We start from the raw sequence: 115,343 nt of genomic DNA, 5'->3' as shown, positions 1-115,343 counted from the left end.
GCGGGCTTTTCGGCTTCTGACTCGAGTGACAGCTGGGCCCAACCAACCCATTCGGACATTGCGGAACACACGACATTTCGGAACACAAAGGCGGATGACAACGATGAGCGTGAGGCGTGGCGGAGCGGAACGTCGGGCGGCAAACACCAGCTGGGCGATCCGACGCCGGCGCATCGCCGGTGCCGGAACCGCGGTGGGCGCGTTCCTGGCATTCGGGCTGGGCCCGCTGTCGGCCGCACCGCCCGCGCACGCCGATGAACTGGACTGGGTCATCGACCTGTTCGGCGCCGGCCTCGGCGAAGCCTTCACCAACCTCGATGACCCGACGTCGTGGCAGACGCTCTTCGATGCGGACTCCTGGGCGCCGTGGTTCGCCAACTTGGACGGCCATTGGGACGCCGGCGCGATGTCGGCGGCCGGCACCGACCCGTTCTCGGACCTGTTCTACAGCTCGTTCTACGAGCCGATGCACACCAGCATCGAGAACTGGATCAACAGCGCGTCCGGTCTGCAGATCGGCGGCTTCATCAACAGCCTGACCGGCCAGTATCTGATCGGCGACGGCGCAGACGGCACGGTCGACAACCCCGACGGCGGCAACGGCGGACTGTGGCTCGGCGACGGCGGCGACGGCTACGGCCTGACCGGTAGCGGCGGCAACGCCGGCTGGCTGTTCGGGGATGGCGGCGACGCCGGCAGTGCCCTGGACGACGGGACCGCCGGTAGTGGGATCGCCGGGGCGGGCGGCAACGGTGGCTACCTGTTCGGCAATGGCGGTGACGGCGCCGGCGGAGTCGCCGGGATGGCTGGCGGTGACGGCGGCAACGGCGGATTCATCTTCGGCAACGGCGGTAACGGTGGCGACGGTGGTGCTGGTTTGGCCGGCACCGCCGCGCACGTCGACGGTGGCAACGGTGGTGCCGGTGGTGCCGGTGGCCGCGGCGGCACGTTGATGGGCAAGGGCGGCTCCGGCGGCTCCGGCGGTATCGGCGGTGACGGCGCGGCGGGCGCTACCGGTGCCGACGGCGAGCAGGGCAGCTTCGCGGGCGGCGGCAACGGTAATGGCGGTAACGGCAATGGCGGTGGCACCGGCGGTCGGGGTGGCAACGGCGGCGTCGGCGGCAATGCCGGTGCGGGCGGCACGTTCGGCGCCGCGGGCGTCAGTGGCTCCGGCGGCGCGGGTGGTGACGGCGGTGACAGCGGCGCGGGCGGCAACGGTGGTGACGGCGCCACCGGTACCGCCGGGCACATCAACGGCGGCAACGGTGGCCGCGGCGGCGAGTTCGGAGTGGCCGGTGCTGCGGGGCAGGGCGGCGCGGCGGGCAGCGGCGCCGGCGGTATCTCCGGCGTGGCAGGCAATGCGGGCGAGGCGGCCACCGTCAGCGGTAACGGCGGTAATGGTGGCGCCGGTTTCAGCGCGAGCAACCCCGGTCAGGTCGCCGGCGATGGCGGTCGCGGCGGCGATGGCGGGTCGACCGGCAACGGCGGCGTCGGCGGCGCGGGTGGTAATGGCGCGATGGGTGCGGTCGGCGGTACCGACGGGGCCGGCAACGGTTTGCAGGGTGGCATCGGTGGAGCAGCCGGCAATGGTGGTGCCGGCGGATCCGGTGGATCGGTCTCGGGCAACGGCGGCGCGGGCGGCGCCGGGGGTGTGGGCGGTGGCGGCGGAACCGGTGGCGCCGGCGTAACCGGTGTCACCGGCCATGATGCATTCGCCGGCACCGGTGACAACGGCGGGACCGGAAGCAACGGGGGCAACGGTGGCGTAGGCGGCGCCGGCGGCCTGGGCGGTAACGGTGGCGCCGGCGGTGCCGCGGCACACGGCAGCGTGGGTGTGCACGGCGCGGGCGGGATCGGTGGCGCCGGCGGGACTGGCGGCAACGCGGGCGACGGTGGCCAGGGCGGTACCGGCGCCGGTGGTGGTCTGGCCACCGCGGCCGGCAATGGCGGGAACGGCGGCAACGGTGGAGCCGTGGGTGCCGGCGGCGACGGTGGCACGGGTGGTCAGGGCGCCGGCGGCGTGGTGGCTTCGGGCGGCAAAGCGGGAGCGACCGGAAGCGGTGGTGACGGCGGCGCGGGCGGTACCGGTGGCGCCGGGCAGCTGCTGGGCAACGGGATGGCTCAGGCCGGCGGTGTCGGCGGTAACGGTGGGGATGCGGGCGCGGTCGGTGACGGCGGCGTCGGTGGCACCGGCGGTGCCGGGGCGACCGGCGCGGCGGGCACCACAAATGGATCCGGTGACGGCACCAGCGGTTCGACCGGCGGTAACGGCGGCTCGGGCGGCGTGGGTGGAGCCGGCGGCTCGACCTCGGGCAACGGCGGCGCCGGCGGCGCGGGTGGCATTGGTGGCACCGGAGGTGCCGGCGGTTCCGGCGTGGATGGCACCGACGGCGCCGATGCGGTCGCCGGGAGCGGCGGCAACGGTGGCGACGGTGGTGACACCACCGGTGTCGGCGGCAACGGTGGCAGCGGTGGCATTGGCGGTTCCGGTGGTGCGGGCGGTATAGCGGTCCACGGCAGCGCCGGTGACCAGGGCGCCGGCGGAGTTGGTGGCACGGGCGGTGCCGCCGGCAACGGTGGTACCGGTGGTGCGGGCGGTGATGGTGCCGGCGGCGGTACGAATGCGGTGGCCGGCCACGGCGGCCAGGGTGGCCACGGCGGTGCCGCTGGTCAGGCGGGTTCCGGTGGTGCCGGTGGTCTTGGCGGCGACGGTCAGGCGGCCGGTGGCGCAGACGGCGCGGCGGGCAGCGCGACCGGTGGCGCGGGCGGTAACGGTGGCAACGGCGAGGTGCTGGCCGACGGCACGGTGCAGGCCGGTGGCGCGGGTGGCAACGGCGGCGACGCGGCCGCAATCGGCAACGGCGGCGCGGGCGGCAACGGTGGTAGCGGCGCGAGCGGGGCGACAGGTGGCCGCGACGCGGATGGCGACGGGCTGGCCGGCGGAAACGGCGCCGCCGGTGGCGTCGGTGGTACTGGCGGGGCGGGCGGCACCATCGCCGGTGATGGCGGTGCCGGTGGTCAAGGCGGGGCCGGTGGCGCGGGTGGTGACGGCGGCGTCGCCGGATTCGTCTTCCCCGGCGGCGGCGCCTCCGGTGCCGACGGTGGCAACGGCGGAACCGGCGGCATCGGCGGTGCCGGCGGCAGCGGCGGCAACGCGACCAACGGTATCGGCGGTGCCGGTGGGCGCGGCGGCGTAGCCGGCGATGCCGGCAACGGCGGCAACGGCGGCGGTGGCACCGGCGGCGGCAGCGGCACGACCGCCGGCGGCGGCGGCCGGGGCGGCGATGGCGGCGAACGCGGTATCGCGGGCGTCGGCGGTCAGGGCGGTGTCGGCGCCGGCACCGGTCAGGACGGTGCTGGGGGCGCCAGCGGAGGCGCGGGCAGTGGCGGTGACGGTGGTCAAGGCGGCCGCGGCGGCGACGGCCGGGTGCTGGGCGATGGCACCGTGCAGATCGGTGGTGCCGGTGGTGCCGGCGGAAACGGCGGCTCGGTCGGTGACGGTGGCCGCGGCGGCGACGGCGGCGCCGGCGCTAACGCTTCGAACGCTGCAACCGAGGGCGCCTCGGCTAGCGATGGCGGTGCCGGCGGAGTGGGCGGTGCCGGCGGTTCGGGCGGCTCGGTCTCCGGTGACGGCGGTACCGGTGGTCTCGGTGGGCACGGCGGCAACGGCGGTCATGGCGGCGACGGCATGACCGGCGCGGCGGGCGAAGACGCCGCGGCCAACAGTGGCCTGGTCGGCGGTAACGGCGGCGACGGTACCAATGGCGGTAACGGCGGCAATGGTGGCGCCGGTGGGCAGGGCGGCGTCGGTGGCGACGCGGCCAACGGCACCGCGGGCACGGCGGGTCTAGGTGGAATCGGTGGTTCCGGCGGTGGTGCCGGCAACGGTGGCTTCGGTGGTACCGGTGGGGCCGGTGCCGGTGGTGGCACCCAGGCGGTGGCCGGTGCCGGCGGTGTCGGTGGCAACGCCGGCAGTGGCGGGGTCGCCGGTGCCGGCGGGCAAGGCGGTTTGAGCGGTGACGGCCTCAGTCAGCGCGCCAACGGTGGCGCGGGCGCCGAGGCCGGCGCCTCGGCCGGTGGCAACGGCGGCAAGGGCGGCGCGGGCGTACTGCTGGCGGACGGCACGGCACAGGCTGGCGGCGACGGTGGTCGCGGCGGCAATGCCGGCCTGATCGGTGCCGGCGGCGCCGGCGGTGCCGGCGGCAATGGCGCTGTCGGTGCGAACGGTATCGCCGATGCCGTGGGCAACGGCACCATCGGCGGCAAGGGCGGCGCCGGGGGCAACGGTGGCGCCGGGGGTTCCGGTGGCACCGTCTTCGGTGACGGCGGTGATGGCGGCGCGGCCGGTACGGGTGGTGCCGGGGGGAACGGCGGTACCGGTGCTACCGGCCGAGCCGGAATCACCGATGCCAACGGCAACGGCACCAACGCCGGAAACGGCGGCGCCGGCGGAATCGGCGGCGTCGGAGGCGCCGGCGGAAACGGTGGTGCCGGAGGCGCGGCCACCAACGGCACCATCGGGGAGCAAGGCGCCGGTGGTGCCGGTGGCACCGGTGGTGCGGCCGGTAACGGTGGCACCGGCGGCCGTGGTGGCGACGGCGCCGGCGGCGGACTCAACGCAGTGGCCGGCACCGGTGGCAACGGCGGCAACGGCGGCGTGATCGGCCAGGCAGGCGCCGGTGGCGCCGGCGGCCTGGGTGCCGACGGCGTTCGTGCCGCCGACGGCGGGTACGGCGCGGCGGGCAGCTCGAACGGTGGCGCCGGCGGCAACGGAGGCACCGGCCAGATCCTCGGCGACGGCACGGAACAGGTCGGCGGCCAGGGCGGCAACGGCGGAAACGCCGGGACGGTCGGCACCGGCGGTGCGGGCGGTAATGGTGGCGCGGGTGCGGCCGGTGCGACCGGTGCGACCGACACATCAGGGAACGGCTCCCGCGGTGGTGATGGCGCCGAGGGCGGTAATGGCGGTACCGGTGGCATGGGTGGCTCGGTGTCGGGCAACGGTGGTGTCGGTGGCCAGGGCGGCGCTGGTGGTAGCGGCGGTGATGGTGGTGCCGGTGCCGATGCGACCGTGGTGGGCCAAAACGGTGGCAGTGGTGGTGCCGGTGGCACGGGTTCGGACGGCGGTTTGGGTGGTGCGGGCGGCATTGCGCTGCACGGTGATGGTGGTGCCGGTGGCCGGGGCGGTGCGGGCGGTGACGCGGGCAATGGCGGTGTGGGCGGTCAGGGCATCGGTGGTGGCGGGAGCTCGGCGGCCAGCAACGGCGGCAACGGTGGCGCCGGTGGTGAGCGGGGTCTTGCCGGTGTAGGCGGTGACGGTGGTACCGGCAGCGGTCAGGACGGCGCGCACGGCGACATCGGAGCCGACGCGGCCGGGGGCAACGGCGGCAACGGTGGTGTCGGCGGCATGGGGATCGGCGTGACCGACGGGGTGTCCCAAGCCGGCGGTAGCGGCGGTCTCGGTGGTGATGCGGGCACTCAGGGCAACGGTGGTAACGGTGGTGCCGGAGGCCAAGGTGCGCTGGGTGCTGATGGGGTCAACCCGCCGGCGAATGGTCAGGCCGCGGCCGGTGCCGGTGGTACTGGCCGGGGCGGCAACGGCGGCAATGGGTCTGATGCCAGCGCCGCGGGCCAGGTCGGTGGCAACGGTGGTTCCGGTGCTGATGACAAGGACCACACCAACGTCACCGCCGGCAACGGCGGCAACGGCGGCAACGGCGGCGAAGGCGCGCGAGGCGGCAACGGCGGCGCGGGCGGCTACGGACGGTCCAACGACCGCGCCGGTGATGCCTACGGCGGTGACGGCGGTGACGGCGGTCAGGGCGGAGTCGGTGCGGCCGGCGCTGCCGGTGGCAACGGTGGTGCCGGTGGAGCCGGCGGTAAGGGCGGCTCAATCAGCGGTGACGCCGGCAACGGCGGTATCGGTGGTGCCGGCGGCAATGGTGGTGCCGGTGCCCAGGGCGGCGGTGGTGGTGACGGTGGCGGTGGCGGCAACGGCCGTGTGGATGCCACCAGTGTCGGAAACGGTCGGGCCATCGGTGGTGACGGCGGTGATGGTGGTCAGGGCGGCACCGGTGGTGCCGGTGGTGCCGGTGGTGATGGTGGCCAGGGCGGGGCGGCGGGCACGGCGGTCAATGGCAATGACGGCACCGGTGGTGAGGGCGGCGATAAGGGCGCCGGTGGCGCCGGTGGTCAGGGTGGTGCCGGTGGTGCCGGCGGTGGCAAGGGCGACGCCTCGGTCAAGGGGACCGGTCATGAGACCTCGGGTGACAAAGGCAGCGCGGGTGCGGTCGGGGACACCGGTGCGCAAGGTGCCGACGGCAACGTCGGTGCGCACGGCTGATATCTGGCACGTCGGCACGAAAAGCATTGCCGCACAGGAAGGGTAAGGGTTCTGCGATGACCAGCAGGCGCCGCGATGTAACCGGTTGCCATCGGGTGGTGGGGGCGTCGTCGGCGGTGGTGGCGTTCTTGGCCTTCGGGATGGCGCCCTCGGGTGTGCCGGTGTCGCGGGCGGATGGATTGGATTGGTTGTGGGACCTGTTCGAGCCGGTCGGTATCGGTGTAGCCGGGGATGTCGGATTTGATGTGCCGGATTCGGGTTCGTTCGATCTGACCGGGTTGGTGGATGAGTGGTTCTACACGCCGTTGCACACCTCGTTGCAGGACTGGATCCACAGTGACCTCGGTATGCAGGTCAATGGGTTCATCAACGAGGTGGCCGGCCAGTACCTGATCGGCGACGGCGCAGCCGGTGCCGATGCGACCGCGACGACCGCGGCCGGCGCCGGCGGCGCCGGTGGCCTGTGGTTCGGCGACGGCGGCGCCGGCGGTGCCGGCTACGACGACGGCGCCGGTGGTAGCGGTGGTGCGGCCGGGTTCTTCGGCGACGGCGGTGCCGGTGGAGCCGGCGGTGCCGATGGCGGTGTCGGCGGTGTCGGCGGCGACGGTGGCTGGTTCATGGGCATCGGTGGCGACGGTGGTGCTGGTGGGTCCGGCGGCAACGGTGGTGCCGGCGGCGATGCCATCGGGTGGTTCTTCGGTGCCGGCGGCAACGGCGGCGCGGGCGGCGTCGGTGTGGACGGCGTGGCCGGATCCGCGGGCGCCGCCGGGGCCTGGGCCGACGGTGGCGTGGGCGTCGCCGGAGGCACCGGTATCGGTGGCGGAGCCGGCGGCAATGGTGGTGCGGGCGGCCGGGCTTCGGGCATCTTCGGTGCCGGCGGCAACGGCGGGGCGGGCGGCAATGGTGGCGCCGGCGGTGCGGGCGGACGTGGCGGTGACGGTGCCGCGGGCAGTCGGGATGACGCGGTCAGTGCCGGCAACGGTGGCGGCGCCGGCGCCGGTGGTGATGGCGCCAACGGCGGCGCGGGCGGTCAGGGCGGCGCGGCCGGTACCGGCTCGGCGCTGGGCGGCGACGGACGTTTCGGTCTCGGCGGCACCGGCGGTCAGGGCGGCGCCGCCGGGATCGCCGGCAACGGTGGCACCGGCGCGGACGGCACCGCAGCCGATCCCGACGGCGGCAATGGCGGGGCCGGTGCGGATCCGGGTCAGGCCGGCCGCGGCGGCGCCGGTGGCCACGACGGTGGCGCCGCCGCCGCCCCGGGTTCGGCCCAGGACGGATCCGAGTTCACCCCAATGGCTTTCGGGAGTCTCACCGGCCAAGCAGACTCCGGCGCCGACGGCGCCGCGGCCACCTTCGGCGGCAATGGCGGCACGGGCGGCAACGGCTTCAGTTCCACGACCGCCCTGCTGCGGGCCGGCAGCGCCGGTGCGGGCGGAGACGCCGGATTGGTCGGCAACGGCGGTGACGGTGGCGACGGCGGCGACGGTGGTGACGGTGGCGCCGGTGGTGACGGTGGCTTCGGCGGCGGCAGGGGCGGTGCCGGTGGTGATGGTGGTGCCGGTGGCGCGGGCGGCGCCGGCGGCGCACTGGGCGGCTACGGGGGCCAGGGCGGCGACGGCGGTCGCGGTGGTGCCGGTGGTGACGGTGGCAACGGCACCGGTCTCAACAGCAATGCCGGCGCCGGTGGTGTCGGCGGTAAGGGCGGTATCGGAGGTCAGGGCGGCGCCGGTGTTGCGGGCGTGGCCGGCAGCTACGCCGACGATGGCGACGGCCACGGCGGTGACGGCAGCAACGGCGGCGGCGGTGGCAACGGCGGGCAGGGCGGTACCGGCGGTGGTGCCGGCACCGCGACAGGCACCGGCAACCTGGGCGCCAACGGTGACGGCGGTGCCGGCGGCCAGGGTGGTGCCAGCGGCGCGGCCGGTGATGGCGGCCGCGGCGCCGACGGCGATGACACCCACGTCGACGGTGGTCAGGGTGGCAACGGCGGCAATGCCGGCAGCGCCGGCAGCGGCGGCGCGGGCGGCGAACAGGGGACCGGCGGCGTCGGCGGTGCCGATGGCGCCCACGGTGCCGACGGCGCCATTGTGGTCAGCGGCAACGGCGGTGACGGTGGTGACGGCTTCAGCTCCACCACCGCGGGCGTCAACGGTGGCGCGGGCGGCGCCGGCGGTAACGGTGGCGATATCGGCAACGGCGGCAACGGTGGCCGCGGCGGGGACGGCTTCATCGGTGCGCAGGGCGTCAGCGCCACCACCGCGGGCAGTTCGGGAACCAGCGGCGGCGACGGCACCGACGGTGGTGCCGGCGGGGCCGGCGGCCTGGGCGGTACGACCTCGGGCAATGGCGGCAACGGCGGTTCCGGTGGTGCCGGCGGATCCGGCGGCAACGGGGGTGACGGCCTGGCCGGCGTCCAGGCGACTGCCGCCGGGGCGAACGGCAACGACGGCGGCTCGGGCGGCAACGGCGGCAACGCCGGCTCCGGCGGCGCCGGTGGCAACGCCGGCGGAACGGCCGGCGGGTCCGGCAGCGCGGGCATCAACGGCTCCGGCGGTTCCGGCGGCAACGGCGGTAACGCCGGTAGGGCCGGCGACGGATCCGACGGCGCCGACGGTGACGCCACCACTACCCACGGCGGCAACGGAGGTCACGGCGGCAACGCCGGGACCGCGGGCACGGCCGGTCAGGGCGGGACGGTCGGTACCGGAGGATCCGGCGGCGACGACGGTGCCGACGGCGGCGCGGACACCGCGATCACCGCCTCCGGCAATGGTGGCGATGGTGGCGCAGGGTATGACCCGACGCAGGATCCCACCGCCTCGGCCGGGGCGTCCGGCGGTAGCGGCGGCAACGGCGGCAACGGCGGCGACCGCGGCAACGGTGGCGCCGGCGGTGCCGGCGGCGACGGGTTGGCCGGTGTCGACGGTGTGACCGTGGACGGCTCGGGCACCGATGGCACCTCGGGCGGGTCCGGTGGCGATGGTGGCAACGGTGGTCTGGGCGGTGCACGCTCCGGTGACGGCGGCAGTGGTGGACGCGGCGGCTTTGGCGCCCGCGGCGGCAACGGCGGCGACGGGGTGACCGGTGCGGCCGGCTCGTTCACCACCGATGAGTCCGGTGCCGGCGGCAACGGCGGCAACGCCGGCAGCGGGGCCGACGGTGGCTCGGGCGGCAAGGGCGGTGCCGGTGGTGGTGTGGCCGGCGGCGGCTCCGGCAGTGCGGGCGCCGACGGCAGTGGCGGCGCCGGCGGGGCCGGTGGCAATGCCGGTGCGGTCGGCGAGGGTGGGGCCGGAGCGGCCGGCACGGCCGACCACATTCACGGCGGCGATGGCGGAAACGGTGGCAACGCCGGGCAGTTCGGGGTAGGCGGCAGTGGTGGCAGCGCCGGCGGTGGCAGCGCCGAGACCGGTGCCGACGGTGTCGACGGCACCGGCTACGCCGGCGCCGTGGGCAACGGCGGCAACGGTGGCGCCGGTTATGACCCGACGCTGGATCCCACTGCCGCGGCAGGGGTTTCCGGCGGTAACGGCGGTGCCGGTGGCAATGGTGGCGACCATGGCAATGGTGGCAACGGCGGTAACGGCGGCACCGGCACGGCCGGTCGGGTCGGGGTCAACCCACCCGCGAACGGCCAGGCGGCCAACGGCGGCAATGCAGGCGGGCGAGGCAACCCCGGTGGTGCGGGCACCAACGCCACCCAACCCGGCCAGATGGGTGGCAACGGCGGCGACGGCAGCGAGGACCGCGGCCACTCCCAGGGCGCCGGCGGCAACGGCGGCGACGGCGGGGACGGTGGCCTCGGGGCGGCCGGCGGCAACGGCGGCAACGGCGGTGGGGCCTCATCCAATGACAAGGGCAACTCCGCGACCGGCGGCAACGGCGGTGCCGGTGGCGACGGCGGAGCCGGTGTGTCCGGTACCGCCGGCGGCAACGGCGGCAGCGGCGGTGCCGGCGGTGCCGGCGGGTCGATCTCGGGTGACGGCGGCCAGGGCGGCACCGGCGGTGGCGGCGGTAACGGCGGCAGCGGCGACGCGGGCGCCCGCGGCGGCAACGGGGGCAGCGGCGGGTATGCGCTCACCGGTGAGAACAAGGTCGACCTCTGGGCCGGTAACGGCGGCGCCGGTGGCGCCGGTGGTGCTGGGGGTGCTGGTGGCGACGGGGGAGACGCCGGTAACGGCGGCGCCGGGGGCATAGCCCTCGGGTCGGGCAACAACGGCAGCGGCGGCAACGGTGGGACGGCCGGCACCGGTGGCGCCGGCGGTGACGGCGGTCGAGGCGGCACCGGCGGTACCCCGGGAACCATCTCGGCCAACGGCAGCAACGACATTCCGCACCCCGGCGCCGTTGGCACCACCGGCGCGACAGGCACCGACGGCACCACCGGAGCGGACGGCACGCCGGGCACACCCGGCACCTGACGGGGCAGGCAACTACACGTGATTTCAGATCGGTCCGCGAGGCAGATTCAGAGCGCGATTGAAGGTGAGGGCGCCGGTTGGCGTCGCTCTCCCGCGAGCGCGAGAGTCCCGGGTTCGACTTGCCTTGCGGTGCTTGAGGTTTTGGTTCTGTTCCATCTCATTTCGGTAGATCGAGGTTATTCGAATGGCTAGCAAGCGTCGTAGCACGGGTCAATCCTTCAGCGGTGGCAGCGCAGGTCGCCGGGCCGTCGGCGCCGCCTCAGCGGTGAGTGCGTTCTTGGCGTTCGGGATGGTGCCGCAAGCACACGCCGACTTCGATTTCGGCGATCTGCTCGATCCAGGATCCTGGGGATTGTTCGACTCCAGCACCTGGAGTTTCGGCTCCGAAGCCGATCCGTGGTCGGTGGGTTCGGCGGCCGACACCACCGACATCATCGCCATGATCGATCAATCGATTTATGAGCCATTGCATGCCGCGATGGTGTCGTGGATCAACGACCCGCTGATCGGCAAGCCGGTGGATGACTTCATCAACACCTGGTTCGGGTTCGGTTCGATCATCATCGGCAATGGTGCGGTCGGCACTGAGCTGAATCCCGAGGGTGGTGCTGGGGGTTGGCTGTTCGGTGACGGTGGTGCCGGCTATGACGGCTCGCTGACCGGAGTTGCCGGTGGCGACGGTGGTGCGGCCGGAATGTTCGGTAATGGTGGCGCCGGCGGTGCCGGTGGTGCGGGTTTTGCCGGCGGCACGGGTGGCGCCGGTGGTAGCTGGGCCGGTGTCGGCGGTGCCGGTGGTGCTGGCGGTGTGCACGGCGATGGTGGCGATGGTGGTGTTGGTGCGGGGTGGCTGTTCGCGGTCGGCGGCAACGGTGGTGTCGGCGGCGATGGTCTGGTTGGTACGGCGGGTCTGGCCGGTGTTGCCGGGGTGGATGGCGGCATTGGCGGGGTTGGCGGCAATGGTGGTGTCGGCGGTAACGGCGGCGCCGGCGGAGCGGCGAAAGCGTTGGTATTCGGCGCCGGCGGCCAAGGTGGTGCGGCCGGAAACGGTGGCAGTGGTGGTACCGGCGGCCAGGGTGTAGCAGGAGCGGCCGGCGATGACGGTGCGACGGGTTCGTTTGCCGAGGGTGGTACTGGCAACGGCGGTGACGGCACCGCGGGCTCTGACGGCGGCAACGGCGGCGCCGGCGGTAATGGCGGCGCGGCCGGTGTGGCCGGTGCGGGCGGTGGCGCGCGGGCGTGGTTTGGCGGGCAAGGCGGTGCCGGTGGGGTCGGGGTGGCTGGTGATGGCGGTGCCGGCGGCGCCGGTGGTGCGGCCGGTATCGGTGGCAACGGTGGTGCTGGGGCGCAGGGGACGGCGACCGATATCGATGGTGGCGCTGGGGGCAACGGTGGGGATTCCGGTGTCGCCGGGACCGGTGGTGTTGGTGGACATGCCGGTGGTGAGGGCGGTCTGGAGGGCCAGCGTGGTGCTGACGGTGCGGCGGCCAGTGGTGCCAGCAATGGCGGCAACGGCGGCAATGGCTATGACGCGGCCGGTGATCCGGATGCCGTCGCCGGTGCCGCGGGCGGCAATGGCGGTGCCGGGGGCAACGCGGGCGCCGGCGGGGTCGGCGGCCTAGGCGGTAACGGCGGTGATGGTGCCGCTGGTGTGGCCGGGGCCGACAGCACGACCGCTGGGATCGACGGCGGTGTGGGTGGTGATGGCGGTGCCGGGGGCAACGGTGGCGTCGGCGGTCTCAACGCTGATGCGATAACACGTGCTGCCAACGGAATTGGTGGCAATGGTGGCGCCGGTGGAAGCGGCGGCGACGGCTACACCGGGCTCAGCGGCCTGAACGCCGGCGATGACGGCCAAAGCGGCACGAACGGCGGTGCCGGCGGCAACGGCGGCGCCGGCGGCAGCGGCGCCACCGCCGGCAGCGACGGTGCGGGCGGTGGCGGTGGCAACGGTGGCAGCGGTGGTGACGGTGCCGCCGGCGAGAGCGGTTCGGACGGAACCGCTGGAGATAACGACGGCACCGCGGGCCAGGACGGTGGAGATGGTGGCAATGCCGGCACGGGTGGTGCTGGGGGGATGGGCGCCGGTGGTGCGGCTGCCGGTGGGGCTGATGGCGTTGCCGGTGTGGGTGGCGATGGTGGCGTGGGGGGTAAGGGTTTTGATGGGGTCGACAGCACGGCGGCGGGTGTGGATGGCACTGCGGGGGGTAATGGTGGTGCCGGTGGTAATGGTGGAGCGGGCGGTCTGCAGGCAGACGGAATAACACAGGCCGCCAACGGAATTGGTGGTTCCGGTGGTGCGGGTGGTCGCGGTGGTGATGGTTACGACGGCGTGAGTGGTGTGCTGGCCGGCTCTGATGGAACGAGTGGCACCAATGGTGGTGCCGGCGGCAACGGCGGTGTTGGCGGTAGTGGTGCTACGGCGGGCGTGCACGGTGCTGGTGGTGTGGGTGGCCGTGGTGGTGACGGTGGTGATGGTGCGACTGGGTCGGCGGGTGTTGACGGTACGGCGGCTGATCATGACGGCACTGCTGGTGGTCAGGGTGGCAATGGTGGCAATGCCGGCACCGGTGGTGCTGGGGGGATGGGCGCCGGTGGTGCGGCTGCCGATGGGGCTGACGGCACTGCGGGTGTGGGTGGCGATGGTGGTGTGGGCGGTAAGGGTTTTGATGGGGTCGACAGCACGGCGGCGGGTGTGGATGGCACTGCGGGGGGTAATGGTGGTGCCGGTGGTAATGGTGGAGCGGGCGGTCTGCAGGCTGGCGGAATAGGGCAGGCCGCCAACGGAATTGGTGGATCCGGTGGTGCGGGTGGTCGCGGTGGTGATGGCTACGACGGTGTCAGTGGTGTGCTGGCCGGCTCTGATGGCACCAGTGGTTCCAACGGCGGACAGGGCGGCAACGGCGGTGTTGGCGGTAGTGGTGCTGCCGCGGGTGCGCACGGTGCCGGTGGTGTGGGTGGCCGTGGTGGTGACGGTGGTGATGGTGCGACTGGGTCGGCGGGTACTGACGGCAATTCCGCCGATCACAATGGGACCGCTGGCGGTCAGGGTGGCAATGGTGGCAATGCCGGTACCGGTGGTGCCGGGGGGCTCGGAGCTTCGGGTGCGGCTGCCCGTGGTGCTGACGGCACTGCGGGTGTTGGTGGCGATGGTGGTGTGGGCGGCAAGGGCTTTGATGGGGTCGACAGCACGGCGGCGGGCGTAGACGGCACCGCGGGTGGCAATGGTGGCACCGGTGGCGGTGGTGGCCAGGGCGGTTTGGTGGCGGGCAACTCTGGCGTGCGTGCGTCATCGGGTGTTGGTGGTGCCGGGGGTGCCGGTGGTCGCGGTGGTGATGGCTACGACGGTGTCAGTGGTGTGCTGGCGGGTTCTGATGGCACCAGTGGCTCTAATGGTGGACAGGGCGGCAACGGCGGTGCTGGCGGTAGTGGTGCCACGGCCGGTGCGCATGGTGCTGGTGGCGTGGGTGGCAGTGGTGGTGATGGTGGCGATGGTGCGACGGGTTCGGCGGGTACTGACGGCAACACCACTGACCACAATGGGACCGCTGGCGGTCAGGGTGGCAATGGTGGCAATGCCGGTACCGGTGGTGCCGGGGGGCTCGGAGCTTCGGGTGCGGCTGCCCGTGGTGCTGACGGCACTGCCGGTGTGGGTGGCGACGGTGGTGTGGGGGGTAAGGGCTTTGATGGGGTCGACAGCACGGCGGCGGGCGTAGACGGCACCGCGGGTGGCAATGGTGGTGCCGGCGGCGCCGGCGGCCAGGGCGGTTTGGTGGCGGGCAACTCTGGCGAGCGTGCGTCATCGGGTGCCGGTGGTGCCGGTGGTGCCGGCGGTAAGGGCGGCAACGGCTACACCGGCCCCAGTGGCCTGAACGCCGGCGACGACGGGCAATCCGGTTCCAATGGCGGCGCCGGCGGCAACGGCGGCGCCGGTGGTACGGGCGCCAATGGTGGTGCCGGTGGCAACGCCGGGGCCGGTGGTAACGGCGGCAGCGGCGGTAATGGCCTAGACGGAACCAATGCCACCACGGCCGGTGCGAGCGGCACTGACGGCGGCAGCGGCGGCAGCGGCGGTCAGGGCGGCGACGGCGGGTATGGCGGCGATGGCGGCACGGCTACCACCGGCACCGCGGGCACCAACGGCAACGGCGGCGCCGGCGGCAAGGGTGGTAGTGCCGGTACGGCCGGCAACGGTGGCACCGGTGCAGACGGCGACGCCGACCACGTCGACGGCGGCAACGGTGGCGCCGGAGGCGATGTCGGTACGGCCGGCAACGGCGGCAGCGGAGGCGATCGCGGCCTCGGCGGCCTCGGCGGCAGCAACGGAACCGCTGGCGCCGACGGCACAGCGATCAGCGGTGCGGCCGGAAACGGCGGACGCGGCGGCGACGGCTTCAGCCAGACTGGCGCGTCCGGTGACGGCGGCAACGGCGGTGACGGTGGGGCCGCCGGTTCACACGGCAACGGCGGCAATGGTGGCGCCGGCGGTGCGGGGGCGAACGGCCTCGGCGGGAACGGAGCGGTCGGTATCCCCGGTTCCAGCGCCGACCCCAACGGCGGCAACGGCGGCCAGGGCGCAGCCGGCGGCAACGGCGGTAACGGCGGCAAGGGCGGTGCCAGCGGCTCGCTGGCCATCAACACGTCCGGCAGCGGCGGCATCGGCGGTGCCGGTGGCGCGGGAGGCGACGGAGGAACCGGCGGCGCCGGCTATGACGCGGCCGCGGACCCCACCGCGGTGGCGGGTACCGCCGGCGGGGCCGGTGGTCGTGGCGGTGAAGCCGGATCCGGCGGCACCGGTGGTGCCGGTGGTGACGCCGGTACGGTCAACGGCGCGGCCAGTGCGGGCGCCAACGGCAACGGCGGCGCGGGCGGCAACGCCGGAGTGGCCGGCCAGGGCGGTGACGGCGGCAACGGCGCAGCCGGCGACGCCACCACCCCGAACGGCGGAAACGGTGGCGCCGGCGGCGACGCGGGCAATGTCGCGGGCACCGGCGGTCAGGGCGGCGCACACGGCACCGGCGGCACCGGCGGCGTCGACGGAACCGACGGCGCCGGCGGCACCCCGATCAGCACCGCCTCAGGTAACGGCGGCAGCGGCGGAGCCGGATATGACGCGGCCAGCGATGGCAGTGCCGCCGGCGGCACCAGTGGTGGCAACGGCGGCGCAGGTGGCGACGGCGGCAACGCCGGTAACGGCGGCAACGGCGGTGCCGGTGGCGCCGGGAAGACCGGTGTCGGCGGTAACGGCGCGGTGGGCAGCACCGGCACGGCGGCGGACCCCGATGGCGGTAATGGCGGCTCGGGCACCGGCGGAGGTAACGGCGGTGCCGGCGGGGATGGTGGTGACGGTGGCGCACTGGAAGTCAACACCGCCGGCAACGGTGGCGCCGGAGGAGCCGGTGGCGCCGGCGGCAATGGCGGCACCGGGGGTGCCGGGTATGACGCGAGTACGGGATCGGTGGCCGGCGCGTCCGGTGGCCGCGGCGGCGACGGCGGCCAGGCCGGCTCGGGCGGCACCGGTGGCGCTGGCGGTAATGCCGGAACCGCGCAGTCCGGAACCGTGGTCGGCGTCAACGGTGACGGTGGCGCCGGCGGAAACGCCGGCAGTGCGGGCCAAGGCGGTGACGGTGGCCGAGGAGCCGATGGCGACGCCACCACCCCGGACGGCGGCGCCGGCGGCAACGGCGGTGACGCCGGCAACGTGGCCGGTACCGGTGGCGCCGGCGGCGCGGCCGGGGCGACAGCCGGCGGCGGAGGTGTCGAAGGCGCCGAGGGCAGCGCCGGCACCGCGGCCTCCGGCCCGTCCGGCAACGGTGGTGACGGCGGCGACGGATACAGCGCGACCACACCCGGGATCTCCGGCGGTACCGGTGGCGCCGGTGGCAACGGCGGCAGCATCGGCAACGGTGGCGCCGGCGGTGATGGTGGCGCGGGTGCGGCCGGTGCGGCCGGGGTGGCCGACGCGTCCGGAAACGGCTCCCGCGGAGGTGACGGCGGATGGGGCGGCGCCGGTGGCGCCGGTGGCATGGGTGGCTCGGTGGCGGGCAACGGCGGCGTCGGTGGCCAGGGCGGCGCTGGTGGTAGCGGCGGTGCTGGTGGTGCCGGTGCCGATGCGACCGTGGTGGGCCAAAACGGTGGTACCGGCGGTGCCGGTGGCACGGGTTCGGACGGCGGCTTGGGCGGTGCGGGTGGGGTCGCGCTGCACGGTGATGGTGGTGCCGGTGGCCAGGGTGGTGCGGGCGGTGACGCCGGCAACGGCGGTGTGGGCGGTCAGGGCATCGGTGGTGGCGGTAGCGCGGCGGCCAGCAACGGCGGCAACGGCGGCGCCGGTGGTGAGCGCGGTCTTGCCGGTATAGGCGGTGACGGCGGAACCGGCAGTGGCAACGACGGCGCCCACGGCGGCGTCGGCGCCGCGGCCACCGGCGGCAACGGCGGCAACGGCGGCACCGGGGGCACCGGCATCGGTGCGGTCAACGGCATCGCCCAAGCCGGCGGCAACGGCGGTCTCGGTGGTGATGCGGGCACTCAGGGCAACGGCGGTAACGGTGGTGCCGGCGGTGCCGGCGCCCTCGGTGCTGATGGGGTCAACCCGCCGCCCAACGGCCAGGCCGCGGCCGGTGCCGGCGGCACCGGTCGGGGCGGCAACGGCAGCAATGGGTCTGATGCCAGCGCCGCGGGCCAGGTCGGTGGCAACGGTGGTTCCGGTGCTGATGACAAGGACCACACCAATGTCAACGCCGGCAACGGCGGCAACGGCGGCAACGGCGGCGAAGGCGCGCGAGGCGGCAACGGTGGCGCGGGCGGCTACGGACGGTCCAACGACCGCGCCGGTGATGCCTACGGCGGTGACGGCGGCACCGGCGGTCAGGGCGGAGTCGGTGCGGCCGGCGCTGCCGGTGGCAACGGTGGTGTCGGTGGTGCCGGCGGTAAGGGCGGCTCAATCAGCGGTGACGCCGGCAACGGCGGTATCGGTGGTGCCGGCGGCAATGGTGGTGCCGGTGCCCAGGGGGGCGGTGGTGGTGACGGTGGCGGTGGCGGCAACGGCCGTGTCGATGCCACCAGCGTCGGAAACGGTCGGGCCATCGGTGGTGACGGCGGTGACGGCGGTCAGGGCGGCACCGGTGGTGCCGGTGGTGCCGGTGGTGATGGTGGACAGGGCGGGGCGGCCGGCACGGCGGTCAATGGCAATGCCGGCACCGGTGGTGAGGGCGGGGACAAGGGCGCCGGTGGCGGCGGTGGTCAAGGTGGCGCCGGTGGTGCCGGCGGAGGTAAGGGCGACGCCTCGGTCAAGGGGACCGGTCATGAGACCTCGGGTGACAAGGGAAGCGCGGGTGCCACTGGAGACACCGGTGCCCAAGGCGCTGACGGCAACGCGGGAGCCCACGGGTGAGACCGCACAGGAAGGGTAGGGATTCGTCGATGACCAGCAGGTATCGCAACATTGCCGGTTGCCATCGGGTGGTGGGGGCGTCGTCGGCGGTGGTGGCGTTCTTGGCCTTCGGGATGGCGCCCTCGTGTGTGCCGGTGTCGCGGGCGGATGGCTTGGATTGGTTGTGGGACCTGTTCGAGCCGGTGGGTATCGGTGTAGCCGGGGATTTCGGATTTGATGTGCCGGATTCGGGTTCGTTGGATCTGACGGCGTTGGTGGATGAGTGGTTCTATACGCCGTTGCACACCTCGTTGGCGGACTGGATCCACAGTGACCTCGGTATGCAGGTGAATGGGTTCATCAACGAGGTGGCCGGCCAGTACCTGATCGGCGACGGCGCAGCCGGTACGGCTGACAACCCCGATGGCAGCGCCGGGGGCTGGTTGTTCGGCGATGGCGGCGCCGGTTACGCCGGTGGTGCGGGCGGGGCTGCGGGATTGTTCGGCAACGGTGGTGCCGGAGGTGCCGGGGTCGACGGCGGCGATGGTGGTGATGGTGGTGCGGGCGGCTGGCTGTTCGGGATCGGTGGTGCCGGTGGTGCCGGTGGAGCCGGAGTCGGCGGTGACGGCGGCGCTGATGGTGTCAGCGATCTCGGTGGCGGCAGCGGCGGGGCCGGCGGCAACGGGGGTGCTGGCGGCAGCGGTGGTGACGGCGGTGACGGCGGCTGGCTGTTCGGGATCGGTGGTGCCGGTGGTGCCGGCGGTATCGGTGGCGCTGGCGGATTCGGCGGTGCAGGTCTCAGTGGCGCCGCCGGCGTCTTTGTCGAGTCCGGCGGGTTGGGCCTGATCGCCTCCGGCACCGGCAATGGCGGCAGCGGTGCGCTGGGCGGCGCCGGTGGCCAAGGTGGCGCCGGCGGCACAGGTGGTGCCGGTGGTGCCGGTGGCCTGTTCGGCGGCGCGGGCAGCAACGGTGATGGCGGCGCCGGTGGCACGGGTGGCGCGGCTGGCGTGGGTGGCTCCGGAGGCGACGGTGCCGACGGCATCGAAAGCCACATCAACGGCGGCAACGGAGGTGACGGCGCCGACCCGGGTCAGCGTGGTGCCGGCGGTGTCGGTGGCATGGCCGGCACCGGCGGCGCCGTCGGGACCGGCGCCGCCGGCGCCCAGGGCGTGGCCGGCGCGCAGGCCAGCAGCGGCAGCGACGGCGGTAACGGCGGCACGGGTTTCAGCGCCCAGTTCTGGTACCAGACGGCCGGGCTCGGCGGCAATGGCGGCAACGCCGCCCTTGATGTCGGCGATGGCGGCGCCGGTGGTGATGGCGGTGCCGGGGGCGCCGGCGGACAAGGCGGTAACGGCGGCTGGAGCGGCGGTGCCGGGGGTACCGGCGGAAATGGTGGTAACGGCGGCGCGGGTGGTCTGGGCAGTCTGACCGGCGCCGGCGGCCAAGGTGGCGCCGGCGGCCAGGGCGGCAACGGTGGGGCCGGCGGCAACGGCACCGGTGATGGTGTCACCGCTCCCGGCCTGCCCGGTGACGGCGGCGCGGGCGGCCGCGGCGGTATCGGCGGCGCCGGCGGGGCCGGCCGCACTGGCGACGAGGGTGATTTCACCGCCGGCGATGGCAACGGCGGCAACGGCGGCTCGGGTGGTCAGGGTGGCATCGGCGGTCGCGGTGGCGATGGCGGTGACGCTGGCAGCGGAGCCAACGACGCGGTGGGGACCAACGGCGCCGGTGGCTCGGGCGGCCAGGGCGGCGCCGCCGGTGTGGCCGGTGACGGCGGTCGCGGTGCGAACGGCACCGCCGGCCATCTCAACGGTGGTGACGGTGGCAACGGCGGAGACGTCGGCGTCGGTGGTCAAGGCGGTGTGGGCGGCAACGCCGGCGCTATCGGATCCGGCGGCAGGTCCGGCGATCACGGTGACGTCGGCGCTGCCGTGGCCAGCGGCAACGGTGGTGCCGGTGGCGACGGCTATGATCCGACGCAGGATCCGGAGGCCGCGGCCGGGGCGTCCGGCGGCAGCGGTGGAAATGGTGGCAACGGCGGCGACCACGGCAACGGAGGCCGCGGCGGTAACGGTGGTGACGGTAAGGCCGGCATGGACGGTGTCACCGTCGACGGTTCGGGCACCGACGGCACCCAAGGCGGTTCCGGCGGCAAGGGCGGGGCCGGCGGTAATGGCGGTTCAACGGCGGGTGCCGCAGGTGTCGGCGGCGACGGCGGCGACGGCGCCCGGGGCGGTTCCGGCGGCAACGGGGTCGACGGTGCGCAGGGTTCCTTCGCCACCGGCGACGGCAACGGCGGCGCCGGCGGCAACAGCGGGTCCGGTGCTGATGGCGGCCACGGCGGTGACGGTGGCGCCGGCGGCACCGCACTGAGCACCGGTGCCACCGCCGCGGCCGGAGTCGGCGGCAACGCCGGAGCCGGTGGCAACGGTGGCACGGCCGGCAACGGTGGCAACGGTGCCCACGGCACCGCCGCTCACATCGACGGCGGCAACGGTGGCAGCGGCGGAAACTCCGGGGTGGGCGGGGCCGCCGGTAGTGCCGGCAGCGGCTCCATCAACGGCCAAACCGCAGGTGACGGTGCCACCTATGCCGGCTTTGGTGACGGCGGCAACGGCGGCGACGGCTACACCGATACGGCAGCCGGCGTGGTGGGCGGTAACGGCGGTGCCGGTGGTGACGGCGGCGACCGCGGCGATGGTGGCCGCGGCGGCGACGGCGGCAATGGGACGGCCGGACAATCCGGCACCGATGCGACCGTCGCCGGAGAGTCCGGGACCAGCGGATCGCAGGGCGGCGCGGGCGGTAACGGCGGCGGGGGCGGCCTCGGCGGCTCGATCTCCGGTGATGGTGGTGCCGGCGGCACCGGGGGTAACGGCGGGGGCGGCGGGGCCGGGGGTGTCGGCCTGGCCGGTGCGGCCGGTTCCGGTGACGGCGGCGACGGTCAGGCCGGCGGTGACGGCGGTGATGGCGGCGGTGGCGGCCATGGCGGTGCCGGTGGCACCGGCGGTGGTGTGGCCGTCGGCGGAAACGGGCAGAGCGGCATCGCCGGCGTCGGTGGCCACGGCGGCAACGGGGGTAACGGGGGCACCCCCGGTGACGGCGGCGACGGCGCCGGCGCCACAACCGCCGGCAACAGCGGCGGTGACGGCGGTAACGGCGGCAACGCCGGAGCCGGGGGCGCCAAAGGCATCGGCGGCACCGGCTCCGCCAGTGGCGCAGACGGTTCCGACGGCACACTGCCGACCGGCACCGCCGGTAACGGCGGTGACGGCGGCAACGGCGCCGCGGCTACCGCACCGGGCGGTACCGGCGGGGCCGGTGGCGACGGCGGCAATGGCGGCAACATCGGCAACGGCGGCAACGGCGGTACCGGTGGCAACGGCACGATCGGTGCCAATGGGGTCAACCCGCCGCCTAACGGCCAAGCCGCAACGGGTGCCGGGGGCACCGGTCGGGGCGGCAACGGCGGCAACGGTACGAGTACCGGTGTTCCTGGACAGGTCGGCGGTAACGGCGGTAACGGCGCCGACGACACGAACCACACCAACGTCACCGCCGGCAACGGCGGCAACGGCGGCACCGGCGGTGCGGGTGCTCGGGGTGGCAATGGCGGTGGGGGCGGCTACGGAAAGTCGAACGACCGCAGCGGCGATGCCTACGGCGGTGACGGTGGAGACGGCGGTCAGGGCGGGATCGGCGCGGCCGGCAGCGCCGGCGGTGACGGCGGCGCTGGTGGTGCCGGTGGCAGCGGTGGGTCAATCCGCGGTGACGGCGGTAACGGCGGCGTCGGTGGTGCCGGCGGTACCGGTGGTACCGGTGCGCAAGGCGGCGGTGGTGGTGACGGTGGCGGTGGCGGCAATGGCCGTGTCGATGCCACCAGCGTCGGAAACGGTCGAGCCATCGGTGGTGACGGCGGTGACGGAGGTAAGGGCGGCACCGGTGGCACGGGTGGCGGTGGTGGTGACGGCGGTGCCGGCGGCGCGGCCGGAACGGCCGCCAACGGCAATGACGGCACCGGTGGTGAGGGCGGGGCCAAGGGCGCTGGCGGTGGAGGTGGCCAGGGCGGCGCCGGCGGCTCCGGCGGCAGCAAGGGGACCGCCTCAGTCAAGGGAACCGGCCACGAAACGAACGGCAGCAACGGCAGCACCGGTGCGACTGGGGACACCGGTGCTTCAGGCGCCGAAGGAACTGCCGGAGCGCACGGCTGACATCGAACAACGCAGGACGGTAAGGGGTTTTCAGGTGGCGAGTGGAGAAGGTCATTCGGATGGCGAGTAAGCGGTGTGGCGCAGGGCGTCGGGCGGTCTATTCCGCTGGTGCGGTGAGTGCCCTTGTGGCGCTGGGGATATCGCCCCAGGCGCATGCCGACTTCGATTTCGGCGATCTGTTCGATACGGGTGCCTGGGACCAGCTTTTCGCCGGTGACGACCTGAGCAACGCACTGGGTGCGGACTATGTCGATCCGGGTTCGGCGGCGGGGAGTTTGGGTGATCCGTTCGGCATCACGGGGCTCATCGATCAGTGGGTGTATGAGCCGTTGCATGCGGTGATGGTGTGGTGGATCGATGATTCGTTGATCGGTCGGCCGGTGGATGACTTCATCAATACCTGGTTTGGGTTCGGGTCGATCATCATCGGCAACGGTGCGGCAGGCACCGAGCTTGATCCCGACGGGGGCAACGCGGGTTGGTTGTTCGGTGATGGTGGCGCTGGCTATGACGGTGCGCTGACCGGGGTCGCCGGTGGCGATGGTGGCGCGGCCGGAATGTTCGGCAACGGTGGCATCGGAGGCGCCGGCGGGGCCGGTTTCGGTGGCGGCACCGGTGGTGCCGGCGGTAGCTGGGCCGGCGTGGGTGGCGCCGGTGGCGCTGGTGGTGTGGATGCTGATGGTGGCGACGGCGGCCTCGGTGCGGGTTGGCTGTTCAGTATCGGTGGTTCCGGCGGTGTCGGCGGGGATGGCCTGGTCGGTACCGCGGGCACGGTTGGTGTTGCTGGCATCGACAGCGGCAATGGCGGTGTCGGCGGCAACGGTGGCGTCGGCGGAAACGGCGGCGCCGGAGGCGCATCCAAGGCGCTGCTGTACGGCTCCGGCGGTCGCGGTGGTGCGGCCGGAAGCGGTGGCACCGGTGGTGTGGGTGGTCAGGGCGTGGCCGGCGAGGGTGGCACCGACGGCACCGAGGGCACCTTCGCCGATGGGGCCTCGGGCGACGGGGGTGATGGCACCGCGGGCTCTGACGGCGGCAACGGCGGTGCCGGCGGTAACGGTGGTGCGGCCGGGGTCGCCGGGGCTGCGGGCGTCACCCGTGCACTGTTTGGTTCGGACGGCAGTTCCGGGGTGGCCGGTCACGGTGGCAATGGTGGCGCCGGTGGTAGCGGTGGCGACTCCGGGGTCGGCGGCAACGGTGGCGCCGGCGCGGCCGGGACCGCCGCCAACCCGGATGGTGGCAGCGGCGGTAATGGCGGCGCTACCGGCACGGCCGGTAGCGGCGGTGCCGGCGGTCAGGCAGCGGCCGGCGGGGTGGACGGCCAAGCCGGTATCGGTGGTGAGGCATCCACGGGTGCGGCATCCGGTGGCCGGGGCGGCGACGGCTATGACGCGGCGGCGGATCCGAACGCAGCGCCGGGAACCGCGGGCGGCAACGGTGGTGCCGGAGGCAATGCCGGTGACAACGGTGTCGCCGGCGTCGGCGGTAACGGTGGTGGTGGTGCCGCCGGGGCGACCGGCGCGGACAGTACGACGGTGGGGGTCGATGGCGGTGATGGCGGTGCGGGCGGCGCCGGTGGTAACGGCGGTGTCGGCGGCCTCAACGCCGATGCAATAGCGCGTGCCGCCAACGGAATTGGTGGCGACGGTGGTGCCGGCGGCCGCGGCGGTAACGGCTACACCGGCTTGAGCGGTGAGGCTCCTGGATCTGATGGCCAAGGCGGCACCAACGGTGGCGCCGGCGGCAACGGGGGTAACGGCGGGGCCGGCGTCAGCGGTGGCGCCGGCGGCCAAGCCGGTGCCGGTGGTACCGGCGGTGATGGCGGCAATGGCGTGGACGGCGCGCATGCCACGGCTGCCGGCGCCGACGGTGGCAACGGCGGTAACGGTGGCGGCAGCGGCCAAGGCGGCAGCGGCGGACGCGGTGGCGACGGCGGCGCAGCCACCACCGGCGCCGCGGGTGCCAACGGCAACGGCGGTGCGGGCGGTGATGCCGGCGTCGCCGGGCAGGGCGGAAACGGCGGCGACGGTGCCGCCGGCGACTCCCTCACCGCGACCGGTGGTAACGGCGGCAGAGGTGGCGACCAGGGCAATGTCGCGGGCACCGGTGGACACGGTGGTGCGCACGGCACCGGCGGTACCGGTGGCGTCGACGGAACAACCGGTGCTGACGGCATCCCGGTCAGCACAGTGTCGGGCAACGGCGGCGCCGGTGGCGCCGGCTACGACGCGGCCACCGACCCCGATGCCGCACCGGGCACCAACGGCGGCGACGGCGGCAACGGCGGCGCCGGCGGGTCGGCCGGTAACGGCGGCAACGGTGGCGCCGGCGGTAGCGCGGCCGCCGGTACCGGTGGCGCCGGCGCGGCCGGGTCGGCCGGTGATGCCACCCGCCCCGATGGCGACCCCGGCCTTCAAGGCGACGCCGGTGGCGACGGCGGCAAGGGCGGCAACGGGGGAGATGGCGGCCTGCTGAGCTCCAATACGGCCGGCAACGGGGGTAACGGCGGAGCCGGTGGTGATGGTGGGGCGGGCGGCACCGGTGGCGCCGGGTACAGCCCGACCACGGCTGGGGCCAACGCTGGCAACGGTGGTAACGGCGGAGAGGCCGGATCCGGCGGCACCGGTGGCGCCGGGGGCAACGCCGGGACCGCGCGGAACGGCACGGTGGTCGGCACCAACGGCAACGGCGGCATGGGCGGTAACGCCGGCAGTGCCGGCCAAGGCGGAGACGGTGGAAACGGCGCCAACGGCGATGCCACCACCCCCGACGGCGGTGATGGCGGCAAGGGCGGCGATGCCGGCACCGTCGCGGGCACTGGCGGTTCCGGAGGCGCGGCCGGCACCACGGCCGGCGGCGGAGGCCTTGCCGGAGACCCGGGTACCGGCGGCACCCCCGCCACCGGGCCATCCGGCAACGGCGGCCGCGGTGGTGACGGCTACAACCCGCCCGGAACGGCCGGGGGCGGCGGCCAAGGTGGAGCCGGGGGAGACGGCGGAAGCATGGGCAACGGCGGCAAAGGCGGCCATGGCGGTGACGGGAGCGACGGCACGCCCGGGGGTTAGGCGATCGGCTACCTGAGTGGACTAACGTCCGGATTCTGGCCACTACTCAGCTCGGGGCATCCTGGGCTATTCGGTGTCCGAGCGCGCCAGAAAACGGTGTTTCTGAGTGCTGTGGACAGACGTCTACCAGCGGTTGACACCTGATGTCAGTAATCCTGTTTGAAATGGTCTTATGTCTCAGGACGAACACTCGGATATGAGTGCGAGAAGTGCTCGAAATGGGCTATTGACTCGCCACGTTCTCACCGCTAGCTTAAGAACACGTTAGAAGTACCCACAAGTTCACCGTAGTGAACGACTGTAGAGACTTGGGGCGAGTAGATGGCAGCACAACGTCAGAACGCGGGTCAGGCTGGATCGGGCCGGCGTATGGGGGGTCGGCGTCGTCGGGCGTTGGGCGCGGGCTCAGCGGCGGCGGCGTTTTTGGCGTTTGGGATGACGCCGCTCGCCGCGGCACCGGCAGCTCACGCCGACGGCGAGCTGGATTGGCTGCTCGACCTGTTCAACCCTGCGGCCTGGCCCGGGGCCGACGTCGACGCCTCGGCCGAGTTCGATTGGGCCGCCTTGTTCGACTCGTCGGCGGCGGATCTGCCGGCCGGGTTGGCCAGCGGCGACTCCCTGGATCTGACGATGCTCGTCGGCCAGTACATCTACACCCCGCTGCACGACAGCATGGTCGACTGGATCAACAGTCCGCTGGGGACCCAAGTCGACTCCTTCATCAACCTGACGTTCGGCTTTGGCACCACGATTATCGGCAATGGCGCCACGGGTGTTGCCGGTGTCGATGGCGGTGATGGTGGCGCGGCCGGCTGGCTGTTCGGTGACGGCGGGGCCGGTGTCGATGGTGGCGATGGTGGCGCGGCCGGACTCTTCGGCAATGGTGGCGCCGGTGGCGCGGGGTTGGCCGGCGGTGACGGAGGTAGCGGCGGTACTGGCGGCACCTGGATGGGTGTCGGTGGCGTCGGTGGCGTCGGCGGAGTCGGCGGTAATGGTGGCAACGGCGGCGACGGTGCCGGCTGGTTGTTCGGGTCTGGCGGTGTCGGAGGGGACGGGGGTATCGGTGCGGCCGGTGCCGTGGGTGCTGCGGGCGCTACCGGTGTGTGGACCGACGGTGGTACTGGTGCGGGTGCCGTCGGCGGCAACGGTGCGGCTGGCGGCAACGCCGGCAATGGTGGCAACGGCGGCAAGGCCTCCGGAATGTTCGGGGACGGCGGCAATGGTGGTGCCGGTGGCGTCGGCGGTGCAGGCGGTGCCGGCGGCCGTGGCGGTGCCGGTGCGGCCGGTGACTGGGACGCGTTGGGCAGCAGCGGCAATGGTGGTGATGGTGCCGGCGGTGGTGATGGCGCAAATGGTGGCGCGGGCGGCAATGGAGGTCTCGCGGGTGCCGGCACCAGCAGGGGATCCGCCGGGGAGAACGGTCTGGGCGGGCAGGGCGGTGCCGGTGGTGACGCTGGGATCGCCGGCAATGGTGGTGCCGGCGCTGAGGGCACGGCCGGGCACGCTGATGGCGGCCGCGGCGCCGACGGCGGGAACCCGGGTGCGTTCGGATTGGGTGGCCAGGGCGGCCTGAACGGCGGTTCGGCCACCGAGCGCGCAGCCGATGGCGCCGATGGCCTGGCGGCTGACCACGGCGGTAACGGCGGTAACGGCGGCAACGGATTCGATGTGGCGGCCTACAACGCCGCGAACGCCGGCGTCGTGGGTTTCACCCCGCTCGCTATGGCGGGCGGCAACGGGGGTTCCGCAGGCAACGCCGGCGCGGTCGGTGACGGCGGTACCGGTGGCAACGGCGGCGATGGTGGTGCCGGCGGCCGCGGCGGTAACAGCGGCGTGTTGTTGGAGAACGGCCAAGCCGCCGATGGCGGTGACGGCGGCAACGGTGGCAACGGCGGCTCCGGTGGTGCGGGCGGCTCGGAGGCCGGCCAGGGCGGTGCCGGTGGCACCGGTGGAAAGGGTGGCGCCGGCGGTGACGGTGGCGATGCGCTGAACCCGAACTCGGGGACCGGCGGAAGCGGCGGCATCGGCGGCAAGGGCGGACTGGGCGGTGCCGGTGGTGCCGGATACACCGGCGCGGCCGGTGTCCAGGGCACCAATGCCGGTGCCGGTGAAGACGGCGGCAGCGGTGGCGTCGGCGGTACTGGCGGCGAGGGCGGTGCGGGCGGTAACGCCGGTTCCGGCGCGACCAGTAATGGCAACAACGGCGACGGTGGCCGCGGCGGCACGGGTGGCAACGCCGGTGCGGGCGGTGACGGCGGCCAAGGTGCCGACGGCGACGCCACTCACCTCGATGGCGGTAGGGGCGGCAACGGCGGCAACGCCGGCACTGAGGGTGCCGGCGGGGCCGGCGGCGCGGCTGGCACTGGTGGCAACGGCGGCACCGCAGGACTCGGGGGCGCTGACGGCAGCACGGTGACCAGCGGCGGCAACGGTGGTGCCGGTGGCGACGGCTTCACCGCTACCGAAGCCGGGGCCTCCGGAGGCAACGGCGGTGCTGGTGGCAACGGCGGCAACTACGGCAACGGCGGCAACGGCGGTAGCGGCGGTGACGGGCTGGCCGGCACCAACGGCGTCGGAACCGACGCAGGTGGCAACGGCAACTCCGGCACCAGCGGTGGCTCCGGCGGCAACGGCGGCAAGGGCGGCAGCGCCGGCGACGGTCTGACGACGTTGACCGGTGGTATCGGCGGCGACGGAGGTTCGGGCGCCCGCGGCGGTGACGCTGCGGCCGGTGCGACCGGTGCGGCCGGATCGTTCGCCACCGGTGACGGCAATGGCGGCACCGGCGGCAATGCCGGCACGGCGGGCGCCGGTGGTAGCGGCGGCAACGGTGGCGTGGGCGGCGCGAATGGTGACGGCAGTTCGGCTGCGACTGGTACCGGTGGCAACGCGGGCAGCGGCGGCGACGGTGCCGAGGGCGGCGACGGTGGTGCTGGTGCCAACGGCGACGTGAACAACCTCAACGGCGGCAACGGTGGCCGCGGTGGCGACTCCAGCCAGGGTGGTGCTGCGGGCACGGTCGGTACCGGTTCCACAGATGGCAACGCCGGGTCGGCGGGCGCGGGTGTGGCCGGACCGGCCGGCAACGGCGGCGACGGTGGCGATGGTTACGACCCGTCGGCCGCGGGCGGCGAGGCCGGCGCATCCGGCGGCAACGGTGGTGCCGGTGGTGACGGCGGCAACCTCGGTGACGGTGGCGACGGCGGTGCGGGCGGCAGCGGTGTGGCGGGCACCGACGGCACGGACGCCACCGCATCCGGTGACAGCGGCACCAGCGGTACCGACGGCGGGTCCGGTGGCAACGGTGGTGCGGGTGGCCTCGGCGGCTCCACCTCCGGTGCCGGCGGCAACGGCGGTGCCGGGGGTGAGGGCGCGCGGGGCGGCAACGCCGGCGCCGGCCAGACCGGTGTGAACGGCAGCTACGCCGACACCGGTGACGGCAACGGTGGCAATGGCGGTAATGCCGGCACGGCCGGTTCGGGCGGCAACGGCGGCAACGGCGGCGCGGCCGGCGGTGTGGCCGCGGGCGGCTCCGGTACTGCCGGGGCGCTGGGCACGGCCGGTTCGGGCGGTGCGGGTGGTAACGGCGCAGCCGGTGGCAATGGCGGTGACGGCGCCGACGGTGACGCCGAGAACCTCAACGGCGGCAACGGTGGTGGCGGCGGCGATTCAAACGTCGGCGGTGTCGGCGGTGCGGCCGGTACTGGGGCCGGGAGCGCGACCCGAGGCGCTGACGGCACCAGTCCGGCCGGGCCGGCCGGCAATGGCGGCGATGGTGGTGACGGCTACGACAACGCGGTCGGCGTCGGTGGCGACGGCGGTCAGGGTGGTGAGGGCGGCAGCTTCGGCAACGGCGGCAACGGTGGTGCCGGTGGCACCGGTGGCAACGGCACCGATGGCGACCAGGGCACGCTGGCCCACATCAGTGGTACCGACGGCACCGTGGGCTTCCATGGCGGCGTCGGTGGTGACGGTGGTGCTGGCGGGTCGATCTCCGGAAACGGTGGCGCCGGCGGTGCCGGCGGGACCGGCGGCAAGGGCGGTAGCGGCGGTGACGGCTTGACCGGCACCAGTGGCACCGACGCCGGTGAGGCCGGTACCGATGGCGGCTCTGGTGGCAATGGTCAAGACGGTGGCTATGGCGGTGCCGGTGGCAACGGTGGTGCTGCCACCAACGGCAGCACGGGTGCCAATGGCAATGGCGGTGCGGGTGGTGCGGGCGGCGACGCCGGCACCCCCGGTGATGGTGGCAACGGTGCTGGCGGTAATGCCACCACCATCGATGGCGGCAACGGCGGTGCGGGCGGCAATGCCGGTACTGCGGGCAGCGGCGGGACCGGCGGGGCCCACGGCACCGGCGGAGTTGGCGGTACTGACGGCACCACGGGCGGCGACGGGGTCGGTGTTACCGGTCCGGCGGGTAACGGCGGCACGGGCGGCAATGGCTATGACGCGGCCAGCGACGCCGGCGCGGCGGGCGGAACCAGCGGCGGAAACGGTGGTGCCGGCGGGAACGGCGGCAACGTCGGCAACGGTGGCAACGGTGGTGTCGGCGGTGACGGCAAGACCGGCGTCGGCGGAACCGGGGCGGCCGGCGATGCCGGAACCCTCGGAAATCCGAACGGCGGCAAGGGCGGTCAAGGTTTGGCCGGCGGCAATGGGGGCACCGGCGGTGCCGGTGGAAATGGCGGTTCGCTGGCGGCCAACGTTGCCGGCAACGGTGGCCATGGTGGTACCGGTGGCGATGGCGGTGCCGGTGGTACCGGTGGCGCGGGATATGACGCCAGCACCGGATCGGTGGCCGGCGCCAGTGGCGGCAACGGCGGTAACGGCGGGGAAGCGGGATCCGGAGGCACCGGTGGCGAGGGCGGCAATGCCGGCACCACCAGCCACGGCACCGTCGGTACCAACGGCGATGGCGGCAACGGTGGCAGCGCCGGCACCGCGGGCGCGGGCGGTGCCGGCGGCAACGGCGCCGACGGCGATGCCGACACTCCCGACGGGGGCAACGGCGGCAGCGGCGGCGACCCGGGGACCATCGCGGGCACCGGCGGCAGCGGTGGCGCGGCGGGAACCACGGCCGACGGTGGCGGCACCGACGGGACCGACGGCGCGAACGGAACGCAGGCCATCGGCCCGTCGGGCAATGGCGGTAACGGCGGCGACGGCTATGACCCGTCCACCGACCCCGATGCCGGCTCGGGTGCCTCCGGTGGTGCCGGCGGCAACGGCGGCGACGGTGGTGCGATCGGTAACGGTGGCGCCGGTGGTGCCGGCGGCAGTGGCACGGCCGGGGCGTTGGGTGTCAGCGGCACCGCCGCCGGTGAGTCCGGCACCGCCGGTGAGGACGGCGGCGCGGGCGGCAACGGCGGCGCGGGCGGCAAGGGCGGTGCCCAATCCGGCGACGGCGGTAACGGCGGTGCCGGCGGTGTGGGCGCCGACGGCGGTGTGGGCGGTAGCGGCATGAATGGTGCTGCCGGCGCGGTGGCCTCCGGAATCGCCGGGCAGGCCGACAACGGTCAGAACGGTGGCGACGGTGCCGTGGGCGGTAACGGCGGTAACGGTGGTAACGGCGGAGTCGGCGGTACCGCGGCCAACGGCAGTGCGGGCAGCACGGGCTCCGGCGGCAGCGGCGGCAACGGCGGCGCCACCGGGACCCCGGGCGATGGTGGCGCCGGGGCGAACGGCGATGCCGTCAACCCCATCGGCGGTGACGGTGGTGACGGTGGCGACGTGGCCTACCCGGGCGCTGCGGGCGGCAACGCCGGGACCGGTTCTGGCAACGCCGCGGCCGGCAGTGCGGGCAGCGTGCCCGGTGGTCCGGTCGGCAACGGCGGGAACGGCGGTGACGGCTGGGACAACACCGGAACCTCCGGAATCGGCGGTGCGGGTGGTGCCGGTGGCGACGGTGGCAACCTGGGCCTTGGCGGCGACGGCGGCCACGGGGGTGACGGCCCGAACGGATCAGGCCCCAACGGCTGATCCTGGTTGGACAGACCGACGCGGCCACCCCGGGAACGGGGTGGCCGCGTCGCTTTTTCTAGCGTAGGAAATGGCAGTTCTTATTGCGAACTGTTGTCCTTATCGCCACAGGTCGCGAAGCGTTACTGGAGGGTAATCGGGACTGCGGCATTCGTGGTCGATTGCGAAGTCTCGACTCACCCGTCGAAACCCTGCGGCGAGATCGCATAACTGATGCCGTCGGACTCATATCGCCGTCATATCGCCGTCTGGGTCGGGGTCGCACCGGCGCCGCCGCGACGGCGGCACCATCGCGCCGCCGGTGGCGTTCCCCAAATCGTGGGTGCCGGGCACGCCGAGGCGACGTGGCTGCCGGTGACCTGCACCTGGTACTTGCCAGGCGCCCTGATCGGTGGCCGCTGATCCCGATCCCGCAACCGCCAGCAAACTAATTGAACCGCCCGATCTCTTTGCTGAGAGCTGCTAGCGCAACGTTTAACTGTCAGTTACCTGTGGATTGGTCAATTGACAACACTAGTTGTAAGCCGATTTATGGAGGAATGCTAACCGTAATCACGCGTCACATGCGTAATAGCCGCCCTCGAGTCTGCCAGAGTGCACTAGGGTTGACTGAGCCTGAATCGCTGTTAACGTAGCTCCCTAACGAGATTGCTGTGCCCGCATTATGCGTCAGTTAAGGGGGAAGGCATCATGGCTAGTCATCGTGAGGGTGGGTCCAAGGGTCGTCGCAGCCGAGTCTTCGGTGCCGGGACCGCGGTCGGTGCGTTCTTCGCGTTTGGGTTGGGGCCGTGGGCGGGGGCGCCGGCCGCGCATGCCGACTTTGATGATGTGTTGATCGACCTGTTGGGCGCCGACCTCGGTAACGCTGTTGCCGATCTGGGTGCCAATTGGGATGACCAGGCTGCCTGGGCGGTGGTATTCGACCCGGGGAGTTGGACACCCTTCTTTGACGGCCTCGGTGAACCGGCCATGTGGGATGCGATCCTGGCGGATCTGAATCTGGCCGGTATCGGGGCCGCCTCCCTTGACCTTCCGGGTGCCTCGGATGCGTCGTTCAATTGGAGCGAAATCAATTGGCTGATGCCATTCGGTGACGGAGCGGACGGCACCGCCGCCCACCCCGATGGTGGGGCCGGTGGCTGGATCTTCGGCAGTGGCGGTACGGGCTGGGACTCGGACGGTACAGGCGGCATTGACGACGGCGGATCTGGCGGGCAGGGCGGCCTGTTCGGTGGCAACGGCGGCGACGGTGGTTCCGGCTACGACGGTGGTGCCGGTGGCGACGGCGGTGCCGCCGGCCCCTTCGCCTGGTTCAGTCACGGTGGTGCTGGCGGCGATGGCGGTGACTCGGTCACCGCGGGTGGCGATGGTGGTGCTGGCGGCGCTGGTGGTGACGCCTCCCAGTGGGGTCTGTTCAGCACGCCTGGTATCGGCGGCAATGGTGGTGACGGATTGGCTGGTGCGGCAGGCGCTCTCGGCAGCTTTGTCACCGGCGACGGCAACGGCGGTTCCGGGCAAACCGGCGGTAGTGGCGGTAACGGTGGTGCCGGCGGTAAGGGCTCGACATTCTTCGGCGCCGGCGGCAAGGGCGGCGCTGCGGGGAATGGTGCCGCGGGCGGCGAGGGTGGCGGCGGTGCCGCTGGACACGACGCCGGCCTACTCGTCAATGCCGCAACCGGTGGTAACGGTGGGGCTGGCGGCGCCGGTGGCGACGCGGGCAAGGCCGGTGCGGGCGGCGCGGGCGGTTGGTTCGCCAGTGCGGGCGCTGCGGGTGCGGGAGCCGACGCCGGTGCCGGTGGTAACGGCGGCGTTGGCGGCAATGGTGGTAACGCGAACGGCGCGACCGGCGACGCCGGTGACAATGCTGTCGCCGGCAGTGGTGCCGACGGTGGCAATGGCGGTACGGGCGATGACGGTGGTGTCGCGGGCAATGGTGGCGTGGGTGGTGCCGGCGGCGCTGCGGGTACCTCGACGAACGGCACCACGGCGACTGATGGCTCTGGCGGCCAGGGCGGCAACGGTGGTGACGCCAAGGGTGGAACCGGCGGTGGCGGCGGTAAGGGAGCCGGCGGGGGCAGCAATGCAGTCGCCGGCAATGGTGGTGACGGTGGTGACGGCGGTGCCGGCGGAACGGCCGGTGCCGGTGGTGCCGGCGGCGCCAATGCGAGCGGTATCGGTACCGGAGCCAGTGGGACGAATGGGTCTTCTGCAGGTGGTGCGGGTGGTGCTGGTGGCCAAGGAGGCAAGGGCATCGGCACGTACAACTTGTTCGGCGACGCCCAGGCCGGCGGCACGGGCGGCACCGGCGGCATGGGCGGGGCAGGTAGCAACGGCAGCGTCGACGGTAACGGTGGTGCCGGCGGCGCAGGTGGCGACGGCGCCAGTAATGGCACCGGTGGCAGTGGCGGCAGCGGCGGCGCGGGTGGCGACGGCGCTCAAGGCAGTGTCAGCGGACCGGGCTACGGCGGTGGCGGTGGCGGCGGTGGCGGTGGCGGCAGCGTCTTCGTCAACGGCGGAGCCTCCGCGAGCGGAACTGCCACGGGCGGTGACGGCGGATCCGGCGGTGCGGGTACTGCAACGGCCGCTGGTGGCCACGGCGGCACCGGCGGGCAGGGCAAGATTTCCGCCTTCGGAGCCGGCAGCAGTGCTGACGGCGCAGCTACGGGCGGCAACGGCGGCAATGGCGGGATCAACGGCGGCACAGGTGGTGACGGTGGCGCCGGGCTCATCGACGCGAGACTGGGCGGAAGCGTCACCGGTGGTGCAAGCACCGCCGCTACCGGTGGAATCGGTGGCAACGGTGTGAACGGTGGTGCCGGTGGTGATGGTGGCGCGGCCGAGATAACGACAACCGGTGGTGACGCCGCGACTGTGGGCGGCACGTCCTTTGGCACTGCCAACGGCGGCGCGGGCGGCACCGGCACCGGCACCGGCAGCACCGGCGGCAACGGTGGTGCCGGAACGATCCGAAGTGGCTATCAGCAGACCTACCTCGGCCAGGGTGGTCCCGGAGGTACCGCCAGCGGCACAGCGACGGGTGGAACCGGAGGCGACGCCACCGGTGGCGGCACCGGCGGTAACGCCGGGTCCGGCGGTGTCATCGCGGGCGGAACCGGATCGACGTCCCAGGGAATCGGCATCGGTGGCAATGGTGGAGATGGACTGGACGGTGGCACGGGCGGTAACGGAGCCACCGGGCAGATCACCGTTCTGAACAGCGGGTCCCACGCCACGGGAACGGGCCACGGCGGCAATGGTGGAACCGGCACCGGCGCAGACAGCAAGGGTGGCAACGGCGGTACCGGCTGGGCTCAGGCCCTGAGCCAGGACAGCACCATCACCAATGCCACCGCCACCGGCGGCGATGGCGGCTCCGGCAGTAACGGCGGCATCGGCGGCGCCGGCGGCACGGGCGTGATGCAAACCGCCGCCGGCCCGGGTAGCCCCGGCACCAGCGGCACCAACAGCAGCATTACCGACAGTTCGGTCAGCGGAGCCAAGGGCGGCGACAGCAATACGGCCGGCGTCACCGGCGGCGGCGGAGGCCGGGGAAACCTGGTGACCGGCAGCCGCTCTGTCGACACCACCGGTGGCGACCAGATCGATGGCGTCACGGTCCAAGGCGGCGACGCGAACGGCACCGCGGTAGGGGGTAGCGCCAATCTGTCCGCCACCAATGGCTCGACGATCACTGATTCGCAAGTTGTCGCCGGCGACGGCGGGGCCGGTGGATACGTGACCATGACGGCCGACGACGGCTCCTCCATCTCCGGCAGCAGCGCCACTGGTGCCGACGGCGGGTCCGGGGGTCTGGGCGGTTATGCCACGGTGAGCGCTACCGACGGGGCCAGCATCTCCGACAGCCACGCGATCGGCGGCCACAACAGCGACACCGCTGTTGGCGGCACGGCAACGGTGTCGGCCGACGGCGCAAGCAGCGCTGTGGACGGCAGCACCGCGACCGGCGGCAACGCCGGCTCTGGTGATGCCAACGGCGGCGTCGGCGGCAAGGGTGGCGACGCCCTGGCGGGGGCGAGCCAGGGCGGCACGGTCAGCGACGCCACCGCTACCGGTGGTGACGGCGGCGCCGGTACCAATGGTGGACACGGCGGTGCGGGTGGCTATTCCGAGGTCAGCGCTGGGCTACAGGGCGGCACCGGGGGCACCGCCACCGGCGCAGGCGCCGGTGGTGACGGTGGTAGCGCGGACGGGGCCGGCAGCGTCGGAGGCAGCGGAGGTAGCGGCAATATCCAGGGTGGCTTTGTCCGGCCGGGTATTGGTGGAAATGACGGTGCGGCAAGTGGTTTCGGAACTGGAGGGCACGGTGGTGCCGCTTCCGGTGGTGGTCACGGTGGTAGCGGCGGTATCGGCAGTGTGGTGGCCGGTGGCAACGGTGCCGTGGCTGATGGCTCCGGAATCGGCGGCAATGGTGGTGACGGTCTTGCCGGCGCTATCGGCGGCAATGGCAGTAGCGGTCAGGTGGGTGCCTTCGCTGACGGAGCCCACGCCAGCGGTACTGGCCAGAGCGGTAATGGCGGCAACGCCACCGGCGCGGGCAGTGTCGGCGGGAACGGCACTATCGGCAATATTCAGGCGTTCGGCGTCAACAGTGCGGCCAGCGGGACTGCCACCGGTGGTGACGGTGGTGCGGCCGGCAACGGCGGTCACGGTGGCACCGGTGGTCAGGGCAGGATCGTTGCCAACGCGACCGGTAGCCAGGCCACCGACAGTATCGCCACGGCCGGCGCCGGTGGCGATGCCTCCGGCGGCGGGACCGGTGCCCTCGGTGGTCAGGCGTATGTCTATGCCGGGACGTTCGGTGACGCCGGCAGCGGCGGCGACATCTCGGGCAGCACCGCTATCGGTGGTACGGCCAGTGAGTTCAACGGCGGCATTGGGCAGGTGCTTGCGGTCAACGGCACTGTCTCCGACAGCAGTGCCATCGGTGCCGATGGTGGGTCGGCTGGTCTGGGTGGTTATGCCACGGTCAACGCCACCGACGGTGGCAGCATCTCCGACAGTCACGCGATCGGCGGCCACAACAGCGACACCGCTGTCGGCGGCGCGGCCACCATCTCTGCCGACGGTGCGAACAGCACAGTGGCCGGCAGCACCGCGACCGGCGGCAACGCGGGAAGCGGTGACGGCAACGGCGGTATGGGCGGCAGCGGCGGTGCGGCCGACATCGAGGCGGTCCAGGGAGCCGCCGTAACCGACTCCACAGCCACCGGCGGCGTCGGCGGTGACGGCAGCAACGGCGGCACCGGCGGTACCGGCGGCGAATCGGGTGTCTATGCGGCTGGAGCAGGCACCACCGTTGCCAACGCGGTTGCCAGCGGAGGTGCCGGCGGTGCCGGCACAAATGGCGGCGTCGGCGGTGACGGCGGCTCGGGCTGGGTCACCGGCGGGTATGACGGACTCACGTACCCCGACAACACCGTCCACGATGTCACCGCCACTGGCGGTGACGGCGGCGTCGGCAACGGGATCGGCAGCAGTGGCGGCCACGGCGGTACTGCTCTTGTCCAAGGTGGGAACGGTGAAGCCGTCAATGGCGGCAGCGCTACCGGTGGTCTCGGCGGCACCGGAACCGATGGCGGCACGGGCGGCAACGGTGGCAACACCCAGCTCCTCGCCATCGATCAGGCCACCGTTAACGACGGCATCGCCGTCGGCGGCCTCGGCGGCGACGGTACAAACGGCGCCACCGGCGGCAACGGCGGCAATGCCCAAGTGGTGTCCTGGAATGCCGGCGGCACGGCTACCGGCACTGGTATCGGTGGCGACGGCGGCGCAGGCAACGGCGGTAACGGCGGTAACGGCGGGACCGGATCGGTACAGGGCCACGCGCCAGGAATCTCCGTGAGCGGGACCGCCACCGGTGGTGCGGGCGGCGACGGTGGCTACAACGGTATCGATGGCAGCCTCGGCGGCAACGGCGGAGCTGGCGGTCGCGGCAACGTCGAATCGATCCTCATCGCGGGCTTGTCCATCGACGCCAACGGTACGGGCGGCGACGGTGGTGCCGGCGGCGACGGAGGCATCGGCGCTGTTGGCGGCAGCGGTGGTGCCGGCGGCGTCGGCAATGCGAGCGTCGGTGGCGACGGTGTAGGCGGCAATGGCGGTGACGGCGGCTCGGTCGGAGCTGAGGGCAACGGAGACGGCGGCGCCGGTGGTGCTGGCGGCAACGGTGGAGACGCCGCCACCACCGGCGGTACCGGCGGCAACGGCCAAGCCGGCCAGGACGGTCAGCCCAACGGCGTGACCGGCGATAGCGGTCAGAACGGCGCGAACAACCCGTAAGGGGAGGGACGCGCTACTGGTCGTCCGTTCCAAGCGATCGCGGCCCGGTCTTTCGACCGGGCCGCGATGGCGTTGCGGCCCGCGGCCGAGGGCGCCGGGTGGCAGATCACCTACGCCAGCCCGTCCGCCCTGGCAAACGAAGCGTAGGCATTTTTACCTAATCTGAGAAGAAAATAAGTGATGTACAAGAGCTGTGAATGTAAGTGTTGCCGTTAACAACATTCTTCTCAGTTTCGTATTACACCTGGTCAAAGCGCTGAAAACAAGCGTTGTCGGCACCGTGCAGGTTCCTCAAGGAAATAGGGGTTGACTAAGAGTTAGCCCCTGCTAACCTAGCCCCCCATTAGATTTGCCGCCGTCGTCAATATCTGCAGCTAAGGGGCACGTGCCATGTCTCGCTACCGTCAGAGTCGTTTCAAGAGTCGTCGCAGCAGCCGGGCGTTGGGCTCCGGAACCGCAGTGAGCGCGTTTCTCGCGTTTGGGTTGGGGCCGCTGGCCGCGGCGCCTACCGCGCACGCGGATATCGAAGACGTGTGGGTGGACCTGTTCGGTCAGGACCTGGGTACGGCCGTCGCGGACCTCAGCGCCAACTGGGGTGATCAGGCCGCCTGGGGCGTCGTTTTGGACTCCGCCAGCTGGGACGGGGTCTTCGATTCCTGGAGCGATACCGCCACCTGGGATGCAGTGCTGGCCGACCTGAACCTCAGCGGTATCGGAGCGGCCGACTTCAGCTGGCCGGGTTCCGCGGAAGCATCCTTCAACTGGGGCGAGATCAACTGGTTCATGCCGTTCGGTAACGGCGCCGATGGAACGGCCGCCAACCCCGACGGCGGCGCCGGCGGTTGGATCTACGGCAGCGGCGGCGCGGGATGGGACGCCGACGGATCGGGCGGCGTCTACGACGGCGGTGCGGGCGGTCAGGGTGGCCTGTTCGGCGGCAACGGTGGTCACGGCGGCGACGGCTATGACACCGGTGCCGGTGGTGACGGTGGTGCCGCCGGCCTGTTCGCGTGGCTGAGCCACGGCGGCGACGGTGGTGACGGTGGCAGCGCGGTCACCGCCGGTGGCGACGGTGGTGCCGGGGGCGCCGGTGGGGACGCCGCGCTGTGGGCGTTGTGGAGCACGGCCGGTGCCGGCGGTACCGGTGGTGACGGGGCGGTCGGCGCAGCAGGACTGGCTGGTGTGCTGGCCGGCGCCGATGGTGGCGCGGGCCAGAACGGTGGTGCCGGCGGCAATGGTGGTGCCGGCGGCCGCGGCTCGAATTGGTTCGGTGATGGCGGTAAGGGCGGTTCCGGTGGTACCGGTGCCGCCGGTGGTATCGGTGGCCACGGCGCCGACGGCGAGGACGGCACCGCCAGCCACGTTGACGCGATCAGCGGCGGCAACGGTGGTGTCGGCGGTAACGGTGGTGCCGCCGGTAAGGCCGGCTCGGGTGGTGCCGGTGGCTGGTTCGCCGACTCGGGTGCTGCGGGCATCGGGGGTGAAGAGGGCGTCGGGGCGATCGGCGGCAACGGCGGTGTCGGTGGCGACGGCGCTGACGGTGCCGACGGCGCCGACGGCAACGCCGCGCATGTTGATGGGTTCGCCGGCCAAACCGGTGGCGCCGGTGGCAACGCGGGCCAGGGCGGTGTCGGTGGCCAAGGCGCCGGTGGGCAGGCCGCCAGCGGTTCCGGCGGTACGGCCGGTAGCGGCGGCAAGGGCGGCAACGGTGGAGCGGGTTACGCCGGAGCCGACGGCAGCGCGTCGTCGCATGACGGCGAGGCCGGCGGTAACGGTGGCGCGGGTGGCAACGGTGGCCAGGGCGGTCTCGAGACCGATGGCGTCACGCGCGCCGCTGAAGGCGGCGGTGGCAACGGTGGTGACGGCGCCCAGGGTGGTCGCGGTTATGACGCGCTCGCCGACGGTGCGGCGGCGGGCACCTCGGGTGGCCACGGCGGTGCGGGCGGCAATGGTGGTGTCGGGGGAACCGGCGCCACCACCGGTACGCATGGTGCCGGCGGCGTCGGCGGAGACGGTGGTTCCGGTACCGACGGCGGCGACGGTGCGGCGGGTGTCACGGGCACGGCATCGACCATGAACGGCAGCGCGGGCGGCAACGGCGGCAATGGTGGTAACGCCGGTGTCGGTGGCGCGGGCGGCGATTCCGGGGGTGGCAACCACGCCGCGTCGGGCACCCACGGCTCGGCCGGCAAGGGCGGCGACGGCGGTGTCGGTGGCGACGGCTACAACGCGGTCTCGGACCCCGGCGCGCTCGCGGGCACCGCCGGTGGCAACGGCGGTGCCGGCGGTAACGCGGGCCTCGGCGGTCTGGAGGCCGACGGATCACGCGCGACCTCCGGCGCCGCCGCGATCGGCGGCAACGGAGGCGACGGCAAGGACGGCGCCGACGGGGTCGATGGAAACGCCAACCACATCGACGGCACGGCCGGTCAAGCCGGTGGCCGTGGTGGCAACGGCGGGCAGGGCGGTCTGGAGGCCGACGGCGCGACCCGGGCTGCGGATGGTGTCGGCGGCGACGGTGGCGCCGGCGGCAAGGGCGGCACCGGGTGGGACGCGGTAGCCGCGGGGGCGGCCCCGGGCAGCGACGGCGGTGCCGGCGGTGCCGGCGGTAACGGCGGCACCGGAGGAACCGGCTCGGCCGCCGGGCTGCACGGTATCGGGGGTGTCGGCGGCAACGGTGGTTCGGGAACCGATGGCGCCCATGGCGCGATCGGTACGGCCGGTAGTGCGCTTGACCCCGACGGTGGTGCCGGCGGCAATGGTGGCAACGGTGGTAACGCGGGTGCCGGTGGCGCCGGTGGTGACTCCGGTGGTGGCAACCATGCCGCGTCGGGCACCAACGGCACCGCCGGTAAGGGCGGCAACGGTGGTGTCGGTGGCGCCGGGTATGACGCGGCGTCCGATGGTGCCGCTGCCGCGGGTACCTCCGGTGGCAATGGTGGTGCCGGCGGTAACGCCGGGCAGGGTGGTCAGCTGGTCGGTGGTGGTCGGGCCGCCGATGGCACCGCCGGTGTCGGCGGTAATGGTGGCTCGGGTAAGGCGGGCGCCGCCGGCACTGCGGGTGACGCGGTCAACGTCGACGGCACGGCCGGCACCTCCGGCGGTAACGGTGGAAACGGCGGCCAGGGTGGCCTGCAGGCCGATGGCAGTCATGCGGCGTCGGGCAAGGGCGGCAATGGTGGTGCCGGCGGTGCCGGTGGCGCCGGTTATGACGCGGTCAGTGCTGGTGCGGCGGAGGGCACGTCCGGCGGTGATGGTGGCGTAGGCGGCAACGGTGGTGTTGCCGGCACGGGTTCGACGGCCGGTACCCACGGCGCCGGCGGTGTCGGTGGCAAGGGCGGTTCGGGAACCGATGGCGCCCATGGCGCGATCGGTACGGCCGGTAGCGCGCTTGACCCCGACGGTGGTGCCGGCGGCAATGGTGGCAACGGCGGTAATGCCGGTGCCGGTGGCGCGGGCGGTGTCTCGGGTGGTGGCACCCAGGCCGCGTCGGGCGCCAACGGTGTGGCCGGTAAGGGCGGCAACGGTGGTGTCGGTGGCGCCGGGTATGACGCGGCGTCCGATGGTGCCGCTGCCGCCGGTACCTCCGGTGGCAATGGTGGTGCCGGCGGTAACGCCGGGCAGGGTGGCCAGCTGGTCGGTGGTGGCCGGGCCGCCGATGGCACCGCCGGTGTCGGCGGTAATGGTGGCTCGGGTAAGGCGGGCGCCGCCGGCACTGCGGGTGACGCGGTCAACGTCGACGGCACGGCCGGCACCTCCGGCGGTAACGGTGGAAACGGCGGTCAAGGTGGCCTGCAGACCGATGGCAGTCATGCGGCGTCGGGCAAGGGCGGAAATGGTGGCGCCGGCGGTGCCGGTGGCGCCGGTTATGACGCGGTCAGTGCTGGTGCGGCGGCCGGTACGTCCGGCGGCAGCGGCGGGGTAGGCGGCAACGGTGGTGTTGCCGGCACGGGTTCGACGGCCGGCACGCATGGCGCCGGCGGCATCGGCGGTAAGGGTGGTTCGGGCACCGATGGCGCCAACGGCGCGGTCGGCACGGCCGGTAATGCGCTTAGTCCCGACGGTGGTGTCGGCGGCAATGGCGGCAATGGTGGTAACGCCGGTGCTGGTGGCGCCGGTGGTGTCTCCGGTGGCGGTGTTCAGGCCGCCAGCGGCGGCAACGGTGTGGCCGGTAAGGGTGGCAACGGCGGTGTCGGTGGCGCCGGGTATGACGCGGCGTCCGATGGTGCTGCTGCGGCAGGTACCTCCGGTGGCAATGGCGGCGTCGGTGGTAACGCCGGGCAGGGCGGCCAGCAGGTCGGTGGCGGTCGGGCCGCCGATGGCGCGGCTGGTGTCGGTGGCGCCGGTGGCGATGGCAAGGACGGTGTGGCCGGTACTGCGGGTGACGCGGTCAATGTTGACGGCACGGCCGGTACTTCCGGCGGTAACGGTGGCAACGGTGGGCAGGGTGGTCTGCAGGCCGATGGTGTCACCCATGCGGCGTCGGGTGTGGGCGGCGATGGTGGTGCCGGTGGTGTTGGTGGCGCCGGGTATGACGCGGTCAGCGCTGGTGCGGCGGCGGGCACTTCCGGTGGCAGTGGCGGGGTAGGTGGCAACGGTGGTGTTGCCGGTACGGGTTCGACGGCCGGCACGCATGGCGCCGGAGGTGTCGGTGGCAAGGGCGGTTCGGGCACCGATGGCGCCAATGGCGCGGTCGGTACGGCCGGTAATGCGCTTAGTCCCGACGGTGGTGTCGGCGGCAATGGCGGCGACGGTGGTAACGCCGGTGCTGGTGGCGCCGGTGGTGTCTCCGGTGGCGGCACCCAGGCCGCATCGGGCGGCAACGGCAGCGCCGGTAAGGGTGGCAATGGTGGTGTCGGTGGCGCCGGGTATGACGCCGCTTCTGACGGCGGCGCTGCCGCGGGCACGTCCGGTGGCGATGGTGGTCTCGGTGGTAACGCCGGGCAGGGTGGCCAGCTGGTCGGTGGTGGTCGGGCCGCCGATGGCACCGCCGGTGTCGGCGGTAACGGTGGTTCCGGTAAGGCGGGCGCCGCCGGCACCGCGGGCACCGCAGGCAGCGTCGACGGTACGGCCGGTACTTCCGGTGGTAACGGTGGTAACGGTGGGCAGGGTGGTCTGCAGGCCGATGGTGTCACCCATGCGGCGTCGGGTGTGGGCGGCGACGGTGGTGCCGGTGGTGTTGGTGGCGCCGGGTATGACGCGGTCAGCGCTGGTGCGGCGGCGGGAACTTCCGGTGGCAGTGGCGGGGTAGGTGGCAACGGTGGTGTTGCCGGTACCGGTTCGACGGCCGGCACGCATGGCGCCGGCGGCATCGGCGGTAAGGGTGGTTCGGGCACCGATGGCGCCAATGGCGCGGTCGGTACGGCCGGTAATGCGCTTAGCCCCGACGGTGGTGTCGGTGGCAATGGTGGCGACGGTGGCAATGCCGGTGCTGGTGGCGCCGGTGGTGTCTCCGGTGGCGGCACCCAGGCCGCGTCGGGCGGCAACGGCAGCGCCGGTAAGGGTGGCAATGGTGGTGTCGGTGGCGCCGGGTATGACGCCGCTTCTGACGGCGGCGCTGCCGCGGGCACGTCCGGTGGCGATGGTGGTCTCGGTGGTAACGCCGGGCAGGGCGGCCAGCTGGTCGGTGGCGGGCATGCCGCGGACGGCGCGGCCGGTGTCGGCGGTAATGGTGGAGCCGGCAAGGACGGTGCTGCGGGTACCGCGGGTGACGCGGTCAACGTCGACGGCACGGCCGGCGGTAACGGTGGCGCCGGCGGAAACGGCGGCCAGGGCGGCCTACAAACCGATGGTGTCACCCGGGCCGCGGAGGGCGATGGCGGCAGCGGTGGTGCCGGTGGCGTCGGTGGTCAGGGCTTCAACGGTCTGACAGGAGTCGACGGCGATCCCAACGGCGGCCACGGTGGCGTCGGTGGCGCCGGCGGAACCGGTGGCGCGGGCGGAACCGGCAACGTCGGTGGTACCGGAGGCCACGGCGGTGCCGGTGGTTCTGGCGGTAACGGCGGCGAAGGCTTCACCGCCATCGGCGGAGGCGACTCCGGCGGCCATGGCGGCAACGCCGGAGCGGGTGGCGCCGGCGGCGAGGGCGGCACGGGGGGTGACGGCAGCCTCGTCAACGGCAATGGTGGCGTCGGAGGTGACGGCGGCAATGCCGGAACGGCCGGCACCGGCGGTGATGGCGCCGGCGGCGGTGGCGGCGACGTCGCCGGAGCTGGCGGTAACGGTGGCAACGGCGCCGCCGGTGGCGCGGTCGGCGGCGGCGGTACCGCCGGCACTGGTGCGGGAACGGCGGGGGTCGACGGTGCGGCCGGTGCGACGTCCGGCGTGACCAGCGACGGCGGCAACGGCGGCAAGGGTGGCGACGGCGATGGTGTCGGCAGCGATGGGCTGCTCGGCCAAGCCGGTGGTACCGGCGGCACCGGTGGTCTCGGTGGTGCGGCTGTCGATGGCGGAGCGGCCGGAAAGGGCGGTGACGGCGGTGCCGGCGGTACCGGTGTCGGCATCGGTGCTGGCGCGATCGGCGGCACCGGTGGCCTCGGCGGTAGCGGCGCCCTGAGCGCCGGCGCGGATGCCGGCTTCGGCGGTGCCGGCGGTGGTGGCGGCGGCGGTGCCTATGTGGGTGGCACCAACGGCGGCACTGCTACCGGTACTGCGACCGGTGGTAAGGGCGGCGACGGGGGCGCCGGCAGCACGACCGCGGCCGGCGGCCACGGCGGAACCGGCGGAGGTGCGACCATCCACGCCGACGGCCCGGGCAGCACCATCACCGACGGCACTGTCGACGGTGGCAATGGCGGCAATGGTGGTCAGGGCGGTGTTGTCGGCGAGGACGGTGCCAGCAACTCGCTGATCGCTGCCGACGGCGGCTCCATCGAAAACACCACGGTGTCCAGCGGGCTAGACAGCGCCAACGCCCTTGGCGGCGGCGCCTCGCTACTGGTCAGCAACGGTGGCAGTGTCGCCGGCAGCACGGTGACCGGCGGCGCCGCCGGCGACGGCTTCGACGGCGGCGCGGCGGCCATCATTGTCGACGGCCTTGGCAGCACGGTCACCGACACCACGGTGACCGGCGGCAATGCCGGCTCCGGCGGTGCCGGTGGTGCGGCATCGGTGAGCGTCACCGACGGCGGCACGGTGGACGGCAGCTCGGCCAGCGGTGGCAACGCCAGCGACACCGCGGCCGGTGGTGCGGCCAGCCTGTCGGCTACCGGGGCGGGCAGCATTGTCTCGAACAGCTCCGCGACTGGCGGCGATGCTGGGGCTGGTGACGGCAACGGCGGGGTCGGCGGCCAGGGTGGCAGCGCCAACGTTGAAGCCAACTCGGGTGGCAGCGTTGATAACGCCATCGTCACCGGAGGTGTCGGTGGTGCCGGCAGCGCCGGTGGAACGGGTGGTGCCGGTGGTGGCGGGTATGCGAGCGCTGAGCAGGGCGGCCTCGTCCACGACGCGACGATCACTGGCGCTAGTGGCGGCACCGGTAGCGATGGCGGCGTTGGCGGTGCCGGCGGCGCCGGGGCGGTCTATGCCGGCCTGGAAGGCTCCGGGACCGGCGGTGACGCGTCCGGCACGGCGACCGGTGGGGTCGGTGGCAGTGCCACGGGTGTCGGCAGTGTCGGCGGCGCCGGGGGCCTCGGTGGTATCCAGGCGGCCTGGAGTGACGGACAACCCGGTGGTTTGGGCGGAAACGGCGGCACCGCGTCCGGCAATGCGACCGGCGGTGCCGGTGGCAATGCGACCGGTGGCGGCACCGGTGGCCTCGGCCGAAATGGCGCGATCATGGCTGGCGGTGCCGGTTCAGAAGCCTCGGGCATTGCGGTCGGTGGTTCCGGTGGTGACGGCCTCGACGGCGGTACGGGTGGCAACGGCATCGGTGGTCAGGTGTCGGCACTGGCTGACGGTGCCAAGGCCGACGGCGAAGCCTACGGTGGCAGCGGTGGCAGCGGTGTCGGTGTTGGTGGTAAGGGCGGCGACGGTGGGCTGGGCTGGGTCCGGTCGGTAGGCGAGAACTCCACGGTCACCGGTGCCCAGTCGCACGGTGGCAATGGCGGTACGGGCAGTGACGGGCTGACCGGCGGCAATGGTGGCCAGTCCTACGTGCAGGCCAACTCGGACAACAGCACCAGCACCGACGGTTCGGCGGCCGGTGGGCGAGGTGGCGACAGTGCTGATGGCGTCAACGGCGCCAACGGCGGCCGCGCGACGAACTTCGTCGGGGCGGAAGGCTCCAACCCGGGCACTGGCAATGACCACGTCACCGACAGTCACGTCACCGGCGGCAACGGTGCTGCTGGGAGTGCTGGCGGAGCCGCCGGCATCAGGGCCAGCAACGGCAGCACGATCGAATCGAGCTCGGCGACGGGCGGCAATGCCTCGGCCGGTGCTGGCGGCGGCGCTGCGTCGGTCACTGCGGACGATGGCAGCACTATCACCAACAGCCACGTGACGGGCGGCAACGGTGGTGGCGAGGGCGGCGGCAGTGGCTTCGCTCGCGGCTTCGGCATCCTCGCTGTCGATGGCACGGATGGTGTCGGCGGTGCGGCAAGTGTGAGCGCCACCAACGGCGGCGTGGTGAACGATGCCACTGCAGTCGGCGGTAACGGCGGCATCGGTACCGATGGCGGTGTCGGCGGCGCCGGTGGTGCAGCCACCGTGAGGGCCGACGACGGCGGCGAGGTGACCGTCGGTCACGCCATCGGTGGTAACGGTGGCGTGGGTAACGCCGGTGGCACGGGTGGTGTTGGTGGTGCGGCGAGCGTCGGGGCGTACGGCAGCCAGACCACCACTGAGGGCACGGCGCAGGGAGGCGACGGCGGCACGGGTGAGAACGGCGGTACGGCGGGCGCGGGCGGTGCAGCCTCCGTCGACGCCGGTATCAATGATGCTGGCCAGATTGTCGGTAGCGATGAGCACACCTCGGGTAACGCCACCGGCGGCGTTGGTGGCCTAGCGGACGGCGCTGGTAGCACCGGCGGTACGGGTGGTGTGGCGATCGTTCGTGCTCCCGATGGCACGGTGGGTATTGCTGGTGATCCGGATCAGGTCCAGGCCATCGGCGGTGCTGGTGGTGTGGGTACCACGGGTGGTCACGGCGGTAATGGCGGTGCCGGTTTCGCCTTTGTCGGCAACGGCGGCACGGTCGGTAACGCGGGCGTGGCCACGGTGGCCCAGGGTGGCGCCGGCGGTGCCGGTGTCGACGGCGGGACCGGTGGTAACGGCAGCTACGCGCAGGTGACGGCTGGCCAGGACGGAACGGCGTTCGGTTCGTCTACTGCCGGTGCCGGTGGCACGGGAACGGGCGCGGGCAGTTTGGGCGGTAACGGTGGCAGCGCCAACATCCAAGGGGCTTACGCCAGCGGCGGCCTAGGCGGTGCGGGCGGTACCGCGCAGGGTGTGGCGACCGGTGGTGCCGGTGGTGACGCGGTCGGTGTCGGTAAGGGCGGCGCCGGCAATACCGGCAGCATCGTCGCCGGTGGCGTTGGTGCGCAGGGCAGTGGTAGCGCTCATGGCGGCAATGGCGGTGACGGTCTTGATGGCGGCACCGGCGGTCGGGGCTTTACCGGCCAGGTCGGTGCGCTCAATGAGGGCGCCACGGCTAATGGCACGGTGACCGCAGGTGATGGTGGTGACGGCACCGGTGTCGGCGCCGTGGGTGGTCAGGGTGGTTACACCTATGTGCAGGCTCTCGGAAAGGACTCCTCTGTTACCGGTGTGACCGCCACCGGTGGTGACGGTGGTGCCGGGGTTCCTGGGGCGAATGGCCGGGTGGCTTCTGACACGGTGATCATCGCCAGGGGTGAGGGTGACACCATCACCAACAGCCAGGTCACTGGAGGCAATAGCGCCGGTACCCAGCAGAGTCCCGGGGCGCGGATCGACGTCAACGGCGGCCACGTCGCCGACAGCTCCGTGACGGCCGGGCAGAGCACCGACACCACCCTCGGCGGTTCGGGCAGCCTGACCGTCACCGGCGGCGGCACTGTCACCGACACCCACATCACCGGTGGTAACGCCGGTACCGGCACCGGCAAGGGTGGCGGTGCCACCGTCACGGTCACCGGCGGCACTGTCAACGGTCTCGAGGTTGATGGCGGCAACGGCGGTGTGAACGGCGCTGGTGGTTCGGCCACGGCGACCGTCTCATCGGGCAGCTCCGTTTCGAACAGTTCTGTCACCGGTGGTGACGGCGGTACTGGCGGAAGCGGATTGGGCGGCAACGCGTCGCTGGTGGCCACTGATGGCAGCAACGTCTCCGACAGTCATGTAACCGGTGGTGCGGGCTCCGACACCGCGGCGGGCGGCGCGGCCAACATCATGGCCGGCGGAACGTTGCCGACGCTGGCAACGCCTGCTGTCGGTGTCGACCGGCTCGGTGGCGACGTCACCAACGTCACCGTGACGGGCGGTGACGCTGGCTTCGGTGACGACCTCGGCGGTAAGGGCGGCGCCGGCGGGTACGCGTCGGTGGCCTCGCAATTGGACGGCAGCGTCCACGACGCGCAGGCTATCGGCGGCAACGGCGGTGACGGGTACGACGGCGGCAAGGGCGGCGCCGGCGGTTACTCGGAGCTGTGGACCATTTACCAGGAGAACGCGCACACTTCGCATGCCGGCGGTGACGTCACGGGCAAGGCCCTGGCGGGCGTCGGCGGCGACGGAACCGGCGGCGGCAGTGTGGGTGGTCTGGGCGGTTCGGCCCGTATCGCTACCGGCTCGTACTACGTAGACGGTGGTTCGGCGGCCGGCACCATCTACGGCGGTTCAGGTGGTAACGCCACCGCTGATGCTTTCGGGCACGGTGGTACCGGTGGAAATGCCTCGGGTGGGCGGATTTACGCCGCCGGAGACGGTGCCACTGTGGACGCGAACACTGTTGTCACCGGCGGTAACGGTGGTGACGGTGTCGATGGCGGCAAGGGCGGTAGCTACACCTTCTACGCGCAGGTGGCCGCCTTCGGTGAAGACGCGCACGCCGGCGGCCAAGCAACCAACGGCAACGGTGGCGACGGTGTTGGCTACGGCAGCACCGGAGGTATCGGCGGTGACGCGCAGATCCGTGCCGACATGCAAAACGGCGGCGGCGGCAGTGTCACCGGCGAAGCCCAAGGCGGCGACGGCGGCACCGGCACCACCCTGGGCGGCACCGGTCACACCGGTGGTGCCGGCGGAACCGGCCGGATCAGCGCGGGCGGGTATGGCGGCGTCATCGCGAACGGGTCGGCAACCGGTGGTAACGGCGGCGACAGTGCCGGCGGTCTCAACGGCGGCGCTGGTGGCGAGGGCCGGATCGGGCACGCCAGCAACGGACCCGACGCGGCCGACGCCGGCATCAACGTCACCGACAGCAGTGCTGCCGGCGGCAACGGCGCCGCCGGTGCCGCGGGCGGCAACGGCCTGGTGCAAGCGACCAACGGTGGTGCGATCTCCGGCGGGCACGCTATCGCCACCGACGCCGCGACCGGCATTGCCGGAGGCGACGCGTCAGTCACCGCTGACGGCCTGAACAGCACCATCACCGACAGCACCGCCCGCGGTGGAGACGTCGGTGTGGGTGACGCCAACGGTGGCACGGGCGGTGCCGCCGGTGCGGCCAGCGTGAGTGCCACAGCGGGTGGCGCGGTTACGCAGGGCTCGGCTCTCGGCGGCAACGGCGGGGCCGGTAGCGACGGTGGCGCGGCCGGTGCTGGAGGAATGGGCAGGGTCACCGCCGCTGGCGCCAACAGCACCGCCAGCGGCGATGCCACCGGCGGCCAGGGCGGCAACGCCATCGGCGTCGGCAGCACCGGTGGACGCGGCTCGGATGCCGATGTCTGGGCCAATGACGGCGGCAACGTTTTCGGTGCCGCTGCCACGGGTGGCAACGGTGGTACCGGAACCGACGGTGGTGCCGGTGGTGCCGGCGGTTACTCCGGCATCACCGCCGGGGTCGAGGGCGGCACCGGCGGCAGCGCTTCGGGTGATGGCCAGGGTGGCGCCGGTGGTGACGCCGACGGTGCCGGCAGTGTCGGCGGCAACGGCGGCAGCGGCAACATCCAGGGTGGCTTTGTCCGAACCGGCTTCGGCGGCAACGACGGGTCGGCCAGCGGAACCGCGACCGGTGGCGACGGCGGGGTCGGATACGACGGCGGCACGGGCGGCAACGGCGGAACCGGCAGCGTGGTCGCCGGCGGCACTGGCGCCGTGGCCACCGGTGACGCTCAGGGCGGCAACGGCGGGGCCGGATACGACGGTGGAAAGGGCGGTAACGGCTTCAGCGGTCAGGTGGCCGCTGCCAACGAAGGAGCGCATGCCGACGGCACCGCCATCGCCGGGGACGGTGGTAGTGGCACGGGTGTCGGCGTCACGGGTGGTCAAGGTGGCTACACCTATGTCCAGGCTCTCGGCAAGGACTCGGTCGTCTCCGGTGCCACCGCGACCGGTGGTGACGGAAGCGCCGGTGCTGACGGGATCAACGGCAAGGTGGCGTCCGACACCGTCATCGTGGCCAGAGGCGAGGGCGACTCCATCACCAACAGCTCCGCGACCGGCGGCAACAGTGCCGGGACCCTGCAGGGCCCCGGCGCGCGGATCTCGACCAACGGTGGGTCCGTCGCCGACAGTTCCGTGACGGCGGGCGAGAGCTCTGACCGTGCGCTCGGCGGCGCGGGCAGCCTGACGGTGACCGGCGGCGGCAGCGTTTCCGACACCCACCTCAACGGCGGTGCCGCCGGTGCGGGCGCCGGTGCCACCGGCGGTAGCGCCACTGTGACCGTCGGGGAGAACAGCACTGTTGAGAACAGCAGTGTCACTGGTGGTGACGGTGGTGCCGGCGGAACCGACAGCGGCGTCGGCGGCAAGGGCGGTTCCGCCAGTATCACGGCGGCCACGGGCGGAAGTGTCGACGGCGGCCACGCCACCGGCGGTTCCGGCGGTAGCGGAGGCGACAACCTCGACGGTGGTACCGGCGGTAAGGGTGCGGCGGGTGGCAGCGCCACCGTCAGCGTCGGCAACGGTGGCAGCGGGAGTGGTACGGCCACCGGCGGTGCGGGCGGCAGCGGCGGTACCGGCAACACCGGCGGCAACGGTGGCAACGGTGGTGCGGGCGGTAACGCCACCATCACCGCACCCAACGGTGGCGCCGCCAGCGGTGCGGCCGCCGGTGGGACCGGGGAGGACGGCAGCGACGCCACCGCCGTCGCGCCTGGCGGCAACGGCGGCAAGGGCGCTGACGACACCATCACCGGGTAGTACGACCAACAGCAGTGACCCCGCTACGGTGCCGCCACCGTAGCGGGGTCACTGGTGATAGCGGCAGCCGTGGCGGTCAGCGCCGGATTTTCGTCGACGCAGATCACTGCGCTGGGCGAGGGTGCCCAAGCCACCGACAACACCGTGGCCGGGGGAACCGGCGGTGTCGGTATCGACGGCGGCCAGGCGGCCAAGGCGGCAAAGCCGGATACGTCCACGTCGGTGCGACCGGCCCGGGCGGGCCGAATAACCCCGCCAGTGCCGGTTCGTACACCAACGGCGAGCTCCAGGCCGGCAACGGTGGCACCGGCACCGGCGCCGGTAACACGGGCGGTAATGGTCAGTCCAACGAGAAGATCAACGGCGCTGGTCAGAGCAGCGATGGGGTGCAGTGGACCGGCAACAACGGTGCGAACAAACCGTAAGCCCCACACACCTAGTCCCCGCGGCCCGGTCGTTCGACCGGGCCGCGGTGGCGTTCGGAGACTTTCAGCCGGGCTGCGTGCCTTAATTATTGCTGAGATTTACTAGCCGCCGGACAGGGGGTGGGGGCCCCTTCGGGGGCGCCCGATCGAGGGTCGCCGCTTGGCGTTAGGCGAAAACTGAGCAGCTGAAAGCCGGTAATTAGCGTATCAAAGTCCGATTAGCCCAAGTTGTGCCGGCGGTCCGGTCGCCACGGGCTCCGTTCATTTCGCTGAAGCCGATGATTAAAACCCGTCTTGACTATGAGAAGAATGCCATTAGCGTACGCACTAAGTTAGTGACCGTTAGTCAACGTCTAGTGGGGGAGATCGCCATGTCCGCTCGGCCGGGCCGTTCCAAGGGGCTTGATGCCCGGCGGATCATCGGCGCTGGTGGTGCGGTGGGCGCGTTCCCGGAATGCGGAATGGCATCGCCAGCCGTCGTGCCGCCCGCACGGGCAGATGTGATCGATGATTCCGCTCTCGACCTCGACGCGTTCGACTTTATCGATGGCGGCACATTCGACACCGTGGGCGGGTTCCACTGCGGCGCGCTTCGGCGATGCCTGGGGGGTGCTGCAGTCCGCCGTGGCTGGGCCGGACTGGTTTGCTGCCATCCACCCCGACCTGCCGCTGATCTGCCAGGCGTTGCTGGACCCGATCAACGACTTCTCGGCACAACTGCCTGGGCGGGACCTGATCGGCAATGGCCGTGTCGTCGGCAGTGCGGGCCAGGGCGGGCGGTAGCGGCGGACTGATCGGCCGGGCCGGTTCGTCTGCCAGAGAGACCTCGGGGGAGTCGGAGGGAACGGCGGTGCCGGTGGTGAGGGGTCCATCGGCACCGCCGGAGCCGACAGCGGCCCGCGCACCGGAGGCAACGGCCATGACGGTGTTAGCGGCGGTGCGTCCGGACTAGCGCGCCCGGAAGATCAGCGTCCGCTGCACCACGAAGTTGATGACGGTCGCGGTGCCCTGGGCCGCTACGAATGCCACCGGAAGTGCCCACCGCTGGTAATCCAGTAGTTGCAGGCACAGGTGATTGATCCCCACCTGGACCGCGAACGTCAGTGCATAAAGCGCCATTACCGCGATGAACCGCCCGGCGTGGGCCGACGATTGGAACGTCCATCGCCGGTTGATCAGATACGCGGTGGTGGTGCCGGCCACGAAGCTGATGGCCTTGGCTACATCGACCGGGACGCCCGCGCCCAGGTACAGCAACAGGTATAGCCCGAAATCCACGACTGCCGACAGGGCTCCGGTGACCAGAAAGCGCCACACCTGCGTCGACAGCTGAAGGGGGCGGGGTGTTATCTCGGCCACCCGGGAATCCTAATCAGCAACTGCACCCGCCAACGGGCGACAGCCGCACCAGTGAAGGTGGCTAATAGCGTCTTGCAGGACACGCGACAGGCCGTGCGACCGCTCTAGTGAACCAAGGTGTACCGGCTCGACCTGCGGAAACGTGATGGAAAACCTACACGTTTCACAGTTTTTCGCTCAGCGTGAACATATCGCCGTTTCTTGTGATCCGTTTCATATTTAGACACGTGTCCAACTAAACCCGCGACAACTTCGGGAAACTAACTGTTCACGGGCATTTCAACAAGTTTCCAGGTTCCGGATGTCAGCTCGGTTGCCTGTGTTGTGGCCCCTCTGTTACCTTAACGGCGGCTTAGCAATTTACGACCCTGTCAGCCGCCAATAGCTAATCCTCACCTGAAGGGAAAACATGTCGAACCGATCTGCCGCCAAGAGCAGGACTCGTCGTCTCAGCCGCGCTGTCGGCGCCACCAGTGCCGCAGGCGCTTTCCTTGCGTTCGGCTTGACGCCGGTCACGGCGGCGCCGGCCAGTGCTGACTTCGAGGACTTCTTCGGGGACCTGTTCAGCTGGATCGAGCCTTCGGCCGCAGACACCTCTGGGTTTGACTGGTTGGGCTTCAGCGCGTTTGACGGTGACCTGGCCGGTTCGGCGGCCGCGAGCCCGCTCGATGGCCTGAACGCGTTGGTGGCCAACACCCTGAACACGCTGATCTACCAGCCGATCTACGGCATCAACCAGTTCCTGATCGACAGTGGTCTGCGCATCGACGGTGTCTTCGACAACGGCGACAACGCCTTCGTCAGCATCAACGACGACGGCGACCTGGTCTACAACGCGGCCTCGGCGGGTGGCTTCCTGTTCGGTGACGGCGGCAGTGGTGCGTTCGTCAACGCCGACGGTGAGGTGCTCGGCGCCAATGGCGAGGTCCTGCTGGACGGCGACGACAACGTCGTCACGCTGGCGGGCATCGAGAACGGCACCTACTCGTTCGCCTCGACCGACTTCAACCTCAACGGCGGCAACGCAGGCTTCGTCGGCAACGGTGGTGACGGCGGCAGCTTCTTCGGTATCGGTGGCGACGGCGGTGCCGGTGGCTTCTTCATGGGCCACGGTGGCGTTGGTGGCCAGGGCGGTCTCGGTGACACCGGCCTGATCGGTTTTGCCGGTGGTGACGGTGGCGCCGGTGGCTTCCTGGTCGGCAACGGTGGCGCCGGCGGTATCGGTGGTACCGGTGGAACCGGTGCTGCCGGTGGTATCGGCCAGGCCGGTGGCGCGGCCGGTAACGGTGGCGCGGGCGGCAACGGTGGTGTGGCCGGCCTGTTCGGTAACTCCGGTGCTGGTGGCACCGGTGGCGTCGGTGGCGTCGGTGGCGCCGGTGGCGCGGGTGCTGCGGGCGCGGACACCGAGGACGGCAACGGTGGCGACGCCGCGGTCGGTGGTGTCGGCGGTAACGGTGGTGTCGGCGGTAACGGTGGCGCCGGTGGCTTCTTCGGTGTCCACACCCCGGGTGCTGCGGGCAACGGTGGCGACGCCGGTGTCGGTGGTGCCGGTGGCAACGGTGGCGCTGGTGTGACCGGTGCGGACGGCAGCTTTGCCGACAACGGCTCCGGCGACGGTGCTGCGGGCGGTAACGGCGGCAACGGTGCCCTCGGTGGCGCGGGTGGCGTCGGTGGCGCAGCCGGCCAGGGCTCCGTCCCGGGTGTGGCTGGCGCGAACGCCGACGGTGGCGTCGGCGGTAACGGCGGCGTCGGCGGCGACGGTGGCACCGGTGCCAACGGCCTCGAGGCAAACGGCCCGGGCGTCGACGGTATGGCCGGCGGCAACGGCGGCAACGCCGGTAACGGCGGCGCTGCTGCTGCCGGTGGTGCAGCCGGTGGCGAGGGCGCCAACAACGGTGCGGCCGGTGTCGACGCCGACGGCGGTAACGGTGGTAACGGTGGTAACGCATCTGCCGGCACCAACGGTGTGGAAGGCGTCAACGGCTCGACCGCGGCGGGCGGCGGCGTCCTTGACCCGGCGATCCCGGGCACCAGCGGTGGCAACGGCGCGGCCGGTGGCCAGGGTGGTGCCGGTGGCGCCGGTGGCGGCCAGAACGGTAACGGCGGTAACGGCGGTAACGGCGGCGTCGGCTCCGACGGCGGTAACGGCGGCCACGGCAGCGTCGGGGTCCACGAGGACACCGACTCCGTGCACGGTCTGTACAACGCCCCCGGTGACGGTGGCCACGGTGGTGCCGGCGGTAACGCAGGTGCGGCAGGTGCGGGCGCGGCCAACGGCAACGACGGTGTCATCGGGACCGGCGGCAACGGTGGTAACGGTGGCGTCGGCGGTGACGTCGCGGACGTGCGGGACTTCGCCTCGGTTGAAGGCCCGGTCGGTTCCGGCACCATGGGGCCGCAGGGCACCGCAGGCGTCGGTGGTAACGGTGGCGCCGGTGGTTCCGGCGCGACGGCCGGTACCGGCGGCAACGGCGGCAACGGCGGCAGCGACCTGTACGCGGGTGGCACCCACGGCGGCAACGGCGGCCAGGGCGGCGCCGGCGGTGAGGGCCTGGCGAACACCGACGGCACCGGTGGTGTCGGTGGCGACGGCGGTGCCGGCGGTAACGGTGGTGCCGGCAGCAACATCCGTTGGGGCGACCCGGACTGGAACACCACCTCGGGTGACTCCTCCTCCGGTCCGCTCGACGGCGTGCACGGCGGCGCTGGTGGCGACGGTGGTGCCGGCGGTGCCGGTGAGGTCACCGGCGGCAACGGCGGCAACGGCGGTAACGGCGGCGACGTCCTCACCCCGGCGTTCGGTGACGACGGCCTCAACGGTGGCGCGGGTAACACCCCGGGTGCCGACAGCGAGGGTGGTGCCGCTGGCGCCGGTGGCGCCGCTGGTGCCGGTCCGGACGCGGCGAGCGACGGCACTGCCGGCCAGGCCGGTCAGCCGGGCGTCGTGCAGCCTCCCGTGGTTCCGGAGGGCTAATCTCGACAACGCAAAAGAAACACCCCGCACATTCGTGCGGGGTGTTTCTTTTTGTGCCTGCGGACGGTGGTACCGGATTCAAGAAAACGGTGACCGCGTAGGCGTTGCGTGGCCGCGTTTACGCGCGGCAACGGCAACTGCGGGATAGTCGAAAGACTATGTAGCAGTTGCTCTTTGGGGAGAGGTCGACGCAGGCGGCCGTCCGAAGTCTGCTACGCGACAAAGCATTCCTCGGGAGTCGCAAACGATTTCATCTCGTGTTCAGTTTTGGGTTCGAAAATTCAGTTGCATTGCAATACAATCAGTCGCCATGTGGACTGCGTCGAACGGATATTCTCGGGCCCTCGCCGGCGCTGCGACCGCTGGTGTGGTCGCGTTTGCGGCCAGCGGCATCACGCCCATTCCTGCCACGGCCTTCCCCGTGGCTCTTCCGCCGGCGGCGGTCTTGACCCCGGTCGAGCTGACGGCGCTGTCCTCCGACTCCAGCTTGATGGACATCATCGGTGCGCTGACCGGATTGAACTGGATCATCCCGATCCTGGATGACCCGGATACCCCGTGGTTCCCGATGGTGATCGGCCTTGAGGCACTCGGCGAGTTGTTCTTCGTCATCCCGTTGACGCTGCTGGTGGGTGCGCCACTGCTGGTGCTCACCGAGGGCTGGCAGGGTATCGAGGACACCATCACCTTGCTGGGCACGGCCGGCGACGCCGTAAAGGACCTGTTCGACAACATGGTGGAGTGGTACGAGACGCGCAACTGGTTCACCGGTGAGTTGCTCGATACCGGCTCCAGCGAGGCTGGCCTGTCCGGCCTGAGCGATGTATTCCACAGCGGCAGTTGGGCAGACGTGTTCACCCCGGTCGGCTTCGACGCGGTGCTCGACGCCGGTCTTCCCGACGCCGGCCTTGGCGATGTCGGTCTTCCCGACGTCGGTCTGGGTGACCTGGGCGACCTGCTTGCCTGACCCGCGGGGCCGCTAACCCCCTAAGTCTTTCGCGCCCGGTGTTGCCACGGCACGACCGGAGCTGCGGTGCGGAGCTGAAACCGCTCCGTTGGAAACGACGAATCTTCTGGGATTCCGCACGCTGATGCGGACCGATGCTAGCCGGCAGCGCTCCCCACACGTCGCCAACCAGCCCCCGTTGCAGGGCGGGTCGCCCCCAGTGGACATCTGGGCCTCCGATGGCCGTGGCACCGTGGGGCTCTCAGCTTCGTGGATCACCCGGTTTTGCTGATCTAGCTACTACCCGACCGTGGCGCGCGAGCGCGAGGATCCTGCCTTAGCCCGTGGTCGGAAGGGTGCCGCTTGCAAACAAGCATCCTTGTTGAGACTTTGCTAGCAACCCAGGTAAACCCACAGCTTTCTGGTAAATGAGGACGGGTAAACCTCGTTATCGCTCTCCCTATAATTGCACCAAAGTCCTCTCGATAAGACAGCTTTCTACGTATATCGGCAGGTAGGAGCGGTTTACGGATTCCTCAGGCTGCCATTCGACGGAATTGGTTGCCGAATTCGAAACAGATCTGTTACCTTAACGCGAGCTAAGCAATTTACGTCCCTGTCAACCGTTAAGAGCTCAACTGCCTGGGGAGAATCTCATGTCACACCGCTCTGCTACCAAGACCGCAAAAAGCCGAGTCAGCCGCGCTGTGGGGGCTGCCAGCGCAGTGGGAGCGTTCCTGGCTTTCGGCATGACGCCGCTGACGGCGGCGCCGGCCAGTGCTGATGGGCTCGACGGCCTGTTCGACGACTTGTTCAGCTGGATGGAGCCGCCCGCGGCGGACACGTCGGGACTTGAATGGCTCGGTTTCGACGCGTTGAGCGGTGACTGGGCCGGCGCCGCGGCGAGCACCGACCCGCTGCAGGCCCTCAACGAGCTGGTGGCCAACTCGATCAACATGATCATCTATCAGCCGCTGTATGACATCGGTCAGCTCTTGATCGGCAGCGGCCTGCACCTCGACGGCGTCTTCGGCAACGGCGACAACGCCTACGTGGACTTCAACGCCGACGGCGACCTGGTGTATCACGCGGCGAGCGCCGGTGGATTCCTGTTCGGTGACGGCGGCGCCGGTGGGTTCGTCGACGCCGACGGCGATGTGCTCGGCGCGAATGGCGCGGTCCTGCTCGACGCCGAGGGCAACGAGGTCACGCTGGCCGACATCGAGGACGGCACCTACAACTTCGCTGCCGGTTCGGCGTTCGACCTCGACGGCGGCAATGCCGGCATGCTCGGCAACGGCGGTGACGGTGGCAGCGGCTTCGGTCTGGGCCTGGTGGGCGGCAGCGGTGGAGCCGGCGGCTCCCTGATGGGCAACGGTGGCGACGGGGGCGCCGGTGCGTCCGGCATCGACGGCATCGGCGCGGCCGGCACCGACGGCCTGGTCGGTGGGATCGGCGGCGCCGGTGGCTTCTTCTTCGGCAACGGCGGCAACGGTGGCACGGGCGGGAACGGCGGTAACGGCGCCGCTGGGACCAACGGAAGCGTGGGTGCGGACGGTCTGAGCCCGGTCGGCGGCACCGGAGGTGACGGAGTCGACGGCGGCAACGGCGGAGACGGCACCAATGGCTTTGCCGGCGGTAACGGTGCCGTGGGCGGCAACGGTGGCGCTGCCGGTCTGTTCGGGGTTTCTGGCGCCGGTGGTAACGGCGGCCTCGGCGGCAACGGTGGAGTCGGCGGTAACGGTGGCAACGGCGGTGCCGGTGGCAACGGCGATGTGAACAACGGGCCCGAGATCGGTCCCGCGGCGCTCGTTGCCGCGAGCGACCCGGGCGGAAAGGGCGGGCTGGGCGGCAACGGCGGTAACGCCGGTTCCGGCGGCGCCGCTGGTGCCGGTGGCGCGGGCGGTAATGGCGGCGGCGGTGGCTTCTTCGGCGTGCACCCCGCGGGTGCCGCGGGCAACGGTGGTGCCGGTGGCACCGGCGGTGGTTCGGGACTGGCCGGTAACGGTGGCGCCGGTGGTAACGGTGGCGCCGGTGGTGGCACCGCTCCGGAAGTCGCCGAGGGTCAAGTTGGGACCGATGCTGTCGACGAGGTTGTCGGCGGTGGTGTTGGTGGCGCCGGTGGTGTCGGCGGCAACCTCGGTACGGTCGGTGCCGGCGGCGCGGGTGGCGCGGCCGGCACCAGCACTGGCCCCTTCGGCGGCACACCGGGTACCGCGGGTGCGGACGGCGCCGCTGGCGTGCTTCCGGACGCGGTGTCGGGCAACGGTGGTAACGGCGGCATCGGTGGTGCCGGCATCGGCGGCACGGGTGTGTCCGGTGGTGCCGGTGGCGCCGGCGGCAACGGCGGCGACCACGGCAATGGCGGTAACGGCGGCGTCGGTGGCAACGGCGACCAGGGCGCGGCCGGCTTCGACAGCACCGACGTGGCCACGGCCGGCGGCGACGGGTCCGTCGGCGGCAACGGCGGCGCTGGCGGTATCGGCGGTAACGGTGGCTCGGTGTCGGGCAACGGTGGTAACGGAGCCGCCGGTGGTATCGGCGGCACGGGCGGCAACGGTGGCAACGGTGCGGCGTCGGATGACCCGGCCGTGGCCGGTGGCGCCGGTGGCAACGCCGGCGATGGCGGCCAGGGCGGCGTAGGCGGTAACGGCGGTTCGGCCACCAACGGCAATGGCGGCAACGGCGGCAACAGCGGCAATGGTGGCAATGGCGGCGTCGGGGGCGACGGCGGCACCGGCGCCAATGCCGGCGCGAACTCCGAGACCGGCAACGGCGGCGCGGCGGGTGCCGGTGGCAACGGTGGCAACGGCGGAGCGCCGGGTGCCACGGCCGGAACCGGTGGTCAAGGCGGCGGCGACGGCCACACCGACGGCACCGACGGCAGCCTCGGTCAGATCGGCAACGGTGGTGACGGTGGTGCCGGTGGACTCGGCGGCAATGCAGCCACCGGCGAGGAGGGCAGCTTCCTCGGCAACGGTCTGAGCCCGGCCAACCCCGATGCGACCGGCGTGGGCGGCTCCGGTGGCAAGGGCGGCAGCGGCGGTACCGGTTACCAGGCCGGCAACGGTGGCTCCGGTGGCTCCGGTGGCCAGGGTGTCTATGGCGGCACTGGCGGCGTCGGTGGCACCGGCGGCGCGGTGACCAGCACCGCTGACGGCGGCAACAACACCGGCGGCAACGGCGGCGCCGGCGGTGCCGGTGGCGACGGCTCGGGCCACGGCGGCTACGGCGGCGACGGCGGCGCCGGCGCCAACGCGACCGGTGACCAGGCCGCCGGCAACGGCGGCACCGGCGGTAACGGCGGCAACACCACCGGCGAGGGCAACACCGGCGAGTTCGGGACGCTGGCCGGCGGGCACGGCGGCAATGGCGGTGCCGGCGGCACCTCCGAGGACGGCCAAGCCGGCAATGGCGGTGGCGGCGGTAACGGCGGCACCGGCGCACCCGTCGTCGGTGACCTGCCCAACGTGCAGTTGAGCACCGGCGGATCCGGCGGCACCGGTGGCGATGGTGGCGCCGCCAGCGGTGCCGGAAACGGCGGCAACGGCGGAAACGGCGGCAACGGCAACACCGGCGGCTTCACCGGTGGTCACGGTGGCGCCGGTGGTAACGGCGGCACCTCCGGCACCGGCACGGCCGGTAGCGGCGGCGACGGCGGCGCGGGCGCCAACGGCGCTGGCATCGGCGACGGCGCGACCGGCGGCAACGGCGGCAACGGAGGTAGCGGTGGGGTGGCCGACGGTCAGACCGCGGGCCAGGGCGGCGGCGGCGGCGGTGGCGGCGGTGGCGCCGTCGTCGCCGGAGTCGGTGGCGGCACCGTCACCAACAGCACCGCGACCGGCGGTAACGGCGGCGACGGCGGAGCGGGCAGCACCACCGGCGTCGGCGGCAATGGCGGCGCCGGTGGACTCGGAGCGGTCATCGCCAGCGGGCCGGGCAGCACCATCGACGACGGCCACATCGCCGGCGGTAACGGCGGTGATGGCGGCGCGAACGGGGTCAACGGCGAGAACGGCGCCGACAACACCCTGGAGGCCCTCGGCGGCGGCACGATCAGCAACGTCACGGTGACCAACGGGCAGGACTCCGATGGCTTCCTCGGCGGCTCTGCCACAGTGTCGGCGACAAACGGTGGCAGCATCACCGACAGCACCGTGACCGGTGGCGCCGCCAGCGCGACCGCCAACGGCGGCGAAGCCGGGCTGAACGCCGACGGGGCGGGCAGCTCGATCACCGGCAGCCATGCGACCGGCGGCAACGGCGGTGGGACCGACGGCAGTGCCGGCGCCGCGGGTGGCGTGGGCGGCAGTGCCGTCATCAACGCCACCGACGGCGCGGCCATCAGCGACACCAACGTCAACGGTGGTGCCGGTGGCGGTGGCGTCGACGGAGGCCAGGGCGGCAAGGGCGGCTTCGGTCAAGCCGACGCCACCGGCGCCGGCAGCACCATCACCGGGTCCGCCGCCGGTGGTACGGGCGGCGCCGGCAACAACGGCACCGGCGGTGATGGTGGTAGCGGCCAACTGATCGTCGACGGTGCCGGCGGCAGCATCGGCGGTGGCGGCAACGACGCGATCGCTCAGGGCGGCAATGGCGGAACCGGAACCGACGGCGGCGTCGGCGGCAACGGCTCCTGGGGCGAGCTGGAGTCCGGCGAGATCGGCTACGGCGCCACCGGCGGAAACTCCTTCGGCACCTCAACCGGCGGTGACGGCGGTAACGCAACCGGCGACGGGAGCCACGGCGGTAACGGCGGAAGCTCGGACATCCAGAGTTCCAAGACCACCGATGGTGGCACCTTGGGCGGTCCGGGTGGAACGGCCAGCGGCAACGCGTCCGGCGGTAATGGTGGTGACGCCACCGGTGGAGGCCAGGGCGGTGACGGCGGCAAGGCCAGCATCGCCACCGGCGGTGACCCGGACAACGTTGCGAACGGAACGGCGTCCGGCGGCAAGGGCGGCGACGGCCTTGACGGTGGTACCGGCGGCAAGGCCGGGTCGAGCCGGCTCGACGCATTCGGCAACGACGGCGCGGGCACCCCGTCCACGGCCACCAACGGCACCGCCACCGGCGGCAACGGCGGCAGCGGTACCGGGTCCGGCGCTACCGGCGGCAACGGCACCGACGGCAACATCGTCAACCAGGGCGGGACGCAGTCCGACGGCCAGACCGCAACCGGCAACAACGGGGCGAACAACCCGGTCACCCCGTAGTTCCAGACGAAAAGGCCCCGGCTCTGGCCGCCTCTGGCGGCCCAGGGTCGGGGCCTTTCCGTTCACCGCGGTGGGATCTGTTGACCCGGCTTACTCCGAGTTCCTCGATGCGGCGCCGCGGCGCCGCGATCAGCTACGCAACACTTGGCCACACGCATCACTTCAGCACCGTCGGAGGGCAATGTGGTGTTGCCGAATCGGATAGCGGCGGCGATAGCCGATCCGGCAACACCCACATGCTCCTCATTAGGTGCACAAGGGGCGAATGTGGCGCGACGATGCGCTACACCCAGTACGCGACCCGCGCCCGGTACTGGCGCAGCACCAGCGCGGCCACCGACCAGCCGACGACGGTCAGCACCAACACCACCGCCCAGTGCCGCAGCGGCTGATGCGCCCCCAGCAGCGGCAGTCGTACCAGGTCCAGGTAGTGCATCAGCGGGTTGAACTCCACCACCGCCGTCCACCGCGACGCCCCCTGGGCGCGCAGGGTGTCGTAGTTCCAGATGATCGGCGTCATCAAGAACAGCAGCTGCACCACCGAGAACAGCAGCGGGGCGATGTCGCGGTAGCGGGTGGCCAGAATTCCGAAGCACAGCGACACCCACACGCAGTTCAGTGCGATCAGGAGCAGTGCCGGGATCACTGAAAGATCTGCCCAAGACCAGGGTTTCGGGAAGATCAGTGCGATAGGTATGTAGATGACGATGTTGTGCGCGAACAGGATCATCTGCCGCCACACCAGCCGGTAGACGTGCACGCTCAACGGTGTCGGCAACTGCTTGATCAGCCCCTCGTTGGCGACAAACACATCGGCGCCCTCGAGGATGGCCGCGTTCAACAGGTTCCACACGATCAGCCCGAGCGTCACATACGGCAGGTGTACCGACAGGTCGAGGTGAAACAACTTGGAGTACAGCCCGCCCATCGCCACCGCGGTGGTGGCGGTGCCGATGGTGATCCAGAACGGACCCAGCACACTGCGCCGGTAACGCTGCTTGATGTCCTGCCAGCCCAGGTGCAGCCACAGCTCGCGGCGGCCGAATCCGTCCACCAGATCGGCCCGCGCCCGCGCGAAACTCTTGGACTCCGCGGCCACATCGGTGAAACTCATTGCTGCCCCTCGGGTTTGGCGAACTGCTCTCGACGTCCCAGCCGGCGCAGCCGGACCCACTCGATCAAGCCCGCCGGATCGCGGCGCGACACCAGGAAGAACCAGCCGAACCGCAGCCACTCCTGGACCAGCAGCCGCCGCATCCCGGGCTGGGCCATCAGGTAGCCGCGGTTGCGGTAGGTGAAATACCGCTTCGTCGCGTTGTCCGGGTACTGGGTGTGCATCCGGCCGTGCAGGATCGGCTTGAACTCCTCGGACCCGCACGGGTGCAGGTATGACGCGGTCAGGCACGTCCCGAATGGCAGGCCGGAGCGCACCAGCCGTCGGTGCACCTCTACCTCGTCGCCGCGGATGAACAGTCGCAGATCCGGCACCCCCACCGCGTCGAGCGCGTCGGCGGTGAACAGCGCCCCGTTGAACAGCGACGCGATCCCCGGCAGCAGATCCTCACCCGCTGCGCCACTGTGCAATTCACTAACCTCGCGACGCCATACCAGCCCGCGCCGCAGCGGGAACGCCAGCCGGGAAGGGTCGTCGATGTTGCACACCATCGGGGACACCTCGGCCAACTGATGCTTGGTGGCGCAGTCCAACAGTGCCGCCAGCACGCCGGCATCCGCCGGACGACCGTCGTCGTCGGCCAGCCACACCCAGTCCGCGCCGGCGGCCAGGGCGTGCAGGATCCCCAGCGCGAAACCGCCTGCACCACCAAGGTTTCGCCGCGACCCGAGGTAGGTAGAGGGGACCGGTTGCCCCGCTACCAGCTCACGCACCGTGGCGTCTCCAGACGAGAAGTCGTTGTCGACGACGATCACGTGGTCGGGTGTCCGGGTCTGGCCGGTCAGCGCCTTCAGTGATTCGGCCAGCTGCTCCGGGCGCCGGTGGGTGACGACGACAGCGTAGACAGTGTCGGTCACGCCTGATCCCTGGCCTGCGTCTCGGCAAGCACCTCGCGCACGTGCCGGGCGGCATCCGGGCCTTCGTAGGCGCCGACCACTTCCTCGATCCCACCGGTCATCCGGATGGTGCCGTGGTCGATCCACATCGCGGTCTTGCACAGTCGGGCCAAGAATTCGTTGGAGTGGCTGGCGAACACCAGGATTCCGGATCGCTCCACCAGCTTCTGGAGCCGGGTCTGGGCCTTCTTCAAGAACTCGGCGTCCACGGCGCCGATGCCCTCATCGAGCAACAGGATCTCCGGGTCGATGCTGGTGACCACGCCCATCGCCAACCGCACCCGCATACCGGTGGAGTAGGTGCGCAGCGGCATCGCCAGATAGTCGCCCAGTTCGGTGAATTCGGCGATCTCGTCGACCTTGGCGGCCATCTGCTTGCGGGTCTGGCCGAGGAACAGTCCGCGGATGATGATGTTCTCGTAGCCGGAGATCTCCGGGTCCATGCCCACGCCGAGATCGAACACCGGCGCCACCCGCCCGACTACCGTTGCCGACCCGCGCGTCGGCTCGTAGATCCCCGAAAGCAGCCGCAGCAGTGTGGATTTGCCCGCACCGTTGTGCCCGACCAAGCCGACCCGGTCGCCCAACGACAGTGACATGGTGATGTCACGCAGCGCCTCGACCACCACCACGTTGGAGTTGTTGCGTCCGATCGCCCCGCCGGCCTTGCCGAGGAACGCCTTCTTCAGCGACCGCGCCTTGGCGTCGAAGATGGGGAACTCGACCCAGGCGTCGCGGGTTTCGATACGAGGATCGTTGGCAGACATGGCAATTCCGCTTGCAGGCTTACAGATACTGGCCGGAGCCGGTGTGGCCCTGGGCGTGACCGCCGCCGGCGGCGCCGGGGGGCAGTGCGCCGTGGCGCATCTGCTCCAGCTGCGCGCGAGCAGCCATCTGCTGGGCGAACAGTGCGGTCTGGATGCCGTGGAACAGGCCCTCGAGCCAGCCCACCAGCTGGGCTTGGGCGATTCGCAGCTCGGCGTCCGACGGTGTGGCGTCCTCGCGCAGCGGCAGGGTCAGCCGGTCCAGCTCCTCGCGCAGCTCCGGGGCCAGCCCGTCCTCGAGTTCGCGAATGCTGGCGGAGTGGATCTCGCGCAGCCGTGCCCGGCTCGCGTCATCGAGCGGTGCGGCGCGCACCTCCTCGAGCAGTTGCTTGATCATGGTGCCGATACGCATCACCTTGGCGGGCTGTTCGATCAGGTCGGTCAGCGACGCCTCGTCATCATCGACGGTTTCAGTGGAGCTGTTGAGTCCGGCCGCCAGCAGCCGCGGGTCGGCACCGCTGATGATCTCGACCCCATCTGAGTCGTCTGCGCCGTTACTGCCGCTGGTGCTCACTGTGCTCCGCCTCCCTGCCATTCGTAGATGCTGGCCCCGCCATTGTCGTAGATCTTGGCCCACGACCGCGATTTCTCCAGTGACACTAGCCCGTCGGGCAGTGTGAACCCGCGGACCGTCGGGCTGCTGATCAGCACGTAGCGGATATTGAGGTCGTGCACCGCGGCCGCTACCCGCGGATCGGTGTCTGCGTCGTCGGCGTAGGCCCAGAAGACGAACCGTTCCGGGCCCGGGCCCTGCTGCTGAGGATAGTCATAGTGCGTCCACAGCGGGTGCAGGTCGGCGACCGCGTACATCCAGGCGCTGCCGTCGACGTTGGCGTTGCCGATCACGGTGTCGTGGGCCCCGGGCAGGTCGGCCAGGAACGCGTACGCCTGCAGGTCGCGGGAGTCGACCATCACCGAGTCGTACTTGTCGCCGAGCAAGAACGCGTGCCGCGGCAGGTAGTGCCAGGCCAACCCGACCGTCGTCGCCACCAGCAGCAGCCCGGTCAGCACCGGCCGCACCCGCGCGCCCGCCGGCTTACAGATCAGCCCGGCCAGCGCCGCCAGGCCCACTCCGGCCATCGGAACCAACAGCAGCGTCATCGCCGCCATGATCCGGCGCGGGTCGCTGTAGAACAGGTCGGTGAAGGTGCCCACCACCTTGCCCACCGGGCCGCCGAGCGGAGCCGACGACTGCACCACTGCAACCACCAGCACCGCCCACAGCGCCAACGGCCACCACACCTTGCGGGCCACCAGCATCGCCGCCCCCGCCGCGGCCAGAGCCACCAGCGCGTATTGGATCGGAAAGTCGTTGAGGTGGCGGGTGTGCATCAACAGGGCGTCCCGCAAACCCGACCTGCGTCCTTCGTGGGTCAGGAAGGCGTGCCCGGCGATGATCTCGGCCTGCTTGCGCACACTGAGCAGTTGCGGCAACAGCAGCAGCGCGGTCGGGATCAGGACCCCGGCCAGGGCGAGGGTGTCGCGCCGCTTACCGCGCAGCGGATTCCACAGCGTGCCATCGCAGGGACTGAGCCACCAGGCCGCCACCAGCAAGACCGTGACCACGCCCCCGGTCAGGTGTACCGAGAACACGCCCAGCAGCGCCAGAACCGCTACCCACATCCGGTCCCGCAGGGTGCGGACCGCGGTGATCAGTGCGAACGCCGGCGCCACCAGTCCGTAAGCCACCAGATTAGGCATGGCGGCGGTGCCGAACTCGACGTAGGGCAGCGCGGTGAAGGACGCCGACAGCGCGGCAGCGGTGCCCGCTGACACCGCCGTCACGGCGGTGCTCGTCACGCGCTGCAGCAGATTCCAGGTGAGCAGCGCGGCGCTGACGGGGAACAGCCACACCGAGGCGGCCAGGCCGGCCAGGGTGTAGCCGGTGGTGGGTGCGGCGCCGGTCAGTTGGCACAGCACCGCGGTCAGCGCGTGGAATGCCGACGGGTAATAGAGCGCGGCGTGGGTTTCGACGTTGCGCAGCTCGCCCATATGGGTCGGTGAGGCCTGGCCGGTGTCGAGGATGAAGCGGACGGTGTTGGCGTGCCACACCGCGTCCCAGGTGCTGGGAATGCTCTGCCAGTCCGGGATTCCCCGCACCGCGGCCCAGCCGATCAGCAATACGCCCAGTAGCGTTCCGGCGGCCACCGTGAGTATCGGCCACAGCGCCAGCGAGGGCGCCGCCACATGGATGCCGGGACGGCGCTCCAGCAAAGACCGTATTCCTCGCGACAAGCCGCCCACCACGGCGCCGACCACCACCAGTGCGACCGCTGCAGTGGTTGCGTTCCAAGGGATTCCGGCGGCGCCGAAAGGGACGATGGCCAGGCCTACGACCCCGTAGGTAAGTGCCGGTCCTATCGCCACGGCTAATGGCCAGTTCAGGCCGGCGCCGGCCGCTACGAGCGCGCCCGGAAGTACCAGTAGCAAAAGCGCGGCGACCATTCCGAAGCCAAGAAGCACTGCACTAGTATGTCTGCCAAGGTGGCCTGGCTCCGTATTGCGGGGGAGCTATCTCGTTATCCGAGACGTTCACCGATCGATCTTGAGAAGTTTTAAGGTGGCTGGCATGGCCTATGACGTCGCTCGCGTGCGTGGATTGCACCCGACGCTCGGTGACGGATGGGTTCATTTCGATTCGCCCTCGGGCATGTTGATTCCGGACTCGGTGGCCACCACCGTGTCGACCGCCTTCCGGGGGTCGTTGGCGATGGCGGCCGGCCCGCACCCGGCGGCCCGGCGCAGTGCCGCGGTGTTGGTCGCGGCCCGCCAGGCGGTGGCCGATCTGGTGGGCGCCGATCCCGCTGCGGTGGTGCTGGGTCCTGATCGCGCCGTGTTGTTGAGCGCGTTGGCCGATGCCGCGTCGTCGCGGGTGAGCTTGGGCTACGAGACAGTGGTCACCCGTCTCGATGACGAGGCCAACATCGCCCCCTGGGTGCGAGCCGCCAACCGCTATGGCGCCAAGCTCAAATGGGCCGAGGTCGACATCGAGACCGGGGAGCTGCCCAGCTGGCAGTGGGAGAACCTGATCACCCCGTCCACCCGGCTGGTGGCACTCACCTCGGGGTCGGGGGTACTGGGCACCGTGACTGATCTTCGGCCGGTCACCAAGCTGGTCCACGATGTGGGCGGCGTGGCCGTCGTCGACCACTCGGCCACGGCGCCGTACCAACTGCTCGACATCAACGAGGTCGACGCAGACGTGGTGGCCGTCAACGCGGCCTCCTGGGGCGGGCCGCCGGTGGGTGCGTTGGTCTTTCGCGACCCGGCGCTGATCGACACCTTCGGGTCGGTGTCGCTGGACCCGCACGCCGTGGGCCCGGCCCGACTGGAAGTCGGTCTGCACCAGTTCGGTCTGCTGGCCGGGCTGGTGGCAAGTGTCGAGTACCTGGCTTCGCTGGACGAGTCGGCCCGGGGCAGTCGCCGCGAGCGGCTGGCGGTATCGATGCAGTCCGCCGCGGCGTATCTGAACCGGCTGTTCGAGTACCTGTTGAGCTCGTTGCGGTCGCTGCCGCTGGTGATGCTGATCGGCCAGCCCGAGGCACGCATCCCGGTGGTGAGCTTCGCAGTACAGAAGGTGCCGGCCGAGCGAGTGGTGCAGCGGTTGGCCGACAACGGCGTGCTGGCGATCGCCAATGCCGGATCCCGGGTGCTGGATGCGATCGGGGTCAATGACATCGGGGGAGCGGTCACCATCGGGCTGGGCCACTACTCGACGATGGCCGAAGTCGACCAGCTGGTTCGGGCGCTGGCATCGCTGGGTTAGTCCCGCCGCCGCGCGACCAGCGACGGCGACGCTTTGCCTCTCGTCAAGGCTCTCGACCGCGGGCGCGTGTTCCCGCCTCTTAGGCATTAGCCGAGGGCTTTCGCTTGCCGGCACCGCACACAACCGCAAGGGGCGCAAAGTGGCCTTCGGGCGGCTTGCCATGCCACATCCGACACGGAATCCACGCCGGCAGGAGCGGCGGAAACGGCCCTTTGAGTCCACTTTGGTGGGCGATTCTGCAGTCGACCGAAAGTTGCCTAAGCAATCTTAAGCGAACCGCTGCGGCGGCTCCTGCGCGGCAAAAGCAGCTATGAGCTGTGAGTATATGGCCATCGACGAGGCTCACGACTGCTTGTCGGCGTCCAGATCTGGAAGAGAGGCTTGACTTTGACTGAGGATATCGACAGACTCAACGACGCGACTGACCATTAGGCCGCACATAGTTCCTCGTTATCGGACGAAATCGACGTCGGAGCGGACACCAGACGTCAGGGTGGTTAAGGAGTTTTTCAGTGCGACACGGTGCGGTCTGTTCCCTGACGTTGGTCCCGACGATCCTGGCCGGCTCTGCCCTGGTGGGTTTGGCGCCGATCGTGTCGCCGGTCTCCCCCGGGCTGAAGACTGTGGCGGCAGCGCCCGCGCTGCTGGCCGACGAGGACTACCCCGGCATGGCCTTGCTCATGGGCGGCAGCGGTGTGCCGATTCCTCCTATGCGCCTGGTGCAGAAAGCATTCGATAACTACATCGCGACCAACGGCTACGCCGATTACGGGGTGAAGAGAATATTCACTCCCGAGGGGCTGAACCCCATTTTCACCCCGCCCAAGAGTCTGCCCCTGGACCCGTCGGTGGCGCAGGGTGTGACCATTCTCAACGACAGCATCAAGGCGGAATTGGAAGCTGGGCGCAATGTCGCGGTCGGTGGTGTCTCGCAGAGCGCCACGATTGCGTCGCTGGAGATGCAGAACATCGTCAACGGGTCGCTGGGCTTCCAGCCGGACACCGATCAGCTGGCGTTTTTCATGGTCGGCAACCCCAGCAACCCCAACGGCGGGCTGCTGTCGCGCTTCGACGTCCCGGTGGGCTTCCAGCCGACCATCCCGAGCCTGGGTCTGACCTTCACCGGCGCCACTCCCGCCGACACCGGTTTCGACACCCACATCTGGACCGGTGAATACGACGGCATTGCCGACTTTCCCCGGTATCCGCTGAACATTCTGTCGAACATCAATGCGTTCCTCGGGATCCTCTATGTCCACGGTGAGTATTTCAAACTGGACCAGTCCGAGATCGATAACGCCATCGAACTGCCGACGTCTGACGGATATGACGGCGGCACCCACTACTACGTGATTCCCACCGAGTTCCTGCCGCTGGTGGAGCCGCTGCGCGGCATCCCCTTCATCGGTGATGCGATGGCCGACCTGCTCGCTCCCAGCCTGCGGGTGCTGGTCAACCTGGGCTACGGCTCCGACCCCACGATCGGCTGGTCGGACGGCCCGGCCGATGTCGCGACACCGATCGGGCTGTTCCCTGAGCTCGACTCCGACGACCTGGGCATCATCTGGCAGGCGCTGGTCGATGGAGTCCAAACGGGGATTCACGACGCCATCGACCAGCTCTCGGACCCGGCGAACTGGGCGTTGCCGGTGGGCGAGTCGGCGGGAACGGGTTCCTTCGACTTGGCGGACCTGCCGTCGTTCCTCGAGGTCGTCAACGCCTTCAGTGGCGCAGCGTCGCTGGCCTACCAGACGCTGCTGCCGACCGCAGACATCCTCAACGCGCTGACGACCTCGCTTCCGGCGTTCGGCCTGAGCCTCTTCACGCACTACTTGGAAGAGGGTGACCTGCTGAACGCGATCGGCATGCCGCTGGCAGCCGGCGCGGGCCTGACGACGTTGGCGGCCGGCATCGAGTTCATGGTGCTGGCCCAGGCCTCGAACAGCATTCAGGACATCTTCGACGACCTCTTCTAGATCCGCGACGCCCTGGGCCGGGGCGATCTCATTCGCCCCGCCGGTAACAGGGGGCGAGGTCAGCGACAACAGTCGTTATGTCGAGTCGTGGCTGCTGCGGCCTACAGGGTAAGGCGCGTGAGCTAACAGGTGTTGTCGCTCGGAGGCGGGCGTTAGTCCCTGTGGTTCGGGATCGCCGCTGGCTTGATGGCGTCGATCCGCTTCGCCCGGCTCCGCCGCGCTTGCGATCGCCGCTGGCTTGATGGCGTCGATCCGCTTCGCCCGGCTCCGCCGCGCTTGCGATCGCCGCTGGCTTGATGGCGTCGATCCGCTTCGCCCGGCTCCGCCGCGCTTGCGATCGCCGCTACGCTGTGGGCGATTACCGACGTACTTTGAAGGCAGATCAGACGATGGCAGAACTGACAAGTTCCCTGGCCCCTTTGGCTCTGGACACCTTGGTTGACCTGATGCAGCAGCAGGCTGCGCGTTTTCAGGACACGCCCGCGTTCATCTTCTGCCCAGAGGGCGATATCGAAGAGGACCGGGTCACCTACCGCGACCTGGACCGGCGTGCCCGCTCGATCGCGGCGAACTTGCAGCTTCACGGTGCCGCCGGTGAGCGTGTGCTGGTGCTCTGCCGCCCGGGCGTGGACAGCATCGCCGGGCTGTTCGGCTGTTTCTATGCCGGCGCTGTCGCGATACCGGTCGACGAGCACTGGCCTATCCGGCGGATCGAGACCGTCGTGCCCGAAGCGGATGCGCGCTTCGCGCTGGCTACGGCCAAAACCCAGGCCAAGATGAAGTCTGCGGTGGACGGCCTCAGCGCTGGGCCGAAGCTGACCTGGCTGGCCATGGATGAGGCCTCTGGTGACGGGGCGGCCTGGGAGCCGCAGAGCGTCCGTGCCGACAGCCTCGCCATGATCCAGTACACCTCGGGCTCCACCGGGGTGCCGAAGGGTTGCGTGCTGACTCACCGCAACTACCTCAGCAATCTGGAGATAATGCGGTGGGCGCTCAATCCGCCGGATGACGCACCAGTGATGAACAGCCCGATCAGCGGGGTGTCCTGGCTGCCGCAGTACCACGACATGGGCTTCGTGGGGGGCATCCTCGGCACCATTTATGGCGGCCGCACCACCGTGCTGATGGCGCCGAGTGCCTTCCTGATGCGCCCACTCCGGTGGATGCAAGCGATCTCCCGCTACCAGGCCACCATCACCGCCGCCCCCAACTTCGCCTACGAGGCCTGCGTCAAACGCAGCACTGCGGAGCAGCGCGCCGCCCTTGACCTGTCGAGCCTGTCGATCGCCGTGGTCGGCGCCGGGCCGATCAGTTCTGAGACTCTGCAGTCCTTTACCGACGCATTCGCACCCGCCGGCTTTCGGCCGGAGGCGTTCATTCCGGCCTATGGGCTGGCCGAGGCGACCCTGGGCGTGACGGGCATGTCCGAGTCGGCGCTGCCGGTGGTCCGGCACTTCGACCGGACCGCGCTCACCGAGGATCGAGTCGTCGAGGTGGCAGCCGACGTCGCCAAGCCGGAGACCGCGCTGCCGCTGGTGGGCTGCGGCAAGAAGTCTGAGCTCCTGGACGTCCGAATCGTCGATGCCGAGACGCGGGTACTTCGCGCTCCTGAGGAAGTGGGCGAGATCTGGGTGTCCGGGCCGAGCGTGGGCGTGGGCTACTGGGGACGTCCCGAAGAGACCGAGCACGCCTTTGCGGCGCACCTGGCTGACACCGGCGAGGGCCCCTACCTGCGCAGTGGCGACCTGGGATTCTTCGCCGACGGCGAACTGTACGTCACCGGCCGGTGTAAGGACCTGATGACGATCGGTGGCTATAGTCACTACCCCAATGACATCGAGCTGACGGTGCAGGCATGCCACCCGGCGCTGATGCCCAGCCGTGGCGCGGTGTTCCAGTTGCCGACCGAGCGGTACGCCCCCGAATACCTGGTGGTGGTGCAGGAGGTGCACCACCACGAGGCGGTCGGGGTCGATCCGAAAGACCTGATCGAAGCCATTCGGGCGGCTATCCGCACCCACCACGGAATCGACGCACAGGCCGTCGTGCTGCTCAAACCGATGCGGATACCGACCACCACCAGCGGCAAGATTCAGCGCGGTGCGTGCCGCGACCAGTACGTCGCCGGTGAACTGACCGTGCTGGCGGAGTGGGCGCAACCGCGGCCGAGTAAAGGAGCGCCCGGGCTCAAGGGTGCGCTGTTGGCCGGACTGGGGCGGATGGTCGCGTCGGCTTTGGCGCACGACCAGAGACCGCAGGACGGGCCGGACCGGGCCTGACTTCAAGGCCCGCTGGGACTGCCGTTGTGCCTGGCTGCCTTGACGGCGCTGGCCCCGCAGGACCAGGTTCGACTACCCGGCGCCCGCTGCTTGTTCTGACAGTGGGCCGGAGTCTCGCCCGGGTGTCGAGTTTCCCGGTAGCCGCTCGGGCTCTGCCGGCCGCGCCACCCCCGACAAAACGTCCCTACCTCAGCGTCACCACACCCGCAGAATAATCATTAACAAAACCCAAGAATCCTGCATGGCGCCTGGGTGCACACCACGGTGACATGGGGATACGTCCGTCCCGCCTGATGGACATATATCGCCTCACGTGCAATCAACCAGGGTTTTTACGACTGTTTTCCTTATAAAAATTACGGTTCGACAAAGCGGAAAACTCATGTAAGTTTAAGCAACGTCCGTAGTCAGTGTCCGTAGGAGAGCATGATGCAGCTCGCGCTTCGCCCGTACGTCACCCCCGGTGTCGCGATCGCGGGTGCCGCGTTGATCGCGGTCAACGGGGCCGTTCCCGCGGCGGTGCTGCGGCCCCAGGTTGAGCCTCGCCAGTCCTATGAGTTGGTCCAGCACCATCCTGTGAAACTCACGGCCGATTTCTTCGGGCCGTGGCAGGACCTGTTCAACAACACCGCCACCAACCTGGTGGCGATGGGATCTGACAACGGGTGGATCAACCTGCTCGAGCAGGTCTTCAGCGACCCGAGCTCGCTGTCGCGGCTGCCGGAGGTCTTCGACTTCCTGACCAGCGTCATGCCCTCGATCAGTGGCTCCGACCCGCTCATGGTTCTGCTCTCGCCGATCCTGACCATCGGGATGGGTCTCATCGGCCCGCTGGTCACGGTCAACGACGCGATGCAGGACATTCTCAACGAGATCTTCAACCCCAATGACCCGCTGGACCCGTTCGCGGCGATCTTCACCGCGGTCCCGCGCCTCCTCGACGCCTGGCTGAACGGCACCAGCACCATCGACGTGGCCGGCATCAGCATCCCGGTCTTCAACGGCCTCCTGGTCCCGGGTCAGAACCTGATCATCGACCAGACGGCCGAGGAGCTGGCCAACAACCTCAATATCGGCAACCAGACCATCGCCAGCCTGCTCGACCAGACCGGCATCGGCACGATGCAGGTGGCGGGCATGTTGACCGGCCTGCTGGACAGCCTCGGCATGGGCGACGACACCCCGGTCGACGTCATCAACGCCCTCGGCCTGGGCAGCCTTGAGGTCTCCAGCGTGCTGAGCACCGTCTTCGACGCGGTGGGCATCGGCAACCCCACCATCGCCGAGCTCATGGACCAGCTGGGTATCGGCAACGTTCAGGTCGCCGACCTTGCGATCGACTTCACCCATGCCCTGGGCTTCGACAACCCGACGGTCGTCGACATCGCAGGCGACGTCGGCTTGGCCGACCTCAAACTGGCCGACTTGGGCATGGACGTGCTCAACGCGCTGGGCATCGGAGACCCGACGGTAAACGAGCTCCTCGGTGACATCGGCGCCGGCGACCTGACGCTCAACGGACTGCTGCAGACAGCGGTGGAAGCGCTGGGTCTGGGCGGTCAAACCCCGGCGGACCTGCTCGACGCCACGGGCCTCGGCGCCCAGACCACCCACGAGTTCATCACCTCGCTGCTCGGCGGACTGGGCCTGGGCAACCAGACGATGATGGACCTGCTCAGCCAGGCCGGCCTTGCCGACGCGGACATGTCCCAGCTGATCGTGAGCATCCTCGGCCCCTCCGGCAACGCCACGGTGGCCGACATCATGGGTTACGCCGGCTTCGGCACTGTGACGGTCGGGGACATCACCGACCTGCTGGGCATCACCAACCTGTCGCTGGGCACGATTCTGGGCAACCTGTCCTACATCACCGGCAACCTGACGATCAACGACATGCTCGTCGCCACCGGCATGACCCCGCTGGACAAGGGTGGTGACGCCCTGCTGTCCGACTCCCTGGCGGGTACCACCATCGCCACCTTCTTGGGCGACCAGCTGAACGACCCGCTGATTTCGATGCTCGGCCCCACCGGCGATATGACCATCGCCGAGATGATCCAGACGAACTTCGCGATGACCCTGGGCCAGATGCTCGAACAGTCGGGCATGGCCGATCAGACCCTGACCGACCTGGTGCTGGCCGGTATGCCCGACCAGCCGCTCTCCGAGCTGCTCGGCGTCATGGGCAACACCACGCTTGCGGACCTGATCAACCAGCTGGTGCCCGCCGACCAGACCATCATCGACATGCTCAGCGCGTCGGGTCTGGGCGACCAGACCATGAGTGAGCTGCTCACCCAGACCTTCGGTGACCAAACCGTCGCTAACGCACTGGACGACGGCGGACTGGGCAGCATGCACCTCGACGACATCATCCGTCAGGCGCTGGGCCCGCAGACCCTCAACGACATGCTCAACGACTTCGGCCTCGGCGGCCAGTCGCTCAGCGACCTGTTCGACCAGTTCTTCGGCATCACCACCATCGCCGACCAGATGCTGGCCCTGGGCCTGGGCGATCAGACGCTCAACGAGCTGATCGACTCGCTGTTCGGGACCTCGACGGTCAGCGCGCTGCTCGGCGACTTCGGCACCCAGACCGTCGACGAGCTTCTGACTTCCATGGGCCTCGGCGATATGACCGTGATCAACGCGCAGATCAGCGAGTTCTGGGGCTCCATGTCCTACTGGCTTGACGGTCTAGGGGACCAGATCACGGCGGTGCTCGGTGGCTAAGCGACAGGAAAACTTCGGAACTTCCGTCCGGGAGGGCGTCATGCAGCAAACACTTCGTCCGTACGTCACCACCGGCCTGGCTGTTGTCGGGGTGGGCCTGGTCGCGGCTCCCCCCGTGGCCTCGAACCTGCCGCAGCTGCAGCACCAGCTCGCGATGGTCGAGCAGCGCGGCGTCGCGCTCACGTCGGGCTTCTTCTCGCCCTATACCGACCTGTTCGAGCACACCATCGCGAGCCTGCAGGCGCTGAACCAGAACTCCGTGGACATGTGGGGTCTGCTGCAGCACATCATCACAAACCCGCAAGAGGCGATCAACGGCATCCCGGATGTCATCAACATCTTCACCAACGCGATGCCCACCGTCGGTGTCCAGATCTTCCCGTTCCCAGCGGAGATCGACCTGCAGCTGCCGACGTGGGCGGCTTCCCTGCTTGCGGGCATCGGCCCGTGGGTGACGATGGGCAACGCGTTCCAGCAGGTCATGGACGAGATCTTCGGTAACCTCTTCACCGACCCGATGAGGGCGTTCTCGGCGCTGATCGGTGCGCCGGCCACGCTGTTGGACGCGTTCCTCAACGGCAGCACCGGAGCCTCCTTCGGGGGCGCCTATTTCCCGTTGTTCAACGGTCTCTTGACCCCCGGACAGCCGATCGACGCCAACTTCAATATCGGCGACGTGGTCGAGTTGTCCGGCATGGGCGACACCACCATCACACAGCTGCTGTCGCAGGCCGGTATCGGCGATGTTCCGCTGGAAACGCTGATCATCGACCTGCTCGACGGGCTCGGCTTTGGCCACATGACGCCGGTCGACCTGCTCAACGACATGGGTATCGGCACCCAATCGCTCTCCGAACTGCTGATCGGCGTCTTCAACGAGGCCGGTATCGGCAACCCCACCATCGCTGAGCTGTTGGAGAGTCTTGGTGGAATCGAGCCCGGCGACTCGGTCGCCAGCCTGCTGATCGCACTGCTCAACCAGACCGATATCGGCAACCCCAGCCTGTCCGAGCTCATCCTGAGCTTCGTCGGCGGCGACGATGCCACCGTCGGTGGACTGATCAAGGATCTGCTGGGCGCTACGGGCAACGAGTCCCTGGCCAGCCTGATCGACCCGACCTGGACGATCGGCGGATTGCTGACCGATTCGCTGGGCGACCCCCCACTGACCGAGTTCTTCGAGCAGATGGGCCTCGGCACCATCACCATCGGCGCGCTCGCCGGAATGTTGGGCGAATACGGCGACCAGACGCTGGTCGACCTGCTCAACGAGGGGTTCCTCGGACCGGACATCACCGGCAGCACCCCGCTGATGGAAATGATGCTCTCCATGTTCCCGCCCGGCGCCACCTTGGGCGATCTGATGGGCCCCTTCGGCAGTCAGACCCTCGGCGATCTCATGGAGATGATGCCGATCGGCGAGAACACCATGGGTTACGACCCCACCACCCCGGTGACCGACGTTGTGCTCGTGGACTTGATGTACACGCTTCCCAGCCCCGAGCCGGGTTACGCGAACCTGGCCGAGACACCGTTGGGCGTGCTCGCCCCGGATCAGGCCGCCCTCCTCGAGAAGGCCGGCAACCCGACTCTCGGCGCGGTGATGGGCACCAACACCGTTGGCCAGGTTCTCGAGAACATGCACCTGTACGACGTCACCATTTTCCAAGGTCTTGACGCCATGGGCCTCGGTAACTACACGCTGGAGGCGTTGTTCGACGGCCTGGGCAATATGACCGGCAACGTCACTCTGGAGCAGTTCTTCCTCGCCTGGGGCTTCGACCCGACCCTGACGGAGCTCATGGAGAGCGCCGTCGCCGGACTGGGGCTGACCGACACCACACTGCTCTCCCTGTTCGAGGACTGGGGCATGGGTAGCGTCAGCCTATCCGGCCTGATCGACAGTCTCGGCTTGAACGACATCTACATCCAGTCGATTTTCAACAACCTGGGCCTGAACAACATCGACATCGATATGTTCATCGACCGCCTCGGGTTGAGCAGCATCTCGATCGCCGGCATTCTCAACGGCTTGGGCCTGAACGACCAGAGCCTCGACGAGTTCATCAACAGCCTGTTGGGCGGTGTTTCGATCGACAGCATCCTCAATGGCCTGGGCCTGGACGAGGTGCACTTGGACCAGTTCATCACCGACTTGATGACCAGTGTGCTCGGCGACCCCACGCTGGGCACCTTCCTCGGCTGGATCGGCCTGGACACCTTCGACCTGGACACCATCGTCGCCAACCTCGGCCTCGACGGCACGATCAACTCGCTGCTCACCGACCTCGGCCTGGGCAGCCTCGACATCAACGGCCTGATCGACGGGCTGGGGCTGTCCGACCAGGGCCTGCTGGGCATCAACGGCGACTTCTTCGGGGTGGCCTCGCAGTGGCTCAACGACATTCCGAACCAGATCGCCGCGGCGTTGGGCTTCTACGGCTGAACCTGCTGAGCGGTAAGCCACCAAATCCAAACTTCATGACAGACAAAGCGAGCACAACTGTGGGCCACACAGATAGGAAAACCCAAATGGCAGTAGGACGTAACGCTTCGGGCAACGGTCACTCACGTCGGCGTGGCCGCCGTCTGTTGGGTGCCGGTAGTGCGGTTGGGGCGTTTTTGGCGTTTGGGTTGTCGCCGTTGTCTGGGGCGCCTGTTGCGCATGCTGATGAGCTGGATTGGGTTGTTGATCTGGTTGGCGCGGATTTGGCTGGGGCTCTTGGTGATTTGAGTCAGGCGTCGTCGTGGGAGACGTTGTTTGATCAGGCTTCGTGGGAGCCGTTGCTGAGCAATGTTGGTTTGTCGTTTGATGCGTCGTTGGCGGGTGTGCCGGGGTCGGCGGCTGCTGATGATTGGTTTGGGTCGTTGTTCTATGACCCGTGGCATGACTTGGGTCAGGCGTGGATCAACAGTTCGTTTGGTTCTGCGGTCAATGATTTCGTCAATATTTTTGGTTTCGGTCAGATTCTGATCGGTAATGGTGCTGACGGTATTGATGGTGGGACGCTGGCGCAGGCTGCTGGTGGTGCGGGTGGTTTGTGGTTCGGTGATGGTGGTGCCGGTGGTACCGCTGCCGATGGCACCGGTGGTGTGGGTGGTTCGGCGGGGATGTTCGGCGATGGTGGCGCCGGTGGTGCGGGTATTGATGGTGGCGATGGTGGCGCTGGTGGTGCTGGCGGCTGGTGGATGGGTCTTGGTGGTGATGGCGGCGCTGGTGGTGCTGGTATCGCTGGTGGTGCCGGTGGTGTTGGTGGTGTCGGTGGTGATGGTCTTGGTTTGGCGTTCGGTTCGGGCGGTAATGGTGGTCTTGGTGGCGATGGTGCGGTGGGTGCTGCGGGGGCGACTGTTGGTGCTGGGCTGAATGGTCTTGCGGGTGCTAATGGTGGTGCCGGTGGTAATGGTGGTGCTGGTGGTCGTGGTTCGTGGTTGATCGGTTCCGGCGGTAAGGGTGGTGCCGGCGGTGCTGGTGCCGACGGTGGTAATGGTGGCGATGGCGGCGACGGCATCAACGCCACGACCCCCGGTGGAGCGGGCGGCCACGCCGGTGACGGTGGCAACGGTGGTACCGGTGGTGCGGCCGGTCGTGGTGGTGCTGCTGGTTCCGGTGGTCTGCTGGGGTCGTCGGGTGTCGCGGGTGTCGGTGGCACTGCTGGTGACGGTGGTAACGCCGGTGTCGGTGGTAACGGTGGCGACGGCGCCGACGGCGACTCGACGTATGTCGACGGTGGTGCCGGTGGTCGTGGTGGTGACGCGGGTGTGGCCGGTGCCGGTGGTGCGGCGGCACCGGGCGGCACAGCGGGTGCTGCGGGTGCGGCGGCGACCGGTGGTGGTAACGGTGGCCGCGGCGGTGACGGTGCCGACGCCGGCATCGTCGGGACCGCTGGTGGTGCGGGCGGCAAGGGTGGTGACGCTGGCTCGCTGGGCAACGGTGGCGCCGGTGGCGCCGGTGGTGACGGTGCGGTCGGCCTCGCGGGCCACACCGATGTCAATGGTGATGGCACGACGGGTCTGGCCGGTGGCGCCGGTGGTGTCGGTGGTGCCGGTGGTGCGGGCGGTTCCGACGCCGGCAACGGTGGTGTCGGTGGTGCCGGTGGCCGCGGCGGCACCGGTGGTGTCGGTGGCGCCGGTGCCGATGGCACCGCGGGTGTGGATGCGGCCGCCGGCAGTGGTGACACCGGTGGCGACGGTGGCGACGCGACGAACACGGCCGGCAACGGCGGCGTCGGCGGTGTCGGCGGTGCGGGTGGCGCGGGCGGTACGTCGGCGCACGGCACCGCGGGTGCGCACGGTGTCGGTGGTATCGGCGGCGACGGTGGCGCCGGTGGTCAGGCAGGCAATGGTGGTGCCGGTGGTGCCGGTGCCGGTGGCGGTAATGCCGCAGCGGCCGGTTCCGGCGGTAACGGTGGTAGTGCGGCAGCCTCCACTGCGGGCCAGGGTGGCACTGGTGGTAAAGGCGGCTCCAGCGGCGGGTCTGCTTACGCCGCGACCGGTGCGACGGGTGTTGACGGTGCCGAGGGCAATGGTGGTGCCGGTGGTGTCGGTGGCGCAGGTGAGCTCCTTGGCGACGGCACCGCGCAGGCCGGTGGCCAGGGTGGTAACGGTGGCGACGCCGGCACCGATGGCGACGGCGGCGCGGGTGGCGCCGGTGGCCGGGGTGCGACCGGTGAGCACGGTGTCACCGACGGCAATGGCAACGGCACCGCGGGCGCAACGGGCGGTGCCGGCGGTGCGGGTGGCACCGGTGGTGCCGGCGGCACCAACTCCGGCACTGGCGGCGTAGGCGGCGCGGGCGGAACCGGCGGCCTCGGTGGTAACGGTGGCGCGGCCGACGACGCGACGGTGGCCGGCAACGCCGGTGGTACCGGTGGTAACGCCGGTGCCGGCGGCCTCGGTGGTGACGGTGGTGCGGGTGGCGTCTCCGCGATCGGCGCCGGTGGTGCCGGCGGTGCCGCGGGTAACGGTGGCGCGGCCGGGCAGGCCGCGGCTGGCGGCGCGGGCCTCGGCGGCGGGGACTTCGACGCAGCCGGCGCCGGTGGCCAAGGTGGCGATGGTGCGGTCGGCGGAGCGGCCGGGACGGCCGGAACCGGGACCGACGGTGGCGCGGCCGGTAGCGCGGGCAATGTCGGTGCGGGCAGCGACGGTGGCGCCGGCGGCGCAGGTGGCAAGGGTGTCGGTCTGGCCAGCGATGGCGTAACCGGCCAGGCCGGCGGCGTCGGTGGTCAGGGTGGCAATGCCGCCACCGATGGCGACGGCGGTGCGGGCGGCGCCGGCGGCGCGGGTGCCAACGGTACGCAAGGCACGACAGACAACAGCGGCAGCGGTACCGCGGGCGGCAACGCCGGTGCCGGTGGCCAGGGTGGCGCCGGTGGTTCGGCCGGATCCAACTCCGGTACCGGTGGTGCCGGCGGTATCGGCGGCCAGGGTGGCGCTGGTGGTAGCGGCGGCGCCGCCGACGACGCGACGGTCGCCGGTGCTGCCGGTGGTAACGGCGGCAGTGCCGGTACCGGTGGTGCGGGCGGCAAGGGCGGCGCCGGCGGCTCGTCGGCCAACGGCACCGGCGGCGCGGGCGGTGACGCCGGTAACGGTGGCGCGGCCGGATCGGCGACTGCCGGTGGCAAGGGCCTCGGCGGCGGAGGAGGCGACGCAGCCGGCGCTGGCGGCGCCGGCGGTAACGGCGCCGACGGTGGCGCGGCGGGCGCTGGCGGCGCCGGCGGAAGCGGTGTCGCGGGCGGTGCCTCTGGCGACGCGGGCGTGGACGGTCTGAGCAGTGATGGCGCGGCCGGTGGTAACGGCGGTGCCGGTAGCGGCCTGGCCAGCGACGGCCTCACCGGTCAGGCCGGCGGTGCCGGTGGTGCCGGTGGTGACGCCGCCGCGAACGGCAACGGTGGTGCCGGTGGTGCCGGCGGTGCGGCTGCCGATGGTGCGAACGGAACGACCGACGGCAACGGCAACGGTACGACCGGTGGTGTCGGTGGTGCCGGCGGCGCCGGTGGTGCCGGCGGTGCGGCCGGTAGCAACTCGGGCACCGGTGGTGCCGGTGGTGCCGGTGGTACCGGTGCCTCCGGTGGTAACGGTGGCGCGGCAGACGATGCGACGGTGGCCGGTGCGGCCGGTGGCAACGGCGGAAGCGCCGGGGCCGGTGGTGCGGGCGGCGCCGGTGGTGCGGGTGGCACCTCGGCCAACGGCACCGGTGGCGCGGGCGGTGACGCCGGCGACGGTGGTGCGGCAGGTACCGCAGCGGCCGGCGGCAAGGGCCTTGGTGGCGGTGGCGCCGACAACGCCGGTAACGGTGGTGCCGGTGGTAACGGTGCCGACGGAGGCGCGGCGGGCAACTTGGGCGCCGGTGGCGCGGGCGTGCAGGCCGGTGCCGACGGTGGCGCGGGCGAGGCCGGTCTGAGCAGCGGCGGTGCGGCCGGCGGTAACGGTGGCGACGGCAGTGGTCTGGCCAGCGACGGGCTGACCGGCCAGGCCGGCGGCCAGGGTGGCGCCGGCGGTAACGCGGCCACGAACGGCAATGGTGGTGCCGGCGGCGCCGGCGGTTCGGGCTTCGCTGGAGCTGACGGGTTCACCGACGGCGGAGGCAACGGCACGACCGGTGGTGTCGGTGGTGCCGGCGGCGCCGGTGGCGTTGGTGGTGCGGCCGGTAGCAACTCGGGCACCGGTGGTGCCGGTGGTTCCGGTGGTGCCGGTGCGTCCGGTGGTAAGGGCGGTGCGGCAGACGATGCGACGGTGGCCGGTGCGGCCGGTGGCAACGGTGGTAGTGCCGGCACCGGTGGTGCGGGCGGCGCCGGTGGTGCGGGTGGCACCTCGGCCAACGGCACCGGTGGCGCGGGCGGTGACGCCGGCGACGGTGGTGCGGCAGGTACCGCAGCGGCCGGTGGCAAGGGCCTTGGTGGCGGTGGCGCCGACAACGCCGGTAGCGGTGGTGCCGGTGGTAACGGTGCCGACGGTGGTGCGGCGGGCAACTTGGGCGCCGGTGGCGCGGGCGTGCAGGCCGGTGCCGACGGTGGCGCGGGCGAGGCCGGTCTGAGCAGCGGCGGTGCGGCCGGTGGTAACGGTGGCGACGGCAGTGGTCTGGCCAGCGACGGGCTGACCGGTCAGGGCGGTGGTCACGGCGGCGCCGGTGGTAACGCGGCAGCGGTCGGAAACGGTGGTACCGGTGGTACCGGCGGTGTCGGCGCGACTGTCGCCGGCATCACCGACCCCAACGGCAACGGCACCGACGGCTTCCTCGGCGGCGTGGGCGGCAACGGTGGTACCGGTGGTGCCGGCGGAACCACCTCAGGCAATGGTGGTGCCGGCGGTAACGCCGGTAACGGCGGCAATGGTGGCGCCGGTGGCGCCGGTGGAGACGCGACGGTCGTCGACACCGATGGTGGCTACGGCGGCAACGCCGGAGCCGGCGGCCAGGGCGGTACCGGTGGTAGCGGTGGTGTGGCCAACAACGGCACCGGTGGTGCCGGCGGTAACGCCGGTGACGGTGGCAATGCCGGCATCGCGGGCAAGGGTGGTACCGGCCTCGGTGGTGGCGGCGCGGCCAACGCGGGTGCCGGTGGTGCCGGCGGCGCGGGTGCGGACGGCGGCAGCGCGGGAACCGAAGGCGTCGGCGGCACCGGCACTGCGACCGGAGCCCAGGGCGGAGCCGGCAACGGTGGCCAGGGCAGCGACGGTGGCGCCGGTGGCCAGGGCGGTGCTGGTGCCGGCCTGATCGGCGGAACCAACACCGGCCAGGGCGGTGGCGCCGGTGGTGCCGGTGGTGACGGCTCGTCGGTGCGCAATGGTGGTGCCGGCGGTAACGGCGGCACCGGTGCGACGGTCGACGGCATTACCGACCCCAACGGCAACGGCACCGACGGTGCCGACGGTGGTGCCGGCGGCGTCGGTGGTGTCGGTGGTGCCGGCGGCTCTGTCTCCGGCAACGGTGGTGCCGGCGGTAGCGGCGGCGCAGCAGGCCACGGCGGTAACGGCGGCAACGGTGCCGACGGAACCGCCGGCATCAACGCCGGTGCGGGCACCGGCGGTGACGGCACCAACGGTGGCGACGCCGGCGACGGCGGCAAGGGCGGCAACGGCGGCCAGGGCGGCAACGGCGGTGCGGGCGGCAGCGCCACCAACGGTTCGGCTGGCGTCACCGGGGTCGGCGGCGTCGGCGGGAACGCCGGTGATGCGGGCAATGCCGGTAACGGCGGCCAGGGCGGCCACGGTGCCGGCGGAGGCGCCGGGGCCAAGGCTGGCAACGGTGGTGCAGGCGGTCAGGGCGGTGTCCGTGGCGAGGCCGGCGCGACCGCTGGTGAAGGCGGTTGGAACGGCGACAACACCGACCAGGCCGCCAACGGTGCGGCAGGTGCCGCGGCGACCGGCGGTAACGGCGGTGCGGGCGGCAACGGTGGCGCCGGCGTGGTGCACGCCGATGCATCGCCTCAGGCCGGTGGCGATGGTGGCCGCGGCGGCGCGGCCGGACCGGTCGGCGTCGGCGGCGCCGGCGGTAACGGCGGAATCGGTTCGGCCGGCACCACGGGTGTCGACGGGATCGTCGACGGTGCGGGCAACGGCGGCAGCGGAACCAACGGCGGTCTCGGTGGTGCCGGCGGTGCGGGCGGTGACGGCGGCGAAGGCGGGAGCATCTCCGGTGACGCCGGTGCCGGTGGCGCTGGCGGCGCTGGTGGCGCCGGTGGCCGCGGTGGTTCCGGCGCCAACGGTGCCAACGCCGCATCGGTGGCATTCGGTAGCGGACTTTCCGGCGGCAACGGCGGTTACGGCGGCGACGGTGGCTCGGGTGGTCTCGGTGGCAACGGTGGCGCCGGTGGTGTCGGGGGCACGGCAACGCTCGGCAACAACGGTGCGGCCGGGGCCGGTGGCGTCGGCGGCCAGGGCGGCGCCGCGGGTAACGCGGGTAACGGCGGTACCGGTGCCAATGGCGCCGGTGGCGGCTCGAACGCGATTGCCGGACACGGCGGTAACGGCGGTGACGGCGGTGACCGCGGTGCGATCGGACTCGGCGGTAAGGGCGGCCTGAGCGGCGACGGCCAGCAGGCCGTCAACGGCGGCAACGGCGGTGCGGCAACCGGCGGCAACGGCGGTGCCGGTGGCCGCGGTGGCAACGGTGCGGTGTTGGCCAACGGCAACCCGCAGGAAGGTGGCGCAGGCGGACTCGGCGGTGACGCCGGCACCTACGGCAACGGTGGCGCCGGTGGCGCCGGCGGTGCCGGCAGCGTCGGCGGCAACGGCGCCAGCGGCACGTCCAGTTCGGTCAACGGCATCAGCGGCCAGTCCGGCGGCTCGGGCGGCGACGGCGGCGCGGGCGGCAAGGGCGGCTCGATCGCCGGCAACGGTGGTGCCGGTGGCGGCGCCGGCGCAGCGGGCAACGGCGGCAACGGCGGCAACGGCTTCCAAGGCAAGGCCGGCCAAGACGCGGTCGCCGGAACCGGAGGCGTCGGCAGCAACGGCGGCAACGGCGGCAACGGCGGCAGCGGTGGTAACGGCGGCAGCGGTGGTAACGGCGGTGCCGGTGGTACCGCCACCAACGGCACAGCCGGCACCAATGGTCTGGGCACAGTCGGCGGCAACGCCGGTAACGCCGGAACCGGCGCGGATGGCGGTCGCGGTGGCAACGGTGCCGGCGGTGGTGTCAACAGCCTCGCTGGATCCGGTGGTAACGGCGGTGCCGGTGGCAACGTCGGCACTGCCGGTATCGGAGGCACCGGTGGCTACAACGGTGATGGCGTAACTCAGCGGGCCGACGGCACCGACGGGTTGGCGGGCGCACACGGCGGTAACGGCGGTAACGGCGGTAACGGCGGCAACGCTCAGGGCACGAGTCAGGCCGGCGGTAAGGCCGGTAACGGCGGCGACGGCGGCAACATCGGTAACGGCGGTAACGGCGGTAACGGTGGTTCCGGTACCACCGGCGCGGCCGGGATCACCGGTGGCGACGGCAACGGAACCGACGGCGCATCGGGTACTGCCGGCGCGGTCGGCGGTAGCGGCGGCAACGGCGGCTCCATCTCCGGCAACGCGGGTAACGGCGGTAACGGTGGTAACGGCGGCAGCGGCGGTGCTGGTGGCAACGGAGCCCTCGGCACGGGCGGCTCGGCAGGCGGCAGCGGCGGTGACGGCGGCAACGCCGCATCCGGTGCGGCCGGTGGCAAGGGCGGCAGCGCCGTCAACGGCACCGCGGGCAACGGCGGTAACGGCGGTAACGCCGGAAACGCGGGTAACGGCGGTACCGGTGCCAATGGCTCGGGCGGTGGCAACAACGCGGTGGCCGGCGCAGGCGGCAACGGCGGCGACGGTGGTGACCGCGCTGCGGCAGGCCTCGGTGGTGCCGGCGGTACCGGTACGGGCGGCCCGGGCAAGGCGGGCATCGACGGCGCTCTCGGAGTCGGCGGCAATGGCGGCAACGCCGGCCACGGCGGCACGGGCCAGGTGCTCGCCGATGGGTCTTCCCAGGCCGGCGGTAACGGCGGCATAGGTGGCGCGGCCGGCACGATCGGAAACGGTGGTGCCGGTGGTAACGGCGGCGCCGGCGCTCTGGGTGCCAACGGAATCATCGATGGCAATGGCGACGGCACCAACGGTGCCGACGGCGGCATGGGCGGCAACGGCGGCGTGGGTGGCGCCGGCGGCAGCATCTCCGGTAACGGTGGCGCCGGCGGCCGTGGCGGTGTCGGTGGTACCGGCGGCATCGGTGGCGTCGCGCAAGGAACCGACGGGCAGAATGCGGTGGCCGGTAGCGGCGCCGACGGTGGCGACGGTGGCGACGCCGGTCTCAGCGGTAACGGCGGCGCCGGCGGCCACGGTGGTGCGGGTGCCCTCGGTGGTACCGCCACCAACGGAACCCAGGGCAGCACGGGTGCTGGTGGCGTCGGCGGCAACGGCGGTGCGGGCGGTGCGGCCGGGCGCGGTGGCAACGGCGGTAACGGTGCCGGCGGCGGTGCCGACCATGTCGCCGGCGACGGCGGCGACGGTGGCGCCGGCGGTTACGCCGGATACGGCGGTAGCGCCGGCAATGGCGGCGTCGGCGGCGACAACACCATCGCGGCCAACGGCAAGGCCGGCGCGGACGGCAACGTCAGCACCGGCAACGGCGGTAACGGTGGTGCCGGCGGCACGGGCGTGATGCTCGGTGACGGCGTCGCCCAGTCCGGCGGTAGCGGCGGTGACGGTGGTGCCGGCGGCGCTGTCGGTAACGGCGGCAACGGTGGGGCCGGCGGTGCCGGCGCTACCGGCACCAACGGCAGCACCGAGGCATCCGGCGACGGCACCAACGGTGTGGCCGGCGGCGACGGCGGCCACGGCGGTAGCGGTGGCGCGGGCGGCAGCCAGGCCGGTAACGGTGGCGCCGGCGGCGTCGGTGGCGCGGCGGGTTCGGGCGGTAACGGCGGCGACGCCGCCGACGGAGCCGCTGGCGGCGATGCGGCGGCGGGCAGCGGTGGAAGCGGCACCGACGGTGGCGACGCCACCGGCACGGCGGGCAACGGTGCGGACGGCGGTGTCGGCGGCAACGGCGGCTTCGGCGGCAGCTCTGCCCACGGCACCGCGGGTGCTGACGGCGTGGGCGGTAAGGGCGGCAACGCCGGTAGCGCCGGTAACGCCGGTGATGGCGGTCGCGGCGGTAACGGTGCCGGTGGCGGCGGTGGTGCGGTGGCCGGGTCCGGCGGTAACGGCGGCGACAGCTCCAGTACGGCAGGAACCGCTGGCACCGCCGGGGCCGGCGGCTGGAACGCCGATCACACCGCGCAGGCGGCCGGTGGTCAGGCCGGGGCTGCCGGTAGCACCGGAAACGGTGGCGTCGGCGGTAACGGCGGTACCGGCACCAATGCGGTGCTGGGCGGCGCGGCCGCCCAGCAGGGTGGCGCCGGTGGCGCCGGTGGCGACGCGGCACTCAACGGCAACGGTGGTGCGGGCGGTACGGGTGGCGCGGGCGGACTCGGGGCCAATGGCACTACCGGAACAACCGGAACGACGGGTGGCTCGAAGGCTCCTGGCGGAACCGGCGGTGTCGGTGGCGACGGAACGGCCGCGGCCGCCGGCGGTGCGGGCGGCGCGGGCGGTGCCAGTGGTACCGAGTCCGGCAACAGCGGCGCCGGCGGCAAGGGTGGCGCCGGCGGCACGGGCGGCAACGGCGGTGCCGGCGGTACGGGTGGTACGGGCGGTTCCGGCTCCAAGGGCAACACCGCCGGGGCCGGCGGTCTTGGCGGCAACGGCGGCACCGGCGGTACCGGCGGGGCGTCGGGCGAGGGCGGTGCCGGAGGCACCCTCCGCAACGGCGGCGGCATCGCCGGCGCCAACGGTGCCGACGGCGCGGACGGCAAGGGCGGCAACGGCGGTAACGGCGGTAAGGGCGGCATCGGCGGTAACGGCAGTACCGGTAAGAACGGCTGGACCGCTGGTGCCGGCGGTAAGGGCGGAACCGGTGGTACCGGCGGCACGAGTGGCTCTGGCCAGGGTGGTCTGACCGGTGGCGGTGGCACTGCAGGCAGCAATGCAAGTGGTACCGATAACGCCACACCCGGCCAAGGCGGTGCCGGCGGCACCGGAGGCAAGGGCGGCGGATCGTGATGATCCGCCGCCCCTGGCGACCGGCGCTAGGCGTCTTCGCTGTAGGCCGGAATGTCCTCGGGCGTTCGCGGCCAGGCGAACAGCGCGACGCGCTGGTTCCATTTCTCCACGTAGTGTTCGCCAAGGAACGCCCCACCACGTCGCTCCCAGAATCGGCGCCCGTACGAGCTTTCGCCGGCGAAGGTGTCGCCGAGGACTCGTCGGCACTGCGGTTCGATCTCGAACACGCTTTCCACGAATCCGCGGAACATGATGGCCCCGTGCCCGTGCTCGACCATGTCGAGTTCGGCGATGGCTGCGTGCAATCCGATGTCGTAGGGGTCGGCGTCGTAGATGGTCGCGATGTCGTCCTGGGCGGCCCGGAACAGCTCCATGTAGCCCATCGGACGGCCGTCAATGCTGAACACGTACGGCCGGGAGTAGTTGCCCTCGAATTGGATGCCCAAGTGTTGACGCCACTGATCGGCCGGGTAGTCGTAGTGCCACGTCTCGACCAGGTGCGGCCGGTTCATCCACTCGGAGATCATCTCGGCGTCGCCGTCCGGGTCTGCGAAGCGAACGCTGTACGGGGCGGGGAATATCGGCAACGGCGGGGCCGGAACCGCACGGACCTCGTCGGTCACGTTAGCCAGTTGTCGTGCCATCAGCGAGCTCATGGCGCACCGGAACCCGTTGTTGTTGAGTCGGTTTCGGTAATCACTACAGGTTCCTCCTGGAAGTCCTTTGACGGCAACGCCGTCGCCAATGGGTTCGCCCATGATGCCACGACAACCGACTGGCGGCAGGGCCGAAATGCCGAACGACACCGCCAGAACGAGCACCCGAAGTTCCCCCAACGGTGCTGAGACATCAGCACCGTAAAACACTCAAAAACTTGATCCGAGAAGACATCACCGACATGGGTTCGCAGCAGAATAGGGAGTCCCACATGACTGGAAAGCAGCACCGCGCAGAGCGTCGTGGTTTCACTGGCGCCGTTCGCCGCCGGAGTGGCCGAGTGGCAGCTGCCGGTAGTGCGGTTGGGGCGTTTTTGGCGTTTGGGTTGTCGCCGTTGTCTGGGGCGCCTGTTGCGCATGCTGATGAGCTGGATTGGGTTGTTGATCTGGTTGGCGCGGATTTGGCTGGGGCTCTTGGTGATTTGAGTCAGGCGTCGTCGTGGGAGACGTTGTTTGATCAGGCTTCGTGGGAGCCGTTGCTGAGCAATGTTGGTTTGTCGTTTGATGCGTCGTTGGCGGGTGTGCCGGGGTCGGCGGCTGCTGATGATTGGTTTGGGTCGTTGTTCTATGACCCGTGGCATGACTTGGGTCAGGCGTGGATCAACAGTTCGTTTGGTTCTGCGGTCAATGATTTCGTCAATATTTTTGGTTTCGGTCAGATTCTGATCGGTAATGGTGCTGACGGTATTGATGGTGGGACGCTGGCGCAGGCTGCTGGTGGTGCGGGTGGTTTGTGGTTCGGTGATGGTGGTGCCGGTGGTACCGCTGCCGATGGCACCGGTGGTGTGGGTGGTTCGGCGGGGATGTTCGGCGATGGTGGCGCCGGTGGTGCGGGTATTGATGGTGGCGATGGTGGCGCTGGTGGTGCTGGCGGCTGGTGGATGGGTCTTGGTGGTGATGGCGGCGCTGGTGGTGCTGGTATCGCTGGTGGTGCCGGTGGTGTTGGTGGTGTCGGTGGTGATGGTCTTGGTTTGGCGTTCGGTTCGGGCGGTAATGGTGGTCTTGGTGGCGATGGTGCGGTGGGTGCTGCGGGGGCGACTGTTGGTGCTGGGCTGAATGGTCTTGCGGGTGCTAATGGTGGTGCTGGTGGTAATGGTGGTGCTGGTGGTCGTGGTTCGTGGTTGATCGGTTCCGGTGGTAAGGGTGGTGCCGGCGGTGCTGGTGCCGACGGTGGTAATGGTGGCGATGGCGGCGACGGCATCAACGCCACGGCTCCGGGCGCCGACGGTGGCGCGGCCGGTGACGGTGGCAACGGTGGTACCGGTGGTGCGGCCGGTCGTGGTGGTGCTGCTGGTTCCGGTGGTCTGCTGGGGTCGTCGGGTGTCGCGGGTGTCGGTGGCACTGCTGGTGACGGTGGTAACGCCGGTGTCGGTGGTAACGGTGGCGACGGCGCCGACGGCGATGGCGCTCACATCGACGGTGGTGCCGGTGGTCGTGGTGGTGACGCGGGTGTGGCCGGTGCCGGTGGTGCGGCGGCGCCCGGCGGCACGGCGGGTGCCGCGGGTGCGGCGGCGACCGGTGGTGGTAACGGTGGCCGCGGCGGTGACGGCGCCGACGCGGCCGTGGCCGGTGGTGCCGGTGGTGCCGGTGGTCGTGGTGGTGACGCTGGCTCGCTGGGCAACGGTGGCGCCGGTGGCGCCGGTGGTGACGGTGCGGTCGGCGTGGCCGGACACACCGATGCCAATGGTGATGGCACGACGGGTCTGGCCGGTGGCGCCGGTGGTGTCGGTGGCGCCGGTGGTGCGGGCGGTTCCGACGCCGGCAATGGTGGTGCCGGTGGTGCCGGTGGCCGCGGCGGCATCGGTGGCGTCGGTGGCGCCGGCAATGACGGCGCCGCGGGTCTGAATGCGGCCGCCGGTAGCGGTGATAACGGTGGCGACGGTGGCGACGCGAACAGCACCGCCGGCAACGGTGGCGTTGGTGGTGTCGGCGGCGACGGTGGCGCGGGTGGTACTTCGGCGCACGGCACCGCGGGTGCGCACGGTGTCGGTGGTATCGGTGGCGACGGCGGTGCCGCGGGCGCGACCGGTGTCGGTGGTAACGGCGGCGACGGTGCGGGCGGCGGTACCGGGGCAGCGGCCGGTAACGGCGGTAAGGGTGGTGCCGGTGGTGCCATCGGTAGCGGTGGTGCCGGTGGCGCCGGTGGCTCCAGCGGTGGCGCTAACCACGCGGCCTCCGGCGCGACGGGCGCAGACGGCACGGGCGGCAACGGCGGCAACGGTGGTAACGGTGGTGCCGGCGAGCTGCTTGGCGACGGCACCGTACAGACCGGTGGCCAGGGCGGCAACGGTGGTAACGCCGGGGCGGTCGGGGACGGCGGTAACGGCGGCGTCGGCGGTAAGGGCGCGACCGGCACGGCCGGACACACGAACATCAGCGGTGACGGCACGGACGGCGTTGTCGGTGGCGCCGGTGGTGCGGGCGGCATCGGTGGGGCCGGCGGTAGCACCGCGGGCAACGGTGGCGCCGGTGGTGCGGGCGGCGTCGGTGGCACCGGCGGTGCCGGTGGCCACGGCCTCGACGGCCAGGACGGTGTTGATGCGACGGCCGGCAGCGGCGGTGACGGCACGGTCGGTATCGGCGGTGGCGACAGCGGCAACGGCGGCGCCGGTGGTGTCGGCGGTCAGGGCGGTGCCGGCGGCACTGCGACCGCGGGCAACGCCGGCACGGACGGTGACGGCGGCCAGGGTGGTGTCGGCGGCGCGGCCGGCAATGCCGGCAACGGCGGTCGCGGCGGTGACGGTGCGGGTGGCGGCAACAACGCCACGGCCGGCTCCGGTGCACAAGGCGGTACCGGAGGTAACCGCGGCGAGGCTGGCGCCGGCGGTGCCGGCGGCTGGAACGCGGACAACAGTGTCCAGGCGGACCAGGGTGCTGATGGTGCCGAGGGCGGCGGCGGCCACGGTGGTACCGGCGGCCGCGGTGGCGACGGTGAACTGCTCGGTGGAAATGTGCCGCAGGCCGGTGGCAACGGCGGTACCGGTGGTACGGCCGGTATCGGCGGCGACGGTGGTGTCGGCGGCGATGGCGGAAACGGCGCGTCGGGCATCAACGGAACGACGGTGGTCATAGACGGGACCACGGGTGGTACCGGTGCCGTAGGCGGCAACGGTGGAGCGGGCGGCGCCGCTGGCGTGGGCTCCGGAAACGGTGGTGCCGGTGGTAACGGTGGCACCGGTGGTAACGGTGGAAACGGTGGCGCAGCCGACGACGGCTACCTGTTGGACCTCGCGGGCGGCAACGGTGGTAGCGCCGGTGCAGGTGCCGCGGGCGGCACCGGTGGTGCCGGCGGCACCTCGGCCGAAGGCACCGGCGGCCAGGGTGGCGCCGGTGGTACTGGCGGCAACGCGGGGACCGCGGCCGTCGGTGGTCAGGGCAGCGGTGGCGGTGGCGGTGCGAACGCCGGTGCCGGCGGCAACGGCGGTGACGGCGCGCTCGGCGGCGCAGGCGGCCAGGCCGGCGTGGGTGGCGCTGGGGTTGACGCGGGCGCGGACGGCGCCGTGGGCGCTGACGGCGTAGCGGCCGACGGTGCAGATGGCGGTCGCGGAGGCGACGGATACGGCCTGATCAGCGGGACCAACACCGGGCAGGGTGGCGGCAACGGCGGTCAGGGTGGTAACGCCGCCGCAGTCGGTAACGGCGGAATGGGTGGCACCGGCGGAGCCGGCGCGACGGTAGACGGCAGCACCGGCAACGACGGGAATGGCACCGACGGTGCAGTCGGTGGAGTCGGCGGTGACGGCGGCCAGGGTGGTGCCGGCGGCAGCACCTCGGGTAACGGCGGTGCGGGTGGCTTCGGCGGCGTCGGTGGCCAGGGTGGTGCCGGCGGTGCGGGCGCGGACGCCACCGTGGCCGACACGGACGGTGGCAACGGCGGCAACGCTGGAGCCGGTGGCGGCGGCGGTAATGGCGGCCTGGGCGGCACGGCCACCAACGGCACTGGTGGCGCCGGCGGCAATGCCGGCATCGGCGGCAATGGCGGCGTCGCGGGCAATGGCGGCGCCGGCCTCGGTGGCGGCGGTGCGGCGAACGCCGGGAACGGCGGTCACGGCGGTAACGGCGCCGACGGTGGTGTAGCAGGCCAGGTGGGCCTGGGCGGCACCGGCACCACCAACGGCGCGGATGGCTCCACTCGCCCCGACGGTATTGCCAGTGACGGCGGCGTCGGTGGCCAGGGCGGCACCGGCGTGGGTCTGAGCGGCGGCGTCGGCCAGGGCGGTGGTCATGGTGGCGCCGGCGGTAACGCGGCTGCGACCGGCAACGGTGGTGCGGGTGGTGCCGGTGGTGCCGGCGCGACCGTGGACGGCATCACGGGCGGCGACGGCAACGGCACTGCGGGTGCGGTCGGTGGCATCGGCGGTAACGGCGGCACCGGTGGTAGCGGTGGCACCACGTCGGGCAACGGTGGCGCCGGCGGCAACGCCGGTAAGGGCGGCAACGGTGGCGCCGGCGGCGCGGGCGCGGACGCAACAGTGGCCGACACCGCGGGCGGTAACGGTGGGAACGCCGGTGCTGGTGGCCAGGGTGGTGTCGGCGGCCAGGGCGGTGACGCTGCCGCCGGCACCGGTGGTGTCGGCGGTAACGCCGGCGACGGTGGCAACGCTGGTACGGCCGGATCCGGTGGTAAGGGCCTCGGTGGCGGCGGCGCGGCCAGCGCGGGCGCGGGAGGCGCGGGTGGCGATGGCGCCGACGGCGCCGGCGCGGGCACGGCCGGTGCCGGCGGTACCGGCGCGAATGGCGACGGTGCGGACGGCAGCGGTGGCGTGTCCGGTATCGGCAGCGACGGCGGTGCCGGTGGCAACGGTGGTATCGGCTCGGGTCTGATCAGTGGCAGTGACACGGGCCAGGGCGGCGGTGCCGGTGGGCACGGCGGTAACGCGGCTTCGGTGGGCACCGGTGGTGCCGGCGGCAACGGTGGTGCTGGTGCGGCTGGTGAAGACGGCGTCACGCTGAGCGACGGCAACGGCACCAACGGCACCCACGGCGGCGTCGGCGGTGCGGGCGGTGTCGGTGGTGCCGGCGGAACGAATGACGGCAACGGCGGTGCCGGCGGCCAAGGTGGCGTAGGTGGCGGCGGCGGTAACGCCGGCCACGGCGCCAACGGCGTCAGTGGCGCCGTGGTTACCCCCGGCAGCGGTGGCTCCGGCGCGAACGGAACCGACGGCGGCAACGGTGGCGTCGGTGGTAACGGTGGCGCCGGTGGTACCGGTGGTGCCGGCGGTACTTCCAGTCACGGCAGTGCCGGTGTGGATGGATCCGGTGGCGCTGGTGGTAATGCCGGTAATGCCGGCAATGCCGGTAACGGTGGTCGCGGTGCCGACGGTGCCGGCGGCGGCAGTGGTGCGGTGGCCGGCTCCGGCGGTGACGGTGGTAACGGCGGCGTCCGCGGCACGGCGGGCACGGCGGGTACGGGCGGCTGGAACGCCGGGCACACCACCCAGGCGGGCAGCGGTAATGCCGGTACCTCGGCTATCGGCGGCAACGGCGGAGCAGGCGGCAAGGGCGGCACCGGCGTGCTGCTCGCCGATGGCACCGCGCAGCTTGGTGGGGCCGGCGGTGACGGTGGCAATGCCGGACCCGTGGGTAACGGTGGTGCCGGCGGTAACGGTGGTGCCGGTGCCGCGGGCGCGACCGGCTCGACTGCTCTGGCCAACGGCGGAACCGGTGGTAACGGTGCGGCCGGTGGTAGCGCGGGCAACGGCGGTAAGGGCGGCTCGATCTCCGGCAACGGCGGCCAGGGTGGTGTCGGCGGTGCCGGCGGCAACGGTGGTGCCGGCGGTGCGGGCGTGCAAGGTCTCGCGGGCGCTGACGCTGCCGCGGGCAGCGGCGGCAACGGCGGCGACGGCACCGATGGCGGTAACGGCGGCCAGGGCGGTAACGGCGGCCAGGGCGGTAGCGGCGGTCAGGGCGGTAGCGCCACCAACGGCACCGCCGGGCTCAACGGCAGCGGTGGTATCGGCGGTAACGGCGGCGCCTCCGGCCAGGCCGGTGACGGTGGCCGCGGTGGTAACGGTGCCGGCGGTGGCGCCGACGACACTGCTGGGCACGGTGGTAACGGCGGCGCCGGTGGCGACCGCGGTACAGCTGGTTCGGCCGGTAAGGGCGGCCTGAACGGTGACGGTGTCACCTACCGCTCCGACGGTGCGGGCGGCGTGGTTGCCGGCGGCGGCAATGGTGGTGTCGGTGGAGCCGGCGGCAACGGCGCAATGCTCGCCGATGGTGTCACCGGCCAGGCCGGTGGCTACGGCGGCAACGGTGGTGCGGCGGGTGCGATCGGTACCGGTGGCGCCGGCGGTGCTGGTGGACATGGCGGTAGCGGCTTGGTTGGCGGCACCGACATCGACGGCAACGGCACTCTCGGTGGCGATGGTGGCACCGGTGGCCATGGCGGTAACGGTGGCGCCGGAGGCACCACCTCGGGTGCTGCAGGTGCAGGCGGCGCGGGCGGTACCGGCGGTAGTGGCGGCAACGGTGGCGACGGTGTCATCGGCTTGGCCGGCGACACTGGCGGTAACGGCGGCCTGGGCGGTAACGCGGGCTCCGGCGGTGCCGGTGGCCAGGGCGGCGAGACCGCCAATGGTGCCGGCGGCGTCGGTGGCGCGGGCGGCAACGCCGGCAACGCCGGTAACGGTGGTGCGGGCGGCAACGGTGGCAACGGCGGTATCGATGCCGCTGCCGGAAACGGTGGCGTCGGCGGTGACGGCGGAAACCGTGGCCTCGGCGGCGCGGGCGGTGCGGGCGGCGTCGGTAAGGGTGGCGCTGCGGCGGGCGACGGCCAGGACGGCACCAACGGATCCGGCGGTGACGGTGGCGCCGGCGGTAACGGTGGTGCCGGCCAGACCCTGGGCGACGGCTCGGCTCAGGACGGTGGATCCGGCGGTAAGGGCGGTAGCGCCGGTGTGATCGGCACCGGTGGCGCCGGCGGTAACGGCGGCGTCGGCTCGGCCGGTGTCGACGGTCTCACCGACACGAACGGTGACGGCACGGCCGGCTCTGCCGGTGGCCACGGCGGTAGCGGCGGTGAGGGTGGTGCCGGTGGTGCTGAGGCCGGCAACGGTGGTGTCGGTGGTACCGGTGGCGCCGGTGGTGTCGGAGGCCACGGCGGTGCCGGTGACAACGGTGCAACCGGAACCAATGCGACGGCCGGCAGCGGCGCCAACGGCGGCAACGGTGGCGACGCCACCAGCACCAACGGTGACGGTGGAGCCGGTGGTAACGGCGGTAGTGGTGGAGCCGGTGGTTCGGCCACCAACGGCAACACCGGCGCTGCCGGTGCCGGCGGCAAGGGCGGCGCCGGAGGCAACACCGGCGACGGAGCCAACGGTGGTAACGGTGGCGCTGGTGCCGGCGGTGGCAGCGACACGATTGCTGGATCCGGTGGCAACGGTGGCCAGGGCGGCACCGCTGGAACGGCGGGCCAGGGTGGCACCGGCGGCATCGGCGGCAACGGCACGGCTGCTTCCGACGGCCAGGACGGCCTGGTGCTCGGTGGCAACGGCGGTGACGGTGGCGACGGCGGTAACGCCGCGCTCGGCCAGTCCGGCGGTAACGGCGGTACCGGCGGTGCGGCAGGCACGATCGGACACGGCGGCGACGGCGGTGACGGCGGCGCTGGATCCAACGGTGTGGCCGGAGGCACCAGCGGCAACAACGGCACCGACGGCACGGCCGGTACGGCCGGCGGCAACGGTGGTGTCGGCGGTGCCGGTGGCTCCATCTCCGGTGACGGCGGCGCCGGTGGCCACGGCGGTATCGGTGGTGACGGTGGTGTCGGCGGCAACGCCGCCAACGGCACTGCGGGAACCAACGCCACAGCCGGAACCGGCGGCAACGGTGGTGTCGGCGGTGACGCCACCGGCGCGGCCGGGGCGGGCGGCGCCGGCGGTGCCGGTGGCCAAGGTGGTGCCGGCGGTACGGCGACCGATGGCAACAGCGGTGCGGACGGCTCGGGCGGCCATGGCGGCAACGGCGGCAAGGGCGGCAACGCCGGTGTCGGCGGCCGCGGTGGCGACGGCGCCGGTGGCGGAACGAATGCCGCGGCCGGTAACGGCGGTAAGGGCGGCAACAGCAGCAGCACCTACGGAGCCGGCGGCGCGGCCGGTGCTGGCGGTCTGGGTGGCGACGGGGTGACCCAAGCCGACAGCGGCGCCGCAGGTAACCACGGCGCGGTCGGCGCTGGCGGCACCGGCGGTAACGGCGGCAACGGCACGACGCTGGGCAGCGGCCTTGCGCAGGTCGGTGGCAACGGCGGTACCGGCGGTAACTCCACCGCCGAGTACGGCAACGGTGGTGCCGGCGGTGTCGGCGGCAACGGTGCCGCTGGAACCTCCGGTACCAACGCCGCCAACGGCGCCGGTGCCGCAGGCGGTAACGGCGGTAACGGTGGTGCGGCCGGCCAGCACGGCACCGGTGGCGCCGGTGGTAACGCCGGTAACGGTGGGATCGCCGGCAACAACACCTCGGTTGGCGCGAACGGCGGCACGGGTAACCAGCCCAAGGACCCGAACGGTAACTCGATGGCCGGCGGCGAGGGCGGCAACGGCGCCAAGGGTGCCACCGGGTTTGCCGGTGGAAAGGGCGGCGTCGGTGGTGTCGGTGGTGCCGGCGGCACCGTCACCGGTGACGGTGGTGCGGGCGGCCTCGGTGGCAACGGCGGGGTCGGCGGCGGCGGCGGTACCGGTGGCAACGGCGGCACCGGTGGTGCGGGCGGTGCCGGCGCCCTGGGTCTGCCCGGGCGTACCGGTGGTACCGGCGGTGTCGGCGGTCAGGGCGGCGACGGCGGCATCGGCGGCGCGGCTGGCCAAGGTGGCGCCGGTGGTGTTGCGCTGGGCGACGGACAGGCCGGTGCACACGGCGGCGGCGGTCAGGGCGGTCAGGGCGGTGTCGGCGGTAAGGCAGGCGTCGGCGGCAATGGTGGCGCCGGTGGTGCCGGCTACAACGGCATCGTCGGTCAGGGCACCGGTGGTGGTGGTACCGGAGGCAGCGGCGGTACCGGCGGCCAGGGTGGCACCGGCGGGCAAGGCGGGGCCAACACCGACGGCACCAATGCTGACGGCGGTGCCGGTGGCATGGGCGGTAAGGGTGGTAACGGCGTCAACGGTGCCTCCAAGCCCAGCAAGTCCAACTGGGCGGGCAGCGGCGGTAGCGGTGGCAAGGGTGGTGCGGGCGGTACCAACGGCGACGGTGTCGCTGGTTCGTCGGGTTCTGCCGGTGTCAACGGCGGCAAGGCCAACGGCGGCACCATCGGTCAGGGCGGTGCCGGTGGCGCCGGCGGTACGGGCGCACCCTAGCCAGAAGCCTAGGCAGGGGCGTAGACGTACGAATCCCCGATCCGACACTTCGGTGTCGGATCCGGGGATTCGTACGTTGCGGGCCAACCGAACTCACGCCAACAAAAAGGGCGGTGACAGCTGCTCTGTCACCGCCCCTCTGTGCCGCTCCGCCTACGCTTTGCGATAGCCCGGCATGTCTTCCGGGGTCCGCAGCCAGGCGAACAGGGCAATGTTTTGATCCCACTTGGCCATGTAGTGCTCGCCAAGGAAGACCCCGCCGCGGCGCTCCCAGAACCGGCGACCGTACGAGCCTTCACCGGCATTGGTGTCTCCGATGATCCGTCGGCATTCCGGTTCGGCCGCGAAAATGCTGGACACCAAGGGGCCAAAGATGTTCTTGCCGTGGCCCTTTTCGACCGCGGCGGCGTCGGCCATGGCTCCGTGCAAGCCCACATCGTAGGGAAGGGCGTCATACACCGTTGCCAGATCGTCTTTTGCCACCCGGAACAGCTCCATATATCCGAGGGGCTCGCCGTGGAGGAGCCAGATGTACGGGCGTGAGTAGGCACCGTCGAACTGGGTTTGCAGGTGACGGCGCCATTCGTCGGCTGGATAGGCGTAGCCCCAGGTTTCGGCCAGATGCGGCCGGTTCATCCATTCGGAGATCATCTCGGGGTCGCCGGGCTGGTCTGCGAAACGGACACTGTACGGATCGGCGAGGATCGGTAGCGGCGGCGCCGGAACACTCAGGAGGTAGTCGCTCAGGCCGACCCGTTCCCGCGGCATACTCATAGCGCACCCGAATCCGTTGTGGCCGAGCTGGCTTGAGTAATCATTGCAAGTGCCTCCTGGGAATCCGTTGACGGCAGCGCCGTCGCCAATCGGTATCGACAATGATGCTACGTCGCTCCCCCTGGGGCGAGCGTGCGTGTTTGTACGGAGACACACCGCGAAAGCCGACATTCTGTGCACCCTCGGCAGGCGTCTAGACGGTCAGCACAACCTTTCCCGTCACCTCACCCGATGACAGCAGCTGATGTGCTTCGGCGGCCTGCTCGATAGGCAGCCGCGCGCCAATCACCGGTTTGACCCGGCCGTCGCCGAGCATGGGCCAGAGCTCGGTGGTCACCGCGGCAACAACCGCGCCCTTGCTGTGCGGCCCCTCCACCGGGCGACCGCGCAAGGCGGTCCCGATCACCCGGGCGCGTTTGGAGATCAGCTTGCCCAGGTTCAACTCGCCCTTGACTCCGCCCTGCATCCCGATGACCACCAGCCGCCCGTCGTTGGCCAGCGCATCGACATTGCGGTCCAGGTAGGCCGCCCCCATGATGTCCAGGATCACGTCGGCGCCGCCTGCCTCGCGGACCCGAGCCACGAAGTCCTCGTCGCGATAGTTGACGGTGATCTCGGCACCCAGTTCACGACAGAACTCCAACTTGGCCGCTGATCCGGCGGTGACGGCCACCCAGGCGCCCAATTGACGTGCCACCTGAATGGCATGGCTGCCCACGCCGCTCGCTCCGCCGTGCACCAGCAGCAGCTGGCCCTCGGACAACCCCGCCGTCAGCACCAGGTTCGACCAGACTGTGCACGCCACTTCCGGTAGGCCGGCGGCATCGGCCAGGTCCACCCCGGCCGGAATCGGCAATACCTGGGGGGCGGGAACCGCAACGTACTCGGCGTAGCCGCCCCCGGCCAACAACGCGCAAACCTGTTGTCCGGTTGTCCAACCCGACACTTCGTCACCCACCGCGGCAATGACTCCGGAGACCTCCAGGCCGAGGGTGTCGCTCGCCCCGGGTGGGGGCGGGTACAGGCCCGCGGCCTGCAGCAGATCGGCCCGGTTCACACCGGCCGCGGCTACCCGAATCAGTACCTCGCCGGGGGCGGGTTGCACGTCGGGGACCTCTCGCCATGCGAGGACTTCGGGGGATTCAGCGATGATGGCGCGCATGCCGGACACGCTACTACCGGCCCGACGCACCCGAAAACGATGAGGAACCCTATGTGTGTCGCTTAGCATGACGCTGTGCAGCGCCACGATCGCCGCCGGACGGGGAGTGATTTACCCGGCTTGGATCTCGCCGAACGTCAAGCATGGCAACACTATTTGGAAGCCGTGCTGCGATTCGACGCGGCCCTGAACCGGGCGCTCAACGCTGAGCATCAACTGTCGGTGATCGACTTGCGGGTGCTCGACATGCTGGTCAAGTCCTCGGACGGATCCGCTCGAATGGGAGATGTGGCCGGCCTACTCGGTGCGACGCGGCGTCAGATGACGAACCGGATCGACCGTCTGGGGGAGCGCGGGTTGGTACGCCGAGTGCCTGATCCGCAGGACAAACGCGGGGTGGTCGCGCTGCTCACCGCCGACGGCCGCGCGATAGTCGACCAGGCGATCATCAGTTACGCGAAAGCAGTCTCGACCTACCTACTCGGATCGCTGTCGACTCGCCAGGTCAGCATCGTGGCGGAGAACTGCTGGCGCATCGGCGAGGGCCTTCGGCTTTCCGAACTGCGGCGTGCATTGGTCGAACCTGGTCCACCCGTTCCGGTTCGCCTTGATGCCCAAGCCTTTCCGGAGGCGCCCACCTGCTATCTGCCCGGGGTCGACGATGCCGGGAAGCGTTGCTGGCATCAGTTCATGGCGTCGTCGGCGACGCTCTTCCCGGTATTGAACGAGCGATTGGTCGAGGCGGTACAGCTCGGTCTCATCGACATTCTGCTGTTGGATCTGATCGCCAAGTCCCCGGGCGGATCCGCGCCCATGAGCGTGTTGGGTCAAGCGTTCGCACTGCAACCCAGCCGGATCACCCAGCAGATCACCCGCCTCGAGTCCGAGGGCCTGGTGCGCCGCGCGCCCGGTGAGGGCGATCGACGACGCGTCGTCGTCACCATCACGCTGCACGGTCGGGTCCGGCTGGGGCCGGCACTTACGTTCTACGCCAGGGAAATTCGCCGGTATTACTTGAACCCGATGTCGCGCCAGCAGGCGATCGCTCTCGGTGATGCGTGCCGTCGGATCAGCTTGCCTCTCAAGTCCGGTGCCGACCGGCCGGTGCGGGCGGTACGCCGGAGTTCAGCGGCAGTCGCGGCCGTCGAAGGCGACGTCGTTCACCAGTGACCAGCTGACCGATCTAGCGCCGATACCACCCAGCCGCATTGTGGTTCACAGGGTTTCCACAGTTTGCTGGATCGGGATGGGGTAGTTCCGCATGGGAGAGAAGCGAACTGGTTACCCACGGGTAGTTACCGCTTGAAACAGTTAGGCCCGCTGTGGGGGTTGATGCGCGGCCCCCGATCGCGCCGCTGACCTGGGAATTCGGACATTATCCAAGTAGCCCCGCGTGCCACGGCGTCAAACGTCTTCGCGGATAACAACGTTCGATTAGAGACACTCAGTCCTCGCTTAGTTACGTTCAGCGCTGTTCAGCTCGTCACCAATCCACCTGCCGAGGAGTTCCCCTTGCACGCCACCATTCGCCCCTATGCCACCGCTGGTGTGGCACTGGTCGGGGCCAGTCTCGTCGCTATCACCCCGGTGTCTGCGCCGTTACCCGCTCTGCGTGATGTTCAGTCCCCGGTGGTGACGCTGACCAGCGCATGGGATGACGTGCTCAATGCCGCGTCGGCGAATGTGACGGCGATGTTGAACAACTGGTACCTGGCTCCCGGGGTGGGTATGCAGCAGTTCTGGGCCAACCAGATGAGCTACTGGAACCAGTTGGCCAACGACCCGGCGGGTTCGACCAACGAGATCAATGAGCAGATTCAGCTGCATCTGAACGCGGTGATCTCCGGCTGGGCGCTGCAGAACGAGACCGATGCGACGCACTCCACCGTGCTCAACCACACCATGGACGGCACGCATCAGTTGATGTTCGGCCAGGTCGCCGGCTACATCCCCGCGGATGTGGACAAAGACTCGATCATGCCGATCATCGACTACCTCGGCTCTCCGGCCAGTGCGGTGTTGATGGGCATGATCGGCCCGGGCATCAGCCCGTGGATTGCGTTGCTGAACGGCATCACCGATGGCGACAATCCGTTCGACATCTTGGTCAACATGGGTGGGGCGTTCTTCAACGGCGCCACTTTGAACCTGGATGCTCTGCTGCCGATGATCAACTCGTCGGGCTATTTCCCGGCTGGGATGAACATGGACCATCTGGATTTCGCCTTCGGCGGGCTGCTGTCGCCGGGCGCTGTCGCGGTGGGTCCGTACCAGGTGCTGGGCCCCGGCGGCGAGGTCGCCGCCTCGGTGCCCGCGGTCGGCGGGTCGATCTTCCAAAGTGTGGGTATCGAATTCAGCGGTGTCCCGGTACTGGGCACCCTTGATCTCAACAGCGCGGGCATCGGCCCGATCGCCGCCTGGCAGGCCTGGGGTCAAACCGTGGGCGCTCTGTTGGGTTCGGGCTGGGACGGCAAGGGCCCGGTGGTGGTTACCCCCCCGTTGGCCGGCGCGGAACTGCCCCTGCTCGATGACGGCGGTGCTGCAGCGACCGATGCATTCGGTTGGCTGGGCGACCTGCTCGGACTCTGATTCCTAAACCCTTATCCCCCAGCTCTTTAGAGAGGTATCCCTGCACATGAGTCATCACACCAATGCGCGCCGCCACTCCCGGGCGGTCGGTGCCGCCACTGCTGTCGGTGCGTTCCTGGCCTTTGGAATGGCGCCGCTCAGCTCCGGGCCGGTAGCTCAAGCCGATGAATTCGACTGGATCGCCGACCTTTTCGACGCGTCGGCCTGGCTGGCCCCGGAGCCTGCCGACGTGGGTGCCTTCGACTGGACCTCCATGATCGACCAATGGTTCTACGACCCGATCCACACCTCGATGGAGGCCTGGATCAACAGTGACTTCGGGTCCATGGTCAACGGCTGGATCAATACGTCGTCTGGACAGTTCCTGATCGGCGACGGTGTCGACGGCACCGAAGCCAACCCCGATGGCGGCAACGGCGGCTTGTGGTTCGGCGACGGCGGCGACGGCTGGGACAGCGCGACGGCCGGTGTTGCTGGCGGTAATGGTGGCAATGCGGCCGGTTGGTTCGGTGACGGCGGTGACGGCGGCAGCGGTGGTGCGGGGGCCGATGGCGGTGCCGGTGGAGCCGGCGGGCTCTGGATGGGCAATGGCGGTAACGGCGGCAACGGTGGCATCGCCCTGGATGCTGCTGTCGCCGGTGGCAATGGAGGCGCCGGCGGCGACGCCTCGGGATGGTTCTTCGGCAACGGCGGGGCTGGCGGCAATGGGGCAGCTGGGCTGGCGGGCGCCGCAGGCACTTTCGCCAATGGCGGCGACGGCAACGGCATAGCCGGCGGTTACGGCGGCAATGGCGGCGCCGGCGGGCGCAGCAGCTTCATGTTCGGCAACGGCGGCAACGGCGGCAACGCCGGAGCCGGCGGTAAAGGGGGCGATGGCGCCACCGGCACCGCCGATCACGTTGACGGCGGAAACGGGGCCTGGTCCTGGGGCGGCGGCGCCGGTGGTGCGGCCGGTGCGCGTGGATCCTCCATCTACACCAGCCCCATGTACGGACATGCCGGGCAGCTCGGAAACGGCGGCGACGGCGGCGACGCCGGTAATGGCGGGAACGCCTACCAAGACGTCAACGGCCACTACCTGGGCAACGGTGGTTCCGGCAGCGACGGCGGGTACGCCGGCAACGGCAACATCGGCGGCGCTGGCGGCCTTGGTGGACACGGCGGCAACGGCCTCAACGGTGGAGCTGGCGGGTGGGGCGGAAACGGCGGTCAGTCCGCCGGCAACAACACCGGCGGCGCCGGCGGAAATGCCGGCGCCGGCGGAGATGCCACCGCGGGTACCGGCGGCAGCGGCGGCTGGGGCGGCTCGGGCGCCCCGTCCCTCAGCGGAGTCGGTGGTGCGGGCGGCAACGGTGGCGCCGGTGGCAACGGTGCCACCGGCGACAACACCGTCAAGACCATTGGCGGTGACGGTGGCGGGGGCGGCAGCGGCGGAAGCACGCAAACCGGGGTCGGTGGAGCCAGCGGAAGCGGCGGGGACGGCGGCACCGGTACCTACGCCGGCGGCAACGGTGGAGAAGGTTTCTTCGGAGGTGGGGGCTCCGGTGCGACCGGCGGTGCCGGCGGCAACGGTGGCAACGGTGGCAACAGCACCGGGTGGAATGACGGAACCGGCACCATCTGGAGCCACGGCGGTAACGGCGGCAGCGGCACCTCTGGCGGCGGCGCCTACACCGGCGATGGCGCAGCCGGCGGCAACGGAGGAAACGGCGGTGCCGGGGCGACCGGGCCGGGTGTCATCAGCGTTGGTGGCGCCGGCGGCAGCGGCGGCACCGGCGGCACCGCCTACGGCGGCGGCAATGCCGGTGCGGGCGGAGTCGGCGGCAACGGCGGAAGCGGCACGGCATCGGGTGGCGATGGCGGCTCCGGCGGCGGTGGCGGCGCGGGCGCGGTCCTTCTCGGCGGAAGTGGGTCAGGCGGCACCGCCGGTGACGGCGGTGCGGGCGGTGCTGGCGGCAACAGTGGCGGAGTCGCCATGCCCGCCAACAACCCCTATGGTGCTGGCCCCAGCCACGCCGGCAACGGCGGCAACGGCGGCATGGGCGGCACCGGCACCATCGGCGCCGGCGGCGACGGCGGTGCGGGCGGCACCGGTGGCAACGCGCAAGGCAGCGTCGATGGTGGCAATGGCGGTACCGGCGGCGTCGGCGGAACCGGCTACACGGGCGCGCCCGCGACCAACCCCGCGCACGAACCTGGCGGTAACGGCCACGACGGTGGCACCGCCGGTAACGGCGGCGTTGGCGGTGCCGGCGGTACCGCGGTCTCCGGCAACGGTGGCAACGGCGGTACTGGCGGCGCGGGCGGCACCGGTGGAGCCGGCAGCCGCGGCGGCAACGGCGGCACCGACTCCAGCGGCAACACCCTGCCCGGCGGCAACGGCGGCGACGGCGGAACTGGCGGCAACGGTGCGGCCGGCGGCACGGGCGGCACCAGCACCAATGGGTCCAACGGTAACCACGGCGCAGCCGGGGCGGCCGGCTCCGGTGGCGCCGGCGGCGTGGCCGGTACCGGCACCCCGCCCGGCCAGCCCGGCACCAACGGCGGTAGCGGCCAACCCGGCTGACCCGGCGACGAACAGCCGCAGACTCGCACTAAAGGCGTCCTGCGCGTGCGCGTTTGCGGCTGCTCGGGAGCACTGATCCGGCCAAGGTACGATTTCCCGCGGTGGCGTGGCAGAGCGGCCTAATGCACTCGCCTTGAAAGCGAGAGACGGCTAACACCGTCCGGGGGTTCAAATCCCTCCGCCACCGCCATCCAAGCCAGGCGCACGCCGTTCCCCCCTTGTCACACCCTCTGGGGAATCGGCCCAGCAAAGTTCCGGTGCGCCGTCCGGTAGGCGGAGCCTCCGTCGAGTGCCTCCGAGTCTCAAGTGCCAGTTGAGGATTCGTCTGTCGTGTGCGGCGTTGCTCCCGATCAACCGGTTGAACCGTTTCTGGGATGTTGGTGCGGCAATCGGTCGCGGAGAATCGGTTTCGGCAACATCGGCGCCCCCAACCGGCGACGGTCGGGGCGCAGGTTTGCCGCGATGCACCGGAGTGCCGCCCCAATCGCTCAGCATGACGCGAAACCCCGCGGGCCCACGAACCACCGGCAATGCTCGGTCTCTCGTTGTCGATATGCATTCACTACGCAAACACGCCGTCGCCCGCGGGGAGTCTCCAGTGCGCCTAAAATCCTCTAGCTTGGACTAGATTTCCGAGCTGACACTGCGAACGGCACCAGCGCAGCGCGAGGCTGATGCTGCAGATTCAGTAGGTTTGTATCCAATTAGTGGGAGCGTCCGGAGGCACTGCGACCGGCGTGTTCCAGTGGTGGGCGAACTGGCAACCGCAATGATGTTGACGCGCTATGGCAACGCCTGGCTAACATGACGGCATGCAACGTCCGTCTCGTCGACGTACCCCCAGTGATCTGCCCGGATTGGACATCGCCGAGCAGAAGTCGTGGCAGAACTTCCTGCACGCCGCGTTGCGCTTTCACACCACGATGGATCGCTGGCTGACCGAAGCGCACCAGCTCTCGGTCATCGACTTGCGGGTGCTGGACATCCTGGATAAGACCGAGGACGGTGCGGCGCGGATGGGCGACCTGGCCGACGCGCTGGGCGCCAATCCGCACCACATGACCAAGCGGATCCGGCGACTCGAAGAGCGGGGTTTCGTTCGGCGCGAACAGAATTCCGATGACCGGCGTGGGGTGGTCGCTCGGATCAGCGACGACGGCCGGCGGGTGGCCGGTCATGCCAGCCTCAACTACGCCCAAGGTGTCAAGACCCATCTCATCGGCACGCTGTCGCGGCGCCAGCTCGCCACTCTCGAGGAGAATTGCCGGCGGATCAATTCCGGACTGAAGCAGGCCGATTCGACACTCTATGTCTCCCGGGCAGCTCACGGCGAGTCTGCGGCCAAGCTACCGCTCTGATCGGCGTCAAGGCTGCAGCGCGCCGGGGTTTGCTCACGCGCCGTTTCGCACTCGCTGTGAAGTCGCTGGGATATTTATTACAACCGTTCAGTTCCGAAGCTCTCCGTCAATGCTCGTTGGGCTCGCACATCGCAGGTGTCCAGCAGTTACCGGCCTAGCACGGGACTTAGCGGCTACCTCGGCCCGCTGCTAGAACACGTTCTGATTGCTACCCGTGAGTTAGTTTCCGGTTGAATCAACCGTCCCGGTTTGTACATTTGCTGGGACTATCCTAAAAGGGGCTGTGAGAAGCCTGGATGCGACGGCGGCAGGCGTTGCGGGCTGGCGGCGAGCGTCACTGATGTATGCAGCAGGATGCAAACTCCGCCGTTTTTCGTGGTCATTGTGGGAAGGGTTTCGGTACCGTCGCCCGCCGTGGAGGACACAGGGGGTCAGGTGCCGGCGATGCGGCTGCCGGGGCTCGAAGACATCGAACAGAATTCCTGGCAGGTGTTCGTCGAGTCATCGACGGGTCTGTTGGCCGCGCTGAACCGAAGCCTGTTGGGCCGCCACCGGCTTGACCTGTCCGAGCTTCGGCTGCTGGATCTGCTCGCCAAGTCCGAGACCGGTTCTGTCCGAATGAGCGAACTGGCTGCAGCGCTGATGCTGCTCCGCAGTCGAGTCACCTGGCTGACCCGGCGTCTGGAAAGCCGCGGCCTGGTCCGCCGGATCCCGATCCCCGGTGATGGGCGGGGCGTGCGCGCCGAGCTCACCCCGGAGGGGCGCAAGAGGTTGGGGGAGGCCCGCAAGACCTATGCCGAACAGATCCGCCGGCTCTACGTGAACCAGATGTCCCGCCAGCAGATGCTTGCCCTGGGTGCCAGTTGCCATCAGATCAGCGCCTCACTGGAAGACGCAGACCTTCCGAAAAAATCGACGCTGGATTGAATCGCTAGCCTCCCGCCCAGTCTGTGGGCATCAAGTTGCCGAATCAAGCACCGGTCGCCGCGTCACGTGGCTAACATCGCCCGACATGGGGCACCTGCGGGCTCTTAGGCGGCCAGTGTGGGAGTTGCCGGTGCTCGACGCGGCTGAATGCACGTGCGTGCACCAGTTTGTGGACACCTCCGAACGTCTGCTTGCGGCCTTGAACGACAGCCTGGTCCACGCCCACGGATTGACTCTCTTTGAGGTCCTGGTACTGGACCGGCTGGCCGGATCCGAGACAGGTTCGGCCCAAATGCGGGACTTGGCTCAGACTTTCGCGCTGGCGCCCAGCCGGGTGACGTCACTGATCGGCCGACTCGAGTGCCAGTCACTGGTCGGTAGGCGGCCGCATCCCGACGACCGCAGAGCGGTGCTTGCCTACATCACCGCTGAGGGCCGGAAGCGGTTCGCCTCTGCGGTGGTGACCTACGCGCGCGGGATCCGCGCGTACTACCTCGATCAGCTGTCGCATCAACAGGCGATCGCCCTGGGCGACGTTTGTCGGCGGACCGGGCCGCCCTAGCAGTCCTGGGCGCAGGTCGGAGTGCGCTAACCGGGGCCGGCCGGGCCCCCGGTTAGCGCTCACATAAATTCTCAGGGAACGCGGCCCTTGGCAGGAGATTCGGACGCCACGAGGCTGGGGCTTCGCGTCGGCTAGATGCCCGTTACCTGCATCAACAGCCATCTACGACATGTTAGCTAAAGTTCGCCTAATAGGGATCCGTGCTGTAGCGAAATTATTTGACACCTGTTTCTACAACACGCGTTTGAACTTTGTCGTCGCATCAGACCTACGCAGGTCAACGGCTATTACGCGCCGCAGAGACGCGGAATGGGCGCGAATGAACGTGTTCCAATTCTTACCGGTCGGTAATTTCCAGTTGAACCATTTAACCGACGTCAAAGGTTTGCTGATAACACATGTTAACGTGTGTACCTGGGATTTTATCGACCGCGCAGATTGCCAACGGCGTCTGGGGCGCACCCCTTTGCGGTCGGCCCTTTCCTGACTGCTGTTTTTCAGGTCTCCCTCAGTTACGTTCCGTGTGCTGAGTCACATGACCTGAAGGAGTTCCCTTGCACGCCATTCTTCGCCCCTACGCAACGGCCGGCGTCGTCATCGCCGGGACCGGCCTGATCGCCGCGACGCCGGTTGTGGCGCCGGCGCCTATGGCCCACACGGTCATTGACGTCGCGCTCACCGCGGGGGGTCTGCCCAGTGTCGCCGAGCCCTGGATTGACGTGTACAACGAATCGGCCGCCAACGCGACGACCCTGATCAACAACTTCTTGTTGGCGCCGGGGGTGGCCTGGCAGCAGCTGTACGCGAACGTCATGGGCTACGCGCAGCAATTCCTGGACGACCCGAGCGCCACCACGCTCGCCGACATCAACACCCAGATCCAGGAGCACTGGGTCGCGGTGCGCGATGGCTGGGCACTGCCGTTGGATGTCGCCAAGGAGACCTACAGCACCGTTAACCACCACACCATCGACGGGACCATCACCACGGGGCATCTCCTGCTGATTGCCCAGGTGCCGGGCTACCTGCCGGCCGGCACCGATGTCGACGGGGTCAACGCGGCGTTGAACTGGATGATCTCGCCGATGTCCGGCGTCATCATGGGCTCGATCGGTCCGGGCATCAGCCCGTGGATCGCCATGATGAACAGCATCACTGAGGGTGACAGCTTCAACGAGATCTTGGCCAGCGGGTGGAACGGATTCCTCAACGGCGCTGTCCTGCACCTGGATTCACTGTTGCCGATGATCAACGACGCCGGCTTCCTGCCGGCCGGCATGGCCCTGGATCGGCTGGACTTCACCTTCGGTGGACTGCTCAGTACCGGCCATGTGCAAATCGCCAACTACCAGGTGCTCGGCGGAAACAATGAAGTGCTGGAGACGGTTCCCACGGTCGGCGGCTCGCTGTTCAACGCCCTGGGTTTGGAAATGGTCGGTGTCCCGTTCCTGAACACGATCAACGTCGTGGGTCAGGGGATCGGCCCGATCGCCGCCTGGGAGATGTGGGGCCAGACCGTCAGCGCACTACTGGGCTCGGGCTGGGACGGCAAGAACACCGTCACTGTGACCCCGCCGTGGATGGGTGTCGAACTGCCCATCATCCCGGACAACTTCCTCGATGACGGTGGCGCGAGCGCGGAAGCCACTGACGTGTTCAGCGGGTTGCAGGACGTGCTCGACGGGCTCTTCAGCTAATCCGCCACCGCAAATCTTAACTCTTCCAAAGCTTTACATCTGATGAAAGGTGTTCCTCAATGAGTCGTCGTCACAGCAGCAACCGGCGCCGCGGCCAGCAGCAGGCTGGCCAGTCGCGCCGCAAGCGGGTGATCGGTGCCGGTGGTGCAGCCACTGCGTTCTTGGCGTTCGGGATGACGCCACTGGCCGGTCTGCCGTCAGCGCAGGCCGATGATGGGCTGGACTGGCTGATGGACCTGTTCGACCCCGCGGCCTCGGCGATCGATGTCGCGGGGCCCGCTGCCGGCGGTTTCTTCGACATGTCCACGATCATCGACCAGTGGTTCTACCAACCCCTCCACTTCGGTGTGGAGGCCTGGATCGACAGTGACCTCGGCGCCCTGGTCAACGGCTGGATCAACGAATCCTCCGGGCTGTTCCTGATCGGCGACGGTGCCGATGGGACCGCGCTCAACCCGAACGGCGGGGACGCCGGCCTGTGGTTCGGCGATGGTGGTGCTGGCTGGAACAGCGATGACGGCGCACTGGCCGGCGGTGACGGCGGCACCGCGGGCTGGTTCGGCAACGGCGGTGACGGCGGTGACGGCTTCGAGGGCAGTGCCGGCGGCAACGGCGGCATGGGCGGCTCCTACATGGGAATCGGCGGTGACGGTGGCGCCGGCGGTGACGGCGTTGGCTCCAGTGCCGGCGGTGGTGTCGGTGGCCTCGGTGGTGACGCGGTCGGCTGGTTCTTCGGCAACGGCGGCAACGGCGGGGCCGGCGGTAGTGGCACCGCGGGCGCCAACGGCAGCTACGCCAACGGCGGTACCGGTGTCGGCGGTAACGGCGGCAGCGGCGCTGCCGGCGGCGCCGGTGGCCGAAGCGGCTACCTGTTCGGCAACGGTGGCAACGGTGGTGACGGCGGTAAGGCCGGCGATGCCGGGACCTCAGCTGATGGCGTCAGCGACGGCATCGCGGCGCACCTCAACGGCGCCGCCGGTGCATCTGGCGGCAGCGCCGGTGCCGCCGGTGCCGCGGGCGTGAAGTTCGATGGGTCCTACGGCAGCGCCGGCGTCGCCGGGGTGTCGAGTGAGGGCGGTGCCGGCAGCGACGGTGGCGACGCGTACCAGGACGCGATCACCGGTGACTACCTTGGCAACGGGGGCGTTGGCGGTAGCGGCGGTACCGGCGGTGCCGGACCGCTCGCCGGTGCCGGCGGCGCAGCCGGCGACGGCGGTGCCGGACTAACCGGAGGTAAAGGTGGCGAAGGTGGCGACGGTGGCGCCGCTACCCTCGGCGGCGTCGGCGGCGACGGTAGTGACGGCGGTGCCGGCGGATTCGGTGCCACCCAGGGCGGCCATGGCGGAAACGGTGGTGTCGGTGGTGCATCCACTGAGGCCAACGACGGTATCGCCGGAAAGGGCGGCGCCGGTGGCGCCGGTGGTAACGCCGCCACCGATGACAACAACGTCAAGACCACCGGCGGTAACGGCGGTGTCGGTGGTACCGGTGGTGCGGCTGGCAAGGCGGGCCTCAACCAGCCCACCTTGAGCGGCACCGGCGGTGCTGGTGGTGCCGGCGGCGCGGCCGGCACCGGCACCTACGTCGGCGGCAACGGCGGTAACGGCGGTGTTGGCGGCCAGGGCGGCGGTGGCGCGACCAGCATCGCCGGGGAAGGCGGCCGCGGTGGCGACGGCGCCGCCAGCACCGGCTGGAAGTCCACCGACGGCAACATCTACAGCAAGGGCGGTAACGGCGGCAATGGCGGGGTCGGCGGCAAGGCCTTGCCCAATGGCTATTCGGGGCTCGGCGGTGACGGCGGTGCCGGTGCCGACGGAGCGACCGGTGCCAATGTCATCAGCACCGGCGGTAACGGCGGCAACGGTGGCGCCGGCGGTGCTGCCCCGCCGACCCTGATCGTCGCTGGCGCCTGGGGTGGTGACGGCGGTACCGGCGGCGGCGGCGGCGATGGCACTGCATCCGGCGGTAACGGCGGTAGCGGCGGTGCGGGCGGCGCCGCCCAACTGGCTGGCGGCAACGGCGGGCAGGGCGGCGCCGGCGGCAACAGTGCCGGCGCCACCAGCGTCGGCAACCCCTTCGGCGCCAGTCGCGCCGGTAACGGCGGTGCCGGCGGTGCCGGCGGCGTCAGTGCTCCCGGTACGTCCAAGATGCCGGTCGGCCCGGGTGGCGACGGCGGCAACGGCGGTGTGGGTGGCACCGGGGCCGGCGCGGTCAACGGCGGCAACGGCGGTGTCGGCGGTTCGGGCGGCAGCGGGACCATCGGTGGCGATGCCGGCAACGGCGCCAACGGTGGTGCCGCAACCGGCACCGGCAATGGCGGTAACGCCGGCAACGGTGGCGCCGGTGGTAACGCGATCGTGGGGATCACCGGAATACCGCACCCCCGTGCGGGCGGCGGCGACGGTTACACCGGCGGTAACGGCGGGGCCGGCGGCCAGGGCGGTGTCGGCGGCACCGCGGTCACCGGTGACGGCGGTCTGGGTGGCAACGGTGGCGTCGGCGGTACCGGCGGCCAGGGCGGTGCCGGCGGCAAGGGCGGTGTAGACGCCGACGGCAACGGCTTTACCGGCGGCAACGGTGGCACCGGCGGTAACGGTGGTACCGGCGGCGAGGGTGGCGCCGGTGGCGCCAGCACCAGCGGCACCAGTGGTGCTGCCGGTACCGATGCCCTCGATGGCAATGGTGGCGCTGGCGGCACTGGCGGTGCCGGCGGTGTCGGTACCGGCGACGGGACTTCCGGCGCCGGCGGCAACGGTGGTGTCGGCGGCACCTCCGGCACCGGTGACGGTGGCGCCGGCGGCGTTGGTGGTGCCGGTGGTGCCGGTTCGGCCGGCACCCTCACGGGAACCGCTGGTGGCGATGGCGGTAACGGCGGTAAGGGCGGCATCGGCGGTGCTTCTACCTCCGGCGCGTACGGGAACGCCGGGCTCGGTGGTGCCGGTGGCGTCGGTGGCGTCGGTGGTGTCGACGCTGCGGGCAATGGCCTGGACGGCGGCGATGGCGGCACCGGTGGTGCCGGTGGTAGCGGCAGCAACGGCGGTGTCGACGGCAACGGTGGCGCCGGTGGTGCCGGCGGTGCTGGCGCTGTCGGAACCAATGGCGGGGCCTCCGGTGACGGCGGCAACGGTGGTTCCGGCGGCACGTCTGGCACCGGCAACGGCGGAACTGGCGGCTTCGGTGGTGCCGGTGGCACCGGCTCTGCCGGTGCGGTCGGCAGCAGCACCGTCACGGGAACCGCAGGCGGTGACGGCGGTAACGGCGGCAAGGGTGGTGCCGGTGGCGCCTCCACCTCCGGCACCTACGGCACCGCCGGCACCGGTGGCACCGGTGGTGGTGGCGGCGTCGGTGGCGTCACCGCGGCCGGCAACGGTCTCAACGGCGGCGACGGTGGCAACGGCGGTGCCGGTGGCACTGGAGGCAACGGTGGCGTCGACGGCACCGGTGGCACCGGTGGTTTCGGCGGTACCGGCGGTGTCGGAATCGATGGCGCGACCTCCGGCGACGGCGGCAACGGTGGTGCCGGCGGTACCTCCGGCACCGGTAACGGAGGCAGCGGCGGCACCGGTGGCTCGGGCGGACAGGGATCCCTCGGCGGTACCTCCGGTGCCGGTGGTACCGGCGGTACCGGCGGCACCTCCGCCAGCGGCACCGCCGGCAACGGTGGCTCCGGTGGCACCGGTGGACTCGGCTACAACGGCAACGGCACCACCAACGCCGGCGGTGATGGTGGCAACGGCGGCAAGGGCGGTGTCGGCGGTGACTCCGGGACCGGCACCGATGGCAAGGCCGGCAACGGTGGCACGGGTGGCAGTGGCGGTGGCGGCGGTGTCGACGGCATCGGCAACGGCCTGAACGGCGGTAACGGCGGCATCGGCGGTGCCGGTGGCGCAGGCATCGGCGGGGGTCTCGACGGTAACGGCGGCACCGGCGGTTCCGGTGGTTCGGGTGGCATCGGAACGGGGACGTTCTCCGGTAACGGCGGTAACGGTGGAGTCGGTGGCACCTCTGGAACCGGTAACGGCGGTAACGGTGGTGTCGGTGGCTCCGGCGGCGTCGGGGCCGTGGCGCTCCCCGGTGGGCCCGGCGGTAATGGTGGTAACGGCGGCCTCGGCGGCCTCGGCGGCGCGTCCGACAGCGGTAACGGCGGTAACGGCGGTAACGGCGGGGCCGGTGGCGCCGGCCGAGCGGGCACGGCGGGAAGCGCGGGAACCACCACGGCCGGCGCCAACGGAACCGACGGCGGTAACGGCGGTAACGGCGGGCTCGCGGGCAACGGCGGCACGTCCAACACCGGTAACGGTGGCAAGGGTGGCGTCGGTGGCGCCGGCGGTGCCGGAGCCGCTGGCGGCAACGGCGGCACAGGCGGTGTCAATGCCGGCGTCGGCCAGGCCGGCGGTGCCGGTGGCGACGGCGGCAACAGCGGTACCGGCGGTAAGGGCGGCGCCGGTGGCGACAGCACCAGCGGAACCGACGGCGCCAACGGTAACGGCGGCGCCGGCCCGGCCGGTGGCAAGGGCGGTAACGGCGGTAACGGCGGTAGCCCCGGTGGTGCCGGTGGCACCCGCGGAACCGGCGGAACCGGCGGAACCGGTGGTGCGGCGGGTGGTCCCGGCGCAATCAACGGCACCACTGGCGCCACTGGCGCCAACGGCACGAACGGCAAAGCCGGCTAACGCCGACAGATCGCGTATCGCGGCCGTCGGGTCCCTCACCGGACTCGGCGGCCGCGGTCGCGTCTACGGCCTATTCCGTTGACTCTGCGCTCACGGCGTGTCCTACTCGCAGTTCCCCGCCCTGAGCGCAGAGTCAGCGCAAAGAAGTAGGGATCTCCGCCGCGATCCGGTCCATCAGCGCGGTGTAGCGCTTGGCCTCCGGGTCCTGACCCGGCTTACCGCTGGAAATCAGCCCGGCCGACAGCCCCCGCTCCGGGTCGGTCCAGATGGCGCAGTTGACCAGGCCCAGATGCCCGAACGCGGCCGGCGCGCCCCGGCCGAACGGCCCGAACCGCTTGGACCCCAGCATGTAGCCGGTGCCCCAGCGCAGCGGCGCCAGCCCGGTGGCCACGTCGGGGCGCAACCGGCGGCACTGGGCCGTCGCGCCCCGCAGGGTCTCCGGTGACAGCACCCGCACCCCGTCGAGTTCGCCTCCGCGACGCCAGATCTCGGCGAACCGCGACAGCTCGAACGCGGTGGAGATGGTGTTCGACGACGGCACCACCGTGGTCAGGAAGAACGGGCTGTTGGTCACCGGGATGATCTCGTACACCGACCCGCCGATCGCTTTGCGAAACACCGCGACCGCCGCGCCGGTCGGCTGCTTGCCGGTGGCATGGCTGGGCGCCACCAGCGGAATGTCCTGCGGGGCAACCCCATAATTGGTCCACCGGAAACCCAGCGGGTCCAGGATCTCGGTGGCCAGCACGTCCCGGATGTCCTTGCCGGTGGCCGCCCGCACGATCTCCCTGGTCAGTGGCCCCCAGGTCAGGGCGTGATACATGTGCATCAGCCCGGGAGGGTAGACCAGCCGCAGGTTGGCCAGCTGCGCCTGGGCGTACTCGGGGTCGTCTGCGCGGTTGAGGTCGGGCTTGGGCCCGGTGGCAAACGGTACCCCGGCGCTGTGCGTCATCACGTGCCGAATGGTGGTGCGGTGCTTGCCGTGTCG

At 71.1% G+C, this 115,343-nt stretch carries 42 protein-coding genes and 1 tRNA gene (2 of these 43 only partly in view); 32 read left to right on the top strand and 11 right to left on the bottom strand.

Annotated elements, in window-relative coordinates; genetic code table 11:
• The 10 genes from ACKY0W_RS21025 to ACKY0W_RS20980 all read left to right on the top strand — a co-directional run.
• On the top strand, positions 1-20 hold the 3' portion of the coding sequence (locus ACKY0W_RS21025) for a hypothetical protein (RefSeq protein WP_409435653.1). It extends 2,236 nt beyond the left edge of the window; only the last 20 of its 2,256 coding nucleotides appear in the window; the start codon falls outside the window, past its left edge; it ends in the stop codon at positions 18-20.
• An 83-nt stretch (positions 21-103) separates the two neighbouring features.
• The gene (locus ACKY0W_RS21020; protein WP_409435652.1) at positions 104-6,343 is read left to right on the top strand and encodes a PE family protein; all 6,240 of its coding nucleotides are present in this window, start codon (positions 104-106) and stop codon (positions 6,341-6,343) included.
• A gap of 56 nt (positions 6,344-6,399) precedes the next feature.
• Positions 6,400-10,761, top strand: a complete 4,362-nt coding sequence (locus ACKY0W_RS21015; protein WP_409435651.1) for a PE family protein — start codon at positions 6,400-6,402, stop codon at positions 10,759-10,761.
• A 184-nt stretch (positions 10,762-10,945) separates the two neighbouring features.
• Entirely contained in the window at positions 10,946-18,148 is a 7,203-nt protein-coding gene (locus ACKY0W_RS21010; protein ID WP_409435650.1) for a PGRS repeat-containing protein, read from the top strand.
• Between the two features lie 29 nt (positions 18,149-18,177).
• Entirely contained in the window at positions 18,178-22,338 is a 4,161-nt protein-coding gene (locus ACKY0W_RS21005) for a PGRS repeat-containing protein (RefSeq protein ID WP_409435649.1), read from the top strand.
• 113 nt (positions 22,339-22,451) lie between these two features.
• Positions 22,452-25,400: a PGRS repeat-containing protein gene (locus ACKY0W_RS21000; RefSeq protein ID WP_409435648.1), complete on the top strand. Its 2,949-nt coding sequence runs from the start codon at positions 22,452-22,454 to the stop codon at positions 25,398-25,400.
• 321 nt (positions 25,401-25,721) lie between these two features.
• Entirely contained in the window at positions 25,722-31,382 is a 5,661-nt protein-coding gene (locus tag ACKY0W_RS20995) for a PE family protein (protein ID WP_409435647.1), read from the top strand.
• Positions 31,383-31,595: 213 nt separating this feature from the next.
• Positions 31,596-31,784, top strand: a complete 189-nt coding sequence (locus ACKY0W_RS20990) for a hypothetical protein (protein ID WP_409435646.1) — start codon at positions 31,596-31,598, stop codon at positions 31,782-31,784.
• Between the two features lie 288 nt (positions 31,785-32,072).
• Positions 32,073-37,685: a beta strand repeat-containing protein gene (locus ACKY0W_RS20985; RefSeq protein ID WP_409435645.1), complete on the top strand. Its 5,613-nt coding sequence runs from the start codon at positions 32,073-32,075 to the stop codon at positions 37,683-37,685.
• Between the two features lie 390 nt (positions 37,686-38,075).
• A complete protein-coding gene (locus ACKY0W_RS20980; RefSeq protein ID WP_409435644.1) occupies positions 38,076-50,909 on the top strand; it encodes a beta strand repeat-containing protein in 12,834 nt (4,277 codons plus the stop codon).
• Positions 50,910-50,932: 23 nt separating this feature from the next.
• On the opposite strand, the gene ACKY0W_RS20975 is transcribed toward ACKY0W_RS20980, so the two are convergent.
• Entirely contained in the window at positions 50,933-51,343 is a 411-nt protein-coding gene (locus tag ACKY0W_RS20975; RefSeq protein WP_409435643.1) for a hypothetical protein, read from the bottom strand.
• A 537-nt stretch (positions 51,344-51,880) separates the two neighbouring features.
• On the opposite strand from ACKY0W_RS20975, the gene ACKY0W_RS20970 reads away from it, so the two are divergent.
• Positions 51,881-52,117, top strand: a complete 237-nt coding sequence (locus tag ACKY0W_RS20970; protein ID WP_409435642.1) for a hypothetical protein — start codon at positions 51,881-51,883, stop codon at positions 52,115-52,117.
• A 165-nt stretch (positions 52,118-52,282) separates the two neighbouring features.
• Here ACKY0W_RS20970 and ACKY0W_RS20965 read toward each other — a convergent pair whose 3' ends face one another.
• Positions 52,283-52,693, bottom strand: coding sequence for a GtrA family protein (locus tag ACKY0W_RS20965; RefSeq protein ID WP_409435641.1), 411 nt, complete (start codon positions 52,691-52,693; stop codon positions 52,283-52,285).
• A gap of 409 nt (positions 52,694-53,102) precedes the next feature.
• On the opposite strand from ACKY0W_RS20965, the gene ACKY0W_RS20960 reads away from it, so the two are divergent.
• The 3 genes from ACKY0W_RS20960 (at position 53,103) to ACKY0W_RS20950 (ending at position 61,829) form a co-directional block, all read left to right on the top strand.
• Positions 53,103-55,667 (top strand): hypothetical protein, encoded by a 2,565-nt coding sequence (locus ACKY0W_RS20960; RefSeq protein WP_409435640.1) that lies wholly within the window; start codon positions 53,103-53,105, stop codon positions 55,665-55,667.
• 310 nt (positions 55,668-55,977) lie between these two features.
• Entirely contained in the window at positions 55,978-56,634 is a 657-nt protein-coding gene (locus tag ACKY0W_RS20955) for a hypothetical protein (RefSeq protein ID WP_409435639.1), read from the top strand.
• Between the two features lie 635 nt (positions 56,635-57,269).
• Complete coding sequence (locus ACKY0W_RS20950; protein WP_409435638.1) at positions 57,270-61,829, top strand: PE family protein; 4,560 nt, start codon at positions 57,270-57,272, stop codon at positions 61,827-61,829.
• 283 nt (positions 61,830-62,112) lie between these two features.
• On the opposite strand, the gene ACKY0W_RS20945 is transcribed toward ACKY0W_RS20950, so the two are convergent.
• Genes ACKY0W_RS20945 through ACKY0W_RS20925 form a run of 5 tightly spaced genes read right to left on the bottom strand, consistent with a single transcriptional unit; the run spans position 62,113 to position 67,186 of the window.
• Positions 62,113-62,943, bottom strand: a complete 831-nt coding sequence (locus tag ACKY0W_RS20945; protein WP_024443606.1) for an ABC transporter permease — start codon at positions 62,941-62,943, stop codon at positions 62,113-62,115.
• The gene (locus ACKY0W_RS20940; protein WP_409435637.1) at positions 62,940-63,860 is read right to left on the bottom strand and encodes a glycosyltransferase; all 921 of its coding nucleotides are present in this window, start codon (positions 63,858-63,860) and stop codon (positions 62,940-62,942) included. Before ACKY0W_RS20940 ends, ACKY0W_RS20945 begins: the two co-directional genes overlap by 4 nt.
• Positions 63,857-64,666, bottom strand: a complete 810-nt coding sequence (locus ACKY0W_RS20935) for an ABC transporter ATP-binding protein (protein ID WP_409435636.1) — start codon at positions 64,664-64,666, stop codon at positions 63,857-63,859. Before ACKY0W_RS20935 ends, ACKY0W_RS20940 begins: the two co-directional genes overlap by 4 nt.
• Before the next feature lie 19 nt (positions 64,667-64,685).
• Positions 64,686-65,237 carry a bacterial proteasome activator family protein gene (locus ACKY0W_RS20930; protein ID WP_409435635.1) on the bottom strand — a complete coding sequence of 184 codons (552 nt, stop codon included), beginning with the start codon at positions 65,235-65,237 and terminating at the stop codon, positions 64,686-64,688.
• Positions 65,234-67,186 (bottom strand): DUF6541 family protein, encoded by a 1,953-nt coding sequence (locus ACKY0W_RS20925; RefSeq protein WP_409435634.1) that lies wholly within the window; start codon positions 67,184-67,186, stop codon positions 65,234-65,236. The genes ACKY0W_RS20930 and ACKY0W_RS20925 overlap by 4 nt, the downstream gene beginning before the upstream one ends.
• Positions 67,187-67,292: 106 nt before the next feature.
• Here ACKY0W_RS20925 and ACKY0W_RS20920 point away from each other — a divergent pair, with 106 nt between their 5' ends.
• From ACKY0W_RS20920 to ACKY0W_RS20890, 7 genes are all read left to right on the top strand, one after another.
• Entirely contained in the window at positions 67,293-68,489 is a 1,197-nt protein-coding gene (locus ACKY0W_RS20920; RefSeq protein ID WP_409435633.1) for a cysteine desulfurase-like protein, read from the top strand.
• Between the two features lie 512 nt (positions 68,490-69,001).
• The gene (locus ACKY0W_RS20915) at positions 69,002-70,465 is read left to right on the top strand and encodes a PE-PPE domain-containing protein (RefSeq protein ID WP_409435632.1); all 1,464 of its coding nucleotides are present in this window, start codon (positions 69,002-69,004) and stop codon (positions 70,463-70,465) included.
• A 389-nt stretch (positions 70,466-70,854) separates the two neighbouring features.
• Positions 70,855-72,744 (top strand): fatty acyl-AMP ligase, encoded by a 1,890-nt coding sequence (locus ACKY0W_RS20910; protein ID WP_409435631.1) that lies wholly within the window; start codon positions 70,855-70,857, stop codon positions 72,742-72,744.
• Positions 72,745-73,173: 429 nt separating this feature from the next.
• Positions 73,174-75,477: a hypothetical protein gene (locus ACKY0W_RS20905; RefSeq protein ID WP_409435630.1), complete on the top strand. Its 2,304-nt coding sequence runs from the start codon at positions 73,174-73,176 to the stop codon at positions 75,475-75,477.
• 40 nt (positions 75,478-75,517) lie between these two features.
• Positions 75,518-77,923: a hypothetical protein gene (locus tag ACKY0W_RS20900; RefSeq protein WP_409435629.1), complete on the top strand. Its 2,406-nt coding sequence runs from the start codon at positions 75,518-75,520 to the stop codon at positions 77,921-77,923.
• Between the two features lie 534 nt (positions 77,924-78,457).
• Positions 78,458-78,841, top strand: coding sequence for a hypothetical protein (locus ACKY0W_RS20895; RefSeq protein WP_409435627.1), 384 nt, complete (start codon positions 78,458-78,460; stop codon positions 78,839-78,841).
• A complete protein-coding gene (locus tag ACKY0W_RS20890; protein WP_409435628.1) occupies positions 78,757-88,041 on the top strand; it encodes a PE family protein in 9,285 nt (3,094 codons plus the stop codon). The genes ACKY0W_RS20895 and ACKY0W_RS20890 overlap by 85 nt, the downstream gene beginning before the upstream one ends.
• A 26-nt stretch (positions 88,042-88,067) precedes the next feature.
• On the opposite strand, the gene ACKY0W_RS20885 is transcribed toward ACKY0W_RS20890, so the two are convergent.
• Complete coding sequence (locus ACKY0W_RS20885) at positions 88,068-88,685, bottom strand: GNAT family N-acetyltransferase (protein ID WP_406756746.1); 618 nt, start codon at positions 88,683-88,685, stop codon at positions 88,068-88,070.
• Positions 88,686-89,429: 744 nt separating this feature from the next.
• On the opposite strand from ACKY0W_RS20885, the gene ACKY0W_RS20880 reads away from it, so the two are divergent.
• Together ACKY0W_RS20880 and ACKY0W_RS20875 are read left to right on the top strand one after the other, a co-directional pair.
• Positions 89,430-89,813, top strand: a complete 384-nt coding sequence (locus ACKY0W_RS20880; protein WP_409435627.1) for a hypothetical protein — start codon at positions 89,430-89,432, stop codon at positions 89,811-89,813.
• Complete coding sequence (locus ACKY0W_RS20875; protein ID WP_409435626.1) at positions 89,729-98,047, top strand: PE family protein; 8,319 nt, start codon at positions 89,729-89,731, stop codon at positions 98,045-98,047. The genes ACKY0W_RS20880 and ACKY0W_RS20875 overlap by 85 nt, the downstream gene beginning before the upstream one ends.
• Before the next feature lie 153 nt (positions 98,048-98,200).
• On the opposite strand, the gene ACKY0W_RS20870 is transcribed toward ACKY0W_RS20875, so the two are convergent.
• Together ACKY0W_RS20870 and ACKY0W_RS20865 are read right to left on the bottom strand one after the other, a co-directional pair.
• Entirely contained in the window at positions 98,201-98,821 is a 621-nt protein-coding gene (locus tag ACKY0W_RS20870; protein WP_409435625.1) for a GNAT family N-acetyltransferase, read from the bottom strand.
• 193 nt (positions 98,822-99,014) lie between these two features.
• Positions 99,015-99,983: an NAD(P)H-quinone oxidoreductase gene (locus ACKY0W_RS20865; protein WP_409435624.1), complete on the bottom strand. Its 969-nt coding sequence runs from the start codon at positions 99,981-99,983 to the stop codon at positions 99,015-99,017.
• A gap of 75 nt (positions 99,984-100,058) precedes the next feature.
• On the opposite strand from ACKY0W_RS20865, the gene ACKY0W_RS20860 reads away from it, so the two are divergent.
• From ACKY0W_RS20860 to ACKY0W_RS20820, 9 genes are all read left to right on the top strand, one after another.
• The gene (locus ACKY0W_RS20860) at positions 100,059-101,153 is read left to right on the top strand and encodes a MarR family winged helix-turn-helix transcriptional regulator (protein WP_409435623.1); all 1,095 of its coding nucleotides are present in this window, start codon (positions 100,059-100,061) and stop codon (positions 101,151-101,153) included.
• 342 nt (positions 101,154-101,495) lie between these two features.
• Positions 101,496-102,572, top strand: coding sequence for an outer membrane porin GjpA (gjpA, locus tag ACKY0W_RS20855; protein WP_409435622.1), 1,077 nt, complete (start codon positions 101,496-101,498; stop codon positions 102,570-102,572).
• Between the two features lie 46 nt (positions 102,573-102,618).
• Positions 102,619-105,138, top strand: a complete 2,520-nt coding sequence (locus ACKY0W_RS20850; protein ID WP_409435621.1) for a PGRS repeat-containing protein — start codon at positions 102,619-102,621, stop codon at positions 105,136-105,138.
• Positions 105,139-105,238: 100 nt separating this feature from the next.
• A tRNA-Ser gene (locus tag ACKY0W_RS20845) sits at positions 105,239-105,328 on the top strand.
• Between the two features lie 622 nt (positions 105,329-105,950).
• Positions 105,951-106,496 carry a MarR family winged helix-turn-helix transcriptional regulator gene (locus tag ACKY0W_RS20840; RefSeq protein ID WP_409435620.1) on the top strand — a complete coding sequence of 182 codons (546 nt, stop codon included), beginning with the start codon at positions 105,951-105,953 and terminating at the stop codon, positions 106,494-106,496.
• 414 nt (positions 106,497-106,910) lie between these two features.
• Complete coding sequence (locus tag ACKY0W_RS20835; RefSeq protein ID WP_409435619.1) at positions 106,911-107,423, top strand: MarR family winged helix-turn-helix transcriptional regulator; 513 nt, start codon at positions 106,911-106,913, stop codon at positions 107,421-107,423.
• 85 nt (positions 107,424-107,508) lie between these two features.
• On the top strand, positions 107,509-107,985 hold the full coding sequence (locus tag ACKY0W_RS20830; RefSeq protein WP_409435618.1) for a MarR family winged helix-turn-helix transcriptional regulator: 477 nt from the start codon (positions 107,509-107,511) through the stop codon (positions 107,983-107,985).
• 554 nt (positions 107,986-108,539) lie between these two features.
• Positions 108,540-109,682 carry an outer membrane porin GjpA gene (gjpA, locus tag ACKY0W_RS20825; RefSeq protein ID WP_409435617.1) on the top strand — a complete coding sequence of 381 codons (1,143 nt, stop codon included), beginning with the start codon at positions 108,540-108,542 and terminating at the stop codon, positions 109,680-109,682.
• Between the two features lie 59 nt (positions 109,683-109,741).
• Positions 109,742-114,355, top strand: a complete 4,614-nt coding sequence (locus ACKY0W_RS20820) for a PGRS repeat-containing protein (protein ID WP_409435616.1) — start codon at positions 109,742-109,744, stop codon at positions 114,353-114,355.
• 133 nt (positions 114,356-114,488) lie between these two features.
• Here ACKY0W_RS20820 and lipE read toward each other — a convergent pair whose 3' ends face one another.
• On the bottom strand, positions 114,489-115,343 hold the 3' portion of the coding sequence (lipE, locus tag ACKY0W_RS20815) for a lipase LipE (protein WP_409435615.1). Its footprint extends 387 nt past the window's final position; only the last 855 of its 1,242 coding nucleotides appear in the window; its start codon lies beyond the right edge, outside the window — the gene reads right to left on this strand; it ends in the stop codon at positions 114,489-114,491.

The organism is Mycobacterium sp. SMC-14 (assembly GCF_046250075.1).
Taxonomy (GTDB): domain Bacteria; phylum Actinomycetota; class Actinomycetes; order Mycobacteriales; family Mycobacteriaceae; genus Mycobacterium.
Note: the sequence above shows the minus strand (reverse complement) of the source record. Positions and strands in the feature narration are given on the sequence as shown.

Bases quoted from the DNA above. Each gene is read 5' to 3' on its own strand.
- ACKY0W_RS21020 (WP_409435652.1), top strand. From the start codon at position 104: ATGAGCGTGAGGCGTGGCGGAGCGGAACGTCGGGCGGCAAACACCAGC.
- ACKY0W_RS21015 (WP_409435651.1), top strand. From the start codon at position 6,400: ATGACCAGCAGGCGCCGCGATGTAACCGGTTGCCATCGGGTGGTGGGG.
- ACKY0W_RS21010 (WP_409435650.1), top strand. From the start codon at position 10,946: ATGGCTAGCAAGCGTCGTAGCACGGGTCAATCCTTCAGCGGTGGCAGC.
- ACKY0W_RS21005 (WP_409435649.1), top strand. From the start codon at position 18,178: ATGACCAGCAGGTATCGCAACATTGCCGGTTGCCATCGGGTGGTGGGG.
- ACKY0W_RS20995 (WP_409435647.1), top strand. From the start codon at position 25,722: ATGGCAGCACAACGTCAGAACGCGGGTCAGGCTGGATCGGGCCGGCGT.
- ACKY0W_RS20990 (WP_409435646.1), top strand. From the start codon at position 31,596: ATGCCGTCGGACTCATATCGCCGTCATATCGCCGTCTGGGTCGGGGTC.
- ACKY0W_RS20985 (WP_409435645.1), top strand. From the start codon at position 32,073: ATGGCTAGTCATCGTGAGGGTGGGTCCAAGGGTCGTCGCAGCCGAGTC.
- ACKY0W_RS20980 (WP_409435644.1), top strand. From the start codon at position 38,076: ATGTCTCGCTACCGTCAGAGTCGTTTCAAGAGTCGTCGCAGCAGCCGG.
- ACKY0W_RS20970 (WP_409435642.1), top strand. From the start codon at position 51,881: ATGGCGGCACATTCGACACCGTGGGCGGGTTCCACTGCGGCGCGCTTC.
- ACKY0W_RS20960 (WP_409435640.1), top strand. From the start codon at position 53,103: ATGTCGAACCGATCTGCCGCCAAGAGCAGGACTCGTCGTCTCAGCCGC.
- ACKY0W_RS20955 (WP_409435639.1), top strand. From the start codon at position 55,978: ATGTGGACTGCGTCGAACGGATATTCTCGGGCCCTCGCCGGCGCTGCG.
- ACKY0W_RS20950 (WP_409435638.1), top strand. From the start codon at position 57,270: ATGTCACACCGCTCTGCTACCAAGACCGCAAAAAGCCGAGTCAGCCGC.
- ACKY0W_RS20945 (WP_024443606.1), bottom strand. From the start codon at position 62,943: ATGAGTTTCACCGATGTGGCCGCGGAGTCCAAGAGTTTCGCGCGGGCG.
- ACKY0W_RS20935 (WP_409435636.1), bottom strand. From the start codon at position 64,666: ATGTCTGCCAACGATCCTCGTATCGAAACCCGCGACGCCTGGGTCGAG.
- ACKY0W_RS20920 (WP_409435633.1), top strand. From the start codon at position 67,293: ATGGCCTATGACGTCGCTCGCGTGCGTGGATTGCACCCGACGCTCGGT.
- ACKY0W_RS20910 (WP_409435631.1), top strand. From the start codon at position 70,855: ATGGCAGAACTGACAAGTTCCCTGGCCCCTTTGGCTCTGGACACCTTG.
- ACKY0W_RS20905 (WP_409435630.1), top strand. From the start codon at position 73,174: ATGCAGCTCGCGCTTCGCCCGTACGTCACCCCCGGTGTCGCGATCGCG.
- ACKY0W_RS20900 (WP_409435629.1), top strand. From the start codon at position 75,518: ATGCAGCAAACACTTCGTCCGTACGTCACCACCGGCCTGGCTGTTGTC.
- ACKY0W_RS20895 (WP_409435627.1), top strand. From the start codon at position 78,458: ATGGTGCTGACGGTATTGATGGTGGGACGCTGGCGCAGGCTGCTGGTG.
- ACKY0W_RS20885 (WP_406756746.1), bottom strand. From the start codon at position 88,685: ATGGCACGACAACTGGCTAACGTGACCGACGAGGTCCGTGCGGTTCCG.
- ACKY0W_RS20880 (WP_409435627.1), top strand. From the start codon at position 89,430: ATGGTGCTGACGGTATTGATGGTGGGACGCTGGCGCAGGCTGCTGGTG.
- ACKY0W_RS20870 (WP_409435625.1), bottom strand. From the start codon at position 98,821: ATGAGTATGCCGCGGGAACGGGTCGGCCTGAGCGACTACCTCCTGAGT.
- ACKY0W_RS20865 (WP_409435624.1), bottom strand. From the start codon at position 99,983: ATGCGCGCCATCATCGCTGAATCCCCCGAAGTCCTCGCATGGCGAGAG.
- ACKY0W_RS20850 (WP_409435621.1), top strand. From the start codon at position 102,619: ATGAGTCATCACACCAATGCGCGCCGCCACTCCCGGGCGGTCGGTGCC.
- ACKY0W_RS20840 (WP_409435620.1), top strand. From the start codon at position 105,951: ATGCAACGTCCGTCTCGTCGACGTACCCCCAGTGATCTGCCCGGATTG.
- ACKY0W_RS20830 (WP_409435618.1), top strand. From the start codon at position 107,509: ATGGGGCACCTGCGGGCTCTTAGGCGGCCAGTGTGGGAGTTGCCGGTG.
- ACKY0W_RS20820 (WP_409435616.1), top strand. From the start codon at position 109,742: ATGAGTCGTCGTCACAGCAGCAACCGGCGCCGCGGCCAGCAGCAGGCT.